Genomic DNA, 111,824 nt, shown 5'->3' on the forward strand with positions numbered 1-111,824 from the left:
CCGGCTACCCGTCGTCGCCTTGGTGAGCCACTACCTCACCAACAAGCTGATAGGCCGCGGGCTCATCCTTCACCGCCGGAGCTTTTAACCCCCACAGATGCCTGTAGGAGTGTTATCCGGTATTAGACCCCGTTTCCAGGGCTTGTCCCAGAGTGAAGGGCAGATTGCCCACGTGTTACTCACCCGTTCGCCACTAATCCCCACCGAAGTGGTTCATCGTTCGACTTGCATGTGTTAAGCACGCCGCCAGCGTTCGTCCTGAGCCAGGATCAAACTCTCCGTGAATGTTTACCGGTAATCCGGTCGACACCACGAGAGCGGAACCAGAGGGAGGAATAATCCCTCGGTTCACAGCGTCCTCGCTGTGCGCCTGCCGGAACAATGCCCGGCAGGACTTTTTCAAAGGAACCTCGCCCCGACCGATCGGCCGGAGACGGGGTATCAACATATCTGGCGTTGATTTTTGGCACGCTGTTGAGTTCTCAAGGAACGGACGCTTCCTTTGTACTCACCCTCTCGGGCTTTCCTCCGGGCGCTTCCCTTCGGTCTTGCGTTTCCGACTCTATCAGACTCTTTCGGGTCCGACTCCCAGTCAGCGGGTTTGTCTGCCGGCCTTTCAGCGCTTTCGCGTTTCGCGGCCTTTCGACATTCACTACGTTAGCGGATTCCCTCGGCGACTCATAATCGAGTTCCGCGGGTTCGAATTCAGACGTGCAGGCACGCCGAATAAGCCCCCGCTGCGGGGAAGTCGTAGGTAGTGGGTTGGCCGCTCTCGGCTGCTGGCTGAACGCCGTAACCGGTTCAAGCGGCTCGGGCTACATTACGGATCCCCAAGAGGCGCGTCAAGTTGAGCGGCGGCGGGGCGCATGCGCTCTATAAGGACTCACCGTGGGGTCGTCGGCGATCCAGAAACGCCATGGGTGGACGCCCCCGTCGCCGGAGACTCCGGTGCGTGGACCGTTGCGTACCTGGTCGGAAGGGACGGGCATCCCCGTCAGCAGCGTCAGGGGCGAACCCTCGGGACCGCAGGCGTCCGCTCCGTCGAGCGACCGGTCCACCCCGAGAGCCGTCGCCAGGCGGGCCGGCCCTTTGGCCAGTTCCTTGTCGTATCGGGCCGAGAGTCGACGTTTGCGGGCGAGATCGGCGCCCTCGGTGACCTCGCCGGCCCGGAGCAGCACTCCGCTGGGTCTGCCCACCGGGCCGCACACCAGATTCATGCAGTGCCACATGCCGTAGGTGAAGTAGACGTACACATGACCGGGCGGGCCGAACATCACGCCGTTGCGGGCCGTGCGGCCGCGGTAGGCGTGCGAGCCGGGGTCGTTCGGGCCGTCGTAGGCCTCGACCTCCGTGAGGCGCAGCTCGATCGGGCCGTCCGGGGTGGCCCGTACCAGGAGGCGTCCGAGCAGGTCGGGGGCGACGTCCAGGACAGGCCGGTCGAAGAAGTCGCGCGTCAGGGGCGTACGGTCAGGGGCCGCGATCATGGCGTACGAGCGTAGTCCCTCCACCCTCACCGGTGTGGTGGGGTCCGGAGCCGTTCGGCGGAGTCCGGACGGATGCGTGTCGGCGGGGTGGTCAGCGGTCCTCTCCCTTGTAAGGGTGAGGGCGCGGAACCGGTCGGGGCCGGATCGCGTTTGTAGGGATCAAAGGATCCAGACAGGCAGAGGACGAACAGGCATTGCCTGGGGAGGAAGTGACGACATGGGGTTCAAGCGGCTGCTTGCGAGCCTGGGGGCCGGTGGGGCTTCGGTCGAGACGGTGCTGACCGAGGCCAACACCGTTCCGGGCGGCGTCGTCCAGGGCGAGGTGCGGATCCAGGGCGGGTCGGTCGATCAGGCGATCGAGGGTCTGTCGGTCGGCCTTCAGGCCAAGGTCGAGGTCGAGGGCCACGACGACCAGGAGTACAAGCAGAACATCGAGTTCACGAAGCTGCGGCTCGGCGGGGCCTTCCAGCTCCAGGCCGGAGCCGTGCACACGGTTCCGTTCGGCCTGGAGATCCCGTGGGAGACGCCGATCACGATGATCGACGGGCAGAGCCTGCGCGGGATGAACATCGGTGTCACCACCGAGCTGCAGATCGCCCGTGCCATCGACCCGGGCGATCTGGACCCGGTCAACGTGCACCCGCTGCCGGCGCAGAAGGCGATTCTCGACGCCTTCATCCAGCTCGGCTTCCGCTTCAAGAACGCGGACATGGAGAAGGGCCACATCCGCAACACGCGTCAGCGGCTGCCGTTCTACCAGGAGATCGAGTTCTACCCGCCGTCGCAGTACCGCGGCCTGAACCAGGTCGAGCTGAGCTTCGTCGCGGACGACCGCGCGATGGACGTCGTCCTGGAGATGGACAAGAAGCCGGGCCTCTTCAGCGAGGGCAGCGACTCCTTCCGCTCCTTCCAGGTCGGTCTGCACGACTTCCACGGCACCGACTGGGCCGGATACCTGAACCAGTGGCTGTCGGAGGTCGGCAGCAAGCGGAGCTGGTTCTAGGCTCGAGGCACGGATTCCGCCGTTCAGGAGGTACTGACGTGACCGAGCTCAAGAGGCCGCCGCTTCCGCACGACTTCCATCCGCCGGTGCCGGCGTTCACGCTCACCAGCGAGGACGTCGAGCCGGGCGCGGTGCTGAAGGACGCGCAGGTCTACGCGGCCGGGAACACCTCGCCGCAACTGAGCTGGGAAGGCTTCCCGCCGGAGACGAAGAGCTTCGCCGTGACGTGCTTCGATCCCGACGCCCCGACGGGGAGCGGGTTCTGGCACTGGGTGCTGTTCGACATCCCGGTCTCGGTGACGGAGTTGCCGACGGGCGCGGGCAGCGGCAAGTTCGAGGGTCTTCCCGACGGTGCCGTCCAGGTGCGCAACGACTACGGGTCGCGTGACTTCGGTGGTGCCGCGCCGCCGGCCGGGGATCCCGCGCACCGGTACGTGTTCACGGTGTACGCCGTGGACCAGGAGAAGCTCGGTCCCGACGCGGACGTGTCGCCCGCCGTGGTGGGCTTCAATCTGCGGTTCCACACGCTGGCGCGCGCCCAGTTGATCGGCGAGTACGCCAATCCCGCCGCAGACTGACGTTCACCGAACGTTTGCCCGCCTCTGGTCATGGAAGTGATCAGAGGCGGGCATTTTTTATTGCGTTGTCCATCTCGGCGTGCCCGGCCAGAGTTGATCCCAGCCCGCCGCAGGTGGGCGGGTGCGCAATAGGAGGTGGGCTGGATGCGGGACACGCTGGTACTGAACGCGAGCTTTGAGCCACTGTCGACGGTGACGCTGAACCGAGCCGTCGTTCTCGTGCTGACGGACAAGGCCGTCGTCGAGCAGGCCCACCCCGAACTGCGCATGCGCGGTGCCGCGCTGGACATACCCGTGCCCCGGGTGATCCGGCTCTGCCGTTACGTCCGGGTGCCGTTCCGAAGACAAGCTCCGTGGTCGAGGCGGGGTGTGCTGGTCCGTGACCGGCACCGGTGCGCCTACTGCGGTCGCCGGGCCACGACCGTGGACCACGTGGTACCGCGGGCGCAGGGTGGTCAGGACTCCTGGCTGAACACCGTGGCCTCCTGCGCCGAGGACAATCACCGCAAGGCCGACCGTACGCCGGAGCAGGCGCAGATGCCGTTGCTGCGGCAGCCGTTCGAGCCGACGCCCGCGGACGCCATGCTGCTGGCGCTCGGTCAGGACGACTTCGACGCGCTGCCGGAGTGGCTGGCCCAGCCGGCCGCGTAGCCCGTACGACATCGGGCCGCGTAGCCCGTACGACATGACGATGGGGCCCCTTCCCGAGGGAGGGGGCCCCATGGTCGTACGGTCGTGGGTGTCAGTCCGTGATGGACGGCTTCTCGCGGCGCTCCGAGCCGCCGCCGGAGCCGCCCGAGGACCCTCCGTTGCCCGAACCGCCGCCCAGGCCACCGAAGTTGCCCATGGCCCCGCTGAGGCCCTTGAGGGCGTCGCCGATCTCGCTGGGCACGATCCAGAGCTTGTTGGCGTCGCCCTCGGCGATCTTCGGGAGCATCTGGAGGTACTGGTAGGAGAGGAGCTTCTGGTCCGGGTCCCCGGCGTGGATGGCCTCGAAGACCGTACGGACGGCCTGGGCCTCGCCCTCCGCGCGCAGCGCGGCCGCCTTGGCCTCACCTTCGGCGCGCAGGATCGCGGACTGCTTCTCACCTTCCGCGGTGAGGATCTGGGACTGGCGGATGCCCTCCGCGGTGAGGATCGCGGCGCGCTTGTCACGGTCGGCGCGCATCTGCTTCTCCATCGAGTCCTGGATGGAGGTGGGCGGTTCGATCGCCTTCAGCTCGACGCGGTTGACGCGGATGCCCCACTTGCCGGTGGCCTCGTCGAGGACTCCGCGCAGGGCCGCGTTGATCTCCTCGCGGGAGGTGAGGGTCCGCTCCAGGTCCATGCCGCCGATGATGTTGCGCAGCGTGGTGACGGTGAGCTGCTCGATCGCCTGGATGTAGCTGGCGACCTCGTACGTCGCGGCCCGTGCGTCGGTGACCTGGTAGTAGATGACGGTGTCGATGTTGACGACCAGGTTGTCCTGGGTGATCACCGGCTGCGGCGGGAACGGCACGACCTGTTCACGCAGGTCGATGCGGTTGCGGATCGAGTCTATGAACGGGACGACGATGTTGAGTCCGGCGTTCAGGGTGCGCGTGTAGCGGCCGAACCGTTCGACGATGGCCGCGCTGGCCTGCGGGATGACCTGGATGGTCTTGATCAGGGCGATGAAGACCAACACCACCAGAATGATCAGGACGATGATGATCGGTTCCATCGATGCTCCCCGTACCCTTCTCCACTCGGCAATTGCGAAAGATCTTATGGGTGTTGAAGATCTTGCTGGACGAGTCTGACAGAACGTCGTCTGCCACGTGGGGCGTTCGGTTCACTTGCGTTGTACGAGGTCACATCACGATCGCCGTGGCTCCGTCGATGTCCACGACATCGACTTCCTGGCCCACCTCGTAGGCCTGGGCGCCGTCGAGGGCACGTGCGGACCAGATCTCTCCGCCGAGCTTGACACGGCCGGCGCCCGAACCGTCCACGCGCTCCAGGACGATGGCCTGTTTGCCCTTCAACGCCTCGATCCCGGTGGCGAGTTCGGGGCGCTGGGCGCGGTGCCGGGTCGCGATGGGGCGTACGACGGCGATGAGCGCGACCGACACGACGACGAACACGAGTGTCTGGACGACGACACCGCCGCCGAGGCCGGCGGCGACCGCGCCGGCCACGGCACCGACGGAGAGCATGCCGAACTCCGGCATCGCGGTCACCACGAGCGGGATGCCGAGTCCGGCCGCACCGATCAGCCACCACACCCATGCGTTGATGTCGTCCACATGGTCATGGTAGGACCGCGGCCCCCCGGCGGACAGAGCGCACGATCACGTCGGGTACGCCGGTTGAGGGGTGCGCGGGTGCGCGGGCGGGGCGGTTCAGCCCATCGGCAGGCCCTGCGCGGTCCAGCGCTCGCCGACCTGCTCGACGACGAGGGGGAGGCCGAAGCACAGGGAGAGGTTGCGCGAGGTGAGTTCGAGTTCCAGCGGTCCGGCGGCGAGCACCTTGCCCTGGCGGATCATCAGGACGTGGGTGAAGCCGGGGGCGATCTCCTCGACGTGGTGCGTGACCATGATCATGGAGGGCGCGATCGGGTCGCGAGCCAGCCGGCCGAGGCGGCGCACGAGGTCCTCGCGTCCGCCGAGGTCGAGGCCGGCGGCGGGCTCGTCGAGGAGCAGCAGCTCGGGGTCGGTCATCAGGGCGCGGGCGATCAGGGTGCGCTTGCGCTCGCCCTCGGAGAGGGTGCCGAACCTGCGCTCCAGGTAGTCGCTCATGCCGAGGCGGTCGAGGAAGGCGCGGGCGCGCTGCTCGTCGATGTCCTCGTAGTCCTCGTGCCAGCCGGCGGTCATGCCGTACGCGGCGGTGAGGACCGTCTGGAGGACCGTCTGGCGCTTGGGGAGCTTCTCCGCCATCGCGATGCCGGCGATGCCGATGCGCGGGCGCAGCTCGAAGACGTCGACCTTGCCGAGGGTCTCACCGAGGATCGTGGCGGTGCCCGCACTGGGGAAGAGGTAGCTGGAGGCGACGTTCAGGAGGGTTGTCTTCCCGGCGCCGTTGGGGCCGAGGATGACCCAGCGCTCCCCCTCCTTGACCGACCAGGAGACCTGGTCCACCAGAGCCCGGCCCTCGCGGACCACGGATACGTCCACCAGTTCCAGTACATCGCTCATGAGCGCGTTGTCTCCCATTGCAGTCTCGGCCGTCGCTTGCGTCTGTGGACGAAGCCCCCAGGGAAAACCTACGCCACCGGTCGGCCGCACCGACCCATCGGCCGGTCCTTAGGGTGGGAGCATGCTCTCCGAACCACGCTCAGGACGGCTGGCCGCATGGGGAAATGCCCTATTGGCCGGACTTGTTTCGCCGGACGACGCCGTGCTCGCCGTCGTCGGTGACGACGCGGTGCACCGCGTCGAGGGGTTGCCCGGCGAGTCGGGGCCCGTCGGGCTCACGCTCGCTCTCGGCCGGCTGCGCAGACTCGGGGTGACCGGGCTGCGGGTCGCGCTGCCCGCGCCGGGGCATCCGCTGGGGCTCAGCGGGCCGCCCGAGTTCAACGCGCGCGCCCTCGACGCCGAGGAGGCCGTGGTCTGCCACGGTGCGGCGCTGGGGCTCGTGCCCGAGGTGTACGAGGCCGGGCCCGCGGGCGATGTCCATGTCGAGGTCGTCTGGCACTGTCTGGCCGTGCGTGAGGCGCCGCCCGCCGATGTGCCCTCGCTCGGGGAGGCCGAGCGGGAGCTGGCGGAGGCGCTCCGTGACGCGACGGAGGTGCTGGCGCGGCTGGACGTGGCCGGGTCGGGGCCGGTCGCGGCGGCGGCGATCGACGCGTACCGGGCTCGGGCGGAGCGGGGGCGCGAGGTGCTGGCGCCCGGGTATCCGCCGCGCGCCGTCCGGGTGCTGGAGCTTGCCCAGCGGGTCGGGATGCTGATCTCGGTGGCGTCCGAGAGCGGGCACGGGGGCGCGGTGAGCGCGTCGGAGATGGGGGCGCGGGCGGAGGCGCTGCGGCCGGTGGAGCGGACGGCTCGGCGGGCTCAGGTGGCCGCGTACAACGCGTTCGTGGAGGAGCGGGAGCGGGGCTCGCGCTGAGCTCGGAGCGGTTCGGGTCCGGTGGGTGGGTCGGGTTCGGGTCCGGTGGGTGGGTCGGGGCCGCGCCGGTGCATCAGCCCGTCGCTGTTGGGCGGAGACGTGACCGTTAGTGGCGACGGCCATTGATGTACCGCCACGTCCCCTCACGCCGGATCCCGTCTGCGGGCGCAGGGGAGAATTCAGCCCCTCCGGCGTTTGAGGAGCGGGGTCCGGGGCGGAGCCCCGGGGTGGGACGGGTAGGGGCGGAGGGGGCGAAGGAAGGTTGTGCTCGGGCCCTCCGGCCTTGGGTGCGTTGTAGTGGGCGGGCTGCGCCGGGGGCGTATGCGGAAGGGCCCCGCGAAACGTTTCCGTTCGTGGGGCCCTTCACTGCGGGGTGGCTCAGCCGTTGACGCCCGTGTTGCCGAACGTCGGGTTCAGGAGGCCGACGAGGTTGGCGGTGTTGCCCACGAGGTTGACGGGGACGTGGACGGGGACCTGGCCGACGTTGCCCGAGACGGCGCCCGGCGAGTTCGCGGCCGCACCCTCGGCACCCGAGTCGGCGACAGCGGCACCCGCACCGGCGCCCGCGGCGATACCGGCGACGGTCACGGCCAGGGCGGCCTTCTTGGCGATGTTCATGAAAACTGTTCCTCCTGCGTTCACGGATCCGACCCTGCCGCGGGTCGTACGCTGAGAAACGCCGCCGGGTCGGGGACGGCACGGGCAGGCCGTACCGAATGCCCCGTCCGGTTCAGTCCGCGGATGAGCCGACAAGCCGACCGGCCCTCCAGGGGTCCCTGGAAGGCCGGTGGACACGGTCGCCACGACGGGGAACGTCAGCGGTTGAGGCCGAGGTTGCCGAAGGCCGGGTTCAGGGCGCCGATGACGTTCACGCTGTTGCCGACCACGTTCACCGGTACGTCGACCGGGGCCTGGACGAGGTTGCCGGAGACCACACCCGGGGAGCCCACGGCCTTGCCGGACGCCGAAGCGCCGTCCGCCGCCGAGGCCATGCCCGCGCCGGCGGCGACCAGACCGCCGGCCACCATCGCGACAGCCGTGAACTTCTTCAGGTTCTTCACTTGCGAAACCCCTCCTCGCGAACACCGCGGCGGACCGCCGCGGCGCACTGGAGAACGGCCGGGTTCCACGGAGGATGCGCCATCCGGGTGACATACACCCGACGGTATGAATCTCATCCCGGAGCGGCACCCTCCGAGTTGACGGTCAGTCCGTGATCCCGTGCCGTACGGCCCAGAGCGCGGCCTGGGTGCGGTCGGCGACGTCGAGCTTCATCAGGATGTTCGAGACGTGGGTCTTCACCGTCTTCTCGGAGAGGACGAGGGCGCGGGCGATCTCCCGGTTGGAGCGGCCGTCCGCGATCAGGCCGAGCACCTCCCGCTCCCGTTCGGTGAGCGAAACACCCCTCCCCTGGCCCGAGTTGACCTCTTCCTGGGACAACAGGGCGTTCGCGACCTCGGGTTGCAGGACGACGTGCCCCGCGTGGACCGAGCGGATGGCTCCGGCCAGGGCGTCGGGATCGACGTCCTTGTACACGTACCCGGCGGCACCCGCGCGCAGGGCCGGCACCACCGTGCGCTGCTCGGTGAAGCTGGTGACGATCAGCACCCGCGCGGGGTTGGCGAGTTCGCGGAGCTTGCGCAGCGCGTCGACGCCGTCCATCTCCGGCATCTTGACGTCCATGAGGACGACGTCCGGTTTCAACTCCTCGGCGCGGGCGACGCCTTCGGCTCCGTCGGAGGCCTCTCCGACGACCTCGATGTCGTCCTGCACCTCGAGGAAGGTGCGCAGCCCCCGGCGGACGACCTGATGGTCGTCGACGAGCAGCACCTTGATTGCGTCAGCCACCAGGAACCTCCATCTCGATCACGGTGCCCTTCCCGGGCGCCGATTCCACGGTGAGTGTGCCGCCGACCCCGCTCGCCCGGTCCCGCATGGACACCAGGCCGAGATGGCGGCCGGCGCTGCGTATCGCGGTGGGGTCGAAGCCGCCGCCGTCGTCGCGGACGTGCAGGACGGCGCCGGGGCCGCGCCGGTCCAGGGTGACGTCGACGCGGGCGGCGCCTGAGTGCCGCAGCGCGTTGTGCAGGGCCTCCTGGGAGACCCTGAGCACGGCCTCCTCCTGGGAGGCCGGCAGTGCTCGTACACCGTGGCTGGAGAAGGTCACGTGCGCGGAGTGGGCGCGGTCGAGGACCTGGATCTGGGTGCGCAGGGTGGCGACGAGTCCGTCCTCGTCCAGGGCCGCGGGGCGCAACTCGACGACGGCGGCGCGCAGTTCCTCGGTGGCCTCCGCGGCGAGCGCGGCCACGTGCTGGAGTTCGCCCTTGGCGCGGGAGGGGTCGCGGTCGACGAGGGTGGCGGCGGCCTGCGCGGTCAGGCGCAGGGAGAACAGCTTCTGGCTGACGGCGTCGTGCAGTTCGTGCGCGAGCCGGGAGCGCTCCTCGGCGATGGTGAGTTCGCGGCTGCGTTCGTAGAGCCGGGCGTTGGTCAGGGCGATCGCCGCGTGCTGGGCGAGGATGGTGAGGAGTTCCTCGTCGTCCTCGGTGAAGCCGCAGCGGCCGTCCGGCTCGGGGCACGGCGGTGCCCCTTCGGGCCGCATCTTGTTCGCCAGGAAGAGCGCGCCGATGATCTCGTCGCCGTCCCGGATGGGCAGGCCCAGGAAGTCGGACATGTCGGGGTGGGCCGCGGGCCAGCCCTCGAAGCGGGGGTCCTTGCGCACGTCGGCCAGGCGTTCGGGGCGGGCCTCGCGGAGCATCGCGGCGAGGATGCCGTGCTGGCGCGGGAGCGGTCCGATGGCCTTCCACTGCGCGTCGCTGACCCCGTCGACGACGAACTGGGCGAAGCCGCCGTGGTCGTCGGGCACGCCCAGGGCCGCGTACTGCGCGTCGAGCAGTACGCGGGCCGACGCGACGATCGTCTTGAGGACGTCGCGCACTTCGAGATGCCTGCTCATGGCCAGCAGCGCGGAGCTCACCGCGTACAGGCCCGACCGGGGTCCGTGACTCATGACCCCAAACTACCGGCGGGATGTGACAGCGCGTATCGGCCGCCGGCCTGGTCCACCGGGCCATTGGGCCTAGGACGAAGGGCCCCTGATCATTGCGGCCCGCGCACGAGGCGCCCGGGCGGGCGGCGTTCCTACGGTGAGGGCAGCCGCCGGGAAGGCGGTCCGAGCGAGGGGACGGTTGTCATGCCGGTAGCGATCATCACAGGGGCCTCGAAGGGACTGGGGAGGGCGCTCGGCGCGGCTCTGGCCGGGCGCGGCTGGGATCTGGTGCTCGACGCCAGGACGGCGGGGGTGCTGGAGGAGACCGCGCGGGCGCTCTCCGTGTACGGGACGCGGGTGGAGGCGCTGCCCGGGGACGTGACGGACGCAGGGCACCGTGCGGAGCTGGTGGCGGCCGCCCGGAAGCTGGGCGGGGTCGATCTGCTGGTGAACAACGCGAGCGCGCTGGGCGCGGAGCCGCTGGTGCGGCTGGAGGAGCTGGATCCGCAGGGGCTGCGGCGGGCCCTGGAGGTCAATGTGGTCGCCGCGCTGGGCCTGGTCCAGGAGGCGCTGCCGCTGTTGCGGGCGGCGGGGGCGGGCGCGGTCGTGGGTGTCAGCTCGGACGCGGCGGTGCAGGCGTACGGGACGTGGGGCGGTTACGGGGCCTCGAAGGCCGCGCTGGACCAGCTCTCGGCGGTGCTCGGCGAGGAGGAGCCCGGTCTGCGGGTGTGGGCGGTGGATCCGGGGGACATGGCCACGGACCTCTATACGGCGGCCGTACCGGACGACGACGATCCGCGGCCGGCGCCGGAGCGTGTGGTCCCGGCCTTCCTGCGGCTGCTCGACGAGCGGCCGGCCAGTGGGCGCTACACGGCTTCGGATCTGCTGGAGGAGCGGTGACGACGGTGACGGGGCTCTCCCGGGCCGGGCGCGGCCGGGAGTGGGGAAGCGTTCCGGAGGAGTTGTCGGCGCGGGTGCCCGCGGAGCAGCGCGGTCCCGGCCGGGACCGGGATTCCGTACGGCTGCTGGTGTCGCACGGTACCGAGGTGTCGCATCACGCGTTCGTGGAGCTGCCCCGGTTGCTGAAGGCGGGGGATCTGCTGATCGTCAACACCTCGGCCACCCTGGCGGCGGCCGTGGACGGGCGGATCGGGCACGCGCGCGTGGTGGTGCACTTCTCCACGCGCGGTGACGACGGGCGGTGGGCGGTCGAGCTGCGGGATCCGGACGGCCGCGGCACTACGCGCGCGCGGGCGGGCGGCCCCGCGGGAACAGTGGTGTGCCTGCCCGGGGACGTGCGTCTCGTGCTGGAGGAGCCGCTGACCGCGCGGGGGCGGCGGCTGTGGTGGGGTCGGGTGCCGGACGTGGACGTGCCGGCGCTGCTGCGGCGGTACGGGCGGCCCATCCGCTACTCCTACACGGACCGGGACCAGCCGTTGTCCGTGTACCAGACGGTCTTCGCGCTGCCGTCGGACGACGGGGCGGGGAGCGCCGAGATGCCGAGCGCGGCGCGTCCCTTCACCTCGCGTCTGGTGGCGGAGCTGGTGAGCCGGGGGGTGCAGTTCGCGCCGGTCACCCTGCACACGGGGGTCGCCTCGGCGGAGTCGCACGAGCCGCCGTATCCGGAGCGGTACGAGGTCCCGGCGGTGTCGGCCCGGCTGATCAACGCCGCGCGGGCCGGTGGGGGCCGGATCGTCGCGGTCGGTACGACGGCGGTGCGGGCCGTGGAGTCCGCGACCGGTGAGGACGGGCTGGTGCGGGCGGCGAAGGGGTGGACCGGTCTCGTGGTGACTCCGGAGCGGGGGGTGCGGGCCGTGGACGGGCTGCTGACCGGGCTGCACGAGCCGGAGGCCTCGCACCTGCTGATGCTGGAGGCGATCGCGGGAGGGGCGGCGATCGACCGTGCCTACGCCGAGGCGCTGCGGGGGCGCTACCTCTGGCACGAGTTCGGGGACGTGCACCTCATCCTCCCCGGGAACAGCCCTCACTCTGAGCATTGCGCCCGCAACTCCACGTCAGAATGATCGAGGACCTCTGTGAGCCCGCGCATAGGGTCCAGGTCACGTACGAAGGTGCATAGGAGATAAAAGGGACAAGGTGACCAGGGAAGACGTGCCAGTCTGCCCCGATTTGCCCCATCTGCGTCCACTACCCGGCTTCGTAGGTCACACCTTTGCCAGGGCATTTTGCGACCGCTAAGAATTGCTCATGTCGCTCAGCGCCTCGGGTTCTCCCCCGGGGCGTTTGTTCCGGAAACACAGTCCCCGACCGGGACGCCGAGCGACCTCCGCGCTATTCGAAGAGGTCTATCAGTCATGCTCAAGAACATTGCCGCTCGTGGTCGTAGTCCGAAGCTGACGAAGCTCCACAAGTACTCCGTCGCCGGTGTGGCCACCCTCGGTGCCGCCACCCTCGCGTTCTCCCTGGCGCCCGGCGGCTCGCACACCACCACGGACGACGCCGCCGCCTCCACGGCGCCCGTCGCCTACAGCGGAAAGCAGATCCAGGGCGTCGAGTCCGGCGTGGCCGGCACGAGCGCCGCCGATCTGAAGGCCAAGACGATCGAGGCCAAGCACAAGGCGGCGGACTCCGCGGTCGCGGCGAAGAAGAAGGCCGCCGCGGCGGCCGCAGCGAAGAAGAAGGCGGCCGCCGAGGCCGCCGCGAAGAAGGCAGCCGCGAAGAAGGCCGCCGCCGACCGTGCCAAGGCCGCCGCCGCGAGCCGCTCCACGCAGCGGATCAAGATGCAGCCGGTCGCCGCGAAGACGTACGCCAACAACCTCGACGGCTGGATCCGCGAGTCCCTCGACATCATGAAGTCGAAGGGCATCCCCGGCTCCTACCACGGTCTGCACAAGAACATCATGCGTGAGTCCTCGGGCAACCCGATGGCCATCAACGACTGGGACATCAACGCCATCAACGGCATCCCGTCGAAGGGCCTGCTCCAGGTCATCCCGCCGACGTTCAAGGCGTACCACGTGGCCGGCACCTCGTGGAACATCTACGACCCGGTCGCCAACATCACCGCCGCCTGCAACTACGCCGCCGACAAGTACGGTTCCATGGACAACGTGAACAGCGCGTACTGAGGGGCTCAGCGCGGAGCTCCCACACAGACGCCGAAGGGCGGCACCCCGGTCGGGGGTGCCGCCCTCGCGTCGTTCCCGGGCGTCTACTTGCGCATGACCTCGGGCTCGTGGCGGCGCAGGAAGCGGGCCACGAAGAAGCCGCAGGCGACACCGAGGACGATCAGCGCGATCATGTCCACGGTCCAGGCTCCGGCGGTGTGGTCCCACAGCGGGTCCGTGCTCGTCGGGTCGTCCTGGTTCGGGAAGATGTTGTTCAGGTCCAGCGTGGCCCCGGACGCGGCGACCGCCCAGCGGGCCGGCATCAGGTACGAGAACTGGTTGACGCCCACCGTGCCGTTCAGGATGAACAGGCAGCCCGTGAAGACCACCTGGACGATCGCGAACATGACCAGCAGCGGCATCGTCTTCTCCGCGGTCTTCACCAGGGAGGAGATGATCAGGCCGAACATCATCGACACGAAGCCCAGCGCCATGATCGGCAGGGTGAGCTCGACCTTGGGCAGGCTCTTGAGGATCAGGCCCTCCGCCGGCACCTCGCGGCTGCCGAACCCGATGGCACCCACCAGCGCGCCCTGCAGCATCGTGATCACACCGAGGACGATCACCTTCGACATCAGGTACGCCGAGCGGGACAGACCCGTCGCACGCTCCCGCTCGTAGATCACCCGTTCCTTGATCAGCTCACGGACCGAGTTGGCGGCGCCCGCGAAGCACGCGCCGACCGCGAGGATCAGCAGCACGGTGGTGGCGGTGCCGTTCGCCACATGGGCGCCCGACGGCAGGATCTTGTCGTTGACCAGCAGCGTCTTGCCGTGGTCGATGAGCAGGCTGACCGAGCCCAGGACCGCGGGCAGGATCACCGTCAGCGCCAGGAAGCCCTTGTCCGACGCGATCACCGAGACGTAGCGGCGCATCAGCGTCATGAGCTGGGAGCCCCAGCTCTGCGGCTTCGGCGGCTTCATCGCCTGCGCGGGCGGCATCTGCGTCGACTGCGGAGCCACCGCGTCGATGTCCGCGGCGTACATCTGGTAGTGCTGCGAGCCCTTCCAGCGGCCCGCCCAGTCGTAGTCGCGGTAGTTCTCGAACGCGGAGAACACGTCGGCCCAGGTCTCGTAGCCGAAGAAGTTCAGCGCCTCCTCCGGCGGACCGAAGTAGGCGACGGCACCGCCGGGCGCCATCACCAGGAGCTTGTCGCAGATCGCGAGCTCCGCCACGGAGTGCGTGACGACGAGGACCGTACGGCCGTCGTCGGCGAGGCCGCGCAGGAGCTGCATGACATCGCGGTCCATGCCCGGGTCGAGGCCGGAGGTCGGCTCGTCCAGGAAGATCAGCGACGGCTTGGTGAGCAGCTCCAGAGCCACCGAGACCCGCTTGCGCTGGCCACCGGAGAGAGAGGTGACCTTCTTCTCCTTGTGGATGTCCAGCTTCAGCTCGCGCAGCACCTCGTCTATGCGCGCGTCGCGCTCCTCGCCCGTGGTGTCGGCGGGGAAGCGCAGCTTGGCCGCGTACTTGAGGGCCTTCTTGACGGTCAGTTCCTTGTGCAGGATGTCGTCCTGCGGGACCAGACCGATGCGCTGGCGCAGCTCGGCGAACTGCTTGTACAGGTTCCGGTTGTCGTAGAGGACGTCACCCTGGTTGGCGGGGCGGTAGCCCGTGAGCGCCTTCAGGAGCGTCGACTTGCCCGAACCCGACGGGCCGATGACCGCGACGAGCGACTTCTCGGGGACGCCGAAGGAGACGTCCTTGAGGATCTGCTTGCCGCCGTCGACGGTGACCGTCAGATGGCGGGCCGAGAAGGAGACCTCACCGGTGTCGACGAACTCCTCGAGCCGGTCGCCCACCAGCCGGAACGTCGAGTGGCCGACGCCGACGATGTCGTTCGGGCCGAGCAGCGCGGAGCCGCCCTTGGCGATCGGCATACCGTTGACGTACGTGCCGTTGTGCGAGCCGAGGTCGCGGATCTCGAAGCGGCCGTCCGGCGTCGCGTGGAACTCGGCGTGGTGGCGCGAGACCTGGAGGTCGGAGACCACCAGCTCGTTCTCCAGCGCACGACCGATCCGCATCACGCGGCCCAGCGAGAACTGGTGGAACGTCGTCGGGCTGCGGTCGCCGTAGACCGGCGGCGCCCCCGCGCCTCCGCCGGGTCCCTGCTGCTGCGGAATGCCTCCCGAGTGCTGCGCGTTCTGCGGGGCCTGCGCCCCCTGCGGCGTCGGCTGCTGAGCCCAGCCGGGGCCGGCGCCCTGCGCCGCGAACGGCTGCTGCGCCACCGGGGCCGCGGCACCGGACACGCTCAGCCGCGGACCGTCGGTCGCGTTGCCGAGGTGCACGGCCGAGCCGGGACCGATCTCCAACTGGTGGATCCGCTGCCCCTGTACGAACGTGCCGTTGGTGCTCCCGTGGTCGTCGATGACCCAACTGCGGCCGTTCCAGCTGATCGTGGCGTGGCGCCAGGAGACCCTGGCATCCTCGAGCACGATGTCCCCCTGCGGATCACGTCCGAGGGTGTGAGGCCTGGACGCGTCGAGCGTCCAGGTCCGTCCATTCAATTCCAGTACGAGTTCCGGCACTCCAGCCCCACTGAGTTGTCCCCCGAGTTACCCCCATCACAGGGAGTCTAGGGATGTCGAACATCGTGGGGAACTATTTCAGTTCAGGCCCCCTGACCGAAAGTCGGGCCCTGTGAACGTTGGTGGCGGACGGGTTGCCCGTATCCGTTGACGGGGTTGAAACCGGCCCGGAGAGTGGTAATCCCACACGAGGGGGACATACGCGGGATCACCGCGTCGCTGATCGGGGGGTCTGGCGATGAGCATGGGGACCACGCATCACGGCGGGAGCGGCGGGCGGACGCCGTGGGGAGACGTGCTGCTGTCCGCGATCGCCTCCGTGAGCTGGGCGTTGATCGGGATGGCGGGCACCGCCGCGCTCGGTCTGCATCTGCTCGGGGCGGACGCGGCGGCCTCCCTCGGCCCGATGACCGCCGCGATGGTGGCCCTCGGAGCGGGCGGCGCGGTGACGCCCTCCGGCAACGTCTCCGCCTTCGGGCTGAAGGGCGCGCAGGCGCACACCGCCATCCAGATCACGCCGCTCGGCGTCGGGCTCGTCGGTGCGCTGCTGCTGTCGTGGTTCTTCCTGCGTTCCCTGCGCGGGGCGGGAGTCGGCGTCACACCGGCCGAACTCCTCGCGCGGGCGGGCTCGGTGGTCGCCCTGTTCGTGGCGTCCCTGGGCGGGCTCGCCTGGGCCGGGCACGACGTCATCACCATCGACGGTGACAAGCTCGGGCTCGACAAGGCCGTGGGTGGGGGCGGTGGCGGGGGCGGCGGGCTCGGGTCCATCACCGACAAACTGCCCGGCGGTCTCGGGGACCTCGGGGATCTCGGCGGTCTGCTGCCCGGCAAGATCGGTGACCTCGTGAAGGCGAAGGCCGCCGTGGGGTTCTCCGTCGACACCGCGCCGACCCTGCTCGGCGGAGCCGCGTGGGCGGCCGCGGTCCTGCTCATCGCGCTGCTGGCCTCCCGGCGTACGCCGTTGCCGCGCGGCTGGGACGCCGTGCACCGTGTGGTGCGGCCGGCCCTCTCCTCGCTCGTCGCCGTCCTGCTGGTCGCTGTCCTCGCCGGGCTGGCGGCGGCCGCGTACGCGGCGATCGGCGACGACCATCCGAAGCGGATCGCGGGAGCCGCGCTGCTCGGCGCGCCCAACGGGGTGTGGCTCGCCATTCCCCTCGGGCTCTTCGTCCCCTGGGACGGGAAGGCCACCGGCGAGCTCGCCAAGCTGCTGCCCGACCCCCTCGACAAGCTCCTCAGCGCCGACGCGTCCCGGCCCGTCACCCTCGGGCGACTCGCCGAACTCGACGGGCGCGTATGGCTGTTGGCGCTCGCGGCCGCTCTGATGATGCTGTACGCGGGCGTTCTGACGGCTGCGCGTACGCCATTCGTACGGGCCGTCGGTGCGGCGGCGGGGGGGACCCCGGGGGGCCCGGATGTACGGGGGGACGGTCCGCTGCGGTTCGCCGGGCGGTGCGCAGTTCGGCTGGGGGTCGTGACGGCGCTGGCGCTGCCGCTGCTCGCGTGGCTGACGGAGGTGTCGGTGGACGCGTCCCTGTCCGTGTTCGGGTTCGACGCGTTCGGGGCGGGGGTCGAGCTGCGGGGGCGGCTGGGGGTGGCGTTGATCCTCGGGGCTCTCTGGGGGGCGGGGGCTGGGGGTGTGGGGGCGTTGTTGGCCTGGGTTTGTGGGGCTGTGGGGCGGGGGCCTGTTCCTGGGCCTGGGCCTGGGCCTGGGGTGGTGTCGGAGGTCGAAGGGGCTTCGGTGGAGGGGGTGGGTGGCGGTGGTGGTGCCGGTGGTGGGGAGGCCGGGCCGTATCGGCCTCGGGGGTCCTATCGGGCGCCGAATCCTGACACCAATCCGTATCTGAAGGTGCCGGAGGAGTTGCGGGAGCCGGAGGATCGGAGGGCGGGGGACGTGTACGGGGCGCCCACGATGGTGGGGCCGATCGGGCCGTCCTCGAAGCGGAGGCCGGACGGGCCGCCGCCGCTGCCTCCTCCCCCGCCGCCGGTGCCGCCTTCGCCGGACGGGAGGCCTCCGGGTCCGCGTCGCTGACGGCGTGCGCCGGGGCCCTGCCTGGTGCTGGTCGCCGGTCCTGGCCGGTGGGGGGTCGGGGCCGCGCCGGTACATCCGCCCGCATCCGAACGGATCCCAGCGGGGTTTCCAGGTGCGGGCAGCTTCCGATCCGTCCGGCCTGCGGGCATCTGATGTACCGGCACGTCCCCTCCCGCGCACTGCCGACTGCGGGTGCGAGATCCAGAAGGTCACGACCCCGGCCGACGAAAGCAAGATCCAGAGGGTCCCGACCCCGGTCGGCGAAAGCTGGGGCCGTCCTCCGGCCCACCCTTCGGTCGCGGGGACAGTTTCAGCCCCTCCGGCGATTGAGGAGCGGGGTCTGGGGCGGAGCTTCAGGTTCGGGTCGGGTAGGGGCGGAGGGGGCGAGAGAAGGTTGTTGGGGTGGGGCCGTGAAGGGGTGGGGTGTAGAGGGCGTGCGGGCCCGGGGTGGGTGTTGGTCACTTGGGGGGTGCCGGGGTGTTACCCAGTGTTCCGTGTCCGCTAGGCGGACCGGGCGGGCGGGAGGCACTGGGTGCCGGATACGGTGGGAAATACCATGAGCGCTTCACATACCCCTGATGTGCCCACTCTTCTTGTCAAGATCTTCGGCAAGGACCGGCCGGGCATCACCGCCGGACTCTTCGACACCCTCGCCGCCTTCTCGGTCGACGTCGTCGACATCGAGCAGGTCGTCACCCGCGGCCGGATCGTGCTGTGCGCGCTCGTGACCGAGCCGCCCGCCGGTCTCGAGGGTGACCTTCGGTCGACCGTCCACAGCTGGGCGGAGTCGATGAAGATGCAGGCGGAGATCATCTCCGGCCTCGGCGACAACCGTCCGCGTGGCCTGGGACGTTCGCTGGTCACGGTGCTCGGACACCCGCTCACCGCGGAGTCGACGGCCGCCATCGCCGCGCGGATCACGAAGACCGGCGGCAACATCGACCGTATCTTCCGACTGGCCAAGTACCCGGTGACCGCGGTCGAGTTCGCGGTGTCCGGTACGGAGACCGAGGAACTGCGCACCGCGCTGGTGACCGAGGCGTCGGCACTGGGTGTCGACATCGCGGTCGTGGCCGCGGGCCTGCACCGGCGGGCCCAGCGTCTCGTCGTGATGGACGTGGACTCCACGCTCATCCAGGACGAGGTGATCGAGCTCTTCGCCGCGCACGCCGGCTGCGAGGCCGAGGTCGCCGAGGTCACGGCGGCCGCGATGCGCGGTGAGCTGGACTTCGAGCAGTCCCTGCACGCCCGCGTGGCGCTCCTCGAGGGGCTGGACGCGTCGGTGGTGCAGAAGGTGCGCGAGGAGGTACGGCTCACGCCGGGCGCGCGCACCCTGATCCGTACGCTGAAGCGGCTCGGCTTCCAAGTCGGTGTCGTCTCCGGCGGGTTCACCCAGGTCACCGACGATCTGAAGGAACGGCTCGGGCTCGACTTCGCCCAGGCCAACACGCTGGAGATCGTCGACGGAAAGCTGACCGGGCGGGTCACCGGCGAGATCGTGGACCGGGCGGGCAAGGCCCGGCTGCTGCGCCGCTTCGCCGCCGAGGCCGAGATTCCGCTGGCCCAGACCGTGGCGATCGGCGACGGCGCCAACGACCTCGACATGCTCAACGCCGCCGGTCTCGGGGTCGCGTTCAACGCGAAGCCGGTCGTACGGCAGGCCGCGCACACCGCGGTGAACTTCCCGTTCCTCGACACGGTCCTCTATCTGCTGGGCGTCACCCGTGAAGAGGTCGAGGCCGCCGACATGGACGAGGACGACCTGGCTCACTGAGCGACGGTCCCGCGACGGACGAGGGCCCGGCACCGTGACGGTGCCGGGCCCTCGTGGGTTGTCGGGGCGGGGTCACTCCGTCGGAGCCCAGTAGTCGGTCAGGGCCGCCGATCCGGGTTCGAGGGACTTCCAGGGGCCGTCGAAGGTCAGGACCGCGAACGCGGCGGTGTGGAAGCCGTGGGCGTTCATCCGGGCGCGGCTGTCGCCCTCCGCCCGGCCCGCCAGGACCTCGGTGAGGCCGTGCATGCCGGGGTTGTGGCCGATCAGGATCGCGTTCCGGGCGTCGTCCGGGGTCTCGTTGATCACGGCGATCAGCTCGCCGGGCGAGGCTTCGTAGATCCGCTCCTCGTAGACCGTTTTCGGCCGGTGCGGGAGCTCCAGGACGGCGTGCTTCCATGTCTCGCGGGTCCGGATCGCGGTGGAGCAGAGGGCCAGGTCCAGGGGGATGCCGCTGTCTGCCAGCTTGCGTCCGGCGATGGCGGCGTCCATGCGGCCCCGGTCGGCGAGCGGCCGCTCATGGTCGGACACCTGCGGCCAGTCGGCTTTCGCATGCCGGAAGAGGACGATCCTGCGGGGTTCTGCGACGCTCATGCGTCCCAGCTTCGCACGAAACATGCCATGGGGCGCAGGGAGTTGATGCGGTCCCCCGGCGAGGGTGACGCCGTGCCCCGTCAGGGGTGATGGCATCCCCGTGAAGGGGCGGGGCGCGGTGGGGCCGGGGCTCGCGGGTGTGCGGCGACGGGCCCGGGGTGCGCCGCTCAGGAGGCGTTGTGCAGGACCGCCTGCTGGACGCGCTCGAACAGGTGGGCGATCGCCGGGTCGCCGGTCGCGGCGTGCGCGTCCGCCGGGTTCAGGATCATGAGCAGCAGGACGACGAAGGAGAGCGTCGGCAGGGCGAGGGCCCACCAGGGCAGCCGGATGTCGACGCGGCCCGTGGTCGCCGGGTGGGGCCGGGTGTGCGTAGGGGCCGACATGCCGCCTCCGTGAGTCTTCGAGTGGTCCCTGGCCGCGGTTCGCGGTCACGATTCGAAGGTACGGAGCGCGGCGCTCGCGGCCCATCCGGTGATCCACCCACTTGACCCTGACACTCGCCCCCTAGGGGATGGGGGGTTATCCCCACCACCGGGGCCGGGGGGTGGCCGACGGCGCCGACGGGGCGGGGCCGAGGGGCGTACGGGGCTCACGAGGAACGTCGTACTGGCGGGCCCGAGGGGCCTACGGCGGTTACGGAAGTGGTGCGGCTGCCATCCGTACCGGGCCGCCGGTCACGGGGAGGCGATGGACGCGATGATGCCGATGATCACCGTGATGGCCAGCATCGCGCCGAGCACGAGCAGCAGCTTCTTCTGGCCGTTCTGGGGGTTCGGGTCGAGCACAGGCATGCGGCAAGTCTCGCACCCCCGGTCCCCCGCGCCGTCGCCGGGGCCCGGTTCCGGGAGCCGGGGCCGGGAGCCGGGGCCGGGAGCCGGGGCCGGGAGCCGGGGCCGGGAGCCGGGAGCCGGGAGCCGGGATCAGCCTGCGGCCTCGTCCTCCACCGTGCGGTCGCGGCCCGCCAGGATGCCGACCCCGATCTGCGGGATCATCAGCCCGGCCATCAGCGCGATCGGCAGGCCCCAGCCGCCGCTGTGCTGGTAGAGCACGCCCACGAGCAGCGGGCCCGGGATCGAGATCAGGTATCCGGTGCTCTGGGCGAACGCCGACAGTTGCGCGACACCGGCGCCGGTCCTGGCGCGCATGCCGACCATGGTCAGGGCCAGCGGGAAGGCGCAGTTGGAGATGCCGAGCAGCAGGGCCCAGGCCCAGGCGCCCGCCGCCGGAGCCAGATAGAGGCCCGCGTATCCGGCGAGTCCGCACAGGCCCAGGGCGACGACGATGGGGCCCTGCCGGGGCAGGCGGGTGGCGAGGCGCGGGATGACGAAGGCCAGCGGCACGCCCATCACCATCGTGACGGCGAGCAGCAGCCCCGCGGTGCTCGCGGCGACGCCCGCGTCGCGGAAGATCTGCGCCATCCAGCCCATCGTGATGTAGGCGGCCGTGGCCTGGAGACCGAAGAAGACGGCCAGGGCCCAGGCGGTACGACTGCGGGTGATGCGCAGCCCGCCGGGCTCGGGGCGGGCCGTGGGGGTGGCGGAGGACTTCGCGACGCCGGTGCGTGAAGTCTTCGCCCGGGCGATACCGGTGGGGGTGGCTGTGGCAGGGGCCGCCTGTGCGCGGTCATCCGTGCCGGGGGCGTCATCCGTGCCGGGGGCCGCCGCCCGGGCTCGTACCAGCAGGAGCCACGGCAGGACCGCCGCCGCCGCGAGAGCCGCCCACACCACGAGGCCGGAGTGCCAGTCGCCCCCGAGGGCGTCGGTCATGGGCACGGTCGCCGCCGCGGCGGCGGATGTGCCGAGGGCCAGCGCCATCGAGTACAGGCCCGTCATGGAGCCGACCTTGTCGGGGAACCAGCGCTTGACGATCACCGGCATGAGGACGTTGCTGACCGCGATGCCCATGAGCGCGAGGGCGCTGGCGGCCAGGAAGCCGGCCGTTCCCCCGATGTACGGCCGTACGGCCAGGCCCACGGTGATGGCGACCATGCCCGCGCAGACGACGGCGGCGGCCCCGAAGCGGCGGGCGAGCCGCGGTGCGGTCACGCCGAAGAGGGCGAAGCACAGGGGCGGCACCGAGGTGAGCAGTCCGGCGACGCTGCCGCTCATGCCGAGGCCGCCGCGCACCTCTTCGAGGAGCGCGCCGAGGCTGGTGATGGCCGGGCGCAGGTTGAGGGCGGCGAGGACGATGCCGGCGACCACGAGCCGTGTCGTCCAGGCGCGCGGGTCGGGCGTCGCGGGTGCCGTGCTCCGGGCGGGGCGGTGTATCGCGGGGGGACGCGTCGGTGTGCGGGTTTCCTCGGGGGCCATGAGGCCCATCATAGAATCATGGGATGATTGGGTGTCCAATCGCGCTGCGTTAATCTCCGGAGCCTCCGGCCCCGCGCGAACGATCACACCCGGGCCCGTACGACGAAGGACCGTCATGCCGCTGAGCCATCCCCGCCGTTCGGCCCTGTCCGAGCAGGTCATCGCCGAGCTGCGGAACCAGATCACGTCGGGCGAGTGGCCGGTGGGCTCCCGCATCCCCACCGAGCCGGAGCTCGTCGACCAGCTCGGTGTCGCCCGCAACACCGTGCGCGAGGCGGTCCGGGCGCTCGCCCACAACGGGCTGCTGGACATCCGGCAGGGATCGGGCACGTACGTGGTGGCGACCAGTGAGCTCGCGGGCGTGATGCACCGCCGTTTCGCCGACGCCGACCCCCGGCACATCGCCGAACTGCGGTCCACGCTGGAGTCGAGCGCCGCGAGGCTGGCCGCCGAGCGGCGCACGGAACGCGATCTCAAGCAGTTGGAGGCGCTCCTCGTACGCCGTGAGGAGGCCTGGGAGTCGGGCGACGCGGAGGCCTTCGTGGCCGCCGACGCGACCTTCCACCTGGCGGTGGTGGCCGCCTCCCACAACGACGTCATGACGGCGATGTACGCGGACCTGGGCGAGGTGTTGCGCGACTGGCTGCGCGTGGACGTCGGCAAGGAGCTGACGCCGGAGTCGTACATGGACCACGCCCTGCTCGTCGACGCGATCAGGGCGGGCGACGCGGAGGCGGCGGCCGCGGAGGCCGCGAGCTATCCCTTCCAGTGCCGGCCCGGCCCGCCGGCCGCCACGGAGTAGGCGACGAGCGGCAACCGTGGGGGCGGGCGCCGGGCCTGGCTGGACGCCGGCTCCGGGACCCGTCACCGTCGTACGGGCCCGAGCAGCCCGCGGGTCACTTTCCGTGGGTGATCCAGACCTCGCGGATCTCCTTCCAGCAGCGGCCGGTCAGCCGGACGGTCATCGCCGGTCCGACCTCGACCGGGGCGCCGTCGGTGTCGATGTCCCACCAGCGGGCGCATTCGACGTGCAGAGCGACGTGGTCGATGCCCACATAGGGGTTGTGGCAGTACGCGACGACCTCGGAGCCGGTGACGGTGGTCCGGCACTCCGCGCCGAACGGCTGGGGCACGGGCTTTCGTGCCCCCTGGCCCGCGGCGGCGGACCGGGACCCCTCGTTCACGCGTTCCGCTCGCGGGATGGACATCGCGTCGTGCGGGACGGCAAGGGCCAGAGCGACAGCGGCGAACACCGGAGCAAAGCGGCGGGACAGGCGCACAAGGGGACCTCCTCGGCCGAACGGCTGCGGGGCGGGCGGTGCGTCCTCCCAGGGTGCCGGTCAGGGGGTCCCGGCCGCCCGGCCGACTGGGCCGAACGGGGGACGCCCCGCTCCCCGCGCGGTGCGGGAAACGGGGCGTCGATACCGCGCGTAAACGCTTACGCGCCGATGGCGTGCAGACCGCCGTCCACGTGGACGATCTCGCCCGTGGTCTTCGGGAACCAGTCGCTCAGGAGGGCGACGACGCCCTTGCCGGCCGGCTCCGGGTCCTTCAGGTCCCACTCCAGCGGGGCGCGGGTGTCCCACACGGAGGCCAGCTCGCCGAAGCCCGGGATGGACTTGGCGGCCATGGAGCCGATGGGGCCGGCGGAGATGAGGTTGCAGCGGATGTTCTGCTTGCCCAGGTCGCGGGCCATGTAGCGGCTGGTGGCCTCCAGGGCGGCCTTGGCCGGGCCCATCCAGTCGTACTGCGGCCACGCGTACTGCGCGTCGAAGGTGAGGCCGACGACGGAGCCGCCGTTCTGCATCAGCGGCAGGCAGGCCATCGTCAGCGACTTCAGGGAGAACGCCGAGACGTGCATGGCCGTGGCGACCGACTCGAACGGCGTGTTCAGGAAGTTGCCGCCGAGGGCGTCCTGCGGCGCGAAGCCGATGGAGTGCACGACGCCGTCGAGGCCGCCCAGCTCCTCGCCGACGACGTCGGCGAGACGCCCGAGGTGCTCCTCGTTGGTGACGTCCAGCTCGATGACCTTGGTGGGCTTCGGCAGCTTCCTGGCGATGCGCTCGGTCAGCGTGGGCCGCGGGAACGCGGTCAGGATGATCTCCGCGCCCTGCTCCTGGGCCAGCTTCGCGGTGTGGAAGGCGATGGAGGACTCCATCAGCACACCGGTGATCAGGACGCGCTTGCCCTCAAGAATTCCGCTCATGGTGATCAGTGACCCATTCCCAGTCCGCCGTCAACAGGGATGACGGCTCCAGTGATGTACGAGGCGTCGTCCGAGGCGAGGAACCGCACCGTCGCGGCGATCTCCTCCGGCTGCGCGTAACGGCCGAGCGGCACCTGCGACACGATGCCGGCGCGCTGCTCGTCGGTGAGCACCTTGGTCATGTCGGTGTCGACGAAGCCGGGCGCGACGACGTTGAAGGTGATGTTGCGCGAGCCGAGCTCGCGCGCGAGCGACCGAGCGAAGCCGACAAGGGCGGCCTTGGACGCGGCGTAGTTCGCCTGTCCCGCGGAGCCGAGCAGTCCGACGACCGAGGAGACCAGCACGACGCGGCCCTTCTTGGCGCGCAGCATGCCCCGGTTGGCGCGCTTGACGACGCGGAAGGTGCCGGTGAGGTTGGTGTCGACGACCGAGGTGAAATCCTCCTCGGACATGCGCATCAGCAACTGGTCCTTGGTGACGCCGGCGTTGGCGATCAGGACCTCGACCGGGCCGTGCTCGGCCTCGATCTCCTTGTAGGCCTGCTCCACCTGCTCGGTGTCGGTGATGTCGCACTTGACCGCCAGGAAGCCGGCCGGCGGCTCACCGGACCGGTACGTGATCGCGACCTTGTCGCCTGCGTCGGCGAATGCGCGGGCGATGGCGAGGCCGATGCCCCGGTTGCCTCCGGTGACGAGAACCGAGCGGCTCAACGGATCACCCTTTCGTTAGCGGACTGAAACCCCTGCAATACAGGCGCCTTCCTCGAAAACCTATCGGTCCGTCCGGCCTCCCAGAGAATCGGGCACCGACAGTGGGTTCGGGTGACTGCTGTCGGGTCCCTACAGAAAGCCGAGGCCGTACGGCCGGAAGGCGGACGTCCGCGGCCGAAAGACGCGCCCGGTGACGGCAAAGGCGTGGCCGCCGGGGCCGCCCGCGCGACATGATCGGACCCGACGGGCCACGACAGCAGGGAGACCTCGGTGCCTCATTCCATCGACGAAGCCTTCACGGCGCTACCGCTGCGCGCACTCGCCGACGCCGCGCTCGCGCGGGCGCGGGCGCTGGGCGCCGACCACGCGGACTTCCGGTTCGAGCGGGTGCGCAGCGCGTCCTGGCGGCTGCGCGACGCCAAGCCGGCCGGATCGTCGGACACGACGGACCTGGGGTACGCGGTACGGGTCGTGCACGGCGGGACCTGGGGGTTCGCGTCGGGTGTCGACCTGACGATGGACGCGGCCGCGAAGGTCGCCTCGCAGGCCGTGGCGATGGCGAAGCTGTCGGCCCAGGTGATCAAGGCGGCGGGTTCGGACGAGCGGGTCGAGCTGGCTCCGGAGCCGGTGCACGCCGAGAAGACGTGGGTCTCGTCGTACGAGATCGATCCCTTCTCCGTGCCGGACGAGGACAAGGCGGGGCTGCTGGCCGACTGGAGCGCGCGGCTGCTGGCGGCCGACGGCGTCAACCACGTCGACGCGTCCCTGCTGACCGTGCACGAGAACAAGTTCTACGCGGACACCGCCGGGACGGTGACCACGCAGCAGCGGGTGCGGCTTCACCCGCAGCTCACCGCGGTGGCCGTGGACGACTCCAGCGGCGAGTTCGACTCGATGCGGACGATCGCGCCGCCGGTCGGGCGCGGCTGGGAGTACCTCCTGGGCACCGGCTGGGACTGGGACGGCGAGCTGGAGCGGATTCCGGGGCTGCTCGCGGAGAAGATGCGGGCGCCGAGCGTGGAGGCGGGGGTGTACGACCTCGTCGTGGACCCGTCGAACCTGTGGCTGACGATCCACGAGTCCATCGGGCACGCCACCGAGCTGGACCGCGCGCTCGGCTACGAGGCGGCGTACGCCGGGACCTCCTTCGCCACCTTCGACCAGCTCGGCAAGCTCAGGTACGGCTCCGACCTGATGAACGTGACGGGTGACCGCACCGCCGAGCACGGCCTGGCGACCATCGGGTACGACGACGAGGGCGTCGAGGGCCAGTCCTGGGACCTGGTGAAGGAGGGCACGCTCGTCGGCTACCAGCTCGACCGGCGGATCGCGGACCTGACCGGCTTCGAGCGCTCCAACGGCTGCGCGTACGCCGACTCCCCCCGGCACGTGCCCGTGCAGCGGATGGCCAACGTGTCGCTGCGGCCGGACCCGGGCGGGCTGTCCACCGAGGACCTGATCGGGGGTGTCGACCGGGGCATCTACGTCGTCGGCGACCGGTCCTGGTCCATCGACATGCAGCGCTACAACTTCCAGTTCACCGGCCAGCGCTTCTTCAAGATCGAGAACGGCCGGATCGCGGGCCAGCTCCGTGACGTCGCGTACCAGGCGACGACCACCGACTTCTGGGGCTCGATGGCGGCCGTCGGCGGCCCCCAGACGTACGTCCTCGGCGGTGCCTTCAACTGCGGCAAGGCCCAGCCGGGCCAGGTCGCCGCGGTGTCGCACGGCTGCCCTTCCGCCCTCTTCAAGGGTGTCAACATCCTCAACACCACCTCGGAGGCCGGTCGATGAGCGCCCGTACGAACAAGCCGCACGAGGTCGTCGAGCGTGCCCTCGAACTGTCGCGGGCCGACGGCTGTGTGGTGATCGCCGACGAGCAGTCCACCGCCAACCTGCGCTGGGCGGGCAACGCGCTCACCACGAACGGGGTCACCCGCGGGCGCACGCTCACCGTGATCGCCACCGTCGACGGACGCGAGGGCACCTCGTCCGGTGTCGTCTCGCGCTCGGCGGTGACGGCCGACGAGCTGGAGCCCCTGGTGCGGGCCGCCGAGGCGGCGGCGCGCGGCGCCGGTCCCGCCGAGGACGGGCGGCCGCTGGTGACGGGCGTGCCGGAGTCCCCGGACTTCACGGACGCGCCCGCCGAGACCTCCTCCGCCGTCTTCGCCGACTTCGCGCCGGCGCTCGGCGAGGCGTTCGCCCGCGCCCGGGCCGGCGGCCGTGAGCTGTACGGCTTCGCCAACCACGAGCTGGTCACCAGCTACCTGGGTACGTCGACGGGGCTGCGGCTGCGGCACGACCAGCCGAACGGCACGCTGGAGGTCAACGCCAAGTCCCCGGACCGTACGCGTTCGGCCTGGGCGGGACGCTCGACGCGGGACTTCAAGGACGTCGACCCGGCGGCGATGGACGCGGAGCTGGCGGTACGGCTCGGCTGGGCCGAGCGGCGTGTGGAGCTGCCGGCCGGGCGCTACGAGACGCTGCTGCCGCCGACCGCGGTCGCGGACCTGCTGATCTACCAGATGTGGTCGGCCGCCGCCCGGGACGCCGCCGAGGGCCGGACCGTCTTCAGCAAGGCCGGGGGCGGCACCCGCATCGGTGAGCGGCTCAGCGAACTGCCGCTGACGCTGCGCAGCGATCCGAACGAGCCGGGCCTGGAGTCGGCCCCCTTCGTCCTCGCGCACTCCTCGGGCGACGACGCCTCCGTGTTCGACAACGGGCTGCCGCTGAAGGCCACCGACTGGATCCGGGAGGGCGAGCTGCGGCATCTGTCCACCACCCGGCACAGCGCGGGCCTGACCGGGCTGCCGGTGACGCCGACGATCGGGAACCTCGTCCTCGACGGCGGCGAGGACCGCTCCCTGGAGGAGATGGTCGCCGCGACCGGGCGCGGTCTGCTGCTGACCTGCCTGTGGTACATCCGCGAGGTCGACCCGGCGACGCTGCTGCTGACCGGGCTCACCCGCGACGGCGTCTACCTCGTCGAGGACGGCGAGGTCGTGGGCGAGGTGAACAACTTCCGGTTCAACGAGTCGCCGGTGGGTCTGCTGGGACGGGCCACGGAGGCGGGGCGGACGGAGAAGACGCTGCCCCGTGAGTGGAGCGACTGGTTCACCCGGGCCGCGATGCCCGCGCTGCGGGTGCCGGATTTCAATATGAGTTCTGTCAGCCAGGGCGTATAACCTCGTACCTGATTCACGAGACCACCCGAGGAGATACGAGAACCGTGACGGACATCGTCGACGAGCTGAAGTGGCGGGGCCTGTTCTCCCTGTCCACCGACGAAGATGCATTGCGCAAGGCGCTCGCGGACGGTCCCGTCACGTTCTATTGCGGCTTCGACCCGACCGCGCCGAGCCTGCACGTCGGTCACCTGGTGCAGGTGCTCACGATGCGCCGGCTGCAGCAGGCGGGGCTGCGGCCGCTCGCGCTGGTGGGCGGGGCCACGGGCCAGATCGGTGACCCGCGCCCGACGGCGGAGCGCACGCTGAACGACCCGGAGACGGTCGCGAACTGGGTGACGCGGCTGCGTTCGCAGATCGAGCCGTTCCTGTCCTTCGAGGGCGAGAACCCCGCGGTCATGGTGAACAACCTGGACTGGACGGCCGGGCTCTCGGCCATCGAGTTCCTGCGGGACATCGGCAAGCACTTCCGCGTCAACAAGATGCTCACCAAGGACTCCGTGGCCCGCCGCCTGGAGTCCGAGGAGGGCATCAGCTACACGGAGTTCAGCTACCAGCTCCTGCAGGGCATGGACTTCCTGGAGCTGTACCGCCGCTACGGCTGCACGCTCCAGCAGGGCGGCAGCGACCAGTGGGGCAACCTCACGGCGGGCCTGGACCTGATCCACCGCCTGGAGCCCGAGGCCCATGTGCACGCGCTGGCGACGCCGCTGATGGTCAAGGCGGACGGCACCAAGTTCGGCAAGACCGAGGGCGGCGCCGTCTGGCTCGACCCCGAGATGACGACGCCGTACGCGTTCTACCAGTTCTGGCTGAACGTGGACGACCGGGACGTCTCGACGTACATGCGCATCCTGTCCTTCCGGTCCCCCGAGGAGCTGGAGGAGCTGGAGAAGCAGACGGAGGAGCGTCCGCAGGCCCGTGCCGCCCAGCGCGCGCTGGCCGAGGAGCTGACGACGCTGGTGCACGGCGCCGACCAGACGGCCGCCGTGATCGCCGCGTCCAAGGCCCTGTTCGGGCAGGGCGAGCTGACCGACCTGGACGAGCGCACGCTCGCCGCGGCGCTGTCGGAGGTGCCGCACATCCAGGTCGCCGAGGCGGGCCTGGTCGTGGACCTGTTCGCCGAGGTCGGCCTGGTGGCCAGCAAGTCGGCCGCGCGCCGCACGGTCAAGGAGGGCGGGGCCTACGTGAACAACGTGAAGGTCGGCGCCGAGGACGCGGTCCCGGCCAAGGAGGACCTGCTGCACGGGCGCTGGCTGGTGCTGCGCCGGGGCAAGAAGAGTCTGGCCGCGGTTGAGGTCACGGGCGGCTGAGCGTTCCGAGGCCAGCGAGGGCGCGGGCCGCTTCCCGATCCGGGAAGCGGCCCGCGCCCTTCTTCCGCCTGGACGGAGTCACGCCCGCTGCTGCACCTTCTTGTTCCCCCACAGGGCCATGTACGCCATGTCGCCCAGCGCCACGATGACGATCGCGGCGATCAGCTGGAACAGGTGACGGGTCCAGTCGATGCCGGACGTCGCCTCGACGCCGAAGGCACGCGCGATCGCGTTGCCCACGATGGCTCCGAGGATGCCGAAGATGGTGGTCAGCCACAGAGGGCTGTGCTGCTTCCCCGGAATGATCGCCTTGGCGATCAGGCCCAGCACGAACCCGACGATGATCGCCCACAACCAGCCCATGTCCGCCTCCTTGTACCGCTCCCCGTGAGCGATACCGCCAGTCTCTGGCTGTCAGCCATACGGCGCATGTCGGGCGGAGCCGTACGCGCTACGGCGCAGCGTGTCCGCCCGGACGGGACGTGCCCCGGTCTCGAAGGCGACGCATACGCGGCGTACCGTGGAAGCAGTCCGGGCCCGCGTCCTCGACGGGTCCGTGACGGGTACGGACCGGGGTGTCCGACACAGTCAGGTGGTGGAATGTGATCAGGAAGCAGAGCAACGTCCAGGTCTTCCGGATCACGGGAGCCAGACAGAGCCTGGACGACGACGTGCGCGGCCGGCAGCGGCGCTACGTGATCTCGATGTCCGTGCGTACGGTGTCCGTGATCCTGGCGGCCGCCCTGTGGAACGTCGAACGGCCCGTCGCTCTGGTCGCTCTGGTCCTCGGAATTCTCCTCCCGTACGTCGCGGTGGTCATCGCGAACGCCGGACGCGAGAACGCGCCCTCGCTCCCCTCGACCTTCGTCACCGCTCCGCTGCGTCCGATGATCACACCGCCCCGGCAGGACGGTGCCGAGGAGCCCCCCGTCGGGGGCGCCGCGACCGGCCCCGAGGCGCGCTCGGGGGCCGAGCCGCACGACCCCGCCTGAGCCCCGACCGGAGTCGGAACAGGGGCGAACTCGCCCTGGGACAAAGCCGGTTCGGCTCCGGACGGACGTCCGCGCGGTCGCCGAAAACGGAATATCCCCACGCGGGCAAGCTCAAGAAAACCTCAGATCAATCATGTTGTTCCGGTGCCGGGCGGCGGGCTACCCGTGACATACTTCGTACGCGCTCCGCATCCCCCGTCGGAGCGACAGACCGACGCCGGGCAGCTCCCCCCGTGGCTGCTCGGCGTCGCCTTTTCGGCCCCTCGGAGCCCCGCCCCGCATCAGGGTCCGCCCACCGCGCGGAACGCGTGCCGCCCGGCCTCGGCTAGGGTCGGCAGAGTGATTTCGAACGCCCCCGGCTCCGGTCCCCTCTCCCCCGTCTGCTCGGCCAAGGCCTGCCGCGCGGACGCCGTGTGGGTGCTCGCCTGGAACAACCCGAAGCTGCACACGCCCGAGCGCCGCAAGACCTGGCTGGCGTGCGAGGAGCACCGCGAGCACCTGTCGTCGTTCCTCGGGATACGCGGGTTCCTGAAGGACGTCGTGCCCCTCGCGGAGTGGGAGGCCTCGCGGCCCGCGGAGCACGGGGAGGACCGGGACACGCTCTAGGGCCGGAGGCCCCAGGGCGGGACACGCTCCAGGGCCCGGAGGCCCCGGGGCCCGGAGACCTCAGGGCCCGGAGACCTCAGGGCCCGTCAGCCGCCGATCGCCGACATCGGGCGGTCGGGCTGCACGAACGACGGGTCGTCCAGGCCCGCTCCCGCCTTCTTGCCCCACATCGCGGTGCGCCAGGCGCCGGCGATGTCCTCGTCGGGCGCCCCCGAGCGCAGGGCGCCGCGCAGGTCGGTCTCCTCCGTGGCGAACAGGCAGGTGCGCACCTGGCCGTCGGCGGTGAGGCGGGTGCGGTCGCAGGCCGCGCAGAACGGGCGGGTGACCGAGGCGATCACCCCGACGCGGTGCGGGCCGCCGTCGACGAGCCAGCGCTCGGCGGGTGCGGAACCCCGCTCGCCGGCGTCCTCCTCGGTGAGCCGGAAGCGGGTGCGCAGCGAGGCGAGGATGTCGGCGGCGGTGACCATGCCGTCGCGCTTCCAGCCGTGCTGGGCGTCCAGGGGCATCTGCTCGATGAAGCGGAGTTCGTAGGCGTTCTCGATGGCCCAGGCCAGCAGCTCCGGGGCTTCGTCCGCGTTCAGGCCCGGCATCAGCACCGAGTTGATCTTGACGGGGGTCAGCCCCGCGTCGCGGGCGGCTTCGAGGCCCTCGATGACGTCCTTGTGTCGGTCGCGGCGGGTGAGGGTCTTGAAGACGTCGGGCCGCAGGGTGTCCAGCGAGACGTTGACCCGGTCCAGGCCGGCGGCCTTCAGGGCGGCCGCGGTGCGCTTGAGGCCGATGCCGTTGGTCGTGAGGGACATCTGGGGGCGGGGGGCGAGGGCCGCGACCCGCTCGACGATGCCGGGCAGCCCGGGGCGCAGCAGGGGTTCGCCGCCGGTGAAGCGGACCTCTTCGATGCCGAGGCGGGTGACCGCGATCTCTATCAGACGGACGATCTCGTCGTCGGTGAGCAGGTCGGGCTTGGCGAGCCACTGCAGTCCCTCTTCGGGCATGCAGTAGGTGCAGCGGAGGTTGCACCGGTCCGTCAGTGAGACACGCAGGTCGGTGGCGACCCGGCCGTAGGTGTCGATGAGCACGTGGGCCCCCTCCCTCGTTGCCGATCTCTTTCTCCGGATACCTGTGAGCCTACGTGACGAGGCGGGCGGTGACAGCGGCCCCGATCCCACGAGACGCGGCGCGGGCCCGTCGTAGGGATCTACCAGTGGTGATCCACCGGTGGTCCTGCGACGGGCCCGCGCGATGCCGGGTTCTAGGGCCTGTCTGACAATTCGCGTCGTCGCCCGAAGGGCGGCCCGGCGGCGTCAGGTGCGTGCTCTCGGCGTGCCGGCCCCGGACCTGCGTACTGGACGTACTCGGGTCTGGGGCCGGTGCGGCGAGAGGGCGTGCATGGCGTCGCCGGGCAGACGGGAATTGGCAGATAGGCCCTAGTGGGCTCCGGTGCCGGTCAGGGCGCGGACCTCCAGTTCGGCGTACTTGCCGGCGTCGGGTTCCTCCTTGGACAGGACGGTGCCGAGCCAGCCCAGCAGGAAGCCGACCGGGATCGAGATGAGGCCCGGGTTCTCCAGCGGGAACCAGTGGAAGTCGACGTCCGGGAACATCGAGGTGGGCTTGCCCGAGACGACCGGGGAGAACAGGACCAGGCCGACCGCCGTGACGAGGCCGCCGTAGATCGACCAGAGAGCGCCCGGGGTGGTGAACCTCTTCCAGAACAGGCTGTAGAGGATCGTCGGCAGGTTCGCGGAGGCGGCGACCGCGAAGGCCAGGGCGACCAGTCCGGCGACGTTGAGGTCGCGGGCGAGGGCGCCCAGCAGGATGGACACGGCGCCGATGCCGACGGTCGCGTACCGGGCGGCCTTCATCTCCTGCTTCTCCGAGGCCTGCCCCTTCTTGATCACGTTCGCGTAGATGTCGTGCGCGAAGGAGGAGGACGAGGCGAGCGTCAGTCCCGCGACGACGGCGAGGATCGTGGCGAAGGCGACGGCGGAGATGGTGGCGAGCAGGATCGCGCCCCAGCTGGAGTCGACGCCGCCGAGGTGGAGGGCGAGCAGGGGTGCCGCGGTGTTGCCCGCCTTGTTGGAGGCGATGATCTCGTCCGGTTTGATCAGCGCGGCGGCGCCGAAGCCGAGGGCGAGGGTCATCAGGTAGAAGGCGCCGATGAGGCCGATCGCCCAGTTGACCGACTTCCGCGCGGTCTTGGCGGTGGGCACGGTGTAGAAACGGATCAGGATGTGCGGCAGGCCCGCGGTGCCGAGGACCAGTGCCATGCCGAGCGAGATGAAGTCCAGCTTGGTGGTGGAGGTGGCGCCGTACTTGAGCCCGGGTTCCAGGAACGGCGAGCCCTTGCCGCTGTTCTCGGCCGCCTTGCCGAGCAGGTCGGAGATGTTGAAGTGGAACTTCAGCAGGACCAGGAAGGTGAGCAGGACGGCGCCGGCGATGAGCAGGACCGCCTTGACCATCTGCACCCAGGTGGTGCCCTTCATGCCGCCGATGGTGACGTACACGATCATCAGGACGCCGACGAGCGCGACGATGCCGATCTTGCCGCCGTCGCTGGTGATGCCGAGGAGCAGGGAGACGAGGACGCCCGCGCCCGCCATCTGGGCCAGCAGGTAGAAGATCGACACGACGATGGTGGAGGTGCCGGCGGCGGTGCGGACCGGGCGCTGGCGCATGCGGTAGGCGAGGACGTCGCCCATCGTGTAGCGGCCGGAGTTGCGCAGGGGTTCGGCGACCAGGAGCAGGGCGACGAGCCAGGCGACCAGGAAGCCGATGGAGTACAGGAAGCCGTCGTAGCCGAAGAGGGCGATCGCGCCGGCGATGCCGAGGAAGGACGCGGCGGACATGTAGTCGCCGGAGACGGCGAGTCCGTTCTGGAAGCCGGTGAACTGGCGGCCGCCCGCGTAGAAGTCGGCGGCGTCCTTGGTCTGGCGGCCGGCCCAGACGGTGATGACGAGGGTCGCGGCGACGAACACCGCGAACAGGGTGATGATCAGCGGGCGGTGCTCGCTCGCCTCGCCCGCCGCCAGCACGGTCGTGTGCGCGGTGGTCTGTACGGGGCTCATGCGCCGCCCTCCATCCGGGACTTGATGGCGTCGGCCTTGGGGTCGAGCCGGGTGGCCGCGTGCCGCGAGTACCACCAGGCGATGAGGAAGGTGGTGAGGAACTGGGCGAGGCCGAGCACCAGGGCGACGTTGACGTTGCCGAACAGCTTGGTGCCCATGAAGTCGCCCGCGTAGTTCGAGAGCAGGACGTACAGCAGGTACCAGAGGATGAATCCGACGGTCAGCGGAAAGGCGAAGGAGCGGTGCGAGCTGCGCAGTTCACCGAATTCGGCGCTCTCCTGCATCTCGACGAACTTTTCTGTGGACGGGAGCTCGGCTCCGGTCCTCGCGGGTGGTGGTGCGTCGGTGGCCACGGTGTCTCCTCGCGTTGCGGGTGCGGTTACGACGGTGGGCGGGGGCAGGTCGGGGCCCGCGGACGGGGACGGTTCGGGTACGGACATGGGACTTCGACCTCACATCGACGGACGTCACGTGACGGAGCGCTGTCGATCGCGTCCGTTCCGTGATCAAAGCCGGGGGCTCGATCGTCCACGGGCTCCCTGCCCAAGGTCACGGCGCCACGCGTGGACCGGTTCAACTCGCCCGGCTTCTTTCGGAAGTCGCCGCCGCACGCCCCCGGCTTCGTCCGGAGGTGGCGGCCGCCCGTCCCCGGCTTCTTTCTGAAGTCGTCGCCGCAAGTCATTGCTGGGCCGGTCGGCGGGAGGATAGCTTCGGCCTGCGCCATTCCGTCATGTACCTGCCCGAGCACCATCCGTGTTCGGGCAGCTCCGTTTTCCGGATGATGTGGAGATCCCATGGCTCATCTGCGTTCCAGACACCGTCTCGCCCTCGCGGTGCCGGTCGTCCTGTCGCTCACCGCCTCGCTCGGCTTCCTGCCGGGCGTCGCGACGGCCACACCTCTCACCACGCCCGCCGTGACGACCGCGGACGGCCCGAACCTCTCGTACGTGGTCAACACGACGACGGACCACCGCACGATCGCGTCGGTGAAGAAGGCGATCGCGGCGGCCGGCGGCAGTGTCGTGATCGCGTACGAGCAGATCGGCGTGATCGTCGTCCACTCCGCGAACCCGGACTTCGGCCCGCGGATCCGGACGGTGCGCGGAGTGCAGTCGGCCGGTGCCACCCGCACCTCGCCGCTGAAGGCCGCGGGCACGACGGACGAGGGCGCGGCGCAGGTGCTGTCCGCCGCCGAGGCCGCCAAGGTCGCGAAGGCCGCCGACGCGGGCCAGGAGCCTCTCGAGGCCGACCAGTGGGACCTGCGCGCGATAGGCGCCGACAAGGCGGCCACGATCAACCCGGGCAGCAAGAAGGTGACCGTCGCGGTGATCGACGTCGGCGTCGACGACACCCACCCCGACATCGCGCCGAACTTCTCCGCGTCCCAGTCCGCGAACTGCGTGGGCGGCAAGCCGGACACGACGTACGGGTCCTGGCGCCCGGTGGACGCCGACCACTACCACGGCACGCATGTCGCGGGTGAGATCGCGGCGGCCCGCAACGGCGTCGGTGTGGCGGGGGTCGCGCCGGGTGTGAAGGTCTCCGGCATCACCGTGGCCGAGCCCGACTCGACCCAGCTCTTCTATCCGGAGAGCGTCGTGTGCGCCTTCGTCTTCGCCGCCGACCACGGTGTCGAGATCACCAACAACAGCTATTACGTGGACCCGTGGCTGTACAACTGCGTCGACGACCCCGACCAGAAGGCCATCGTCGACGCCGTCAACCGCGCCCAGCTCTACGCCCAGCGCAAGGGCACGCTGAACGTCGCCGCGGCGGGCAACTCCAACGACGACCTCGACTCGGACGCGCTCACCGACGCGTCCAGCCCCGACGACTCGACCGCCACGACGCGGACGGTCGACCCGCACAAGTGCTTCGACATCCCCACCCAGTTGCCCGGTGTCGTCACGGTCTCCTCGACCGGCGTCAAGGGCGCCAAGTCGTACTTCTCCAGCTACGGGAAGGGCGTCATCGACGTCGCGGCGCCCGGCGGCGACCGCTACCAGATCCCGGACACGCCCTCGGGGAACGGCCGCATCCTCTCCACGCTGCCGAACAACACCTACGGCTTCCTCCAGGGCACCTCGATGGCGACCCCGCACGTCGCCGGTGTGGCCGCGCTCCTGAAGTCCGAGTACCCCTGGGCGACGCCCGCTCAGCTCCAGCTCCTCCTCAAGGCCGAGGCGGACAACCCGGGTTGCCCGGCCGAGCCGTACGACGGCAACGGTGACGGTGTCGTCGACGCGACCTGCGTGGGCGGCAAGCACGTGAACGGCTTCTACGGTTCCGGCATCGTCAACGCCCTGCGGGCGGTCAAGTAGCGCCCGCCGTTGTTCCCGTGGCCCCGGCCGCCGCACCCACGGCGGCCGGGGCCACGCGCCGTCGGGGCCGCCTCACGTGTTGATCGCGTCCACACCGCATAGTGCCGGTATGACGCATACACCGATGGCCGCTGTGTGGGAGGAACTGGGCGGAGACCCGGCACTGCTCCCCGGGGTTTCGACCGTGGCGCGGGCCGGGACGCTGGAAGCCGCCCTGCCCGTACGCGCGTTGGCGCGCGCCTGTGTGGGCGCCTGCGCGCTCGCGGCCGCCGAGCTCGGGGCCCGGCGGGCCGGGCTCGCGCGGGTGCCGCGGGTGAGCGTGGACGACGGCGCCGTCGCCACGGCCTTCGTCAGCGAACGGCATCTGCGGATCGACGGACGCGCGCCGCTGAACTTCGCACCGCTGTCCCGGTTCTGGCGGACCGCGGACGGCTGGGTGCGCACGCACGCCAACTATCCGCACCACCGGGCCCGGCTGCTGAGCGCGCTGGGCGCGGCGGACGACGCGAGTCCCGAGGACGTGGCCGCCCTGCTCGCCGGGCGCTCCGCACGGGAGGTCGAGGAGACGGTGTACGCCGCCGGGGGCCTCGCCGTGGCCCTGCGCACACCGAAGGAGTGGTCGGCCCATGCCCAGGGTCGCGCGCTGGCGGAGCACCCGCTGATCGAATGGGACGGGCCCGCCGGGCGGGGCGGACCGGCGGGCGGCGGACAGGGTGGCGCGGGCGGCCGGCGCGGGCGGGGGCTCGGGCCGTTGAGCGCGGATGGGACGCTGCTGCCCGCCGCCGGGGTGCGGGTCCTGGACCTGACGCGGGTCATCGCGGGCCCGGTCGCCACCCGCACGCTCGCCCTGCTGGGTGCCGACGTGCTGCGCGTCGACGCGCCGCACCTGCCGGAGGACCCGGACGCCCACGCGGACACGGGCTTCGGCAAGCGCTCGGCGCTGCTGGACCTGACGGCCGACCGCCGCGCCCTCGACGAGCTGCTGGCGTCGGCGGACGTGGTCGTCACCGGGTACCGGCCCGGTGCCCTCGACCGCTTCGGGCTCTCCCCCGAGGCGCTGGCGGAGCGCCGTCCGGGCCTCGTGGTGGCGCAGGTGTCGGCGTGGGGTGCGTACGGGCCCTGGGGCGGGCGGCGGGGCTTCGACAGCCTGGTGCAGGTGGCCACCGGGATCGCGGCCACGGAGGGATCGCCCGAGCGGCCGGGCGCGCTGCCGGCGCAGGCCCTCGACCACGGCACCGGGTACCTGCTGGCGGCGGCCGTCCTGCGGGCGCTGACCGAGCGGGAGGAGCGGGGCCACGGCGCCGTCGTACGGCTGGCGCTGGCCCGCACGGCGATGTGGCTGACGGACGGGATCGGGCGGCAGGAGGGAGCTGGGGCGGTACCGGACGCCTCGGCGGGGGAACCGTACGGCCGTCCCGACGCCTGGCTGTCGGAGCGGGCCGGGCCCGCCGGTCTGCTCGTCCACGCCCTGCCCCCGGTCGCCTTCGCGGGCGGTCCCGCCGACTGGGCGCGCCCTCCGGGCCGCTGGGGGACGGACCCGGCCGGCTGGACCTGAGGGACCGGGGCGCCGGGCGGAACGGCCGCCCGGCGCTCGGGCTCCCGCCGGGTCAGGAGGTGACGAGGACCTTCAGCGCGGTGCGCTCGTCCATCGCCTTGTAGCCCTCGGGCACGCCGTCCAGGCCGACGGTCATGTCGAAGACCGGCGACGGGTCGATGGTGCCGTCCAGGACGTCGGGCAGCAGCTCGGGGATGTACGCGCGCACCGGGGCGACCCCGCCGCGCAGGGCGATGTTCCGGTCGAACATGACGCCCAGGTCGAGGCCCGTGCCGCTGCCGTGGGGCACTCCGACGAAGCCGATCGCGCCGCCGTCACGGGTGATGTTCACGGCCGTGCTCATGGACTGCTCGGTGCCGACCGCCTCGACGACGCAGTGCGCGCCCTGGCCGCCGGTCAGCTCGCGGACGGCCGCGACGGCCGCCTCGCCGCGCTCGGCGACGACGTCCGTGGCGCCGAAGCGGAGCGCGATGTCGGTACGGACCTGGTGCCGGCCGAGCGCGATGATCCGCTCCGCGCCGAGCCGCTTGGCCGCGAGCACGGCGCACAGCCCGACGGCCCCGTCGCCCACGACGGCGACGGTCGAGCCGTTGCGGACTCCGGCGCCGAGGGCCGCGTGGTGACCGGTGCCGAGGACGTCGGAGAGCGTCAGCAGCGCGGTCAGCAGGTGGTCGTCGGAGGCGGCCTCCTTGGGAAGCCGGACGAGGGTGCCGTCCGCGAAGGGGACGCGTACGGCCTCGCCCTGGCCGCCGTCGTAGCCCACGGAGCCCCAGAAGCCGCCGTGCACGCACGAGGTGGTGAGCCCGTCACGGCAGTAGTCGCACACGCCGTCGGACCACATGAAGGGCGCCACGACCAGGTCGCCGCGCCGGACGCCGGTCACCTCGGAGCCCGTCTCCTCGACGATGCCGAGGAACTCGTGCCCGATGCGCTGCCCCGGCTGCCGGGCCGCCTCGCCGCGGTACGCCCACAGGTCGCTGCCGCAGATGCAGGAACGCAGCACCCGGACGACCGCGTCGGTGGGGAGCTGCACCATGGGCTCGGGCACCTCCTCCACACGCATGTCGAACGGGGCGTGGATGGTGGTGGCGCGCATGGCGAGGATCCTTCTCGTCTGGAGCGTGGGTGAGATGCGCTCAGGGGGTGGTTGAGCGCATCTCACCGTACGCCGCCGTCGGCACGCGTCGCGCGCCGAGGGGGTCGAGCACGCCGCGGACCAGCAGGAACTGGGCCGCGATGTACGTGAGCATGATCCAGAAGGACGCTTTCGGGAGCTGTGGCCAGTCGGCGACGCCGGTGGCGATCAGCGTGTCCGAGAGCATGAAGAGGGCGCCGCCGAGCGCCGCGACGGGGCCGAGGCGCGTGGCCCCGTACGCCATCGCGGTGAGCAGCAGGCTGTAGCCGGCCACGGGGACGCGCAGGCCGGCCGGAAGCCCGGGCCACAGCAGGACGACGAGGGCGACGAGGACGGTGGCGTACGCGGCGAGGAGCCGCGGGTCCCGGACGCGCGCCGTCCTGCGGAAGAGCACGAGGTAGCAGACGTGCCCCGCCGCGAAGGAGGTCATGCCGGCCAGGAAGGCGGGGTCGGCGTCGGACATGAGCGCCAGGTCGCCGCACCAGCCGAGGAGCAGGGCGGCCAGGAGCAGCCGGGGTCCGCCGCGTACACCGGCGTACGCGGCGAGCAGCGGCATCAGGAGCGGCTTGGCGATGCGGTGCCCCGGGTCGTGTCCGGTGAGCAGCGAGAGGAGGTCGACGGCCGCCGCGAGCGCGAAGCAGACGAGCAGGACGCGCGCGGTGCGGGGGCTCACGCGACGGGCTCCGCGGCCGGGGCCTGCGCGGCGGCCGGCGGCGCGGGCTGCCAGCCGGGCCCGCCGAGGAGCCGTCCGGCGCGCTCGCGCCAGCTCGCGGCCGCCCGCAGGTCGCGGGCGATGGCGGTGTACTCGTGGGTGGCCACGCGCAGCGGGTTGTACGTGGTGATGTTCTTGGTGAGTCCGTAGACGGGCCGTTCGGTCTCCGCGACGAACGATCCGAAGAGCCGGTCCCAGACGATGAGGATGCCGCCGAAGTTGCGGTCCAGGTAGCCGCCCTGGGAGGCGTGGTGGACGCGGTGGTGGGAGGGCGTGTTGAGGGCGAACTCGAACCAGCGGGGCAGCTTGTCGATGCGCTCGGTGTGGATCCAGAACTGGTAGACGAGGCTCACCGAGGAGCAGAAGGCGAGCGCGGCGGGGTGCACGCCGAGCGCGATCATCGGGAGGTAGAAGGGCCACGACGTCAGGCCCGTCCAGGGCTGGCGCAGGGCGGTGGTGAGGTTGAACTTCCGGCTGGAGTGGTGCACGACGTGACAGGCCCACAGGAGGCGGATCACGTGGTGGCCGCGGTGGGACCAGTAGTAGAAGAAGTCCTGCGCGAGCAGCATCAGCGGGATCGTCCACCACAGGACGGGCACCCGCAGCGGGGTCAGCGCGTAGACCGCGCTGTAGACGGCGACGATCGGGAACTTCCACAGGAAGTCGAAGAACAGGCTGCCGAGTCCCATGCCGAGGCTCGTCGCGGCGTCCTTCTTCTCGTACCCCGCGGCGTCCTCGTCCGGATGGATCCGGACGCTGATCATCTCGATCACGGCGAGGAGGATGAAGGCGGGTATCGACAGCAGCACGACATCGGGCAGGTTCGGCATGGGTGAACCGTAGATGCGCTGGTCGGTCGCGTACAGAGGCTGTTACCAACAAGTATTACCGGCGGTACGCGCTTACTTCTCGGCGATCTCCGCCAAGAGCCCCCCGGGCGGCCGGCCGCGCGCTCCCGGCACCGGCCGGCACCCGGGGCTCACCACACCCGCACCGAGCCTCCTCTCGCGAACACCGGGCTCGTCGCGTCGGCGGGCGGGGTGTCCAGCGGTTCGGCGATCTCGGCCACCGTCGGGCCGGCCTTGGCGGCGATCTCGTCGAGGTACGCCAGGTCGAAGCCGTAGACGCGGGCCGCGTTGCCGCCGACCATGGCGGCGACCTCGGCGCGTGGCAGCCCCGCGTAGGCGAACCGCAGTCCCTCGCGGGTGTAGGGGTGGGTGCCTTCGTCGTGCGGGTAGTCGCTGCCCCACATGATCTTGTCGAGGCCGATGCGGTCGCGCAGCGGCACCTCGTGCGGACGCATGAAACTGGCCCCGACGAAGCAGTTCTCGCGCCAGACCGCGGAGGGGCGCTCGCCCATCGTCGCGGCCAGTCCCGCGCCGAACTTCGACTCGGCCGTCGACGCCCGGCCCGCCGCCGCGACCAGCCGCCGGTGGTAGTAGTCGAGCATGTCGAGCACCCCGGGGATCCAGCCCGAGCCCTGCTCGGTCAGCACCAGTCTCAGACCGGGGTGCCGTCGGAACGCGCCGCCGAACACCAGGTGCCACAGCGCGCGGTGCGAGAACCAGGTCGTCTCCACCATGTAGACCGCGCGGGCGGCCGGTTCGTCCCCGAGCGGCGGCGAGGCGGAGCCCGCGTGGTGGTTCACCGGGACGCCCAGTTCGGCGCAGGCCGCCCAGATCGGGTCGTACGCCGACGAGTACAGCTCGGGCAGGCCCGAACCCGGGGGTGTGCCGGGCAGCAGCAGGCCGCCCTTGAGGCCCGCGGCCGCCGACCGGTGGATCTCCTCGACCGCCGCGTCGGCGTCGTTCAGGAGGATCTGGAAGACGCCCGCGCGCCGGCCGGGCGCCGCCGCGCAGAAGTCGGCGAGCCAGCGGTTGTGGGCCCGCAGCCCCGCCCAGCGCCGCTCGAACTCCGCCGCCGTCGGGGCCGGTGCCATGAGGGAGCCCGACGGGAAGAACGGCGGGATGGTGTTCGGGAAGACCACCTCCGCGACGATGCCGTCCTCCTCCAGCTCCGCGAGCCGCCGCGCGGAGTTCCAGTTCCGGTCGGCGGTGTCGGCGAGGAGGTCCTCGTAGGGGTTGACGTAGTCGGCGGCCCAGGCGTCGAAGTCGTCGTGGTAACGGCGTTCCAGGTACGGCCTGTAGTCGAGGAGATCGGCGCCCGCGTGGCAGTCGGCGGAGATGACGGTGTAGCGGTCCTCGCCACCGGCGCGAGTCCCGGCCTTCTCGGCGTTCTCGGCGGTCATGGCGTTCTCGGCGGTCATGGGTTCACCCCCAGTACGGGGAAGTCGTGGTCCGTCAGCCAGTGGCGGCCCACCTCGCGCGAGCGCGCCCAGGACGCCTCGACCGCCGACTGGTCCTCGTCCTGGCCCAGTTCGGCCGGGGTCGGACCGATCCGCCGGGCGACCGGGGCCAGTTCGGCGACGTCGAAGCCGAACACCTCGGCCGCCGCGAGGCCCAGCATGCGGCGGGTCTCCGCCACCGGGATGTCGTGGAAGGTCCTCGCCAGCCACGCCCGCGTGTCGGGCCAGGTGCCCTCGGGGTGCGGGAAGTCGCTGCCCCAGAGGATGTTGTCGACGCCGATCTCGTAACGCTGGGCGAGTTCACGGCGCTTGGTGTTGGTCGCGCAGACGAAGACCTGGCGGTCCAGGTACTCGTGCGGGGGCCGCTTCAGCTCCGCGAAGGGCGACAGCTTCTTGCCGCCGTGCGCGCCGAGATACAGCCGGTCCATGAACCACAGCAGGTTGGGCAGCCACCAGCAGCCCGACTCGGCGACCCCGAACCGCAGTCCGGGGTGCCGCTCGAAGACCCCCGACCAGAGCAGGAACCAGAGCGGCCGCGCGGGCCACCAGGTGACCTCGGAGACGTAGATGCCCAGGTGGTCGCCGTACTCGTGGCGCGGCGCCGCGCCGGAATGGGTGAGCACGGGCATCGAGCACTCGGCGGCCGCCGCCCACACGGGGTCGTAACGGCGGTCGTGGTAGGGCTCGTTGTCGACCCACATGGAGGGGATCATCAGCGCGCCGAGGCCCGACTCCTTGGCCCGGTACACCTCGGCGACGACCCGTCCGGTCTCACCCGTGACCGGCAGCAGGGCGACCCCGCAGTGGCGTTCGGGGTGCTCGGAGACGAAGTCGGCGAGCCAGCGGTTGTGTGCCTGGGCGCCCGCCATGCCGAGGTCGGGGTCCTGGTCGCCGGAGAGGCCGAGGCCGACGCCGAACGGGGCCGCGGTGCGGCTGTCGACGGCGTCCGCGTCGGGGAAGACGACCTCGGCCGCCACACCGTCGCCGTCGAGCTCCTTGAGGCGCTGCGCGGTGTCCCAACCGCCGCGCAGGCCCTCCTCGTTGTCCTGGAACCACTTGTCGGCGAACGCCTCGTTGCGGATGCCGAGCCGGTTCATCTCCTCGCGGCGCCGGCCCTGGCCCGCGAGGAAGTCGTCGAAGTCCCGGTGGAACCGCGCGTCCAGATAGGGCCGGTACTCCTCGGTGGGAAGTCCGGCGTGGCAGTCGGAGGAGATGATCAGATACGGGTCCTGTTCGCTCACCGCGCCCCCTCAGTCGAGGATGAAACTTTCCAGGTACGACGGATCGGCCCGCTCGAGCATCGACCGCGACCGCGCCAGGATCTGCCGGTCGCTGTGCTCGCTCTCGGGCAGCAGCCAGAAGCGGCCCGCGCCGATCCCCTCGGCGACGAGGTCGGCGACCTCCTCGACGGGGGTGAACCGCACCTCGTGGCCCGCCTCGTTCATCGCGGCCTCCCACTGGGCGAGGCTGCGGTACGGGGTCCTGCGGGGCCGCTCCTTCGCGTACCGCTCGGGCCGGTTGCGGTGCGACTCCCACAGGCCCGTGCGCAACATGTGCGGTCCGGGGAACAGCACGGAGGCCCCCACGCGCGCGTGCTCCGCCTTCAGATGCGCGTACAGCGACTCGGTCAGCGTCACCACGGCCGCCTTGGTGACGGCGTACACGGAGGCGGTGGGCAGCGGGGCGATCCCGCCGTCGCCGGACGAGGTGTTGACGACGTGGCCGGGCTCGCCGCCTGCGAGCATCCGCGGCACGAACGCCTGGACGCCGTGGAAGACACCCCACACGTTGACGGCGAACGCCCACTTCCAGTCGTTGGGGTCGTGCTCCCACATCCGGCCCTCGGCGCCGGAGCCGACCCCGGCGTTGTTGCACAGGACGTGGACCGCGCCGTACGTGGCATACACGTCCTCGGCGAGCGCGAGGACCTCGGAGCGCTCCGAGACGTCGACGACGCGCGCGTGGACGTCGGCGCCGTCCTCGCGCAGCTCGCCCGCGGCCTTGTCCAGCGCGCCCTCCTCGACGTCGGCGAGGACGACCTTCAGGCCGTCCGCCGCGAACCGCCGGGCCATCGCGAGCCCGATGCCGCTCGCCGCGCCGGTGACGACGGCGACCTGTCCCGCGCGCAGCTCCATCAGACGCTCCCCTCGGGCGGACCGTCGAGGATCTGCCGGGGATCGTCGTAGCGCTGGTGGATGTACGGCAGCAGGGCCCGGGCGCTGACGCGTTCGGCGACCCTGCCCTTCTGGTCGGTGGTCTTCTCGCCGAGGGTGATCTCCAGCAGCTTGCGTACCGGCAGATCGGCGACCGGGTCGTACATGGACTCGCGCAGGACGACGTCCCCGGTGACGCGCTCCAGCCTGCGGACCTTCTCGTCGCGTACGCAGTGCACGAGGACGGGGTCGGCGTCGAATCCCGAACCGTCCACCGCGGGGAGGAACTTGAAGTAGAAGTCCGTCTTGCGCGCGGGTTCGGGCAGCGGCAGGGGGCCGCTCACGGCGCCGCGCACCTCGACGAAGGCGATGCCGTGCCGGGCGAGCGCGGCCCGTACGACGAGCCCGTCGCGCTCGACGGTCACCTCGCCGAGCTTCTTGGGCTCACCGAAGACCTCCCTGCCGCCGGTCAGGGCCCGCTCGTGGGTCATCGGCATGACCAGCGGATACCAGCCGTCGACGTCCTCGTGGGCGGCGGCGACGGCGAACGAGCCCGCGCCCAGCGGGTATCCGGGGAGATCGACCTTGCTGATGTTGACCCGCACCAGCGGGCGGGCGGTGGGCTTCAGCGGGGGCGGCAGGACCGCCGCGACCGCGTCCGGGTCGCTCTCCCAGACGGCCACCACACCGGTCGACCAGATGTCGGGGAGTTTCGAACTCGCGGCGCGCGCGGCGTCGATCTCCGCCTCGGTCCGCGCGCCGTACCTCACTCGTGCCATGTCCGTACCGCCCTTCGTAGGCGCTACCTGCTGGGGCGCGGAGCACGCTTGCACCGCACGGGTGAAAGGTCCATAGCCGTGCGCCGACGCGATGCCCGACGGCCCTTCGGACGGGCCCTGTTCGGGAACGGACGGCCGCTCGCACGGAGGCGCGGAAATAATCGGTGGCATCCGAGGCGGGTGCCTTCCTAGACTCCGCAAGCGCGGGGGCGGCTCCGCAAGCGTGCTTCCTTCTCTCTTTTCTACGACTGCCGTAGCGCGCTCACTCTCCGCCCCCGCCTCACCCACTTCCGATCCCGGGGGATCTCCGCTTGTCCGTACTGTCGTCCGTGCTGCTCCGCCGCCTGCGTACCGTCTACGTCGACCAGGCCGGGCCACGGCCGGGAGACCCGGAGACGACCGAGGGGCTCGTCGCTCTGGAGGCGGAGCTGCTCGACCGGGGATTCGCCCCGGCCGCACCGCTGCGCGCCGCGCTCGCCTGGCTCGGCCCCGCGGGTCTCGCGGACGCCGGCACCGCCCTGATCCGGCAGATCGACGCGGAACTGGGCGCGGACCGCACCCATATGCCGCTGTTCCGCAGCTTCCCGGCGTCGGTGCCCGACGACACCTTCCGGCTGTACGTCGACCGTGTCTTCACCCTGCTGCTCCAGTGGCCCGCCCAGCCGTGCGTGCTGTGCGGCACGGTCGGCAGCGTGCATCCCGTGGCGCCGTGCGCCCACCTGGTGTGCCGTGTCTGCTGGGACGGCGGCGACTACGCCGGCTGCCCCCTGTGCCACCGCCGGATCGACGGCACGGACCCCTTCCTGAAGCCCGCCGCGCCCCGGATCCAGCGTGAACTGCCCGTCGGACCGCTGAAGTTGCTGGCACTCGGGATCGACCAGCGGGCGGACGCGACGAAGGCGCTGCTGCGGCTGCTGGCCCGGCGGACGCCGCTGCCGCCGCAGGACCGGGACGACGTGAAGCTGCTCCTCGGGCACGCGCCCCCCGCTCTCGACTGGCTGCCCGCGGACATCCCCGTCCGCGAGACGAAGGCCCTGGTGCTCGGCAGCCTCCTGCTGGACCGGCGCACGCGCGCGGCCGTGCGCCCGCTGCTCGCCGCGCACCTCACCACGGCGACGGACGTGCTGCGGCTGCTGCAGGTCTGGTCGGGCGGCGAGGCCGATCTCGTCGAGCCGCGCCGGCTGCGTTCGCTGCCCCGCCCGCTGCGCCGCGAACTGCTGGTCTTGCTCGACGGGTTCGCGGCCGCGTCGCTGGTCGAGGACGTGCTGCGGCATCCGCTCGGCTGGAAGCGCGCCGCCGAGATCCTGCACCCCTACGAGCGGCACGAGCGGCATCCGAAGGCCGCCCTCGCCTTCGCCGTGCTGCGCGGCACGGACACCTCGGCCACACCCCTCGGCGAAGCCCTGCTGCGCACCGCGGCCGCGCACCCGGAGGCGGTGCGGATCGACGGCACGCGCATCCGGCCCGACTCCTGGGGCGCGCACACCGAACAGGCCCTGCGCGAGAAGGACTTCCCGCTCGCGCTCGACCTGCTCGCCCGGCGGCCGGGCGAACTGCTGCGCAGGCTGGACCACCTGCTGCGCCTGCACGATCTGGAGGAGCTGCCCGAGGGCTTCGCCGACACCCTGCGGCGGGTGCTTCCGCAGGCCGGTCCCGGGCCGCTGCTCGCGGCGCTCGGCCGCCTGAGGATCCGTCACCTCCCGGGCGAGCGTCGGGTGTTCTTCCCGCGCGGCAAGGTCACCCGCTCCTTCACCCTGGACGACACCCGGGCCCCGCTGGCCGAGGCGGTCACCGACGGCGTCCGCGCGCTCCTGGAGGCCGAGGCGGTGCGCCGGCTCGCGGCCGCCCCGCGTTTCGACCTCGCCGTGCTCGACGCGGACCTCGCGGGCCTGGCCGTCCCCTCCGTCGAGCGGGCGTCCGCGAAGGCGCTGGTCTCGGTGCCGCGCGGCAGCACCCAGCCGCTCCCCGAGGGGCAGGTCCTGCGCCTGTTCCTGCACTGGACGCAGCCCGCGAAGATCCGCGTGGACCTCGATCTGTCCGTCGCGCTGTACGACGAGGACTGGGCGTTCGTCGGCGTGTGCGACTACACCAACCTCGTCCACGGGGACCGGGCGATCGTCCACTCGGGCGACCTCACCTCGGCCCCGGCGCCCGACGGGGCCACCGAGTACGTGGACCTGGACCTCGCGGCGCTCGCCGGGGGCCCGGTGCGCTTCGCGGTGCCCGTCGTGTTCAGCTACAACGACATCGCCTTCGAGCATCTCCTCGACGCCTTCGCCGGCTTCATGGCCCTGCCCTCGACGGACGGGCGGGACGCCTCGTACGACCCCCGCACGGTGCGTCAGCGCTACGACCTGGAGGGGGACTCGCGCATCCACGTCCCGCTGCTGGTCGACCTGGAGCGCCGCACGTTCCTGTGGACCGACCTGCATCTGCCGTCCTCCGAGGGCTTCCACAGCGTGCACCGGCACGGCGCCGACCTCGGCCGCGTCGGCAGGGACCTGTTCCAGTACTTCACGACCGGCCGTACGACGCTGTGGGACCTGGCGGTGTGGCACGCGGCGGCCCGTACGGACGAGGTCGTGGTGGTCCGGCGGGCACGGTCGGGCGGGGAACTGTGGCACTACGCGCGCGGGGAGGGCGAGAGCGGACCGGACTTCGCCGCCCGGGTACGCGCGCTGGGCCCTCCGGAGCGGCGGAGCCCGGCCGAGGACGTGGACGCGCTCGCCGCGGAGGCGGCCGCCAAGAGGCACGTCCTGCTCGCCCTGGTGCACGGCGGTGTCGCCCCCGAGGGCGCGAGCGGATCGGCGTACCGCCTGCTGCCCGGCCCGGTCGACGGCTGCGGTCTGACCCTGCTGACGGCAGGGGACCTGGTGGCGGCGCTGGGCTGAGCGCGTCAACACCGGGCCCGGCGGACCCGGTTGCGGCGCCCGGGCGCGCGTGGCCCGGTGGCGGGCCGCCGGGGGCCTCCGTCGCGGAAGGCGGGGGCCGGTGTGTCAGTCGGGGCCCGTATCCTCATTGACCATGCTCGAAGACCTCACGACCGCAGCGTCCCCTGCCTCCTGGCCGGCCGCGTATCCGCAGGGATACGCGGTCGTCGACGTGGAGACCACAGGACTGGCCCGCGACGACCGGATAATCTCCGCCGCCGTCTACCGGCTGGACGCGCGCGGCGAGGTCGAGGACCACTGGTACACGATGGTCAATCCGGAGCGGGATCCCGGCCCGGTGTGGATCCACGGTCTGACGAGCGAGATGCTCGAAGGGGCGCCGCTCTTCCACGAGGTGGCCGAGGAGTTCGCCGCCCGGCTCGCGGGGCGGGTGCTCGTCGCGCACAACGCGGTCTTCGACTGGTCGATGATCGCGCGGGAGTACGCGCGCGCGGAGCGTGAGGCGCCGGTGCGTCAGCGCCTGTGCACCATCGCCCTCTCCAAGGAACTGGGGCTGCCGCTGCCCAACCACAAGCTGGAGTCGCTGGCCGCGCACTTCGGCGTCGTACAGCAGCGGGCGCACCACGCGCTGGACGACGCGCGCGTGCTGGCCGAGGCGTTCCGGCCGAGCCTGCGGGCCGCGGCCGAGGGCGGGGTGCGGCTGCCGCTCCTCGAATGCCTGCCGCTCAAGGAGTGGTCCGACAGCGCCGCGGCTCCGCGGATCGGACGGCAGGCCGGGAGCTACGGCTCCGGTGGTTACCCGTCGGGGAGTTGGCGCCCGTCCCGCAAGCGCCCCGCGTGCCCGTATCCGAACCCCGGCCGGTACACGGCGGACAAACCGCTCAAACAGGGCATGCGGATCGCGTTCTCCGGGGACACGTCCGTCGACCGCGAACTGCTGGAGGACCGCGCCGTCGAGGCCGGACTGCATGTCGCGACGAGCCTGTCGCGACTGACCAGCCTGCTGGTGACCAACGACCCGGACTCCGGCACGTCAAAGGTGGTCAAAGCGCGGCAATTCGGGACACCCGTGGTCGACGAGGCCGCGTTCGGACAGCTCCTGCGTGACATCGAACCCGCATCGGAAGGGTGACGGACGTACGGGTGATTGACGGGCGACTCGCCCCGCGCCCGCTCGCCCCCACCGCCCCGGCACCCCACCCTGTGGCGCATGGCGAGATGCGAAGTATGCGGCAATGACTACGGAATGACCTTCGAGGTGCACGCGCAGGGCGCCGTGCACGTCTTCGACTGCTTCTCCTGCGCGATCCACCGGATGGCCCCGATCTGCGAGCACTGTCGCGTCCAGGTCATCGGCCAGGGTGTCGAGGTCGAGGGCCACTGGTACTGCGGCGCGCACTGTGCCCGCGCGGAGGGGAAGGCGGGGATCGTCGACAAGGTCTGAGCCCCGGCCCGTCTCCCCGGACGGGGCGTCGCGCGGCCCTCGGCGGGACCCTCCCGTCGGGGGCCGAATCATGCCGAGTACCGTCAATGGGGTGTACCGCTTCCTGTTGACCCGCCAGTGGGTGATCCTCACCCTCGTGGCCCTCGCGCTCATCCCGACGATGATCAAGCTGGGCTTCTGGCAGCTCCACCGGCACGAGCACAAGGTCGCCCTGAACACGGTGATCTCCGACTCGCTCGCCGCGAAGCCGGTCCCCGTGGAGACGGTCACCACACCGGGCCGGCAGATCCGGGACGACGACCTGTACCGCCGGGTGACGGCGAAGGGCCGCTTCGACACCGCGCACGAAGAGGTCGTCCGCCGCCGCACCAACGCCGACGGCGAGGTCGGCTACCACGTCCTGACCCCGTTCGTGCTGGACGACGGCCGCGTCCTCATGGTCAACCGGGGCTGGGTCCCGGCGGACGGCGCGCAGACCGCCTTCCCGAAGATCCCGGCCCCCGCCGCGGGCGAGATCACCGTCACCGGCCGGCTGATGGCCGACCAGACGACCGCCGAGAGCGGCATCAAGAACGTCCAGGGCCTGCCCGACCGTCAGGTCATGCTGATCAGCAGCGGGCAGGAGGCGCAGCGCCTCGGCAAGGACGTCCTCGGCGGCTACGTCGAGCAGACCGCGCCCGCTCCCAGGGGCGGCTCCCCCGAGCTGATCCCCGACCCCGAGCACAGCGACATCGGCCCGCACATGGCCTACGCGATCCAGTGGTGGCTCTTCTCGGCGGGCGTCCCGTTCGGCTGGGTGGTCCTGGTCCGCCGCGAACGCCGCGACCGGGCGGAGGCGGCCGCCGCCGAGAGCACGCCGGAGGCGGAACCGGCGGGCGTGTAGACCGACCGGCGGGTGGGCCGGCAGGCCGGCCGACCCGCGGGCACGAGGACCGCCGGGCACGCGGACCGGCGGGCATGAGGACCGCCGGGCGTGCGGACCGCCGGGCATGCGGACCGGCGGCGGGAGCTCCCGGTCCCCCTCCCTCCGCACCACCCGGCGCTCACGCCACTCTGGCGGCCCGATTGACCGTCACCCGGGTCGGGAACCCGTCCACCGTGCACCGACGCATCGAGGACTACGCGCTCATCGGGGACGAGCAGACCGCCGCTCTGGTGGGCCGCGACGGCTCCATCGACTGGCTGTGCCTGCCCCGCTTCGACTCCGCGGCCTGTTTCGCCGCCCTGCTCGGCGACGAGGACAACGGCCACTGGCGGATCGCTCCCGAGGGCGCCGGCGCGTGCACCCGGCGCGCCTACCGCCCGGACACCCTGGTGCTGGACACCGAATGGGACACCGACGAGGGCTCGGTCCGGGTGACCGACCTGATGCCGCAGCGCGAGCACGCCCCCGACGTCGTACGCGTCATCGAGGGCCTCACCGGCCGCGTCCGGATGCGCAGCCTGCTGCGGCTGCGGTTCGACTACGGCTCGGTCGTCCCGTGGATGCGCCGCTCGGACGGCCACCGGGTCGCGGTCGCGGGACCGGACTCCGTGTGGCTGCGCAGCGAGCCGCCCGTGTACACCTACGGCAAGGACTTCCGCACGCACTCGGAGTTCACCGTGGAGGCGGGCGACAAGGTCGCCTTCGTCCTGACCTGGCACCCCTCGCACCGGCCCCGGCCGCCCCTGTGCGATCCCTTCGAGGCCCTGGAGACCAGCGTCCAGGACTGGAGGGCCTGGGCGGCGCGCTGCCGCTACGACGGTCCGCACCGGGACGCCGTCGTCCGCTCCCTGATCACCCTCAAGGCCCTCACCTACGCGCCGACCGGCGGCATCGTCGCCGCCCCCACCACTTCGCTGCCCGAGGAACTCGGCGGCGTCCGCAACTGGGACTACCGCTACTGCTGGCTGCGCGACTCCACCCTCACCCTCGGCGCGCTCCTGTCGGCCGGCTACCACGAGGAGGCCGAGGCCTGGCGTGACTGGCTGCTGCGCGCGGTCGCCGGCGACCCGGCGGCCCTCCAGATCATGTACGGCCTCTCGGGTGAGCGCCGGCTGCAGGAGTACGAGATCCCCTGGCTGTCCGGCTACGCGGGCTCCTCGCCCGTCCGCGTCGGCAACAGCGCGGTCGACCAACTGCAGCTCGACGTGTACGGCGAGGTCATCGACTCGCTGTCGCTCGCCCGCCGCTCGGGCCTGCCGTCCCGGCCCCACATGTGGCGGGTGGAGTGCGCCATGATGGAGTTCCTCCGCGTGGCGTGGCGGCAGCCCGACGAGGGGATCTGGGAGGTGCGCGGCCCGCGCCGGCACTTCGTGTACTCGAAGGTGATGGCCTGGGTGGCCGCCGACCGCGCCGTCCGCACCCTGGAGGAGGACCCGAGCCTCGACGGGGACCTGGAGGGCTGGCGGGCGATGCGCGACGAGGTGCACCGGGAGGTGTGCGAGCGCGGCTTCGACCCCGTCAGGAACACCTTCACGCAGTCCTACGGCTCGCCCGAGCTGGACGCCTCCCTGCTGCTCATCCCGCGCGTGGGGTTCCTGCCGCCGGACGATCCGCGGGTGGTCGGCACGGTCGACGCGGTCCGCGAGGAACTCGCCCGCGACGGCTTCCTGGTGCGCCGCTACAGCACCACGACGACGGCCGATGTCGACGGGCTCCCGGGCGACGAGGGCACCTTCGTCGTCTGCTCGTTCTGGCTCGCGGACGCCCTGCATCTGACGGGCCGTACCCGCGAGGCGCGCGAGCTGTTCGAGCGGCTGGTCGGTCTCACCAATGACCTGGGACTGCTGTCGGAGGAGTACGACCCGGTCGCGGGCCGCCAGCTCGGCAACTTCCCCCAGGCCTTCAGCCACATCGGCCTGGTGGTGTCCGCGCTCAGCCTGTTCGGCGTCGACGAGCCGGGGGAAGCACCGGGGGCCGGGTCACCGGGATAGGGGAGGATGGAGCCATGGATCTTGGACTGAAGGATCGTGTGTACGTCGTCACGGGTGCCACCCGGGGCCTGGGCAACGCCGCCGCGCGTGAACTCGTCGCCGACGGCGCCAGGGTGGTCGTCACCGGACGCGACGAGAAGAGCGCGGCCGGCGCCGCCGCCGCGCTCGGCCCGAACGCGGTGGGCGTCGCGGCCGACAACGGCGCCGCCGAGACCCCGGCCCGGCTCATCGCCGGCGCCCGTGAGCACTTCGGCGGCTTCGACGGCATCCTGATCAGCGTCGGCGGACCGCCGCCCGGGTTCGCCGCGGACAACACCGACGAACAGTGGATGGTGGCGTTCGAGTCGGTCTTCCTCGGTGCGGTACGGCTGGCCCGCGCGGCGGCCGAGGAGCTCGGCGAGGGCGGGGTCATCGGCTTCGTGCTCTCCGGCTCGGTGCACGAGCCCATCCCCGGGCTCACCATCTCCAACGGTCTGCGTCCGGGCCTGGCCGGTTTCGCCAAGTCCCTCGCGAACGAGCTGGGCCCGCGCGGCATCCGCGTCGTCGGGCTGCTGCCGTCCCGCATCGACACGGACCGCGTCCGCCAGCTCGACGGTCTGTCCGCCGACCCCGAGGCCACCCGCGCGGCCAACGAGTCCCGCATCCCGCTGCGCCGCTACGGCGCCCCGGAGGAGTTCGGCCGCACGGCCGCCTTCCTGCTCTCCCCCGCCGCGTCCTACCTGACAGGCATCATGCTCCCGGTGGACGGCGGAATGCGGGGCGGCTTCTAGAACCCCGGCACAACAGAACACCGGCCGGGGCTCCAGACCCCCGGCGGGGCACGCGGGACGCCGGGCCACGCGGCCCAGCGGGGCACAGGAGAACACCGGGCGGGGTCCGGCCCCGGGCGGGCACGGCGGCACCCGGGGCGGACCTCCAGCCCCCCGGCGCACACATCAGGACACCGGACGGATTCCGGCCTCCGGCGGGGCACGGCGGAACGCCGGGCGGATCTCCACCCCCGGCGGAGCAGGCAGAACGAAGGGCGGGGCTCCAGGCCCTGGTCATGGCCCCCGGCCCGTCACGTCACGCGTTCGGCGCGGTGTTTGACGCCGCGCAGGCGTACCTCCGCCGGGAGTGCGGCGAGGCCGGCCGAGTCCCGTGCGTGCGTGAGCGCCTCCACGGTCAGCAGCCGCAGCGCCTGTCCGGGGTCCACATGCGGCTCCAGCCGGAGCCGCACGCGCGCCGCGGGCTGAGTGCGCCGCCCGGTCAGGTGGACGTCGGCGCGGTCCACACCGCCCAGCCGGGCCGATTCGGCGGCCAGTACGCCTTCCAGGGCCTGTCCGCGCAGCAGCGCGCCCGCCCCGTCACCGGTGTCGACGAGCACGTCGGCGAGCCGCCGGCGCCGTACGACGGCGACCAGCCACCACAGGGCGAGCAGCAGGAGCACCGCGAGCGCGGCGATGACGACGGGCCACCACCAGCCCTGGTCGCGCCACTTGGTCCGTTCGGCGGTACTGAGCAGCACGTCGTGCCGCCCGTCGTGGATCCACCACGACGGGGGCCGGACGCCGAGCCCCACGGCGAGCACGGAGCCGCCGAGGACGAGCAGCACGAGCCCGATGAAGCCGATCAGTACACGGTTGACGATCCGCAGCACGGACCTCACCCCTTTCGTCCGGGCCGCGCGACATGCACCGCCAGGGCGGGCGAACGGGACAGTCCCAGGCCCTTGATGCCGTCGGCGAGGGTGACGTCGAGGTCGGCGCGCACGTCGTCGAGCTCCCTGAAGTGCGCCACCGCGCGGACGTCGACCTTCCGGCGCTTCACGCGCACGCGGACCGTCTGGACACCCGCGACCTCCATGGCCCGGTCGCGGAGCGCCATCGCCGCGGCGCCCCGGTGCAGTCCGGCGCGGACGTCGGTGTGGGTGCGCCGCATCGGCAGCACGTCCCGCAGTCCCGGTGTCGCCGCGAGGACGATCAGCCACAGTCCCAGCGCGGCGGCGACTCCCGCGCCGACGAGGACCGCGGTGTCGTCGAGCGGCCGTTCGGCGAGCTGTTCGGCCAGCCACGTCCGCCAGCGCAACGCGGACCGTCCGGCGCGCACGGCCACGACGTCGTACAGGAAGGCTCCCGCGGCGACGAGGAGCAGGAACGCGAGGACGCCGGCGGGGACGCGGCGCGCGGACCAGAACCGGCCCTGGCGGCCGTCCTCGTCGGCGGCGGTCCCCAGCGGTTCGTAGGCCGCGGAGGAGGCGGACTGGCCGAGGGCGCCCGCGCCGTCCCCCGGCTCCGGCTGCTCCTCCTTCTCCAGTACGGGCATCCTGCGGGTGTCCTCGGAGCCCTGGGGCTCGCTCATTGCGTCCTCCCCTGTGCCGCGCCGGGCCCGGGTGTCAGATGCAGCCGCTCCACCTGGACGGCCACCTCGGGCACTTCCATCCCCGCCAACGCCTCTACCCGCTCGACGACATGACGACGCACCTCGCCGCACTGGGCCCCGATGTCCGCGGGGTAGCCGAGTTCGAGGCTGACCCGGACCCGGGCGCTGTGCGTCGGGGTGCCGTCCGTGCCGCCGGAGCCCGACGCCTGGCGCCGTACGACGACCGTCGCGTGCGGGGCGGCGGCGTCGGCGGGCAGCGGAGGCAGCGCCTCGCGCGCCGCCCGCGAGGCGATCTTCGCGACGACGCGGTCGGCGATCCGGGTGGCGCCCCGCTCGGGCGGCGGGACCCGGACCCTCTCGACGCCCGGCGCGGTCTCACCGAGCCGGTCGACATGACCTGGCACGCGTCACCGCCGCCGGTCGTCGCGGGCACGGAAGAAGTCGCCGATGTCCATGTCCCCCTCCAGGAACCGTCCGACGACGAACCCGACGGCCCCCAGGGCGGCCACCAGGAGGAAGGCGCCGAAGCCGCCGAAGTACCCGGCGAAGCCCAGCGCCATTCCGGCGATCATGCCGATCACGGCCAAGCTCATGATGCGCTCCTCAGCAGTCGGTGGCCGCGTGATCACTCAGGGTGCGGTGGCCGGTCGTCCCGTGGTTCCGGGCGGCCCGGTGGGTCACTGGAGCCGTGACTCCGGCTCCTCTTCCTCTTCCTCCGGAAGCTTCACGTCACTCACCGCGATGTTGACTTCCACCACTTCGAGCCCCGTCATGCGTTCGACGGCGGAGATGACGTTCTCGCGCACGGCGTGCGCGACGTCGGAGATCGACACGCCGTAGTCGACGACGATCTCCAGGTCGAGCGCCGTCTGCAGCTCTCCGACCTCGGCCTTCACACCCCGCGTCACGGATTTGGTGGAACCGCCCGGCACCCGGTCCCGTACCGCTCCGAAGGTGCGGCTCAGCCCGCTGCCCATCGTGTGGACACCGACCACGTCCCGGGCGGCGAGCCCGGCGATCTTCTCCACGACACCGTCGGCGATCGTGGTGCGTCCCCGCGTGGCGGGATCTCCGCCGCCACGCCGGGTGGGCTTACGGGTCTGCTGGGGCTCCTTCTCCGTGTCGGGGCTGTCCGTCCGGTTCCGCTCGGTCATGTCGGTCATCGCCGTACGTCCCTTTCGGTCGTCCTCCTCTGCTCACAGTAGGTCGGGTCGCGCGGTCTCGCGCCGTGGATGGGGCACGCTGGAGCAATGACGGCGGACCGGTGGACGCAGGTGGTACGGCAGCAGCTCGGACTCGGCAGGCTCCTGCCGCTGGGCCTCGCGCTCGACGGGGCGTGGATCACGGAGGAGGCGGCCGGGTCGGTGCTGCGGCGCGAGACGGCGGCCGTCGAGGGGGTGCGGCTCGGGGCGCTGCGGATCGCGCTCGCGGATCCGGACCTGGCCGGCACCCCGGCCGTGCCGCCGCCGCCCAGCGCTCTGCCGCCGGGCTCGCTGCGCGTCACCGCGGAGTTCCGGGCCTCGGTGGATCCCACGGCTCCGGGCGTCGAGCCTCTTCCGGCCGTCGCGGCCCGGCTGCGCCTGGCCGTCGTGTCCGCCGCGACCCGGGTGCTCGGCCTCGACGTCGCGGAGGTCGACCTGCGGGTGACGGACCTGTCGGAGGACAAGGACGAGGACGAGGCACCCGCGGCGCCCCCGGCCGGCGACGTGAGGACGTCGCCGGTGCCGAAGGACCCCGAGGAGGCGCGGATCGCGTCGGCCGTTCTGGCGGTCCCCGGGGTCGCCCGTCTGACGGACTCCCTGGGCCGGCCGGTCCACGTCGAGAGCGCGCCGCCCGCCACGGGGACGGCTCTGCCGCGCCGCCACGTCCGCGTCGAGCTGGAGGTCTCCGGGGACGAACGCGCGGTGGACGTGGCACGGACGGTGAGGGCCGCGGTCACCGAGGCCGCACAGGACGAACCGTCCGTGGCGGTCCTGGTGACGGCCGTGACCGAGGGCACGCGTCACCGGTGACCGCCGTCCCTCGGGAGGCGTGACCCGTACGACGGTACGGAAGCGAGACCCGGCCCCGTCCGGCGGACGGCGTCACCTCCGTACGGGCACGAGGCACGACACCCGTACGGGCGACCGTCGTTCGGGTGACCCTCGGGCGCCGTGCGGACCGCCCGCACGGCGGGATGCCCTCCGTGCGGGGTCCTCGGACAGGCGCTAGTCGCCCACGCCCGCGAGGTCGCGGAGCCTGCGGGCCTGGGAGGCGCGTTCGGCGGTGCGCTGCTCCTCGTAGGACCGCTCCTGGGCCCCGCGCAGCAGCGCCTTCGTCTCGATCACGGCGTCCCGCGGCGCGGCCAGCAGCGCCGCGGCGAGGTCGCCGACCGCGGCGTCGAGCTGCTCGCCGGGCACGGCGAGGTTGGCGAGCCCGGTGCGCTCGGCCTCCTCGGCCAGGACGAAGCGGCCCGTGGCGCAGATCTCCAGCGCGCGGGCGTATCCGACGAGGCCGACCAGCGGGTGCGTCCCCGTGAGGTCGGGCACCAGGCCGAGGCTGGTCTCGCGCATGGCGAACTGCACGTCGTCGGCGACGACGCGCAGGTCACAGGCGAGGGCGAGCTGGAACCCGGCACCGATGGCATGTCCCTGGACCGCGGCGATGGACACGAGGTCACTGCGCCGCCACCAGGTGAACGCCTCCTGGTACTCGGCGATGGTCGCGTCGAGCTCGGCGTCGGAGCCGCGCGCGAGGTCGATGAACGACGGTTCCCCGTCGAACCCCTCGGGCGTGAACGCCTGCCGGTCGAGCCCCGCGGAGAAGGACTGGCCCTCGGCACGCAGGACGACCACCCGGACGGAGCCCGGCAGTGACCGGCCGGCCTGCGTCAAGGCCCGCCAGAGAGCGGGACTCTGGGCATTGCGCTTGGCCGGATTGGTCAGCGTCACCGTGGCGATCGCGTCGTCGACGGTGAGCCGTACGCCGTCCTTGTCGAGTACCGGGTCGAGGTCCTTGTCGAGCGAAGCCATGGGCTGCCTCCGATGGGTGCGGTCGGATCAGACGCGTACCTCGCGAAGACACGAGGAACGCACCTAAGTGACTGCACAGTAACCACCCGGTCGGTCACCCGACCGACCGGGTGGTCACCACCGAAGCCGATGGGGACGCCCGGCCTCAGGCCGAGGCGGCCTTCTTGCCCCGCGTCGCTCCGCCACGCCCTCGGAGCGTGACACCCGACTCGCTGAGCATCCGGTGGACGAAGCCATACGAGCGGCCGGTTTCTTCGGCCAGCGCTCGGATGCTCGCACCGGAGTCGTACTTCTTCTTCAGGTCTGCCGCGAGCTTGTCGCGCGCGGCGCCGGTAACCCGGCTGCCCTTCTTCAGAGTCTCGGCCACCCGGTCCTCCTCATGGGAAGTGCGCTCTGGACTCTCATGATCACCCCTTTCGGGCGTCATGGCCACCCATTCGGCAAGGTCCGTAAGACAAGGTTTTGACGACAGGAGCCCGTCCCCACGAACGGAATCAGGGATTCCGGCCGATGCCGTCGGTACCGCCGAACGGGTTCCTCCGTGAAATACCTGGTCAGGGACGCAAGACGGCCGAGCCCTTGGGAACAAAGGACTCGGCCGTGAAATCGATGTACGACACACCTCGGTACGAGGAGATCTCACACAGATGATGGATCACGGATCGGCCGAATGATCCATACGCAGTGGATCACTCCATCGATCAAGCGGCTCGGGCCCCCTCCGGGAGGCCGCGCGGGGCTCAGGCGAGGGCCACCAGGTCGGCGTAGTCGGCGCCCCACAGGTCCTCGACGCCGTCCGGGAGCAGGATGATCCGCTCCGGCTGGAGCGCCTCGACGGCACCCTCGTCGTGGGTGACGAGGACGACGGCGCCCTTGTAGGTGCGCAGCGCGCCGAGGATCTCCTCGCGGCTGGCCGGGTCGAGGTTGTTCGTCGGCTCGTCGAGCAGCAGCACGTTCGCCGAGGAGACCACGAGGGTCGCGAGGGCCAGACGGGTCTTCTCACCGCCGGAGAGGACGCCGGCCGGCTTGTCGACGTCGTCGCCGGAGAACAGGAACGAGCCGAGCGTCTTGCGGACCTCGACCAGGTCCAGGTCGGGGGCGGCGGAGCGCATGTTCTCCAGGACCGTGCGCTCGGGGTCGAGCGTCTCGTGCTCCTGCGCGTAGTAGCCGAGCTTGAGGCCGTGGCCCTCGACGACCTCTCCGGTGTCGGGCTTCTCGGCACCGCCGAGGAGCCGCAGGAGGGTCGTCTTGCCGGCGCCGTTCAGGCCGAGGATGACGACGCGGGAGCCCTTGTCGATGGCCAGGTCGACGTCGGTGAAGATCTCCAGGGAGCCGTACGACTTCGACAGGCCCTCGGCCATGAGCGGCGTCTTGCCGCAGGGCGCGGGCTCCGGGAAGCGGAGCTTGGCGACCTTGTCGGAGACCCGGACGGACTCCAGGCCGGCGAGCAGCCGGTCGGCGCGCTTGGCCATGTTCTGCGCGGCGACCGTCTTGGTGGCCTTGGCGCGCATCTTGTCGGCCTGCGCGTTCAGTGCCGCGGCCTTCTTCTCCGCGTTCTGGCGCTCGCGCTTGCGGCGCTTCTCGTCGGCCTCGCGCTGCTGCTGGTACAGCTTCCAGCCCATGTTGTAGACGTCGATCGTGGCGCGGTTGGCGTCCAGGTAGAACACCTTGTTCACGACCGTCTCCACGAGGTCGACGTCGTGGGAGATCACGATGAAGCCGCCGCGGTAGGTCTTCAGGTAGTCGCGCAGCCAGACGATCGAGTCGGCGTCGAGGTGGTTCGTCGGCTCGTCGAGCAGCAGGGTGTCGGCGTCCGAGAAGAGGATGCGGGCCAGCTCGATACGGCGGCGCTGACCGCCGGAGAGCGTGTGCAGGGGCTGGCCGAGCACGCGGTCGGGCAGGTTGAGCGCGGCGGCGATCGTCGCGGCCTCGGCCTCCGCGGAGTACCCGCCCTTGGTGAGGAACTCCGTCTCCTGGCGCTCGTACTGGCGCAGGGCCTTCTCCCGGGTGGCCCCCGAGCCGTTGGCGATGCGCTGTTCGTTCTCGCGCATCTTGCGGATCAGTACGTCCAGGCCGCGGGCCGACAGGACGCGGTCGCGGGCGAGGACGTCGAGGTCTCCGGTGCGCGGGTCCTGCGGGAGGTAGCCGACCTCGCCGGAGCGGGCGACGGCTCCGGCGGCGGGCTGTCCCTCACCCGCGAGGACCTTGGTCAGGGTCGTCTTGCCCGCGCCGTTGCGGCCGACCAGACCGATGCGGTCGCCCTTCGTGATGCGGAAGGTGGCGGACTCGATGAGGATGCGGGCGCCGGCGCGCAGCTCGATACCGGAGGCGGAGATCACGGACAGACTCCAGAGCGATGGGGAGGCGGGGTGGGCGGCTGAGGCGTTCCCGCCGTCTAATGCGCGAGGAGAATGGCCATGGGCCAAGTCTAACGGGGCCGTGCAACCAGTTTTCCGGTGCGCACTGTGATGCTCGCCCCCTTCCGGGAGGCTCCGGACGCCCGGATCGGGCGGGTCCGGCGGCCGGGGGCCGGGTCGCCCGTTCGGACCGCGGGCCGGGGCCGGGGGCCCGGGAGCGTACGAGGATGGCGTCACGGAGCGACGAAAGTGGTGTGCTCATGCGGTTCGACGACGACGCCGATCTGGACACCTCCGAGGTCCAGGACGTACGCGGCAGTCGCATCCCCGGCGGCAGGGCGACCATCGGCGGTGGCCTCGCCGGTCTGATCGCCCTGGTCCTCGGGCTGCTCTTCGGGGTGGGTCCCGACCAGCTCGGGCTCACCTCGGACGGCGACCAGCCCGGGGCGACCTCCTCATCGCTCGCGCAACTGCGGCAGACCTGTCTGAAGGGGCGGGACGCCAACGCGCAGGAGGACTGCCGGACCGTGGCGGTGGTCAACAGCGTGCAGGCCTACTGGGACCGGGAGTTCGCGCGCCGGGGCGGCACCTACACGCGCGCCCCGACGGTGTTCTTCGGCGGCCGGGTCGGCACCGCCTGCGGCACCGCGTCGTCGTCCGTCGGGCCCTTCTACTGTCCCGGTGACCGCAAGGTCTATCTGGACCTGGGCTTCTTCGACGATCTGCGGACGAAGTTCGGCTCCGGCGGGGGACCGTTCGCGCAGGCCTACGTCGTGGCGCACGAGTACGGGCATCACGTGCAGAACCTGACGGGCACCCTGGCCCGCTCGCAGGACGGCGTGACCGGGGCGAACAGCAACTCGGTGAAGGTGGAGCTCCAGGCCGACTGCTACGCGGGGGTGTGGGCGCGGCACGCGACCACCACTCCCTCCTCGTCGGGAAGGCCGCTGCTGACCTCGCTGACGGACGCCGACATCCGCGACGGCCTGGACGCGGCGGCGGCCGTCGGCGACGACCGGATCCAGGAGCGGTACCAGGGCCGGGTGACGCCGGAGACCTGGACGCACGGGTCGGCCAAGCAGCGGCAGCAGTGGTTCTACCAGGGCTTCACCAGCGGCGACATGGCGCAGTGCAACACCTTCCGGTGAGCGTGGGCGTGCCGGGGACCCGGGCCGCGGGGCGTTGTCAGTGGCCGGTGCCAGACTGGGCGGCGGATCGGAATTCCGGCGTTTGTGACGAGACGGAGTGATCGTTATGGCTGGCACGAACGGGCGCCCGAGCATCTACCCCTCGATGCTGTACGCGGACGCGAAGGCGGCGATCAAGCAGCTCACGGAGGCCTTCGGCTTCACCGAGCTGGCCGTCTACGAGGGCGAGGACGGCTCGGTGATGCACGCCGAGCTGGTGCAGGGCAACGGCGCGGTGATGCTCGGCTCCAAGGGCCGCGGCGGCCGCTTCGACGAGGCGATGAAGAACGCGGGCCCGTGCGGGGTGTACATCGTCGTGGACGACGTGGACGCGCACCACCAGCGGGCCGTGGAGCACGGCGCGGAGATCCTGATGGCCCCCACCGACCAGGACTACGGCTCGCGGGACTACATGGCCCGCGACCTGGAGGGCAACATCTGGAGCTTCGGCACCTACGCCCCCGAGACGGACGGGTAGGACCGCCCGGGCTCCGGCCCGGGGCGGTCCCGGCCGGGCCGGTCAGCTTCCTCCGGTGTGCACCTGGAAGGCGGCCCGGCGTACGGCCTTGGCGAGCGCCGGGTCGGGGTGGGCGGCGGCGAGCGCGACCAGCACCTGCACGGTGCGCGGGTGCCCGACGGCGCGCACCTCGTCGAGGAGCGCGGGCACGGTGGGCTGCACCGCGGACTCCAGGTGGCGGACCAGGAGCGGGGCCTCGCCGTGGTCGGCGACCGCGGCGGCGGTGTCGACCCACAGCCAGGTGGACTCGGCGCGGGTGAGGACCTCGTGGGCGTCCTCGGGGTCGTATCCGTCGTGCTCGGCGAGCCACAGCAGGGCGTAGGGGCGCAGTGAGGCCTCCTCGGCCACCGCGCGCACGTCCGGTTCGGCGGGGGCGCCGACCACGCGCAGCGCCTCGAAGGCGAGGCCCCGGGTGAGGGCGTCCTCGCCGCGGGCCGCGGCGATCAGTTCGGTGACGGCACCGCCGACCGGGCGGGCGGCGAGCCAGGCGCGGTACTCGGCGCGGGCGGCGTTGGGGCGCAGCTGGGCGCAGCCTCGGAGCATGTCCTCGGCGGACTGCTCGATGTTGCCGGCCGGGCTCTGCGCGGCGACGCAGATCTGCTCCAGCTTGACCCAGACCGCCCAGCTTCCGAGCGCGGTGAGGGTGGCCTGTCCGTCGCCGTAGGTCAGGGCGCCGACGGAGGCGAGCGCCTGGAGGGCCCATTCGAGGAGCGGGGCGAGGGGGGCGTCCGGGACCTCGGCGGGTTCCGGGGCGGGCTCGGTCGCGGGTTCGGGGCCGTAGGAGATCTCGCAGCGCTCGGTGCGCAGTTCCGTGACGCGCTGGCCGAGGAGGTCGAGAAGCTGGTCCACGGGGACGGGCCCGGCGGAGAGCTGGAGGAAGGAGAGCACCTGGGGCATCGCGGAGACGACCTCGGCGACGGCCGCGGGCTCGCGGTCCACCGGCTCGGGGTACGCGAGGGACCAGGCGTCGAAGAGGGCGACCCAGCCGCGCAGGACGGCGCTGTCGTCGCGGCTCCAGGCGCGCAGCCGCCATCCGGGGCGGGCGTCGCCGCCGTGCACCTCGATGAGGCCGGCCAGGCGTGCTGTGTCCCAGTCGGCGCGGACCTGGGCCGGGGCCAGTCCGAGATCCGTCGCGGCCCGCTCGGCGGTGGCGTCGGAGAGGGTGCCCTTGCCGTCGGGGTTCGCGCCGTCGCGCCCCGGGCGCAGGGCGGCGTCGGCCCAGCGCGCCACGCGGGCCGCGTCGGACAGGCCGGTGCGCGCCATGCGGGCGAGTTCCGCGGGCGGCGGTGTGCCTTCCGGCGGCCGCGGCGCGGGGCGGCGGGTGCGGCGCTGGGTCACCGCTCGGGGAGCGGTCGCGAGGGACCGGGGGCTGACGAGTCGGAGCCTGGAGTCGCGCGGGTTACGGGACGTCACGGGTGCAGTCTTGCGGTTGACAGTCCGAAAACCCAAACGGAATGCCGTCGCGGACCGCGGGGGCGCCGGGAGCGGGGGCCTGCCGGGGTGCCCCGCGCACGGGAACGCGGGCCGCGCGGAGTTGTCCGGGGCCCAACCGGAAGCCTGTCCCCGCGGCGGCCCGGGCGCTCACATCAGGGGGGTGAGGAACCGGCGCAGGGCTTCTTCGTAGGTCGCCGGGTCGGCGTTCCACATGGCGCCGTGCGGGGCGTTCGGAACGGTGTGCAGGGTGACGAGGTCGGGCCGGCTCGCGGCGAGGCGGCGGGAGGCGCCCCAGGGGGCGATGCCGTCGTCGAGGCCGTGCACGAGCAGGGTGGGCACCTTGACCTGGTCGGGGTGTGCGGCGTGGGCGATGCGATCGCCGCGTACGCCGGTGCGGCCCTGTGCGGCGCGCACGGCGAGCGGCAGCAGGAAGCCGGGGGTGTGGCGGGCGCCGGCGAGGGCGCGCAGCGTGGTCTCCCAGTCGAGGACGGGTGAGTCCAGGACGAGTCCGGAGATGCGCTCGCGCAGCGCGGAGTGGGCGGCGGCGCGCAGGGCCATCGTGGCGCCGGTGGACCAGCCGTACAGGACGACCCGCTCGGCTCCGAACCGCACGGCGTAGCGGATGGCCGCGTCGAGGTCGCGCCACTCGGTCTCGCCGAGGTGGTTCAGGCCGTCCGGCGGGCGGGGTGCGCCGAGGTCGCCGCGGTAGGCGAGGTCGAGGACGGGGAAGTGCCGGCCGTTCAGGAATCCCATCAGGTTCATGGGGTGTTCGCGGGTGGTGCCGAGGCCGTGCACGGTGATGACCCAGGTGTCGCGGACCGCGGGCACGAACCAGGCGGGCAGTGCGCCGAGTTCCCCGGGCACGTCGACGTCGGCGTGTTCGAGTCCGAGGGCGGACCCGGGGTCGCCGACGTACAGGTTCGGGGTCAGCCAGACCTTGTCGCCGGGCTCCAGGGAGCCGTGGGTGACGCGTTCCAGGCTGCGTACGACGGTGTCGGCGGTGTGGGGCACGGAGTTCTGGAGGGGGCCGACGATCGCGTGCGAGCCGTCGCCCGCGAGGCCGTAGGTTCCCGGGCGCCGGGACGCCAGGGCCCTGGTGAGGGTGATGCCGCCCGACGTCGTGGCGTGCACGGTGAGCCGGGGCTCGGTGGCCAGAGGCTTGCCGGGCCTCGTCTTCAGTGCGGCGTCGCTGGCGAACCGGCCCGCCGCCACGGAGGCCGCGCCGGCGGCTATGGCTACGGTGACGGCCGCTGCCGTGGCTTTTAGGGTGCGCACCCGACCAGTTTCCCGGGGGACCGGACCATCGGCCAGCGGGAGCGCGTCAACGGGGTGACGGACGACGTGCGCGCCCCCTTCGTACCGGGGCGGCGGCGCGGGCGTGCCTCGGGCCCCCGGCCCGGGCGGATCTCGGGCCCCCGGCCCCGGCGGATCTCGGGCCCCCGGCCCCGGCGGATCTCGGGCCCCCGGCCCCGGCGGATCTCGGGCCCCCGGCCCGGACGGATCTCGGGTCACCGGCCCCGGCGGATCTCGGGTCCCCGGCCCCGGCGGGCTCTCAGGTCTGCTGGCCGTAGCCGCGCAGGCGCTCGCCCGCCTCCTCGAGCTGGGCCGGGGAGAGCAGGGCGGGGGTGAGGCCCGGGACGGAGGAGGACAGGAGCCAGACGCGGCACATCCATTCGAGCTGGGCCGTGCGGTCGTACGCCTGGTCCAGCGAGGCCCCGTGGGCGATGGTGCCGTGGTTGCGCAGGAGGCAGGCGGTGCGGCCGGCCAGGGCCCGGAGGGTGTTCTCGGCCAGCTCGGGTGTGCCGTAGGCCGCGTAGGGGGCGACGCGGACCGGGCCGCCGAGGGCCGCCGCCATGTAGTGGACGAGCGGGAGTTCGTGGACGAGGAGCGAGACGGCCGTCGCGTGCGGTGCGTGGGTGTGGACGACGGCCCGCGTTCCGGTCGCGCCGTACACCGCGAGGTGCATGGGCAGTTCGCTGGTCGGCCGCAGCGAGCCGAGCACCTGCCGGCCGTCGAGGTCGACGCCGGTGATGTCGTCGGGGGTCAGCCGGTCGTAGGGGACGCCCGTGGGGGTGACCAGGACGGTGTCGCCGACGCGGACCGAGACGTTGCCGGACGTGCCGACGACCAGCCCGTCGGCGACCGTGCGCCGGGCCGTGGAGACCAGGTCGCCCCAGGCGTGCCGGAGGGTGTCCCGCGGGTCCGCCGGGGGCGGCTCGCCGGGCCCGCCCGTCGTCCGCCGGTGCTCGTGTCCGTCGCGTGCGTCCCGGTGCCGCTCAGTCATGACGCGATCCTGCCAGGCATGGCCTCTCGCGCACCGCGTGCGGGCGGGCTCCAGGACGTATACGACCCGCCAAGAGCCCACGGTTGTATGTGATTTGAGTCACATCATGTCGTCGGATCGCAGACGTCGCGCCGGTCGGACATTTGCCGCGGATCACACCCCGTGGTCGACCCGCTACGACCCCGCACCGGCCCGGAGGACCCTCACCGGGCGACCCCTTCGAGCCGTCCAGGGGTGTGATGACGGCTACAGCCTGGGCGTGACGGGGATCTCGTCATCTAAACCCCCCTCAGTTCGAGCCGCGAACCCGAGGCGCGGACCCCAAGCGGAGCACGGAATTCCGAATCCGTTCGAACCTGCCGAACCGTTCCTCCACACAAGCGGAATGGGGATCCACCGTTCAGGACACCACCCGGTCCGGCCCAGTTCATCTTCCGTTCACCCAGGTTGCCTACGGTCCACCTGCCACTGACGTCCAACAGAAGCCTGGGTAAATGGAACACATCACGCTCCTCCTCGGAATCGTGATCGTCACCGCTCTCGTGTTCGATTTCACGAACGGTTTCCACGACACCGCCAACGCGATGGCCACCACCATCTCGACCGGCGCACTCAAGCCCAAGGTCGCGGTGGCCATGTCCGCCGCCCTCAACCTTGTCGGCGCCTTCCTCTCCGTCGAGGTCGCCAACACGATCTCCAAGGGCCTCGTCGACGAGACAGGCATCCGGCCAGAGGTGATCTTCGCCGCGCTCGTCGGCGCGATCCTCTGGAATCTGGTGACGTGGCTCGTCGGACTCCCGTCCAGCTCCTCGCACGCCCTCATGGGCGGCCTGGTCGGCGCCACCATCGCCTCCGCCGGTACCGGCGCCGTGCACGGTGACGTCCTGGTCGGCAAGGTGCTTCTGCCCGCCGTCGCCGCCCCGATCGTCGCCGGTCTGGCCGCCATGCTCGCGACCCGGCTGTCGTACAAGCTGAGCGGTGGCGCCGACACCAAGGCCACCAAGAAGGGCTACCGCGCCGGCCAGATCGCCTCCGCGGGCCTGGTCTCGCTGGCCCACGGCACCAACGACGCGCAGAAGACGATGGGCATCATCACCCTGGCCCTGGTCGCCGGTGGCGCCGTCGCTCCCGACTCCGACCCGCCGGTCTGGGTCATCCTCTCCGCCGGTCTCGCCATCGCGCTCGGCACCTACCTCGGCGGCTGGCGCATCATCCGCACGATGGGCCGGGGCCTGACCGACCTTCAGCCGCAGCAGGGCTTCGCCGCCCAGACCAGCGCGGCGACGGTCATCCTGGCCTCCTCGCACATCGGCTTCTCCCTCTCCACCACGCACTCGGTCTCCGGTTCCGTGATGGGCGCCGGTCTCGGCCGCAAGGGCGGTGTGGTCCGCTGGTCCACCGCCACCCGCATGGTCGTGGCCTGGGTCCTCACGCTGCCCGCCGCCGCCCTGGTCGGCGCGCTCGCCGAATGGGTGACCGGTTTCGGCGCCTGGGGCACCACGCTGGTCGCGGTCTTCCTGGTCGGTTCCAGCTTCGCGATCTGGCGCCGCTCGCGCCGCGAGGTCGTCGACCACAACAACGTGAACGACACCGAGGAGCCCGCCGGTGTGGTGACGCAGGCCATCGCCGCGGTCACCCCGCCCCCGGCCGGCACCGTGGCCGAAGGCCTCACGGCCACCATCCCGGCTCCGGCCGAGCCCACGGCGAACCCGTCGGCGCCGTCCCGAGTGGCCTGAGAACCGAAGGAAGAAACAGCATGAGCATCGACTGGTCAGCCCTCGGATCCGTGTTCGGGGTCAGCCTCGGAGTGACCGTGGCCCTCGTCGCCCTCTTCACCCTCGGCGTCGCCGGCCTCTCCAAGAAGGAGTCCGCCCAGGGCGGTTCCGCGGTCGCGGCGGCCACCGGCGCGTACGTCTGCTTCGCGGCCTGCGCCGCGGCGGTGGCGTACGGCATCTCCCTGATCATCACCAAGTAGCCCGGCGACGGCCCGGAACCGGGCCGAGCCGAGCGGTACCGCGCGTGGGGTGCGGGACGGATCACCGTCCCGCACCCCACGCGTATGTGGGCCTGCGCACACTGTCCCTCCGCAGGTCAACAGCCAGTTGACGGCCGTTCTCGCCCCGTGGTGGACTGCCGGAGCCAAGTACGGCGGCATGAGAGGAAGCCGGTGCGAATCCGGCGCGGTCCCGCCACTGTCATCGGGGAAGAAACTCCCCGGGAGCCAGGAACTCTCACCGCCGGTCTCGTCGAACCAGGGCGTGGACACCCTGAGTGAGGACATATCGCCATGCGCGGCTGCCCGTTGCCCGTTTCGCTGAGTACGAGGGTTCCGCTCCACCCCACGGCCGGCTGACCCCGTGCGTGCCGATCGCGTCTTCGCGTACGGCGCCGCCGCAGGCCTTCTCGGCGACCTGTTGCTCGGCGATCCCCGCCGAGGGCATCCGGTCGCCGCTTTCGGGCGGGCCGCCGCGACCGTCGAACGGACACTGTGGCGCGACCACCGCGGGTGGGGCGCGCTGCACACGGCCGTCTGCGTCGGCGGCGCCACCGGACTGGCCGCGCTGGCGAGTCGTACCGTACGCCGCTCCCCCGCCGCCTCCGTCGCCCTGACCGCCGCCGCCACCTGGGCCGTCGTCGGAGGCACCTCACTCGGCCGCGAGGCGCGGACGATCGGCGGCGCGCTCGCGGCCGGTGACCTCGGCGCGGCCCGGGAGCGGCTGCCGCACCTGTGCGGACGCGATCCGCAGGCGCTGGACGCCGACGGCGTCGCGCGCGCGGTCGTCGAGTCCGTCGCCGAGAACACCTCCGACGCCGTCGTGGGCGCCCTGGTCTGGGGGGCCGTCGGTGGTGTGCCCGGACTCGTCGCCTTCCGCGCCGTGAACACGCTCGACGCCATGGTCGGACACAGTTCCCCCCGCCACCGGCGCTACGGCTGGGCCTCCGCCCGGCTCGACGACCTGGCCGGCTGGCCGGGAGCCCGGCTGACCGCCGTCCTCGCGGCCGTGGCCGGACCCGACCCGCGCGGAGCCCTGCGGGCCTGGCGCGCGGACGCCCGCAAGCATCCGAGCCCCAACGCCGGGCCCGTGGAGGCCTCGTTCGCGGGCACGCTCGGCGTGCGGCTCGGCGGCACCCTCTCGTACGGCGGACGGGTCGAGCACCGGCCCGTGCTCAACGGCGCGGGGCGCGCCGTCCACGTCCACGACATCGAACGGGCCGTACGGCTCTCCCGGCGCGTCGGCTGGCTCGCGCTCGGCGTGAGCGCCGCCGGGCGGGTTCTGCTCACCGGGGCCGGACGGGTTCCGTTCACCAGGAAGGGGCGCACCGCATGAGCGGCGGACTGCTGATCGCCGGGACCACCTCGGACGCGGGCAAGAGCGTCGTGACCGCCGGGATCTGCCGGTGGCTGGCGCGCCAGGGTGTCAAGGTCGCGCCCTTCAAGGCCCAGAACATGTCGCTGAACTCGTTCGTGACGCGCGAGGGCGCCGAGATCGGGCGGGCGCAGGCCATGCAGGCGCAGGCCGCCCGTGTGGAGCCGACCGCGCTGATGAATCCGGTGCTGCTGAAACCGGGCAGCGACCGCAGCAGTCAGGTCGTCCTGATGGGCAGGCCGGTCGGCGAGATGAGCGCCCGCGGCTTCTTCGGGACGACAGGGTCCGCGACGGGCCCCGCGCCGGGCGCCGCGGCGCCCGGGGACCGGCTGCGCGGGGGGCGCCAGGAAGCACTCCTCGCCACCGTCCTCGACTGTCTGACGCAGTTGCGGGGCACGTATGACGCGGTGATCTGTGAAGGGGCCGGCAGCCCGGCCGAGATCAATCTGCGGCGCACCGACATCGTGAACATGGGGGTGGCGCGGAACGCGGGGCTTCCCGTGCTCGTCGTCGGCGACATCGACCGGGGCGGGGTGTTCGCCTCGTTCTTCGGGACCGTCGCGCTGCTGTCGCCCGAGGACCAGGCGCTCGTCGCCGGATTCCTCGTCAACAAGTTCCGCGGTGACGTGAGCCTGCTGGAGCCGGGGCTCGACATGCTGCACGGCCTGACCGGGCGGCGCACCTACGGCGTGCTGCCCTTCCAGCACGGGCTCGGCATCGACGAGGAGGACGGGCTGCGGGTCTCGCTGCGCGGCGCCGTCCGCGAGTCCGCCGTCGCCGCCCCCGTCGGCGAGGACGTCCTGCGGGTCGCCGTCTGCGCGATCCCGCTGATGTCCAACTTCACCGACGTGGACGCGCTGGCCGCCGAACCCGGCGTCGTCGTGCGGTTCGTGGACCGGGCCGAGGAGCTGGCCGACGCGGACCTGGTCGTCGTCCCCGGCACCCGGGGCACGGTCAACGCGCTCCGGTGGCTGCGCGAGCGCGGCCTCGCGGACGCCATCGCGCGCCGGGCCGCCGAGGGGCGGCCCGTCCTCGGCGTCTGCGGCGGCTACCAGCTCCTCGGCGAGCACATCGAGGACGAGGTCGAGTCGCGCGCCGGCCGGGTCGAGGGGCTCGGACTCCTGCCCGTACGCGTGCGGTTCGCGCGGGAGAAGACGCTGGCGCGGCCGGTCGGCGAGGCCCTCGGCGAACCCGTCGAGGGGTACGAGATCCACCACGGCGTCGCCGAGGTCAGCGGCGGCACGCCGTTCATGTCCGACGGCCACGGACAGGGTCTGGACGGGTGCCGGGTCGGCTCCGTCTGGGGCACGCACTGGCACGGCTCCCTGGAGTCGGACGGATTCCGGCGGGCCTTCCTGCGCGAGGTGGCCGCCGCCGCGGGCCGCCGCTTCGTGCCGGCCCCCGACACGTCGTTCGCGGCGCTGCGCGAGGAGCAGCTCGACCGGCTCGGCGACCTGATCGAGGAACACGCGGACACGGACGCGCTGTGGCGGCTCATCGAGTCCGGCGCGCCGCAAGGACTGCCCTTCATCCCACCGGGAGCACCCGCATGAGCACAGTGTTGTTGTTGTCGACCGCCGACACGGACCTGCTGGCGGCCCGTGCCAGTGGCGCCGCCTACCGGATCGGCAACCCGACCCGGGTGGACGTCACCGGCGAACTCCCCGCGCTCGTCGAGGGCGCGGACCTGGCCGTCGTGCGGCTGCTCGGCGGCAAGCGGGCCTGGGAGGACGGGCTGGCCTTCCTGAAGGCGTCCGGGATCCCGACCGTGCTGCTGGGCGGCGAGTCCGTCCCGGACGCCGAGCTGATGGCCGAGTCGTCGGCGCCCGCGGGCGTGGTCGCCGAGGCGCTGCGCTATCTCGTCGAGGGCGGTCCGGCCAACCTCGGCGAGCTGGCCCGGTTCCTCTCCGACACCGTGCTGCTGACGGGCGAGGGCTTCGAGGAGCCGTACCGGACGGCCGAGTTCGGCGTCCACGGCGAGTTCGCGTACGTCGAGGGCCGGCCGACGGTCGGCGTGCTGTTCTACCGGGCGCACGAGCTGTCCGGGAACACCGCGTTCGTGGACACGCTGTGCGAGGCGATCGAGGCGCGCGGCGCCAACGCCCTTCCCGTGTACTGCGGTTCGCTGCGCGGGGCCGACCCGGGCCTGTACGAGATCCTCGGCCGGGCCGACGCGCTCGTCGCCACCGTCCTGGCCGCCGGCGGCACGCACGCCTCGCAGGCGTCGGCGGGCGGCGACGAGGAGGCCTGGGACATCGGGGCGCTCGCCGACCTCGACGTCCCGGTGCTCCAGGGCCTCTGCCTGACCTCGTCGAAGAGCGCCTGGGACGCCTCGGACGCCGCCCTGTCCCCGATGGACGCGGCGATGCAGGTCGCCATCCCGGAGTTCGACGGCCGTCTGATCACCGTGCCGTTCTCCTTCAAGGAGCAGGGCCCCGACGACGTCCCGGTGTACGTCGCCGACCCCGAGCGGGCCGCCCGCGTCGCCGGGATCGCCCTGCGGCACGCGCGGTTGAAGCACAAGCCGAACGGCGAGAAGAAGCTCGGGATCGTCTTCACCGCCTACCCGACCAAGCACTCGCGCGTCGGCAACGCGGTCGGCCTCGACACCCCCGCCTCGGCTGTACGGGTCCTCGACGCCCTCCGCGACGCGGGCTACGCCCTCACCCAGTACCCGGACAACGGCGACGAGTTGATCCACCGGCTGATCGCGGCCGGCGGCCACGACGTCGAGTGGCTGACCGAGGAGCAGCTCGCCGCCGCCCCGGCACGGGTGCCGCTCGCCGACTACCGGGCCTGGTTCGACACCCTCGACCCGGCGCTGCGCGAGGGCATGCTGGAGGCCTGGGGCGAGCCGCCGGGCTCCCTCTACGTCGACGGCGACGACATCGTGCTCGCCTGCCTGGAGTTCGGGAACGTCGTCGTGATGATCCAGCCGCCGCGCGGCTTCGGCGAGAACCCGATCGCGATCTACCACGACCCCGACATGCCGCCGTCGCACCACTACATGGCCGCCTACCGCTGGCTGGAGAACAGTTTCGGCGCGGACGCGGTCGTGCACATGGGCAAGCACGGCACGATGGAGTGGCTGCCGGGCAAGGGGCTCGGGCTCAGCGGCGGCTGCGCGCCCGACGCCGTGCTCGGCGAACTCCCCCTGGTCTACCCGTTCATCGTCAACGACCCCGGTGAGGGAACCCAGGCCAAGCGGCGGGGGCACGCCACCGTCGTCGACCACCTCGTGCCGCCGATGGCCCGCGCCGACACCTACGGCGACCTCGCGAAGCTGGAGCAGCTCCTCGACGAGTACGCGCTGGTCTCCGACCTGGACCCGACGAAGGCCCCGGCGGTCCGCGCGCAGATCTGGACGCTGGTCAAGGCGGCCGAGCTCCACCACGACCTGCATGTCGACGAGCAGCCGGACGACGGCGACTTCGACGAGTTCGTGATGCACATCGACGGCTATCTGTGCGAGATCAAGGACGTGCAGATCCGCGACGGTCTGCACATCCTGGGCGGCGGCCCGGAGGCCGAACCGCGGGTGAACCTCGTGCTCGCGGTGCTGCGCGCCTCGCAGGTGTGGGGCGGCGCGGCGAACGCGCTGCCCGGTCTGCGCGCGGCGCTCGCGGAGCATTTCGGCCTGGTGGAGAAGGAGCTGCTGGCCGAGCCGGGTGCCCCGGTGAAGGTGCCGGTGGAGCTGAGCGACCTCGTCGCGGGCCCGAACCGTACGGCGGCCGACGCGATCGACCTGCTGGAGCAGCTCTGCCGCCGCGCGGCGCTCGGCATGGAGGAGCGCGGCTGGGACACGGCGGCCGTCCCGGCGCTCGTGCGCGAGGTCCTCGGTACCGAACTCCCGGACGCCGTCGCGGTGCTGGAGTTCGCCTGCCGCGAGGTCGTGCCGCGGCTGGCCCGGACGACGGACGAGATCGGGCACATCCTCAAGGCCCTGGACGGCGGTTACGTCCCGGCGGGTCCGTCGGGCTCGCCGACCCGCGGGCTCGTCAACGTCCTGCCGACCGGTCGCAACTTCTACTCGGTCGACCCCAAGGCCATTCCCTCCCGGCTGAGCTGGGAGGTCGGCCAGTCCCTCGCGGACTCGCTCGTGCAGCGCTACCTCCAGGACACCGGCGACTACCCGACGTCCGTCGGACTGACGGTGTGGGGCACGTCCGCCATGCGCACCCAGGGCGACGACATCGCGGAGATCCTCGCGCTGCTCGGCTGCCGCCCGGTGTGGGACGACGCCTCGCGGCGGGTCACGGGCTTCGAGATCGTGCCGCTCGACGAGCTCGGCCGCCCCCGTATCGACGTCACGGTCCGCATCTCCGGGTTCTTCCGGGACGCGTTCCCGCACGTGGTCGGGCTCCTGGACGACGCGGTACGGGCGGTCGCCGAGCTGGACGAGCCCGCCGAGCGGAACTTCGTGCGCAGGCACGCCGACGAGGACACCGCCGAGCACGGCGACCGGCGGCGCGCGACCGCCCGTATCTTCGGCTCCAAGCCGGGCGCGTACGGCGCCGGTCTGCTGCCGCTGATCGACGCCCGCAACTGGCGGTCGGACGCCGACCTCGCCGAGGTGTACGCCGTCTGGGGCGGCTACGCCTACGGGCGCGGGCTCGACGGGCGGGCCGCGCGCGGGGACATGGAGACGGCGTTCCGGCGGATCGCGGTGGCGGCGAAGAACGTCGACACCCGCGAGCACGACCTCGTCGACGCCGACGACTACTTCCAGTACCACGGCGGCATGGTCGCGATGGTCCGCCACCTCACCGGGGCCTCCCCCGAGGCGTACGTCGGCGACTCGGCCGTCCCCGACCAGGTGAAGACCCGCACGCTGGGCGAGGAGACCCACCGGGTCTTCCGGGCCCGGGTGGTCAACCCGCGCTGGATGGCCGCGATGCGCCGGCACGGCTACAAGGGCGCCTTCGAGATGGCGGCGACCGTGGACTACCTGTTCGGCTACGACGCCACCGCCGGGGTCGTGGACGACTGGATGTACGAGAAGCTCAGCGCGGAGTACGTCTTCGACGCGGAGAACCGGGACTTCATGAAGAAGTCCAACCCCTGGGCGCTGCGCGGGATCACCGAACGGCTGCTGGAGGCCGCCGACCGGGGTCTGTGGGCCGAGCCGGACGCGGACACGCTGGAGCGGCTGCGCGCCACCTATCTGGAGCTCGAAGGCGACTTGGAGGGCGACGACCAGTGAGTACCCCGTTCCCGTTCACGGCCGTGGTCGGCCAGGACGACCTGCGGCTCGCGCTGCTGCTGAACGCCGTCTCCCCGGCGGTGGGCGGTGTGCTGGTGCGCGGCGAGAAGGGCACCGCCAAGTCGACGGCGGTGCGCGCCCTCTCGGCGCTGCTGCCGGAGGTGGCCGTCGTGCCCGGTTGCCGGTTCTCCTGCGACCCGGCCGCCGCCGACCCGGCCTGCCCGGACGGGCCGCACGAGGCGGCGACCGGCGCGCAGCGCCCGGCCCGGATGGTCGAGTTGCCCGTCGGCGCCTCCGAGGACCGGCTGGTGGGCGCCCTGGACATCGAGCGGGCGCTCGCGGAGGGCGTGAAGGCCTTCGAGCCGGGCCTGCTGGCCGACGCCCACCGCGGGATCCTGTACGTGGACGAGGTCAACCTGCTCCACGACCATCTGGTCGACCTGCTGCTGGACGCGGCCGCGATGGGCGCCTCGTACGTGGAACGCGAGGGTGTCTCCGTACGGCACGCGGCGCGGTTCCTGCTGGTGGGGACGATGAACCCCGAAGAGGGCGAGCTGCGGCCGCAGTTGCTCGACCGGTTCGGGCTGACCGTCGAGGTGGCCGCCTCGCGCGAACCCGATCAGCGGGTCGAGGTCGTGCGGCGCAGGCTCGCCCACGACGACGACCCGGCCGGCTTCGCCGCGCGCTGGGCCGAGGAGGAGGCCGCCGTGCGGGCGCGGATCGTGGCGGCCCGCGCGCTGCTGCCCTCCGTGCGGCTCGGGGACGGGCCGCTGCGCCAGATCGCGGCGACCTGCGCCGCCTTCGAGGTGGACGGCATGCGCGCCGACATCGTGATGGCAAGGACCGCGACCGCGCTCGCCGCGTGGGCGGGACGGACCGAGGTGATCGCCGAGGACGTGCGGCAGGCGGCGCTGCTCGCGCTGCCGCACCGGCGGCGCCGCAATCCCTTCGACGCGCCCGGCCTCGACGAGGACAAGCTCGACGAGACGCTGGAGGAGTTCGGCGGCTCGGACGGGGACTCCTCGGGTGAGGGCCCCTCCGACGACGACCCGGACCCGGACCCGGACGGGCCCGGCGGGGGCGGGCAGCCGCCCCAGGACGGTCCGGACGACGGCACCCCCGCCGGTGACGTCCCGGCGCAGGGCGAGCCCTCGGACGAGGGGAAGGCACCGGCCGGACAGGGCGGCGAGCGCTCCCCCGTACGGGCCGCCGAACCCTTTCGCACGAAGATGCTGAGCGTGCCGGGGCTCGGCGAGGGCGCGGCCGGGCGGCGCTCGCGGGCGCGGACCGAGCACGGCCGCACGACCGGGGCACGACGGCCCCGGGGAACGCTGACCAAGCTGCACCTGGCGGCGACCGTGCAGGCGGCGGCCCCGCATCAGCGGGCGCGCGGGCGGTCGGGCCGCGGTCTGGTCGTACGGCGGGACGATCTGCGGCAGGCGACGCGCGAGGGCCGTGAGGGCAACCTCGTGCTGTTCGTCGTGGACGCCTCCGGTTCGATGGCGGCGCGGCAGCGGATGGGCGCGGTCAAGGGCGCGGTGCTGTCGCTGCTGCTCGACGCCTACCAGCGGCGGGACAAGGTGGGTCTGGTGACCTTCCGCGGCTCGGCCGCCGAGGTCGCGCTGCCGCCCACCTCCTCGGTGGACGCGGCCGCGGCCCGGCTGGAGTCGCTGCCGACGGGCGGGCGGACCCCGCTCGCGGCCGGACTGCTGCGGGCCCACGAGGTGCTGCGGGTGGAACGGCTGCGGGACCCGGCGCGCCGGGCGCTCGTCGTGGTGGTGACCGACGGGCGCGCCACGGGCGGTCCTGAGCCGGTGGCGCTGGCCGGGCGCGCGGCACGGCTGTTCGCGGCCGATCAGGTCGCCTCGGTGGTCGTGGACTGCGAGAGCGGACCGGTCAGGCTCGGCCTCGCCGGCCGGCTCGCCGGTGAACTGGGCGGAACCGCGGTGACGTTGGACGAGCTGCGGGCCGACTCCATCGCCGGTCTCGTGCGGGACGTACAGGGTGTGCAGGGGACTTCGAGGAGGGCCGCGTAGTGCCGCAGGGGCAGCCGAGTGTCGTACCGGACGACGGCCTGACGACCCGTCAGCGTCGTAACCGGCCGCTGGTCGTCGTGCACACGGGGATCGGGAAGGGCAAGTCGACCGCCGCGTTCGGGCTCGCGCTGCGCGCCTGGAACCAGGGGTGGCCCATCGGGGTGTTCCAGTTCGTCAAGTCGGCGAAGTGGAAGGTCGGCGAGGAGAACGCGCTGCGCGTGCTCGGGGCCTCCGGCGAGGGCGGGAGCGTCGACTGGCACAAGATGGGCGAGGGCTGGTCCTGGGTCCAGCGCGACGCGCAGATGGACAACGAGGAGAAGGCCCGCGAGGGCTGGGAGCAGGTCAAGCGCGACCTGGCCGCCGAGACGTACAAGCTGTACGTGCTCGACGAGTTCGCGTACCCGATGCACTGGGGATGGATCGACACCGACGAGGTCGTCGCGGTGCTGCGGGAGCGTCCCGGCACCCAGCACGTCGTGATCACCGGGCGCAACGCCCCGGAGAAGCTGGTCGAGCTGGCCGATCTCGTGACCGACATGTCCAAGGTCAAGCATCCGATGGACGCCGGCCAGAAGGGCCAGAGGGGCATCGAGTGGTGACGTCCGTTCCCCGGCTGGTGGTCGCCGCGCCCTCCTCGGGCAGCGGCAAGACCACCGTCGCCACGGGGCTGATGGCGGCCTTCTCCGCGCGGGGGCTCGCCGTGTCCCCGCACAAGGTGGGGCCCGACTACATCGACCCCGGCTATCACGCGCTCGCCACGGGACGCGTGGGACGCAATCTCGACGCGTACCTGTGCGGCACCGAGCTGATCGGCCCGCTGTTCGCGCACGGGGCGCGCGGCTGTGATCTCGCGGTCGTCGAGGGCGTGATGGGGCTGTACGACGGGGCCGCGGGCGAGGGAGAGCTCGCGTCCACGGCGCAGGTCGCGAAGCTGCTGCGGGCGCCGGTGGTGCTGGTCGTGGACGCGTCCTCGCAGTCGCGGTCCGTGGCCGCGCTGGTGCACGGGTTCGCGTCCTGGGATCCCGAGGTGCGGATCGGGGGCGTGATCCTGAACAAGGTCGCCTCGGACCGGCACGAGGACCTGCTGCGCGACGCGCTGGACTCCTCCGGGGTGCCGGTCCTCGGCGTGCTGCGGCGGGCGCCGCAGGTGGACACGCCGTCGCGGCACCTGGGTCTCGTGCCGGTCGCCGAGCGGCGGGCGGAGGCGGTGGCGGCGGTCGCCGCCATGGCCGCGCAGGTCTCCGCCGGGTGCGACCTGGACGCGCTCTTCGCGCTGGCGCGCGGTGCCGGTGCGCTGCCGGGTGCGGCCTGGGACGCGGCGGAGGCCGTCGACTCGCCCACCCACGACCACTCGACTCGCCCGGCCGACGAGCGGGCGCCTGTCGTGGCCGTCGCCGGCGGGGAGGCGTTCACCTTCTCCTACGCCGAGCACAGCGAACTGCTCGCCGCCGCCGGTGCCGAGGTCGTCACCTTCGATCCGCTCCGCGATGGACAACTACCGGACGGGACAAGCGGGTTGGTGATCGGCGGCGGCTTCCCCGAGGTGTACGCGGCCGAGCTGTCCGCCAACGAACCGCTGCGCAAGGCCGTCGCCGCCCTCGCGGAGTCGGGCGCCCCGGTGGCCGCCGAGTGCGCCGGGCTGCTCTATCTGTGCCGGGAACTGGACGGACGGCCGATGTGCGGGGTGCTCGACGCGACCGCGCGGATGAGCGAGCGGCTCACCCTCGGCTACCGGGACGCCGTGGCCCTCGGCGACAGCGTGCTCGCCCCGGCCGGCACCCGCATGCGCGGGCACGAGTTCCACCGCACGGTCGTGGAGCCCGGCGCCGGGCCCGCTCCCGCCTGGGGGATGCGCGCCCCCGAGCGGCGCGTCGAAGGTTTCGTGCAGCAGGGCCTGCACGCGAGTTATCTGCACACGCACTGGGCGTCCGAGCCCGGTGTGGCCCGTCGGTTCGTCGAGAGGTGCCTGACGTCATGAGCAGCAAGCTGATCGGGGTCGGGGTCGGCCCCGGCGATCCGGAGCTGGTGACCGTCAAGGGCGTCAACGCCCTGCGCGCCGCGGACGTCGTCGTCGTACCCGTCATGGCCGCACCGGACGGGAAGGACGGCGGAGAGCGCGGCCGGGCCGAGGCGACCGTCCTGCACTACGTGCCCGAGGAGAAGGTCGTCCGGGTGGTGTTCGCGCTCAACGAGCGCAGCGACCGGGCGCGGCGCGAGGCGGCCTGGGACGCGGCGGGTGAGCGGGTCGCGGGCCTGCTCCGCCTGCACGGCACGGTCGCCTTCGCCACCATCGGCGACCCCAACGTGTACTCGACGTTCACGTATCTCGCCCACACGATCGGGGAGCTGGTTCCCGGCACGGTCGTGGAGACCGTGCCCGGCATCACCGCCATGCAGGACCTCGCCGCGCGGTCGGGGGCCGTCCTCACCGAGGGGACCGAGCCGCTCACGCTCGTCCCGGTGACCGCGGGCGCGGCCGTGCTCAAGGACGCGCTGAACGGGCCCGGCACGGTGGTCGCGTACAAGTTCGGACGGCAGGCCGCCGAGGTGGCCGAGGCGCTGCGGGACAGCGGACGGATCGACGACGCCGTCTGGGGGTCGGCCCTCGGCCTGGAGGACGAGTCGATCCGCTCCGCGGCCGACCTCGACGGCGAGCCGCTGCCGTACCTCTCGACGCTCATCGCGCCCGCGCGCCGCGACGGGACCCGCGGCGGAAAGCTGTGACCCGCGCCCGCCCGGGCCGCACGGCCCGCCCGGCGGGGCTTCCGCCCGCGGGGCTTCCGACGCACCCGGTGGACCGCCCCGGCTCAGCCCGCGAGGCCCACCACCAGCCAGATGAAGGCCACGCCCGCGACCGTGCACAGCAGGGTCGAGCGGGCGGGGTGCTCGTGGTGTGCCTCCGGGAGGATCTCGGCGGCGGCGAGGTAGAGGAGTACGCCGCCGAAGAGGCCGAGGTAGCCGCCGAGCAGCCGCTCGGGGATGGTGAAGAACAGCGTCGAGGCCGCGCCGATCATCGGGGCCGCCGCGTCCGCGTACAGCATGAACAGCGCCTTGCGGCGGGCGTTCCCGTACAGGCTCGTGATCGTGTACGTGTTGAAGCCGTCGGCGAAGTCGTGGGCGATCACCGCGAGGGACACCGCCAGCCCCATCCCGCCGCCCACCTGGAAGGCGGCGCCGATCGCCACGCCGTCCATCGCGCTGTGGCCGACCATGGCGGCCGCCGCCGTGAGGCCCACCTCGGGCGCGCGTCCGGCGTGCTCCTCACCGCCGTGCGCGGCCTGGCGGTGGGCGAGGAGCCGTTCGACCAGATGGGCCAGCAGGAAGCCGGCCACGAACAGGAGCAGCGCGGCCGGTACGCCGAACACCTCGGTGCCCGCCGCGGCCAGCGCCTCCGGCAGCAGATCGAGGCCGACCACGCCGAGCATCAGGCCACCGGCCAGGCCGAGCACCAGATGACGGCGGTCGGTCACCCGCTGGGCGGTCCAGCCGCCGACCAGCGTCATCAGGAACGCGCCGAGCGCGACGAGGACCGCCATAGGCCCTTGCTATCCGATGCACCCCCGTGCGCGCACATCGGGCGACGGCCCCGCGCCCCCCGAAGCGTTCACGGCACCCCCGATGTGCCACGCCCCTGATGTCCCGTAGGACCCGTAGGAGAGGACCGATTCCCATGGCCGATGCCCCCACCGGCAAAGTGACCTTCGTCGGTGCCGGCCCCGGCGCCGCCGACCTGCTGACCTTCCGCGCCGCGCGCGCCATCGCCGAGGCGGACGTCGTGATCTGGGCGGCCAGCCTGGTGCAGGCCGAGGTCCTCGGCCACGCGCGCGAGGACGCGGAGATCCTCGACTCGGCGACGATGTCGCTGGAGGACGTCGTCGCCGTCTACGAACGGGCCCGTGCCGAGGGCCTGCGGGTGGCGCGGATCCACTCCGGCGACCCGGCCCTGTGGGGCGGTACGCAGGAGCAGGTCGACCGGTGCGCCGAGCTCGGCATCGACACCGAGATCGTGCCCGGCGTCTCGTCCTTCTCCGCGGTGGCCGCGATCGCGCAGCGCGAGCTGACGATCCCCGAGGTCGCCCAGTCCGTGATCCTCACCCGGCTCGGCGGCGGCAAGACGCCGATGCCTCCCGGCGAGGACGTACGGGAGTTCGCCAGGCACGGCACGACGATGGCGCTGTTCCTGTCGGCGGCGCGCAGCGGACAGCTCGTGCGGGAGCTGCTGGAGGGCGGCTATCCGACGACCACACCGGTCGTGGTCGCCTACCAGGCGACCTGGCCGGAGGAGCTGATCGTGCGGTGCACGGTCGGCACGCTGGAGGAGACGGTCAAGGAGCACAAGCTCTGGAAGCACACGCTCTTCCTGGTGGGCCCGGCGCTCGACGCGAGCGGCACCCGCTCGCACCTCTACCACCCCGGTCATTTCCACGGCTTCCGCAAGGCCGACCCGCAGGCGCGCGCCGAGCTGCGCGCCGCCCGCCGGAGCGGTGCGGGCAGTGCGCAGGGCCCCGCCTCGTGAGCGTGGACGTGACCGTCGCGGCAGGAGGATCCGCGGGTCCCGCGGACCGCTCCGCCGTGATCACCGTCGTCGGTACGGGCACGGGGGCGCCGCTGCCCCCGGACGCCGAGGAGGCGCTGGCCGGGGCCGGGCTCGTCGTGGGGGCCCGGCGCCACCTGGAGGCGGCCCGGACGCCGGAGCGGGCGGAACTGCTGGTGCTCGGGCCGCTGGCACCGGCCCTCGACCGGATCGCGCGGTACACGGACGACGGAGCCCCCGGGGGCCCGGTCGTGGTGCTGGCCTCGGGTGACCCCGGGTTCTTCGGGATCGTACGGGCGCTCGCCGAGCGGTTCGGGAACGGGCGGCTGGACGTCCGGCCCGGGGTCTCGTCCGTGGCGACCGCCTTCGCCCGGCTCGGCCTGCCCTGGGACGACGCCGTGGTGGTCAGCGCGCACGGGCGTGAGCTGCGGACGGCCGTCCAGGTCTGCCGGTCGCGGCCCAAGGTGGCGGTGCTGACCGCTCCCGGGTCCGGGCCCGCCGAGCTGGGCGCCGCCCTCGCCGACGCGGGCGCCGAGCGCGTCCTGGTGGTGGCGCGGGCCCTCGGCGATCCGGACCACGAGGCGATCGAGCGGGTCACGCCCGCCGAGGCCGCCGCCCGCGACTGGGGTCCGGCGGTCGGTGTCGTGGTGTGTCTGGACGAGTCGCGGGCCCTGGCCCCCGTCCGGACCGTCGCCGGGCCGGCGGCCGGTCCGGACCGATGGGCCCTGGAGGAGAGCGAGTTCGCCCACCGCGACTCGATGATCAGCAAGTTCGAGGTGCGGGCACTGGCGCTGGCCCGGCTCGGACCGCGGCTCGGCGACCTGGTCTGGGACATCGGCGCGGGCTCGGGGTCCGTCGCCGTGGAGTGCGCCCGGTTCGGCGCCGCGGTGACCGCGGTCGAGAGGACCGCGGACGGCTGCGAGCGCGTCCGCGCCAACGCGGCGGCGCACGGCGTGGACGTACGGGTCGTGCGCGGGTCCGCGCCCGCCGTGCTGTCCGGCCTGGACGAGCCGCACGATCCGGACGCCGTCTTCATCGGCGGCGGCGGACGTGAACTGCCCGGGATCGTCACGGAGTGCGCGCGCCGCGCCCGGCGTGCCGTCGTCGTCGCGATGGCCTCGCTCGACCGCGTGCCGGCCGCCCGTGACGCGCTCACCTCCGCGGGATTCACCTGTGACGGCGTCCTGTTGCAGTCCTCGCGGCTCGCCCCGCTGCCGGGCGGCGTGTCCCGGCTCGCGGCGGCCAACCCCGTCTTTGTGCTGTGGGGCGTCCGGCCTCCGGCCCGTACCGAAGGAGTTCCCCAGTGATCGGCCTGATTTCCGCGACGGCGGCGGGCGCGGCGGCCCGTGACCGGCTCGCCGCGGCCTGGTCCACGCGTACCCGGGTGTACGACGGGCCCGTGGCGGACGCCGTGCGGCGGGCCTTCGCGGAGTGCGACCAGATGGTGTGCTTCCTCGCCACGGGCGCGGTCGTACGGCTCGTCGCGCCCCTGCTCTCCGACAAGGGGGCGGACCCCGGGGTGGTGTGCGTCGACGAGGCGGGCCGGTTCGCCGTGTCGCTGGTCGGCGGCCACGCGGGCGGTGCGAACGAACTCGCGCGTGAGGTGGGACATTTGCTCGGCGCCGAGCCGGTGGTGACGACGGCGACCGACGCGGTGGGCGTGCCCGGTCTCGACACGCTCGGCCTGCCGGTGGAGGGCGATCTCGCCGGGGTCTCGCGGGCCATGCTGGACGGCGAACCGGTCGTGCTGGAGCGGGAGTCGCCCTGGCCGCTGCCCGCGTTGCCGCCGAACGTGGGCAGTCCCGCGGAGCCGGGAGCCGCCGTCGTCCGGGTGAGCGACCGGGTCCGGGAGACCACCGCGCGCGAGGTCGTCCTGCGTCCGCCGTCCCTCGTCGTCGGTGTCGGCGCCTCCCGGGGCGCGCCCGTCGAGGAGGTCCTCGATCTCGTCCGGGACGCGCTGCGCGAGGCCGGTCTGTCCGTGCGGTCGGTGGCCGGACTCGCCACCGTGGACGCCAAGTCCGAGGAGCCCGGCATCGTCGGGGCCGCCGAACGGCTCGGGGTCCCGGTCGTCACGTACACGGCCGAGGAGCTGGCGGCCGTGGCGGTCCCCAACCCCTCCGACGCGCCGCTCGCCGCGGTGGGGACACCGTCCGTGGCGGAGGCCGCCGCGCTGCTCGGCGGCGGCGAACTCCTCGTACCCAAGCGGAAGTCGGTACGGGCGGACGGGCGGCCCGCGATGGCGACCTGCGCGGTCGTGCGCCGGCCCGCGCGCGGGCGGCTCGCGGTCGTCGGCCTCGGCCCCGGGGCCCGCGATCTGCTCACCCCGCGGGCGACGGCGGAACTGCGGCGGGCCGCGGTGCTCGTCGGACTCGACCAGTACGTCGACCAGATCCGTGACCTGCTGCGGCCCGGCACGCTGATCCTGGAGTCGGGGCTCGGCGCCGAGGAGGAGCGGGCGCGCACGGCGGTCGCCGAGGCCCGCCGCGGTCAGGCCGTCGCGCTGATCGGCAGCGGCGACGCCGGCGTGTACGCGATGGCGTCGCCCGCGCTGGCCGAGGCGTCCGACGACATCGACGTCGTCGGCGTGCCGGGGGTGACCGCGGCGCTCGCCGCCGGGGCGATCCTCGGCGCGCCGCTCGGCCACGACCATGCGTCCATCAGCCTGTCCGACCTGCACACGCCGTGGGAGGTCATCGAGCGCCGGGTGCTCGCGGCGGCCGAGGCCGACATCGTCGTGACCTTCTACAACCCGCGCAGCCGGGGCCGCGACTGGCAGCTCCCCAAGGCGCTCGCGATCCTCGCGGAGCACCGGGAGCCGTCGACACCGGTGGGCGTGGTGCGCAACGCCTCCCGTCCGGACGAGTCGAGCCGGGTCACGACGCTGGGGTCCCTGGATCCGGGAATCGTCGACATGATGACCGTGGTGACCGTGGGCAACACCGCGACCCGCGAGATCGCCGGGCGCATGGTGACCCCGCGCGGCTACCGCTGGCAGAAGGAGCCCCGGTGAGAACGGTGAGCCGAGTGGGACCGGTGGGCCGGGCGCGGACCGGGACCGTGAGCCGGGCGCGGAGCGGGACCCGGGCCGGGCGGCACCCCGGGCGGGGGTCCGCCGGCGCCCACCCGCGGGGTTCCGTCGCCATCCTGCGCGTGGAACTCCCTCCGGACTCCCCTGTTCCAGGGGCCTGCCAGGCCTCGAAGAAGAAGACCGCCCGGGCCCACCCGGCCCTCGAGAAGACGGCCCGGACCGACCGGGCCTCGACGACCCCTGAGGCCCACCAGGCCTCGACGACCACCGCGGCCGACGCTGCCGCCGAGGAGACATCGTGACCACCCCTCCCCCCGCCCTGCTCATCGCCGGACACGGCACCCGGGACGAGGCCGGAGCCGAGGCCTTCCGTTCCTTCGTACGGGAGTTGGGCCGCCGCCATCCCGAACTGCCCGTCGCCGGCGGGTTCATCGAGCTGTCGCCGCCGCCGCTGGGCGAAGCCGTCGGCGAACTCGTCGGACAGGGCGTACGGCGTTTCGCCGCCGTGCCGCTGATGCTGGTGTCGGCCGGGCACGCCAAGGGCGACATCCCGGCGGCGCTGGCCCGCGAGAAGGAGCGGCACCCCGGGATCTCCTACACCTACGGGCGTCCGCTGGGCCCGCATCCGTCGCTGCTCGCCGTGCTGGAGCGGCGGCTGGACGAGGTCCTCGGCGACGGCGTCACGACCCCCGAGGAGCGGGCCGAGGTGACCGTGCTGCTCGTGGGCCGCGGGTCCACCGACCCGGACGCCAACGCCGAGGTGCACAAGGCGGCGCGGCTGCTGTGGGAGGGCCGGGGGTACGCGGGTGTGGAGACCGCGTTCGTGTCCCTGGCGGCCCCGGACGTGCCCTCGGGTCTCGACCGCTGTGTGAAGCTCGGCGCGCGCCGGATCGTGGTCCTGCCCTACTTCCTGTTCACGGGCATCCTCCCGGACCGGGTGCGGCGGCAGACGGAGGACTGGGCCGCCGCGCACCCCGGGGTCGAGGTGGGCTCCGCCGAGGTGATCGGTCCCGAACCCGAGCTTCTCGACCTGGTCATGGAGCGCTACCGTGAGGCCGTCGCGGGCGATCTGCGGATGAACTGCGACTCCTGCGTGTACCGGATCGCGCTGCCCGGCTTCGAGGACAAGGTGGGGCTGCCCCAGCAGCCGCACTTCCACCCGGACGACGACGGCCACCATGACGGACACGGGCACCACGACGGACACGGGCACCACCATCACGGGGGACACACGCATTCCCATGCCCACTGAAGAGGCCGCCGAGGGCGGGCACGATCTGCGGCACCACGGGGACGCCGAGGTGCGCGACGACGGTGCGAAGCTGACCGATCTGGCCGTCAACGTCCGGGCGGACACCCCGCCCGCGTGGCTGCTGGACCGGATCGCCGCCTCCTTGCCGAGCCTCGCGGCCTACCCGGACGGGCGGGCCGCGCGGGCGGCGGTGGCGGCGCGGCACGGGCTGCCGGTGGAGCGGGTGCTGCTCACGGCGGGCGCGGCCGAGGCGTTCGTGCTGCTCGCGCGCGGTCTGGAGGTGCGCCGCCCGGTCGTCGTGCATCCTCAGTTCACGGAGCCGGAGGCCGCGCTGCGGGACGCCGGGCACACGGTGGGCCGCGTCCTGCTGCGGGAGGAGGACGGCTTCCGGCTCGATCCGGCCGCCGTCCCCGAGGACGCCGATCTCGTCGTGATCGGCAACCCGACCAATCCGACGTCGGTGCTGCACCCGGCCGGGACGCTGGCCGGACTGGCCCGTCCCGGGCGGGTGCTGGTGGTCGACGAGGCGTTCATGGACGCGGTGCCGGGCGAGCGCGAGTCGCTGGCCGGGCGGACGGACGTACCCGGTCTCGTCGTGCTGCGCAGTCTCACGAAGACGTGGGGCCTCGCCGGGCTGCGGATCGGATACGTGCTCGCCGACGCCGGGACCATCGCCCGGCTGGAGCGCGCTCAGCCGCTCTGGCCGGTGGCCACGCCCGCGCTCGCGGCGGCGGAGGCGTGCGTGTCCCCGCAGGCGCTCGCGGAGGCGGCGCACGCGGCTCGGCGGATCGCCAAGGACCGCGACCATCTGGTGGCGGGGCTGCGGGAGTTCGCCTGCACCGACGGGCTGGCCGTGGTGGAGCCGGCCGAGAGCTCGTTCGTGCTGGTCCGGCTGCCGCGGGCCGCCGGGGTGCGGCGCGCGCTGCGCGATCTCGGCTTCGCGGTGCGGCGCGGGGACACGTTCCCCGGGCTCGGCGACGAGTGGCTGCGCATCGCGGTGCGGGACCGGACGACGGTCAACCGGTTCCTCCAGGCCCTGGACCGGGCGATGACCGTCGCCGGGGACGGCGGCACGGGGATCGTTCCGCCCCGCCAGCCCCCGCCGCCCCCGTCCGGCCCGCGCCCCGAGCCCCCGCGAGCGCCCTTCTCGGCCTGACGGCCGGGCCCCGGACCCCCTGACCCCGGACCTCCTGGCCCCGGCCCCCCTCGCCCCGGCCCCCCTGACCCGGGGCGGGCCGCCCCCGTTCGGCGCCTCCGGCGCACGGCGGGAAGAGCGGGCGTCAGCTCCTGCGGCGGCGGGAGAGGGCGACCGCTCCCGCGCCCGCGGCGAGCAGGGCCGCCGCGCCGCCCGCCAGGTACGGCGTCATCGAGCTGCTCCCGGTCTCGGCGAGGTCTCCCTCCTCGCGACCGCCCTGCGGGCTCGCCTCGGCCGACGGCTCGGCGGCGGCCGCCGAGGGACTGGCCGGGGTGGTCGCCGAGGGACTGGCCGGCGCGGCCTCCTGAGCGGGCGCGTCCGGCGATGCGCAGGTGGCCTTAGCCAGGGTGACCGTGCCCTCGACCTGAGCCACACCCAGCTTCAACGGGTCGACGGACACGTTCAGTTCGAGCGCGGTGGCCGCGGCCGTACGGGAGGTGGTCTCGGTCCTGGAGAGATCGAGCCGCACCTCGCCGACGCCGGGGACCGTCACGTGCGTCGGGCCGCCCGTCGTCAGGGTGACCTTCTTGCCGAGAACGGTGACGGATCCCAGCAGATTCGCGGTGGCGACGGGCTTCTTGCCCGCCTCGCAGGTCGCCTTCGAGGTCACTTCCTGGACCTCGATGAGCGAGAGCAGCGGCAGCCCGGGGACATGGACGGCGGCATGCGCGAGACGGGTCGAGCCCTCGGCCTTCTCCGCGGAGACGGTGGCCTCGGCGGTGGCGACCTCGGCGCGCAGCACGCTGAACGGACGTCCGTGGTCGACGCCGTCCAACTCGGCGGTGAGCGCGGTCTTCTCGGCACTCTGCGGCGCCTGCACCTCGTTCAGGGAGACCGCGAGCGGGACGTCCACGGTCTTCTTGAGGAGGGACACGTCGAGTCCGGTGCGGAGCACGACGGCGCTCGCGCGGCCGTGGTCACCGGTCGCGTGGGCGGAGCCCGCGCCGGCCAGCGCGGCGGGACCCGCGGCGAGGACGGTGGCGGCCGCGGTGACGGCGAGACGGCGCGCGGGCATGCGGTGGTTGATGCTGTTCAAGGGTGGGACCCCCATAGGAGAAAGCCTGGGACCCGGAAAGAATTACGCACTGAGAGTGAACAGTCAGGTACCTGACGTGAGTTCACTCCTTCGTGGGGTTTCCGCGCACGTCTTCGAATCCGGGGGCACAGCCGTTCTCCACCGTCACTCGCTCAACTCCCCCGGACGAACGCGCTGGTTGACGCGCCGGTTGACGACGGGTTGACGCGCCGGAGCGCACCTGGTGGTGCTCAACGAGCACGCCACCCCGGCCGTCACGCTCCGTCAACCGGCGCCCGCCGTCTGCCGTCCAAGACCTTCACCACGTCCGCCCCGCTCGCGTCAGCCGACGATCCGCCCGTTGAGGACCACCCGTCGCGGATCCGCCAGGACCCGTACGTCGTCGCGCGGGTCCCCGTCGTAGACCACGAGGTCCGCGGGCGCCCCCTCGTCGAGTCCGGGCCGTCCGAGCCAGCGCCTGGCGCCCCAGGCCGTGGCGGAGAGCGCCTCGACGGGCGGGATGCCGGCGGTGACGAGCTCGGCGACCTCGGCCGCGACGAGGCCGTGCGCGAGGGAGCCGCCCGCGTCGGTGCCGACGTAGACGGGGATCCCGGCGTCGTAGGCGGCGCGCACGGTGTCGTAGCGGCGTTCGTGCAGCCGTCGCATGTGCGCCGACCACCGGGGGTACTTGGCCTCGCCGCCGTCCGCGAGCCGCGGGAAGGTGGCGATGTTCACGAGGGTCGGGACGATGGCGACCCCGCGCTCGGCGAAGAGCGGGACGGTGTCCTCGGTGAGGCCGGTGGCGTGCTCGACGCAGTCGATGCCCGCCTCGACCAGGTCCCGGAGCGAGTCCTCGGCGAAGCAGTGCGCGGTGACCCGGGCGCCGAGCCGGTGCGCCTCGGCGATCGCCGCCTCGACGGCCTCGCGCGGCCAGCAGGCGCTCAGGTCGCCGGTGCCGCGGTCGATCCAGTCGCCGACGAGCTTGACCCAGCCGTCACCGCGCCGGGCCTCCTGGGCGACGTACGCGACCAGGTCCTCCGGCTCGATCTCGTGGGCGTAGTTGCGGATGTAGCGGCGGGTGCGGGCGATGTGCCGGCCCGCGCGGATGATCTTCGGGAGGTCGTCGCGGTCGTCGATCCAGCGGGTGTCGGAGGGCGAGCCGGCGTCCCGGACGAGGAGGGTGCCGGCGTCGCGGTCGGTCAGCGCCTGCTTCTCGGAGACGTCCGCCGGGACCGGGCCGTGCGCGTCGAGCCCGACGTGGCAGTGCGCGTCGACCAGGCCCGGCAGCGCCCAGCCCTCGACGGTGCGGACGTCACGGGCGCCGGCGGGGCGCTCGTAGGAGATCCTGCCGCCGACGACCCACAGCTCGTCGCGGACGTCGTCGGGTCCGACGAGGACCCGCCCCTTCACGTGCAGTACCGGGTGATCGCTCATGTCAGGCACCTTAGTGAGGCGGCTCGTCCCGCCACTCCCCCGGTCCGTCCGCCGGCCGGGCCGCCTACTCCGGGTCCGCCGTGTCCGGAGTCCCCTCCTGGACCTCCGCCATCGCCGGGTCGAGCAGCCGGGACAGGAAGTGCCGGGTCCGCTCGTGCGCCGGGTTGCCGATGACCTGCGCGGGGGTGCCGTCCTCGACGATCACACCGCCGTCCATGAAGACGACCCGGTCGGCGACCTCACGGGCGAAGGTCATCTCGTGGGTGACGACCATCATCGTCATGCCCTCGTCGGCGAGCATCCGCATGACGGCGAGGACGTCGCCGACGAGCTCGGGGTCGAGCGCGGAGGTCGGCTCGTCGAAGAGCATCACGTCGGGCCCCATGGCGAGCGCGCGGGCGATCGCGACGCGCTGCTGCTGGCCTCCGGAGAGGGAGGCGGGATAGGCGTCGGCCTTCTCCGCGAGCCCCACCCGGGCGAGGTTCTCGGCGGCGGTCCGGGCCGCCTCCTCCTTGTCCCGGCCGAGCACCCGCCGCTGCGGCAGCGTGAGGTTCCCGGTGACCGACAGATGGGGGAAGAGGTTGAACTGCTGGAACACCATGCCGATGCGGCGGCGTACGGCGTCGATGTCGACGTCGGGGTCCGTGACCTCCGTGCCGGCCACGAACACCTGGCCCTTGGTGGGTTCCTCCAGGAGGTTCACACAGCGCAGCAGCGTCGACTTGCCGGAGCCGGAGGGGCCGATCACGCAGACCACCTCGCCCTGGCCGATCTCCAGGTCGATGCCGCGCAGCACCTCGTTGTCGCCGAAGGACTTGTGCAGGTCCTTCACCCGGATCTCGGGCGTGCTCACTTGGCGGCCTCCTTCTGCTGCGCCTCGAGGCGTCGCGCGACGAAGCCGAGCGGGATCGTGACGAGCAGGTAGCACAGCCCCGCGACCAGGATCGGCGTGGAGTTGGCGGTCGTGCTGGCCAGGTCGCGGCCGTACTTGGACAGTTCGCGCTCCTCCAGGGTGACACCCAGGAACAGCACCAGCGAGGAGTCCTTGAACAGCGTCACGAGTTCGTTGGTGAGCGGCGGGATGATGATCCGGAACGCCTGCGGGACGACGATCGAGACCATCGCCCGCGCGTGCGAGAAGCCCAGCGAGCGGGCCGCCTCCATCTGCCCCTTGGGCACGGCCTGGATGCCGGCCCGGAAGGTCTCGGCCATGTACGCGGCCCCCACCAGGCCGAGCGCGAGGGCGACCTTTCCGTACGTGCCGCCGATGATCTCCGTGCCGGGGAACGCCAGCGGTACCGCGACGCCCACGAAGATGAAGATCATCAGGGCGGGCAGGCCGCGGAAGACCTCGATGTAGATTCCGGCGAACCAGCGGTAGGGGCCCACCGAGGACAGGCGCATCAGGGCGATGACGATGCCCAGCACGAGACCGACGGCGAAGCCGAACGTCGTGTAGAGGACGGTGTTCTTCAGCGCCAGCGTGATGACGTCCGGGAACATCTGCTTGACCAGGTCCCACTGGAAGAACTGGTTCTGCAGACGGCCCCAGTCCGCCGTGACCGCGAAGGCGATCACGACGGCGACGAAGACGACGTACTGCACACCGCGTGAGATCTGGCGCTTGCGGCGCCGGCTCAGGCCGGACCTGCGGGGCTGGAGGGGCGTGTCGGCACCACTCATGAGGCGGACGGGGAGGCGGAGGCCGCGGCCGCGTCGTACGGGCCGATCCACTTCTCGTAGAGCTTCTTGTACGTGCCGTCGGCCTTGGCGTCCGCGATCGCCTTGTTGATGGCGGCGAGGAGCTTGGTGTTGCCCTTCTTCACCGTGAAGCCGTACTGCTCACCGGTGTTGAGGTTGTCGACCACCTTGAAGGCGTCGGCGTTGGCCTTGTCCTTCAGCCAGCCCTGGACGACCGGGTAGTCGATGATGACGGCCTGCACCTGGCCGCTGCGCAGTCCGCTGAGGACCGCGTCGGAGGACTCGAAGGAGACCGGGTCGAAGCCCTGCTGCTTCGCGTAGTCCTCGCCCGTGGTCTGCGCCTGGGCGCCGATCTTCTTGCCCTTCGCCTTGACGTCGGCCAGCGAGGTGATGCCGCTCTTCTTGTCGACCAGCACGCCCTGGGTGGCGTCGAAGTACGGGTCGGAGAAGTCGACGTTCTTCTTGCGCTCCGGGGTGATCGTCATGCCGGCGGCGGCGAGGTCGCACTGCTCGGAGTTGAGGAAGGCGCCCGTCTTGAAGTTCTCGAAGGGCGTGTCGACGATCGCCTGCTTCACCCCGAGGTCCGCGGCGACGAGGTCGATCAGCGACACGTCGAAGCCCTGCACCTTGCCGTCGATCTCCGACTGGAAGGGCGGGTACGGCAGGTGGGTGCACGTGGTGAGCTGGCCCGCCTTGACGAGCTCGACCCCGCCGGACGCGGTCTTGGTGCCGCTGCCGCCGTTCCCGCTGGAGGTGCAGGCGGCCACGAGCGTCAGCCCGGCCGTCAGGGTGATGGCGGCCAGGACGCGGGTCCGGCGGCCGGAGAGGGTGTTCACGGCGGGCCTTCCTGTCAGGGAACTGTGGGTTCCGATTATAAGGAGATGTTTGAGGCTCTCAAATCAAACCGATGGCCACGGGGCCGCTCGACCTAAGAAGTCACCAGTGGGCGGGGACGGGGGCGCGACGGTTAATCTCGTCACCTGTACCCCAAGAGTGAAGAGAGCAGCGCCGTGACACACCCGTTCCTGGACCTCGCCCCACTGACCGCCGCACACTTCGCGTCGATCGAGGACCGTGTCGCCCGGCTGCTCTCCACCACGCAGGACGTCGTGATCATGCAGGGCGAGGCACTGCTTCCGCTGGAAGGGGCCATCCGGGGCACGGCGGGTCCCGGCACCACCGCCCTGAACGTCGTCACCGGCCCCTACGGCCAGACGTTCGGGAACTGGCTGCGGGACTGCGGTGCCACCGTGATCGATCTGGCGGTGCCGTTCCACACCGCGGTCACCGCCGCGCAGATCCGCGAGGCCTTCGCCGAGCACCCCTCGATCGACTTCGTGTCGCTCGTGCACGCCGAGGCCGCCACCGGGAACACCAACCCGGTGGCGGAGATCGGTGAGGTCGTCCGCGAGCACGGGGCGCTGTTCTACCTGGACGCCGTCGCGTCGATCGGCGCCGAGCCGGTGCTGCCGGACGCCTGGGGCGTCGACCTGTGCGTGATCGGGGCGCAGAAGGCGATGGGCGGCCCCGCCGGTGTGTCGGCGGTGTCGGTGAGCGAGCGGGCGTGGGCGCGGATGGCCGCGAACCCCGGCGCGCCGCGCCGCTCGTACCTCTCGCTCCTCGACTGGAAGGAGCGCTGGATCGACGGCGGCCGCACGACGCTGCTGCACGCGCCGGCCCAGTTGGAGATGCTGGCGCTGGAGGCGTGCGTCGAGCGGATCGAGGGCGAGGGCCTGGACGCGGTGATGGCCCGTCACGCCTCGGCCGCCGCGGCCACCCGTGCGGGAGCGGTGGCCCTCGGCGGCGGTCTGGCACCGTACGTGGACGCCGCCTCCGACGCGGCGCCCGTCGCCACCACGCTGCGGGTGCCCGAGGACGTGGACGCCTCCGCGGTGGTCGCGAAGGCGCTGGCCGCCGACCCCGCGCTGCCGCTCGCCGCGGGTGGCGGCGCGCTCGCGCAGTCGATGATCCGCGTCAACCACTACGGCCCCGACGCCACCCGCGGCGTCGTCCACTCCAGCCTCGCGGGACTCGGCGCCGCGCTGGCCGAGTCCGGCCTGACGGTGGACCTGGAGGGGGCGCGCCGGGCGGTGGCCCTGGCCTGGGGCTGACCGGGAGGAGCCGCGGGACCTGGGGCCGGCGGACGATCGCGTCCCGGCGATCACTGACCCCGAGGACGGTCGCGTCCGGGGCATCACCGACCCCGGGGACCGTCGCGTCCCCGCCGGCGCCGGGGATGGTCGCGTCCCGGCCGGTGCCGACGCCGGGGACCGTCGTTTCCGGGTCGTCGTCGGCCCGGCGGACGAGGCAGTCCGGGCCGGCGCACGCCCGGCGGATGGGCGAGACGAGTGAGACGGGGCCTTCGCCGGTCCGGCGGACGGTAGGGTCCGGGGCTCCGTCGGGCCGGGGAGCCTCCGGGAGGCGGGACGGTTCGACCGAGGGAATTGCAATTACTTCCCCCACCCTTATCCTGCCGTCAATTCGGATCCGAATTCCACGGATACAGCTTCCCGCATTCTTCTTCCCGCTTTCCCTGCCCCTAAACGCAAAGATTTCGCGAACGCGATCGGGCGCGATTCGGGGAGGTCTCGTTCACATTTCATCCTTGTGACACACTCCACAACGCGTCCGTTTTCTGTGGTATTTTCCGGACAGAACAGCCGATAAAGGCACCCTCTCCGGAGGGTTTTCACGGGCGCGTGATAACACACGGCCGCGCCGTTCGTAACCCCTTCCGACGATGCAATCCGCGCTTTCCGTCGGTAAATTCAAGCCGCATGACCGTCGCTCAAGCAGACCTGTCAGCGGAATTTCTCGAAATGCCGGAGGGCCTTCGGATCGACCGTCCGGAGGTGGCCGACGGGGCCGCCCTCTGGCGTATCGCCAAGGACTCCCGAACCCTCGACCTGAACTCCTCCTACAGCTACCTGCTGTGGTGCCGTGACTTCGCCGGCACCTCGGTGGTGGCGCGGGACACCGAAGGCCGCCCCGTCGGCTTCGTCACCGCGTACATGCGCCCCGAGCGCCCGGGAACGCTCCTCGTGTGGCAGGTGGCCGTCGACGCGGCACACCGCGGCCGGGGACTGGCCGCGCGTCTCCTCGACGGGCTGACCGCGCGGGTGACGGCCGAGCACGGGCTGACCGCGGTCGAGACCACCATCACTCCGGGCAACACCGCCTCCGAGCGCCTCTTCACGTCGTACGCACGACGTCACGGCGCCCCCGTCGAGCGCGAGGTGCTGTTCGAGACGGGGCAGTTCCCCGACGGGCCGCACGACCCCGAGGTGCTCCACCGCATCGGCCCGTTCCCCGGCTGATCCCCCCTTCTTCCTCCCCTCCCCCACAAGCTTCGAGGAGCGAATCCCCTTGACCATCACCCAGCCCGACCTGAGCGTCTTCGAGACCCTGGAGTCGGAGGTGCGCAGCTACTGCCGCAACTGGCCCACCGTCTTCGACCGGGCCCGCGGCAGCCGTATGTACGACGAGGACGGGCACGAGTACCTGGACTTCTTCGCCGGTGCCGGGTCGCTGAACTACGGGCACAACAACCCCGTGCTCAAACGGGCCCTGATCGACTACCTGGAGCGCGACGGCGTCACCCACGGGCTCGACATGTCGACGGCGGCCAAGCGCGGTTTCCTGGAGGCCTTCCAGAACCTGGTGCTGCGGCCGCGCGACCTGCCGTACAAGGTGATGTTCCCCGGCCCGACCGGCACCAACGCCGTCGAGTCGGCGCTGAAGCTCGCCCGGAAGGTGAAGGGGCGCGAGGCGATCGTGTCGTTCACCAACGCGTTCCACGGGATGTCGCTCGGCTCGCTCGCCGTGACGGGCAACGCCTTCAAGCGCGCGGGCGCCGGCATCCCGCTGGTGCACGGCACCCCGATGCCGTTCGACAACTACTTCGACGGGCAGGTCCCGGACTTCCTCTGGTTCGAACGGCTCCTGGAGGACCAGGGATCCGGGCTCAACCAGCCCGCCGCGGTGATCGTGGAGACCGTGCAGGGCGAGGGCGGCATCAACGTCGCGCGGCCCGAGTGGCTGCGCGCCCTGGCCGACCTGTGCGCCCGCCGCGACATGCTGCTGATCGTCGACGACATCCAGATGGGCTGCGGGCGGACCGGCGCGTTCTTCTCCTTCGAGGAGGCGGGGATCGTGCCCGACATCGTGACCGTGTCCAAGTCCATCAGCGGGTACGGGCTGCCGATGTCGCTGTGCCTGTTCAAGCCCGAGCTGGACATCTGGGAGCCGGGCGAGCACAACGGCACCTTCCGCGGCAACAACCCGGCGTTCGTCACGGCCGCCGCCGCCCTGGAGGCCTACTGGGCCGACGGGTCCGCGATGGAGAAGCAGACCCGCGCCCGCGGCGAGCAGGTCGAACAGGCGCTGATCTCCATCACCGAGGAGAACCTCGCCGACGTCAAGGAGTACCGCGGCCGCGGACTCGTGTGGGGCGTCGAGTTCAAGGACAAGGAGCGGGCCGGCCGGATCGCCCGTCGCGCCTTCGAACTCGGGCTGCTCGTCGAGACGTCGGGGCCGGAGAGCGAGGTCGTGAAACTGCTGCCCGCCCTGACCATCACCCCGGACGAACTCGACGAGGGCCTGCGCGTCCTCGAACGCGCCGTCCGCGAGACCGTCTGAGCCCGCTCTCCGCGAGACCGGCGAGAAGCGGGAACGACCCGAGCAGCACGACACGCACGAGAGAGAGGCAGCGCACCACCGTGATAGTCCGTTCGTTCAAGGAACTCGAGGGCACCGACCGGCATGTGAAGGCCGCGTCCGGCACCTGGGAGAGCAAGCGCATCGTCCTCGCCAAGGAGAAGGTCGGCTTCTCCCTGCACGAGACCGTCCTGTACGCGGGCACGGAGACGTCGATGTGGTACGCGAACCACATCGAGGCCGTGCTGTGCGTCGAGGGCGAGGCCGAACTCACCGATCACGAGACCGGCGAGAAGCACTGGATCGCGCCGGGGACGATGTACCTGCTGAACGGTCACGAGCGCCACACCCTGCGCCCCAAGACCGACTTCCGGTGCGTCTGCGTCTTCAACCCGCCCGTCACCGGACGGGAGGACCACGACGAGAACGGCGTCTACCCCCTGCTCACCGAACCCGAGGAGGTGTGACACACCGATGACCACACTCACCGATCTGTACCCCAGCCGCGCCGCCACCGAAGTGGCCGTGCCCCGCCAGGACCCGGTCGTCTGGGGCGCGCCGGACGAACCCGGCCCGATCTCGGTCCCCGACCTCCACGCCTACGAGCGCGACGGCTTCCTCTCCGTCGAGCAGCTCATCGGCGAGGACGAGGTCGCCGTCTACCACCGGGAGCTGGAACGGCTCGTCACCGACCCGGCGGTCCGCGCCGACGAGCGTTCGATCGTCGAGCCGAGAACGCAGGACATCCGGTCCGTCTTCGAGGTGCACCGGATCAGCGAGGTCTTCGCGCGGCTCGTGCGCGACGAGCGCGTCGTCGGCCGGGCCCGGCAGATCCTCGGCTCGGACGTGTACGTCCACCAGTCGCGGATCAACGTCAAGCCCGGCTTCGGGGCCGGCGGCTTCTACTGGCACTCGGACTTCGAGACCTGGCACGCGGAGGACGGTCTGCCCAACATGCGGACCGTGTCCGTCTCGATCGCGCTGACCGAGAACCACGACACCAACGGCGGCCTCATGATCATGCCGGGGTCGCACCGGACGTTCCTCGGGTGTGCGGGGGCCACGCCGAAGGACAACTACAAGAAGTCGCTCCAGATGCAGGACGCCGGAACCCCCTCCGACGAGGCGCTCACCGACCTGGCGAGCCGGCACGGCATCAAGCTCTTCACGGGCAGGGCGGGTTCGGCGACCTGGTTCGACTGCAACTGCATGCACGGCTCGGGGGACAACATCACCCCGTTCCCGCGCAGCAACGTCTTCATCGTGTTCAACAGCGTGGAGAACGCCGCGGTGGAGCCCTTCGCGGCGCCCGTGCGCAGGCCGGAGTTCATCGGGGCGCGGGACTTCACGCCGGTGCGGTGAGCCCTCCGGCGGAGTGAGCGGGAGACCGGTGGCCCCGGGGAGCGTGTGCTCCCCGGGGCCGTCCGCCGTGTCAGCCGGCCAGCACGTCCAGGAGGCGGTCGACGTCGGCGGGCGTGTTGTAGAGGTGGAAGGACGCCCGCAGATTGCCCGCGCGGTCGGACACCTCGATGCCGGCCCGGCTCAACTCGCCCTGCCGGTGGCCGAGTCCGGGCACGGAGACGATGGCGGAGCCGGGCGCGGGCAGCGCCTCGTGGTCCAGCGCGGCCAGACCCGCGCGGAAGCGCTCGGCAAGGGCCAGGTCGTGCTCGTGCACGGCGTCCACGCCCAGTTCCTCGATCAGCGCGAGGGAGTGGCGCACCCCGGCATGGGTGAACAGGGCCGGGCTGACGTCGAACCGGCGGGCGGAGTGGGCGAGTTCCTGCACCGGGCCGTAGCAGGAGTCCCAGGGCTTCTCGGCGGCGACCCAGCCCGCGTACAGCGGGGTGAGCCCGCCGAAGTCCTCGGGCACCACGAGGAAGGCCGCGCCGTGCGGGCCCAGCAGCCACTTGAAGGTGGTGCACACGGTGAAGTCGTAGCCGTCGGCGTCGAAGGGCAGCCAGCCGGCGGCCTGGGAGAAGTCGACGTAGGTACGCGCCCCGTGGGCGCGGGCCGCCTCGCGCAGCGCGGGCAGGTCGGCGATCCGGCCGTCGGCGGACTGGGCGGCGCTGACCGCCACGAGCGCCGTGCCGGGCCGCACCGATTCGGCGAGCCGCTCCAGCGGTACGGCACGCACCTTCAGGTCGCCGCGGACGTGGAACGGGTTCAGCACGGAGGTGAAGTCGTCCTCGGCGGTGAGGACTTCGGACCCCGGGGCCAGTCCGGAGGCGACCAGCGCGGTCTGGGCGGCGACGGACGGGCCGGCGGCGACCCGGGCGGCCGGTACGCCCGCCAGCCGGGCGAACGCGGCGCGGGACTGCTCGACGTCCTCGAAGAGGGAGTCGAGCGGCCTGCCCGCGGCCCGCAGGGCCACCGCCTCGTGCAGGGCGGCGACGGTGCGGGCGGGGAGCAGGCCGGTGCTCGCGGTGTTCAGAAAGGTGTTCTTCGGGGCGAACTCGGCACGGACGAGGGTCTCGAAGGTCTCCATGGGACCACTGTGGGCCCGGACGGGCCCCAAGTCCATTGCGAGGATTTACGCGGTTTCCCCAAGCAGTGCTTATGCATGGGCCCCGACCTGCGTCTTCCGGCGCCGGGGCCCTCTCCCGCGCTCGTCAGTTCTGCGGGACGGCGCAGCCGTCCGGGCCACAGGCCTCGGCGTCGCCGGCTTCGTCCTGGATCAGCGTGAGACCCGGACGCTCGCCCCAGGCCTGGGACAGCGCCTGGGCGAAGACCTCGGCGGGCTGCGCGCCGGAGACGCCGTAGGTGCGGTCCAGCACGAAGAAGGGGACGCCGTTCGCGCCCAGCTCGGCGGCCTCGCGCTCGTCGGCGCGGACGTCGTCGGCGTAGGCGGCCGGGTCGGCGAGCACCCCGCGGGCCTCGTCGGCGTCGAGCCCGGCGGCGACGGCCAGCTCCACGAGCCGCTCGTCGTCACCGAAGACGGTCCGCTCCTCGGCGAAGTTGGCCTTGTAGAAGAGGCCTATCAGCTCGTCCTGGCGGCCCCTCGCCTTGGCGAGGTGCAGCAGGCGGTGCATGTCGAAGGTGTTGCCGTGGTCGCGGTCCCGGGTGCGGTACGCGAGGCCCTCGGCGGCGGCCTGCGTGCCGAGGTTCTCCTCGCCCGCCTGGGCCTGTGCCTCGCTCATGCCGTACTTCTTGGTGAGCATCGTGATCACGGGCTGGATGTCGCCCTTGGCGCGGCCGGGGTCCAGCTCGAAGGACCGGTGCACGACCTCGACCTCGTCACGGTGCGGGAAGGCGTCGAGCGCCTTCTCGAAACGGGCCTTTCCGACGTAGCACCACGGGCAGGCGATGTCGGACCAGATCTCGACGCGCATTCTTCGGCTCTCTCCAGGTCGTGCGGATACGGGACACCCTCCGGGGACGTCGTTAGGTGAACATTCAAGCGGCTCGGGTCATTCCCCGGCCGTGCCGGCGCCCCGGGCCGCGGCCTCGCTCCGGTCCGCGCGTGCGGGCACCGCGTACCGCAGATACAGGTGGTGGTCGCCCTCCTCGGGCGGGTTGTGCGGATCGGGGACCCAGCCCAGGCGGGCGTAGAAGGCCTGGGCGCGCAGGTTGCCGGTGTGCACGTCCAGCGTCGCCGTGCGCTTCCCGTCCGCCTGCCACTCCTCCACGCAGGCCGCGTGCAGCTCCGACCCGATCCCGGCCCGCCAGCGGTCGGGGTCGACGTGGAACTGGAAGAGCTTGACCGTGTCGGCGGGCGCGCCCTCGTCCGTACGGAAGGAGGCGATGCCGACGATCCGGCCCTGGGCGACGGCGCACAGTACGTGCCCGTCGGGGCGTGCGATGGACCCGTGCCAGGCCTCGGTCCAGTCCACGTCGCTCTGCGGCACGCCGTCCGGGTAGTACGTCGAACGGGCCCGGAAGTGCAGGTCGGCGATGGTCCGGGCCTCGGCGGGCAGGGCGGTGCGGATCATCAGCGCGCCGGTCACACGATCACTGATCATGCAACGGAGGACGTCATGGCTCCGGTCACGGTTCCGCGCCGGCTGAACTGCGCCCGGTAGGCGCTCGGGGGGAGACCGGTCCGCCGGACCACGTGGGCGCGCAGCGAGTCGGCGGTGCCCAGGCCGCAGGCCGCGGCGACCCGGTCCATCGGCAGCGTCGTGGTCTCCAGGAGCTCCTTGGCCCGTTCGACGCGCTGGTGGAGCAGCCATTGCAGGGGGCTGACACCGCTCTCGGCGTGGAACCGGCGGGTGAGGGTGCGCACGCTGACGCCCGCGTGCCGGGCCAGGTCGGTGAGCGTGAGCGGCTTGTCGAGGTTGCGCATGGCCCAGCCCCGGGTGTCGGCGCAGACGTCGCCGCGTTCGGGGGGCAACGGGGTCTGGGTGAACTGGGTCTGGCCGCCGGGCCGTACGGGGGCGACGAGGGCGAGGCGGGCCACCTCGTTGGCCACGGCGGCGCCGTAGTCGGTGCGGATGACATGGAGGCACAGGTCGATTCCGGCGGCGTAGCCGGAGGACGTGAGGAACGGCCCGTCCTGCACGTACAGGACGTCTCCCCGCAGGTCGACCTGTGGGTAGCGCCGGCGCATCTCCTCCGCGTGGGCCCAGTAGGTGGTGGCCCTGCGGCCCTGGAGCAGGCCCGCCTCGGCGAGCTGGAAGGCGCCGGTGCAGATGGACGCGACGCGCTTGCCGGCGGCGGCCGCCGCGCTGACGGCCGCCACGATCCGCGGGTCCGGCTCGAACGGCGCCCCGGTGCCGGCGACGATCACCGTGTCCGCGTCGCGTACGGCCTCCAGACCGTGCGGGACGTACAGGTCGAGCCCACCGGTCGTGGGCACGGGGCCGGGCTCGGCCGTGCAGACGACCACCTCGTAACCGGGCCGGCCGTCCACTTGGACCTTGTCGAACAGCATCTCCGGCATCGCGAGGTTGAACAGCGCGACGGGCGAGGGGGCGATGACGGTGACGCGATGCGGGGCGAGCCGGTCGGGCATGGCCAGAACCTCCGGAGGTATGGCATTCAGGCCACTACTGTACGGCGCCACGGGTCCGCAGCATGGGGACATGCCAACGAACCAGATGTCCCGATCCTCCGAACCGGGCCTCGTACGGCGGGAGTCGGGGGCCGGCGGGCCGGCCGCCGCGCTCACGCTCACCGCTTCTCTGCTCGGCTTCGCGCTGACCTGTCTCGACGCGTCCGTGGTGAACGTGGCCCTGCCCACGATCGGCTCCTCGTTCGGCACCGGGATGTCCGGTCAGCAGTGGGTCGTGGACGCCTACACCCTGGCCTTCGCCGCGCTGATGCTGTCCACCGGCGCCTTCTCCGACCGGGCCGGGGCGAGCCGGGCGTACGCGCTGGGCACCGCGGTGTTCACGCTCGCCTCGGTGGTCTGCGGGCTGGCCCCGAACCTGCCGTCCCTCATCGGCGCCCGGGTGGTGCAGGGCGTGGCGGCGGCGGTCGTCCTCCCGGCCTCGCTGGCGCTGGTACGGCAGGCGTACACGGAACCGGCACGGCGGGCGCGCGCGGTGGCCGCCTGGGCGGCGGGCGGTTCGCTGGCGGTGGCGCTCGGCCCGGTGGCGGGCGGCGCGCTGACCACGGCGTGGGGCTGGCGCGGCATCTTCTTCGTCAACCTGCCGGTGGGCGCGGCGATCCTGATCCTGCTGGTCCGGGCCCCGCGCTCGCGGCCCCGCCCGGCCCCGCTGGACCTGCCGGGCCAGCTCACGGCGGTGGTGGCCCTCGCGGCGCTGGCCTTCGCGGTGATCGAGGGCGGGGCGGCGGGCCTCGTCGCGGCGGCGGTGGCCGCGGCCGCGGGCGCCGCGTTCCTGTGGATCGAGTCGCGGCAGGCGCATCCGGTGGTGCCGCTCGGCCTGTTCCGGGACCGGACGGTGGCCACGACGGTCGCCGCCGGATCGGCGGTCAGCGTGGCCTTCTACAGCATGGTGTTCGTCTTCTCGCTCTTCTTCCAGCAGGTGCAGCACCACTCCGCGCTGTACGCGGGGCTGCTGTTCCTGCCGATGACGGGCCTGATCGCGGTGACGAACGTGGTGGCCGGCAAGCTCACGGGACGCTACGGGCCGCGGCTGCCGATGCTGGTGGGACAGCCGGTGGCGGTCGCCGGGCTGCTCGCCCTCCTCACCGTCGACGCCGGTACGCCCCCGGTGCTGGTGTCGCTGCTGCTGGTCCCGCTGGCGCTGGGGTGCGCCCTGACCGTGCCGCCGCTCACCACCGCGATGCTGGACGCCGTTCCCGCCGAGCGGGCGGGACTGGCGGCCGGTGTGCTCAACGCGGCCCGGCAGGTGTCCGGGGGCCTGGGCATCGCGGTGTTCGGCGCGCTGGTCGCCGACGGGTTCGAGGCCGGGATGCGCCTGAGCCTGGCCGCCTCCGCGGCCCTGCTCACGGTGACGTACGTCCTCAGCTTCCGTCTCGCAGGTCGCGCGGCCAGGCGGGCCTGAACTCGATGTGGTCGTAGGTCACCACACACCCCTCCCCCATCGGCGACTGGGTCATGAAGCCCACCAGCGCGGCCCCGGTCTCCTTCTCTTCCCCCAGGGTGAACAGGCGGATGAAGGTCCAGCGCTCGCCGTCGCGGGAGGCGTGGAAGGCGAAGGCGCGGCCGGTGCGGCTCACCCGCAGCCAGACGGAACTTCCCTCCACCGTGAAGGAGTTGGCGTCGTCGGAGTGGCCCCGGGTGACGACCGTGCAGACGGTGGGCACGTCCGGGGAGTTCTCCAGGCACAGCTTCGCCCAGGCCCGCTCGCCGACGTGGACGTAGAGCACGCCCGCGTCGAAGGCCGCCCCGAAGCCCACCGTCACGCGGGCGACGAGCTGGAAGTCCCCCTCCGGCGAGCCGAGCAGCCTCGGTGCGTCGGAGGCCGGGTCGAGGCCTTCGCCGGTGGGCGGCACGAAACGGTCCTGCCGGGGCCCGGCCCAGCCGGTGAGGACACCGTCCTCGTACGACCAGTTCCCGTCGGGGCCGTAGGTGCGGAGGGAGAAGGGGAGTTCGGGGAGTGTGACGTCCATGGCCCGAAGTCTCTCAGGTTCACGGCCGGCCCCTTCGGGAGAAAGGACCGGCCCGTTACGGAACGGACGGCACCGGAACCGGGCGGCCGCGGAACCCGGTCCGGCACGAAACCGGCGTCAGCGCTCCAGGCGCCCGTCGTACCGTCGCGGCAGCCCCAGCGGGTTGTCGTCGCGCAGCTCGGGCGGCAGCAGCGCCTCGGGCACGCCCTGGTAGGCCACCGGCCGCATCCAGCGCTCGATGGCGGTGCCGCCGACCGAGGTGGACGTCGAGGTGGTCGCCGGGTACGGCCCTCCGTGGTGCTGGGCCGGGGCGACGGCGACGCCGGTCGGCCAGCCGTTCACCAGGACCCGGCCCGCGAGGGGGGTCAGTTCGGCGAGGATCTCCGCTCCGCGCCCCTCGCCCGCGGCCTCCTCCGCGGAGAGCTGCACGGTGGCCGTGAGGTTGCCGGGCAGCCGGGAGAGCACCGCGCCCGCCTCGGACTCGTCCTCGTAGCGCGCCACGACCGTGAGCGGTCCGAAGCACTCCTCCAGGAGCAGATCGTGCTCGCCCTCGGTGGTGAGCCTGCTCGCGGGCACGGTCAGGAAGCCGGGGCTCACCGTGTGCTCGCCGCCCGCGCCCGGCGTCACCGGGGCCTGGACGTCCGGGAGCCCGGCGCGCTCGGCGACCCCGGCGATGAAGTTGTCGCGCATGCGGTGGTCGAGCAGGACCCCGGAGGCGGTGTCGCTCACCGCGTCGGTCAGGGACTTCAGCAGACGGTCGCCCGCCGCGCCGGCCGGCGCCAGCACCAGGCCGGGCTTCACACAGAACTGGCCGACGCCCAGGGTCATCGAGCCGGCGAGTCCCGCGCCGATCTCCTCGGCGCGCTCGGCGGCCGCGGCCTCGGTGACGACGACGGGGTTGAGGGAGCCCAGCTCGCCGTGGAACGGGATCGGCACCGGACGGGCGGCGGCCGCGTCGAACAGTGCGCGCCCGCCGCGCACGGAGCCGGTGAACCCGGCGGCCGTGACGAGCGGGTGCCGGACCAGTTCGACGCCGGCCTCGAAGCCGTGCACGAGTCCGACGACGCCCTCGGGGATGCCGTGCCCGGCGGCCGCGCGGCGCAGGACCGCCGCGACCAGCTCGGAGAGCGCCGGGTGGTCGGGGTGGGCCTTGACGACGACCGGGCAGCCCGCTGCCAGCGCGCTCGCCGTGTCGCCGCCGGCCACCGAGAAGGCGAAGGGGAAGTTCGAGGCGGAGTACACGGCGACGACGCCGAGCGGCACCTTGTAGCGGCGCAGGTCCGGGATCGGCGGGGTCGCGGTGGCGTCCGGGTGGTTGATGACGACGTCGAGGAAGGCGCCCTCGTCGACGATCCCGGCGAAGGCGCGCAACTGGTAGCAGGTCCGGGCGAGTTCGCCGGTGAGCCGGACCGGGCCGAGCGCGGTCTCCGCGTCGGCCGCCTCGACGAGCAGGTCCTTGGCCGCTTCGAGCTGGTCCGCGGCGGAGCGCAGGAACGCGGCGCGCACGGCGCGGTCGGCCAGCGCGGGGCGCGCGTCGTGCGCGGCACGGACGGCCTCGTCCACCTCTTGGCCTGTGGCCTCCACCGCAACCTGTTCCCGCTGCTTCCCGGTACGGGGGTCGACACTCCAGACTGGTGCTGCTGCCACCGCGGGTCCCTTCCGATGTGATGCCACAGTTCTCGCCGAAGTTCTTGTGTCACTCACCAGGGGTGTTCGATATGCTGAACGCTGTCTCTGATGATGAACTTCTGGTCGGAGACTATTTCCCGTCCAACGAAGGGGTCAAGGGCGATGTCGGCAGGCGAGACAGGCGGCGGGGCGCAGGTCAAGTCCGCGGTGCGGACCGTTGAATTGCTGGAGTACTTCGCCGGCCGGCCCGGAATGCATTCCCTCGCCGCGGTCCAGGAGGCCGTCGGATATCCCAAGTCGAGCCTGTACATGCTGCTGCGCACGCTCGTGGAGCTCGGCTGGGTCGAGACGGACGCGACGGGCACGCGGTACGGCATCGGCGTACGGGCCCTGCTGGTCGGCACCTCGTACATCGACGGCGACGAGGTGGTCGCCGCGGCCCGCCCCACCCTCGACCGCCTCTCGGACGACACCACCGAGACGATCCACCTCGCGCGCCTGGACGGCACGAACGTCGTCTACCTCGCCACCCGGCAGTCCCAGCACTATCTGCGCCCCTTCACCCGGGTCGGCCGCCGGCTCCCGGCCCACTCCACCTCGCTCGGCAAGGCGCTGCTGGCCACGTACAGCGACGAGCAGGTCCGCAAGATGCTGCCGGAGACGCTTCCCGCGCTGACCGAGCACACGATCACCGACCGGGAGAAGCTCATCGAGGAGCTGCGCCAGGTGCGGGAGCAGGGCTTCGCGGTGGACCGCGAGGAGAACACGCTGGGACTGCGCTGCTTCGGTGTGGCGATCCCGTACCGCACGCCCGCCCGTGACGCGATCAGCTGCTCGGTGCCTGTGGCCCGGCTCACCCCGGCGCACGAGCAGATGGTCAAGGACGCCCTGTTCGACGCCCGCGACCGGCTCACCCTGGCCACGCGCAGGCTCTGACGGGCCGGGCGGCCGGCCCGGCCGCCTCATGAGGAACCGATGAGAAAGCCGGGCGGACGGGAACGATTCACCCCTGATCGCTCGTCTTTCTGGTCGGAATGAACAAGACGATCAGGCGTGCCGCCGTCTTCACGCTGCTGCTCGTACTCTCCCTGCTGGTCAGGGCGACCTGGGTGCAGTTCTACGACGGCCGGGCACTCGCGGACGACAAGCTGAACCGACGGAACGCGATCGCGCTGTACGCGAACCCGCTCGGGAACATCATCGTGGCCGGCGACGCGATCACCGGCTCCGCGCAGACGACAGGGAGTGACCTCAAGTACAAGCGGACCTACAAGGACGGCAGCCTGTACGCGGCGGTCACCGGGTACAGCTCGCAGGTCTACGGAGCGACCCAGCTCGAGGGCATCTACCAGAAGCTTCTCGACGGCTCGGACATCCAGCTCAAGAACCCGCTGGACACGCTCACGAACAAGCGCGCCGACCCCGGTGACGTGGTCACGACGATCGATCCGGACGTCCAGAAGGCCGCCTACGCCGCGCTCGGGAACAACAAGGGCGCGGCCGTCGCCATCGACCCGAAGACCGGCAAGATCCTCGCGGTCGCCTCGACACCGTCGTACGACCCGTCGGCGATCAGCGCCGGCAACAACAGCGTCTGGAAGAAGCTGACGACCGACCCCGACAAGCCGCTGGTCAACCGCGCGCTGCGGCAGCCGCTGCCGCCGGGGTCGACCTTCAAGCTGGTCGTGGCCGCCGCCGCGCTGGAGGACGGGCTCTACGACGACGTGGACGCCAAGACGGACAGCCCGGACCCGTACACCCTGCCCGGCACGACGACCGTCCTGAGGAACGAGAACGCGTCCGCTCCCTGCGAGAACGCCTCGATCCGGGTCGCGCTCCAGTACTCCTGCAACAACGTCTTCGGCAAGATGGCGGTCGACCTCGGCCAGGACAAGGTCCGCGCGACGGCGGAGAAGTTCGGCTTCAACGACACGAAGCAGGACGTGCCGGTGCGGGCGTACACCAGCGTGTACCCCAAGGACATGGACAGGTCGTCCACGGCGCTGACCGGTATCGGCCAGTACGACGTCACCGCGACGCCGCTCCAGATGGCCATGGTGTCCGCCGCAATCGCCAACGACGGCAAGCTGGTCTCGCCCCACATGGTGTCGCAGACCAGTGACGCCGACGGCACTGTGCTGAGGAACTACGACGACAGCGCGGACACCAAGGAGATCGTCAGCTCGGACACCGCCCGCCAGCTCCGGTCGGCGATGCAGACGGTCGTCGAGGACGGCACGGGCACGAACGCCCTGATCCCCGGCGCGACCGTGGGCGGCAAGACCGGCACGGCCCAGCACGGCGAGAAGAACAGCAAGACGCCGTACGCCTGGTTCACGTCGTTCGCGAAGTCCGACTCGACCGGCAAGGAGGTCGCCGTCGCGGTCATGGTCGAGCAGTCGGACGCGGCGCGCTCCGAGGTCAGCGGCAACGGACTGGCGGCGCCGGTCGCCAAGGCGATGATGCGGGCCGCGCTGAAGAACTGAGGCGCGCCCGGCCCGCACGCGAAGCGGCCCCGCACCCCGTCGAACGGGGTGCGGGGCCGCTCGGCAGACGGCTTCGCCGTACGGACCGGTCGTCGCGGACACCCGCGCGCCCGGCCGGTCTCAGGTGCCGGCTCGTGCGCGCGGGACGGTCACTTCACGCCGAGCAGTTGCTCCACCGGGTCGATCGCGAAGTACACCAGGAACAGGGCCGAGACCGCCCACAGCAGCCAGTTGACCTCCTTCGCCTTGCCCACGACCGCCTTGATGACGACGTAGGCCAGGAATCCGGCGCCGATGCCGTCGGTGATGGAGTACGTGAACGGCATCACCGCGATGGTCAGGAACGCCGGGATGGCGATCTCGTACTGGTCCCAGTCGATGTGCTTGACGTGGGTCATCATCAGGAACCCGACCGCGATCAGCGCGGGCGCCGCCGCCTGGAGCGGGACGATGGTCAGCAGCGGGGTGAGGAAGAGCGCGAGGCCGAACAGACCGCCGGTGACGAGGTTGGCGAAGCCGGTGCGGGCGCCCTCGCCGACACCGGCCGCGGACTCGATGTAGGCGGTGTTGGAGGAGGCGGAGCCCAGACCGCCCGCGACGGCGGCGGCGCCGTCGATGAACAGCACCCGGCCGATGCCCGGCACCTGCCCCTGCTCGTCGAGCAGCCCGGCCTCGGCGCTGATCCCGACGATGGTCCCCATGGCGTCGAAGAAGTCCGACAGGACCAGCGTGAAGATCAGCAGGACCGCGGTGAGGACACCGGCCTCGGCGAAGCCCCCGAACAGGCTGAAGTGGCCGATGAGCCCGAAGTCCGGACTGTCGACGATCTTGTCCGGGACCTTCGGGGTGGTCAGGCCCCAGCTCTTGATGTCGGCGACGGCGTCGATGACGATCGCCACGACCGTCATCGTGACGATGCTGATGAGGATCGCGCCCTTCACCTTGCGGGCGAGCAGCGCGATGGTCAGCAGGACACCGAGGCAGAAGACGAGGACGGGCCAGCCGGTGAGACGGCCCACGGCACCGAGCTGCACGGGGACGGTGGTGTTCGCGACGTCCGGGATGCGGCTGACGAACCCGGAGTCCACGAAGCCGATGAAGGCGATGAACAGGCCGATCCCGACGCCGATCGCCTGCTTGAGCTGCTGCGGAATGGCGTTCATGATCGCCTTCCGGAGCCCGGTGAGCACCAGGACGCAGATCAGGACGCCTTCGAGGACCACCAGGCCCATCGCTTCGTCCCAGCTCATCAGCGGCGCGAGCTGGAAGGCGACGACGGCGTTGAGGCCGAGGCCCGCGGCGATGGCGAGCGGGAGATTGCCGCCGATGCCCATGACGATCGTCATCACACACGCCACCAGCGCGGTGGCGGTGACCAGTTGACCCGTGTCGAGCGTGTGCCCGAACTTGTCCTTGGCGCTGCCGAGGATGATGGGGTTCAGGACGAGGATGTACGCCATCGTGAAGAACGTGGCGAACCCGCCGCGTATCTCCCGGCCGATGGTGGAGCCCCTGGCGGATATCTTGAAGAACCCGTCGACCCCGCCTGCCTTCGGTGGTGCGGCACTTGGCCGGTTGTCGACCTTTTGCGCTTCGGACATGGCGTAACTCCTCGTTGCCTGCGTGCCTGGTGTGCGGATGCTGGCTGGATTGTTCCCCCGATCAACCCGTTTCAGGTTTTCCCCGTGTTACGGAATCCGGTTCGGCCCGCCGGGCACCGTTCCGGGGCCCGTACGGCCGGCTGCTACGCTCACGCGTCCCGCTCCGCCCCAACTCCCGTGTCCCCCGACGGGATCGCGGGTCAGCACCCACCGCACCCGCACCGCCGCCGCAGCCGAAGCGAGGGGAGGCACCCCGTGGGCACGCCCGTCGACGACGCCGCCTCCGCGGAGTTCCACGCCTTCTTCGAACGGCACTACGCCGAACTGGCGCGACTGGCCCATCTGTTGACGGGCGAGGCGGACGCCGCCGACGACCTGGCCGCCGAAGCGCTGCTCGCGCTGTGGCACCGCTGGGACCGGGTGCGCGCGGCGGACCGTCCGACGGCGTACGCGCGCGGAGTGGTCGCCAACCTCGCCCGCACCCGGATCCGGGCCGCGGTGCGCGAGCGCCGGCGCATGACGCTCTTCTGGTCGCAGCGCGAGGACAGGACCGAGAACCCGGACGTGCCCGGCACGGTCGACGTCCAGGAGGCGCTGCGCCGGCTGCCGTTCCGCAAGCGCGCGTGCGTCGTGCTGCGGCACGCCTTCGACCTGTCGGAGAAGGACACCGCGCTCGCCCTCGGCGTCTCGGTGGGTACGGTCAAGAGCCAGACGTCCAAGGGCATGGCGGAACTGAAGCGGCTGCTCGGCACGGACGGGACGGCGGTACGGATGCACGCGGGGGCGCTGCCCGCGGGCGGGGCCGGAGGTAGGGGCCGGTGAGGGAGTCGCGGGAGGCGCACGACGCGCTGCGCGCCCGGCTGCGCGAGGCGGCCGGGTCCCACGAGCCGGACCGCGCCCGCATCCTGGCCCGGGTCGAGCGCGGCATGGCGGGCTCCGGTGAGCGGCCGCCGCGTCGTACGGCGCGTCGCCCGCTGCCCGGCTGGGCGCGTGTCCTGGGCGCCACGGCCGCCGTCGCGGGCGTCCTGGTGGCCGGGGGTTACGCGGTCGCCCCGGTGGTGAGGGACGACGGTGCGGCTCCGCGGACCGTGGCCGTCCCTCCGGTTCCCGGCCCTTCGCGGGACCCGGCCGGACGCGGTGTGGCCACGCCCGGGCCCGGACCGCGTCCCGGGACACCGACGGCCTCGGGCGGGCCGCGCCCCTCCCCCTCGGACCTTCCCGCTCCGGCCGGGACCGCCACCCCCGCTCGGCCACCCGCCGGGGACACCGCCGACGGCCCGTTGCGGTCGCGGGGCTCGGTCGACCCGCACAGCGGCGACTTCTGGGCGCAGAGCGAGGTGAGCCTGAGGACCACGCGGCGGCTCACCTCGCTCACGGTCACGTTGAAGGTCGGGCAGACCGGCGGGGTGAGCGAGGCGGGTGCCTGGGTCTCGCTGCCCGGGAGCGACTTCACCACGACGGTCGCCGAGCGGGACGGCTTCCTCGTCTACACCTGGGCCCTCAGGCCCGGTCGCACGGTCTGGCCGGGCACCTGGGTCTTCGCCGGCCAGTACGGCCACGACCGCGGCGGCCGGGAGGTGAAGGACGACGCCTACACGGTGACGGCGACGACCGCGGACGGCGAACGGGCCTCCGTGGCCGGGGACTTAACGGACCGGGGCGCGGACGGCGGAGATCCGTAGCGACACGTCCGGACGCCCCGAACTCCGCACGGCGGACAGGCGAACGCCCCCGACGGTCAGGACCGGCGGGGGCGTTCGCCCATGGGGGGAAGGCGTCAGCTCACGAAGTACGTGGGGTTCGGGAGCTTGTAGGTCTTGTCGGCGTAGCCGCCGTCGAGGTCCGAGTACTGGTCGCCGAAGTTGGCGACGATGTCGTACCCGAGGGACTCGATGTGCTTGCGGGTTCCGGCCTTGTACTGCACGGTCGTGCAGTTCCAGGCGGTCGCGGTGGCGCAGTCGCTCAGGTAGGCGGGCGGGTTGGCCGCGTCCTTGAGGAACATGTGCGCCGAGTCGAGGTTGACGTCGACGCCGATCTTCTTCAGGTTGTCGACCGCGGAGACGCGCTGCGACTCCTTCAGACCGGAGTTGTAGAACACCTCGACGCCCTTGGAAGCGGCGTACTCGACGAGTTCCGGGCTGCCGAAGACGGCCGGGCGGTCCGCCTGGGCGACGTACGCGGCCCAGGAGGCCGAGTTGTAGGTGTAGTTGGTCTTCTTCTCGTAGTCGAGGGACAGCAGCAGCGTGTCGTCGATGTCGAAGACGACCGCGGGCTTGGTGTGCCGGTGGTGGGCCTTGCGGGCCGCCTGGTCGATGTACCGCTTGGCGGAGGCGTCGAGGCGGGCCAGGTCCTTGGCGTACGGGCTGTCGGGGGACGCCTGGTAGACACCGTTGCTGTCGGCGGTGGTGCCGTAGTAGGTGTCGATGTCCTTGACGAGGACGCCGATGTTGTACGGCTCGTGCGTCGAGTTCGCCGTCGACTGACCGGCGGTGGCTACGCCGGTGCCGTACAGGGCGGCGCCGGCGACGACACAGGTCGCGGCGACGGCCGCGATGCGGAGTGGCTTATGCATGACAGGTTTTCTACGCGCGTAACGTCCGTGGACGCGAGACCTTTTGCCGGATCGATACATACTTTTCGGCCGACTTGGGCCTCGCGTCGGACTCTTCGGGCCCCGTCCCGGCGGGGCGGCGGTCAGTTCATGGTCGCGCCGATGGTCGTGCTGCCGGTCGTGAGGAAGGTGGTCGCGGGCAACGTCCCACTGGAGGAACGGGAGTTGTACGTGGTGGTGGCGTCCGTGGAGACGAACGAAGGGGTGGAGACCCCGGAGTCCCAGTTGTTGCCCGAGGACGTCACCGAGGACCCCTTGGACACCGCGGTGCCGTTGCCCACCGCGAGGTTCTTGCCCAGTCTGGCGGCACTGGTGGCGAAGTAGTAGCCGTACTTCCCGTTGGCGTAGGCGGTGGTGCGGTTGATGACGATGGCGCCGGTGTTGGAGTTCTCGGTGAAGCCGCTGCCCGCGTCGTCCCAGGCCGCGGAGTTGTTGACGACGTGGGCCACGACCTCGCCGTCACCGCCCAGTTTGTAGCCGTTGCCGTCGCCCGCGAAGGCCGAGTCGCCCCAGCGGTTCCTGCCGTTGCCGAAGGACCAGGTGTGTTCGACGGTGACGGGCGAGGAGAACGACCAGAAGTCGATCCCGTCGTCGGAGTTGTTGTACAGGCGGGCCCCCGTGATCAGGTTGCCGGTGCCGGAGCCGAACTTCACGGCGATGCCGTCGGCGTTCTCGCCGTGGGTGGCGCCGTCGTAGTTGCCGTACGCGTCGATGTTCCTCACCGTGTTGTTGACGGTGCCGTCGCCGGTCAGCGTGAAGCCGGAGTCTCCGCCGTTGATCGTCTTGACGTTGCTCCAGACGGTGCCGGTGCAGGACTGGCAGACGACCGCGCTGTCCGGGGAGTTCTGGAAGGTGATGTTCGAGACGTTCCAGTAGTCGGCCGTCAGCTTGAAGATCCAGGAGCCCGAGGGCAGCGAGGAGCCGTCGATCCTCACGGTCTCCGAGCCGTACGCCGTGAGCGTGACCGGCGCGGAGGACGTGCCGTTGACGGTGGACTGGAGGGTGGCCGTCGGGTAGTAGGTGCCGCCGCGCACCTGGATGACGGTCCCGGCGGCGGCACCGGAGATCGCGGAGGTCAGCTCGGCGGTGGTGTCCACGACGACGGTGGCGGCCTGCGCCTGTCCGGGCAGGACGGCGAGGCCGGCGCCCAGTGCCAGGGCGGCGCCGAGCGGGAGAGCGGTACGAC

General features: G+C 72.2%; 104 protein-coding genes, 1 rRNA gene and 1 riboswitch (1 of these 106 running past the window's edge). Of the genes, 51 read left to right on the forward strand and 54 right to left on the reverse strand.

The annotated features are described in order from the left end of the window. Both ACZ4TO_RS08550 and ACZ4TO_RS08555 read right to left on the reverse strand, forming a co-directional pair. Positions 1-285: ribosomal RNA gene (locus tag ACZ4TO_RS08550) — 16S ribosomal RNA — on the reverse strand; the annotation flags it as partial. A gap of 557 nt (positions 286-842) precedes the next feature. Further along, positions 843-1,484, reverse strand: a complete 642-nt coding sequence (locus ACZ4TO_RS08555; RefSeq protein ID WP_468023809.1) for a DNA-3-methyladenine glycosylase — start codon at positions 1,482-1,484, stop codon at positions 843-845. Positions 1,485-1,701: 217 nt separating this feature from the next. On the opposite strand from ACZ4TO_RS08555, the gene ACZ4TO_RS08560 reads away from it, so the two are divergent. The 3 genes from ACZ4TO_RS08560 to ACZ4TO_RS08570 all read left to right on the forward strand — a co-directional run bounded on the left by ACZ4TO_RS08560 (position 1,702) and on the right by ACZ4TO_RS08570 (position 3,716). Continuing rightward, entirely contained in the window at positions 1,702-2,487 is a 786-nt protein-coding gene (locus tag ACZ4TO_RS08560; protein WP_382794753.1) for a sporulation protein, read from the forward strand. A 38-nt stretch (positions 2,488-2,525) separates the two neighbouring features. Continuing rightward, positions 2,526-3,065, forward strand: a complete 540-nt coding sequence (locus ACZ4TO_RS08565; RefSeq protein ID WP_385047860.1) for a YbhB/YbcL family Raf kinase inhibitor-like protein — start codon at positions 2,526-2,528, stop codon at positions 3,063-3,065. A gap of 144 nt (positions 3,066-3,209) precedes the next feature. Next, positions 3,210-3,716: an HNH endonuclease gene (locus tag ACZ4TO_RS08570; protein ID WP_326788617.1), complete on the forward strand. Its 507-nt coding sequence runs from the start codon at positions 3,210-3,212 to the stop codon at positions 3,714-3,716. 91 nt (positions 3,717-3,807) lie between these two features. Here ACZ4TO_RS08570 and ACZ4TO_RS08575 read toward each other — a convergent pair whose 3' ends face one another. The 3 genes from ACZ4TO_RS08575 to ACZ4TO_RS08585 form a co-directional block, all read right to left on the reverse strand. Further along, positions 3,808-4,767, reverse strand: a complete 960-nt coding sequence (locus tag ACZ4TO_RS08575; RefSeq protein WP_339128503.1) for an SPFH domain-containing protein — start codon at positions 4,765-4,767, stop codon at positions 3,808-3,810. Between the two features lie 130 nt (positions 4,768-4,897). Beyond that, positions 4,898-5,332 (reverse strand): NfeD family protein, encoded by a 435-nt coding sequence (locus ACZ4TO_RS08580; protein ID WP_382794745.1) that lies wholly within the window; start codon positions 5,330-5,332, stop codon positions 4,898-4,900. Between the two features lie 96 nt (positions 5,333-5,428). Next, complete coding sequence (locus ACZ4TO_RS08585; RefSeq protein ID WP_382794742.1) at positions 5,429-6,220, reverse strand: ABC transporter ATP-binding protein; 792 nt, start codon at positions 6,218-6,220, stop codon at positions 5,429-5,431. A gap of 121 nt (positions 6,221-6,341) precedes the next feature. Here ACZ4TO_RS08585 and ACZ4TO_RS08590 point away from each other — a divergent pair, with 121 nt between their 5' ends. Further along, a complete protein-coding gene (locus ACZ4TO_RS08590) occupies positions 6,342-7,130 on the forward strand; it encodes a hypothetical protein (RefSeq protein WP_382794739.1) in 789 nt (262 codons plus the stop codon). Between the two features lie 378 nt (positions 7,131-7,508). Here ACZ4TO_RS08590 and ACZ4TO_RS08595 read toward each other — a convergent pair whose 3' ends face one another. The 4 genes from ACZ4TO_RS08595 to ACZ4TO_RS08610 all read right to left on the reverse strand — a co-directional run bounded on the left by ACZ4TO_RS08595 (position 7,509) and on the right by ACZ4TO_RS08610 (position 10,137). Beyond that, positions 7,509-7,748, reverse strand: a complete 240-nt coding sequence (locus tag ACZ4TO_RS08595; RefSeq protein ID WP_382794737.1) for a chaplin — start codon at positions 7,746-7,748, stop codon at positions 7,509-7,511. 197 nt (positions 7,749-7,945) lie between these two features. After that, positions 7,946-8,191 carry a chaplin gene (locus tag ACZ4TO_RS08600; protein WP_382794734.1) on the reverse strand — a complete coding sequence of 82 codons (246 nt, stop codon included), beginning with the start codon at positions 8,189-8,191 and terminating at the stop codon, positions 7,946-7,948. Positions 8,192-8,336: 145 nt separating this feature from the next. Further along, positions 8,337-8,978: a response regulator gene (locus ACZ4TO_RS08605; RefSeq protein WP_385047870.1), complete on the reverse strand. Its 642-nt coding sequence runs from the start codon at positions 8,976-8,978 to the stop codon at positions 8,337-8,339. Further along, positions 8,971-10,137 carry a GAF domain-containing sensor histidine kinase gene (locus tag ACZ4TO_RS08610; RefSeq protein WP_468023810.1) on the reverse strand — a complete coding sequence of 389 codons (1,167 nt, stop codon included), beginning with the start codon at positions 10,135-10,137 and terminating at the stop codon, positions 8,971-8,973. The genes ACZ4TO_RS08605 and ACZ4TO_RS08610 overlap by 8 nt, the downstream gene beginning before the upstream one ends. A 183-nt stretch (positions 10,138-10,320) precedes the next feature. On the opposite strand from ACZ4TO_RS08610, the gene ACZ4TO_RS08615 reads away from it, so the two are divergent. From ACZ4TO_RS08615 to ACZ4TO_RS08625, 3 genes are all read left to right on the forward strand, one after another. Beyond that, positions 10,321-11,016: an SDR family NAD(P)-dependent oxidoreductase gene (locus ACZ4TO_RS08615; protein WP_382794726.1), complete on the forward strand. Its 696-nt coding sequence runs from the start codon at positions 10,321-10,323 to the stop codon at positions 11,014-11,016. Continuing rightward, positions 11,013-12,140: an S-adenosylmethionine:tRNA ribosyltransferase-isomerase gene (locus tag ACZ4TO_RS08620; RefSeq protein ID WP_468023811.1), complete on the forward strand. Its 1,128-nt coding sequence runs from the start codon at positions 11,013-11,015 to the stop codon at positions 12,138-12,140. Before ACZ4TO_RS08615 ends, ACZ4TO_RS08620 begins: the two co-directional genes overlap by 4 nt. A gap of 291 nt (positions 12,141-12,431) precedes the next feature. Next, positions 12,432-13,205, forward strand: coding sequence for a transglycosylase SLT domain-containing protein (locus ACZ4TO_RS08625; RefSeq protein WP_468023812.1), 774 nt, complete (start codon positions 12,432-12,434; stop codon positions 13,203-13,205). 83 nt (positions 13,206-13,288) lie between these two features. Here ACZ4TO_RS08625 and ACZ4TO_RS08630 read toward each other — a convergent pair whose 3' ends face one another. Next, entirely contained in the window at positions 13,289-15,772 is a 2,484-nt protein-coding gene (locus ACZ4TO_RS08630) for an ABC transporter ATP-binding protein/permease (protein ID WP_468023813.1), read from the reverse strand. Between the two features lie 238 nt (positions 15,773-16,010). On the opposite strand from ACZ4TO_RS08630, the gene ACZ4TO_RS08635 reads away from it, so the two are divergent. Both ACZ4TO_RS08635 and serB read left to right on the forward strand, forming a co-directional pair. Continuing rightward, complete coding sequence (locus ACZ4TO_RS08635; protein WP_468023814.1) at positions 16,011-17,801, forward strand: streptophobe family protein; 1,791 nt, start codon at positions 16,011-16,013, stop codon at positions 17,799-17,801. A gap of 556 nt (positions 17,802-18,357) precedes the next feature. Then, positions 18,358-19,575 (forward strand): phosphoserine phosphatase SerB, encoded by a 1,218-nt coding sequence (gene serB, locus ACZ4TO_RS08640; RefSeq protein WP_382794712.1) that lies wholly within the window; start codon positions 18,358-18,360, stop codon positions 19,573-19,575. A gap of 72 nt (positions 19,576-19,647) precedes the next feature. Here the strand turns inward: serB and ACZ4TO_RS08645 are convergent, their stop codons facing one another. The 4 genes from ACZ4TO_RS08645 to ACZ4TO_RS08660 all read right to left on the reverse strand — a co-directional run bounded on the left by ACZ4TO_RS08645 (position 19,648) and on the right by ACZ4TO_RS08660 (position 22,487). Next, positions 19,648-20,166 (reverse strand): SixA phosphatase family protein, encoded by a 519-nt coding sequence (locus ACZ4TO_RS08645; RefSeq protein WP_382794709.1) that lies wholly within the window; start codon positions 20,164-20,166, stop codon positions 19,648-19,650. 167 nt (positions 20,167-20,333) lie between these two features. Beyond that, positions 20,334-20,549, reverse strand: coding sequence for a hypothetical protein (locus tag ACZ4TO_RS08650; RefSeq protein WP_468023815.1), 216 nt, complete (start codon positions 20,547-20,549; stop codon positions 20,334-20,336). 291 nt (positions 20,550-20,840) lie between these two features. Continuing rightward, positions 20,841-20,957, reverse strand: a complete 117-nt coding sequence (locus ACZ4TO_RS08655) for an SGM_5486 family transporter-associated protein (protein WP_263974370.1) — start codon at positions 20,955-20,957, stop codon at positions 20,841-20,843. A 129-nt stretch (positions 20,958-21,086) separates the two neighbouring features. Then, entirely contained in the window at positions 21,087-22,487 is a 1,401-nt protein-coding gene (locus ACZ4TO_RS08660) for a CynX/NimT family MFS transporter (protein WP_468023816.1), read from the reverse strand. A gap of 103 nt (positions 22,488-22,590) precedes the next feature. Here ACZ4TO_RS08660 and ACZ4TO_RS08665 point away from each other — a divergent pair, with 103 nt between their 5' ends. Continuing rightward, on the forward strand, positions 22,591-23,277 hold the full coding sequence (locus ACZ4TO_RS08665) for a FadR/GntR family transcriptional regulator (protein WP_365487630.1): 687 nt from the start codon (positions 22,591-22,593) through the stop codon (positions 23,275-23,277). A 94-nt stretch (positions 23,278-23,371) separates the two neighbouring features. Here the strand turns inward: ACZ4TO_RS08665 and ACZ4TO_RS08670 are convergent, their stop codons facing one another. From ACZ4TO_RS08670 to fabG, 3 genes are all read right to left on the reverse strand, one after another. Next, positions 23,372-23,755 carry a hypothetical protein gene (locus ACZ4TO_RS08670; protein ID WP_468023817.1) on the reverse strand — a complete coding sequence of 128 codons (384 nt, stop codon included), beginning with the start codon at positions 23,753-23,755 and terminating at the stop codon, positions 23,372-23,374. Positions 23,756-23,913: 158 nt separating this feature from the next. Next, on the reverse strand, positions 23,914-24,681 hold the full coding sequence (fabI, locus tag ACZ4TO_RS08675) for an enoyl-ACP reductase FabI (RefSeq protein ID WP_351872564.1): 768 nt from the start codon (positions 24,679-24,681) through the stop codon (positions 23,914-23,916). 5 nt (positions 24,682-24,686) lie between these two features. Continuing rightward, on the reverse strand, positions 24,687-25,391 hold the full coding sequence (fabG, locus tag ACZ4TO_RS08680) for a 3-oxoacyl-[acyl-carrier-protein] reductase (protein ID WP_382794696.1): 705 nt from the start codon (positions 25,389-25,391) through the stop codon (positions 24,687-24,689). A 270-nt stretch (positions 25,392-25,661) separates the two neighbouring features. Here fabG and ACZ4TO_RS08685 point away from each other — a divergent pair, with 270 nt between their 5' ends. From ACZ4TO_RS08685 to tyrS, 3 genes are read left to right on the forward strand one after another with little or no spacing between them, the layout of a single operon-like run. Beyond that, positions 25,662-27,185, forward strand: a complete 1,524-nt coding sequence (locus ACZ4TO_RS08685; RefSeq protein ID WP_382794692.1) for a TldD/PmbA family protein — start codon at positions 25,662-25,664, stop codon at positions 27,183-27,185. Beyond that, complete coding sequence (locus ACZ4TO_RS08690) at positions 27,182-28,576, forward strand: metallopeptidase TldD-related protein (RefSeq protein WP_382794690.1); 1,395 nt, start codon at positions 27,182-27,184, stop codon at positions 28,574-28,576. Before ACZ4TO_RS08685 ends, ACZ4TO_RS08690 begins: the two co-directional genes overlap by 4 nt. Positions 28,577-28,620: 44 nt before the next feature. Further along, the gene (gene tyrS / locus ACZ4TO_RS08695; RefSeq protein ID WP_382794688.1) at positions 28,621-29,889 is read left to right on the forward strand and encodes a tyrosine--tRNA ligase; all 1,269 of its coding nucleotides are present in this window, start codon (positions 28,621-28,623) and stop codon (positions 29,887-29,889) included. Between the two features lie 78 nt (positions 29,890-29,967). Here the strand turns inward: tyrS and ACZ4TO_RS08700 are convergent, their stop codons facing one another. Further along, positions 29,968-30,252: a GlsB/YeaQ/YmgE family stress response membrane protein gene (locus tag ACZ4TO_RS08700; protein ID WP_382794685.1), complete on the reverse strand. Its 285-nt coding sequence runs from the start codon at positions 30,250-30,252 to the stop codon at positions 29,968-29,970. A 242-nt stretch (positions 30,253-30,494) separates the two neighbouring features. Between ACZ4TO_RS08700 and ACZ4TO_RS08705 the strand changes: the two genes are divergently transcribed. Continuing rightward, entirely contained in the window at positions 30,495-30,881 is a 387-nt protein-coding gene (locus ACZ4TO_RS08705; protein ID WP_468024350.1) for a DUF3099 domain-containing protein, read from the forward strand. Between the two features lie 339 nt (positions 30,882-31,220). Continuing rightward, positions 31,221-31,487, forward strand: coding sequence for a hypothetical protein (locus ACZ4TO_RS08710; protein ID WP_382794680.1), 267 nt, complete (start codon positions 31,221-31,223; stop codon positions 31,485-31,487). Positions 31,488-31,573: 86 nt separating this feature from the next. On the opposite strand, the gene moaA is transcribed toward ACZ4TO_RS08710, so the two are convergent. The 3 genes from moaA to ACZ4TO_RS08725 form a co-directional block, all read right to left on the reverse strand. Beyond that, positions 31,574-32,563: a GTP 3',8-cyclase MoaA gene (gene moaA, locus ACZ4TO_RS08715; RefSeq protein WP_468023818.1), complete on the reverse strand. Its 990-nt coding sequence runs from the start codon at positions 32,561-32,563 to the stop codon at positions 31,574-31,576. 348 nt (positions 32,564-32,911) lie between these two features. Further along, positions 32,912-34,549 carry a solute symporter family protein gene (locus ACZ4TO_RS08720; RefSeq protein WP_382794675.1) on the reverse strand — a complete coding sequence of 546 codons (1,638 nt, stop codon included), beginning with the start codon at positions 34,547-34,549 and terminating at the stop codon, positions 32,912-32,914. Next, positions 34,546-34,902, reverse strand: a complete 357-nt coding sequence (locus tag ACZ4TO_RS08725) for a DUF485 domain-containing protein (protein WP_382794671.1) — start codon at positions 34,900-34,902, stop codon at positions 34,546-34,548. Before ACZ4TO_RS08725 ends, ACZ4TO_RS08720 begins: the two co-directional genes overlap by 4 nt. A 441-nt stretch (positions 34,903-35,343) precedes the next feature. On the opposite strand from ACZ4TO_RS08725, the gene ACZ4TO_RS08730 reads away from it, so the two are divergent. Together ACZ4TO_RS08730 and ACZ4TO_RS08735 are read left to right on the forward strand one after the other, a co-directional pair. Continuing rightward, the gene (locus ACZ4TO_RS08730) at positions 35,344-36,870 is read left to right on the forward strand and encodes a S8 family serine peptidase (RefSeq protein WP_382794668.1); all 1,527 of its coding nucleotides are present in this window, start codon (positions 35,344-35,346) and stop codon (positions 36,868-36,870) included. A 109-nt stretch (positions 36,871-36,979) separates the two neighbouring features. Beyond that, on the forward strand, positions 36,980-38,425 hold the full coding sequence (locus ACZ4TO_RS08735) for a CoA transferase (protein ID WP_468023819.1): 1,446 nt from the start codon (positions 36,980-36,982) through the stop codon (positions 38,423-38,425). Positions 38,426-38,477: 52 nt separating this feature from the next. Here ACZ4TO_RS08735 and ACZ4TO_RS08740 read toward each other — a convergent pair whose 3' ends face one another. From ACZ4TO_RS08740 to ACZ4TO_RS08770, 7 genes are all read right to left on the reverse strand, one after another. After that, complete coding sequence (locus tag ACZ4TO_RS08740; RefSeq protein WP_468023820.1) at positions 38,478-39,521, reverse strand: zinc-dependent alcohol dehydrogenase family protein; 1,044 nt, start codon at positions 39,519-39,521, stop codon at positions 38,478-38,480. Positions 39,522-39,561: 40 nt separating this feature from the next. After that, complete coding sequence (locus ACZ4TO_RS08745) at positions 39,562-40,233, reverse strand: lysoplasmalogenase (RefSeq protein ID WP_468023821.1); 672 nt, start codon at positions 40,231-40,233, stop codon at positions 39,562-39,564. Then, positions 40,230-41,102: a sterol desaturase family protein gene (locus tag ACZ4TO_RS08750; RefSeq protein ID WP_382794656.1), complete on the reverse strand. Its 873-nt coding sequence runs from the start codon at positions 41,100-41,102 to the stop codon at positions 40,230-40,232. The genes ACZ4TO_RS08745 and ACZ4TO_RS08750 overlap by 4 nt, the downstream gene beginning before the upstream one ends. Before the next feature lie 149 nt (positions 41,103-41,251). Next, on the reverse strand, positions 41,252-42,520 hold the full coding sequence (locus ACZ4TO_RS08755; RefSeq protein WP_468024351.1) for an amidohydrolase family protein: 1,269 nt from the start codon (positions 42,518-42,520) through the stop codon (positions 41,252-41,254). A 14-nt stretch (positions 42,521-42,534) separates the two neighbouring features. Continuing rightward, positions 42,535-43,818 carry an amidohydrolase family protein gene (locus tag ACZ4TO_RS08760; protein ID WP_382794650.1) on the reverse strand — a complete coding sequence of 428 codons (1,284 nt, stop codon included), beginning with the start codon at positions 43,816-43,818 and terminating at the stop codon, positions 42,535-42,537. Between the two features lie 9 nt (positions 43,819-43,827). Then, positions 43,828-44,712, reverse strand: coding sequence for an SDR family NAD(P)-dependent oxidoreductase (locus ACZ4TO_RS08765; RefSeq protein ID WP_468023822.1), 885 nt, complete (start codon positions 44,710-44,712; stop codon positions 43,828-43,830). After that, complete coding sequence (locus tag ACZ4TO_RS08770; RefSeq protein WP_468023823.1) at positions 44,712-45,509, reverse strand: acetoacetate decarboxylase family protein; 798 nt, start codon at positions 45,507-45,509, stop codon at positions 44,712-44,714. The genes ACZ4TO_RS08765 and ACZ4TO_RS08770 overlap by 1 nt, the downstream gene beginning before the upstream one ends. 311 nt (positions 45,510-45,820) lie before the next feature. On the opposite strand from ACZ4TO_RS08770, the gene ACZ4TO_RS08775 reads away from it, so the two are divergent. The 6 genes from ACZ4TO_RS08775 (at position 45,821) to ACZ4TO_RS08800 (ending at position 53,530) form a co-directional block, all read left to right on the forward strand. After that, on the forward strand, positions 45,821-48,400 hold the full coding sequence (locus ACZ4TO_RS08775; RefSeq protein ID WP_468023824.1) for an MXAN_6230/SCO0854 family RING domain-containing protein: 2,580 nt from the start codon (positions 45,821-45,823) through the stop codon (positions 48,398-48,400). Between the two features lie 133 nt (positions 48,401-48,533). Continuing rightward, positions 48,534-49,532, forward strand: coding sequence for a DEDDh family exonuclease (locus ACZ4TO_RS08780; protein ID WP_468023825.1), 999 nt, complete (start codon positions 48,534-48,536; stop codon positions 49,530-49,532). A 78-nt stretch (positions 49,533-49,610) separates the two neighbouring features. Beyond that, positions 49,611-49,844 (forward strand): hypothetical protein, encoded by a 234-nt coding sequence (locus tag ACZ4TO_RS08785; protein WP_078943477.1) that lies wholly within the window; start codon positions 49,611-49,613, stop codon positions 49,842-49,844. Positions 49,845-49,935: 91 nt separating this feature from the next. After that, positions 49,936-50,727 (forward strand): SURF1 family cytochrome oxidase biogenesis protein, encoded by a 792-nt coding sequence (locus tag ACZ4TO_RS08790; RefSeq protein WP_382794635.1) that lies wholly within the window; start codon positions 49,936-49,938, stop codon positions 50,725-50,727. A gap of 215 nt (positions 50,728-50,942) precedes the next feature. Continuing rightward, entirely contained in the window at positions 50,943-52,760 is a 1,818-nt protein-coding gene (locus ACZ4TO_RS08795) for a glycoside hydrolase family 15 protein (RefSeq protein ID WP_382794632.1), read from the forward strand. Between the two features lie 14 nt (positions 52,761-52,774). After that, positions 52,775-53,530, forward strand: a complete 756-nt coding sequence (locus ACZ4TO_RS08800; protein ID WP_382794629.1) for an SDR family oxidoreductase — start codon at positions 52,775-52,777, stop codon at positions 53,528-53,530. Between the two features lie 290 nt (positions 53,531-53,820). On the opposite strand, the gene amaP is transcribed toward ACZ4TO_RS08800, so the two are convergent. The 5 genes from amaP to ACZ4TO_RS08825 all read right to left on the reverse strand — a co-directional run bounded on the left by amaP (position 53,821) and on the right by ACZ4TO_RS08825 (position 56,284). After that, positions 53,821-54,408: an alkaline shock response membrane anchor protein AmaP gene (gene amaP / locus ACZ4TO_RS08805; protein WP_382794625.1), complete on the reverse strand. Its 588-nt coding sequence runs from the start codon at positions 54,406-54,408 to the stop codon at positions 53,821-53,823. Continuing rightward, positions 54,405-55,100 carry a DUF6286 domain-containing protein gene (locus ACZ4TO_RS08810; RefSeq protein WP_468023826.1) on the reverse strand — a complete coding sequence of 232 codons (696 nt, stop codon included), beginning with the start codon at positions 55,098-55,100 and terminating at the stop codon, positions 54,405-54,407. The genes amaP and ACZ4TO_RS08810 overlap by 4 nt, the downstream gene beginning before the upstream one ends. Then, entirely contained in the window at positions 55,097-55,525 is a 429-nt protein-coding gene (locus tag ACZ4TO_RS08815; RefSeq protein ID WP_382794619.1) for an Asp23/Gls24 family envelope stress response protein, read from the reverse strand. Before ACZ4TO_RS08815 ends, ACZ4TO_RS08810 begins: the two co-directional genes overlap by 4 nt. A gap of 3 nt (positions 55,526-55,528) precedes the next feature. After that, positions 55,529-55,714, reverse strand: a complete 186-nt coding sequence (locus ACZ4TO_RS08820; RefSeq protein ID WP_385047937.1) for a hypothetical protein — start codon at positions 55,712-55,714, stop codon at positions 55,529-55,531. 84 nt (positions 55,715-55,798) lie between these two features. Next, positions 55,799-56,284 carry an Asp23/Gls24 family envelope stress response protein gene (locus tag ACZ4TO_RS08825; RefSeq protein WP_361685684.1) on the reverse strand — a complete coding sequence of 162 codons (486 nt, stop codon included), beginning with the start codon at positions 56,282-56,284 and terminating at the stop codon, positions 55,799-55,801. A gap of 87 nt (positions 56,285-56,371) precedes the next feature. On the opposite strand from ACZ4TO_RS08825, the gene ACZ4TO_RS08830 reads away from it, so the two are divergent. After that, complete coding sequence (locus ACZ4TO_RS08830) at positions 56,372-57,133, forward strand: Asp23/Gls24 family envelope stress response protein (protein WP_468023827.1); 762 nt, start codon at positions 56,372-56,374, stop codon at positions 57,131-57,133. A 195-nt stretch (positions 57,134-57,328) separates the two neighbouring features. Here the strand turns inward: ACZ4TO_RS08830 and ACZ4TO_RS08835 are convergent, their stop codons facing one another. The 3 genes from ACZ4TO_RS08835 to ACZ4TO_RS08845 all read right to left on the reverse strand — a co-directional run bounded on the left by ACZ4TO_RS08835 (position 57,329) and on the right by ACZ4TO_RS08845 (position 60,471). After that, positions 57,329-58,132: an enoyl-CoA hydratase/isomerase family protein gene (locus ACZ4TO_RS08835; protein WP_382794612.1), complete on the reverse strand. Its 804-nt coding sequence runs from the start codon at positions 58,130-58,132 to the stop codon at positions 57,329-57,331. Between the two features lie 145 nt (positions 58,133-58,277). Then, complete coding sequence (locus ACZ4TO_RS08840; RefSeq protein ID WP_006123601.1) at positions 58,278-58,499, reverse strand: helix-turn-helix domain-containing protein; 222 nt, start codon at positions 58,497-58,499, stop codon at positions 58,278-58,280. 373 nt (positions 58,500-58,872) lie between these two features. Next, positions 58,873-60,471: an ABC-F family ATP-binding cassette domain-containing protein gene (locus tag ACZ4TO_RS08845; RefSeq protein ID WP_382794609.1), complete on the reverse strand. Its 1,599-nt coding sequence runs from the start codon at positions 60,469-60,471 to the stop codon at positions 58,873-58,875. A 278-nt stretch (positions 60,472-60,749) separates the two neighbouring features. Between ACZ4TO_RS08845 and ypfJ the strand changes: the two genes are divergently transcribed. Beyond that, positions 60,750-61,637 (forward strand): KPN_02809 family neutral zinc metallopeptidase, encoded by an 888-nt coding sequence (ypfJ, locus tag ACZ4TO_RS08850; RefSeq protein ID WP_468023828.1) that lies wholly within the window; start codon positions 60,750-60,752, stop codon positions 61,635-61,637. A 106-nt stretch (positions 61,638-61,743) separates the two neighbouring features. Further along, positions 61,744-62,154 (forward strand): VOC family protein, encoded by a 411-nt coding sequence (locus tag ACZ4TO_RS08855; protein WP_382794604.1) that lies wholly within the window; start codon positions 61,744-61,746, stop codon positions 62,152-62,154. 42 nt (positions 62,155-62,196) lie between these two features. Here ACZ4TO_RS08855 and ACZ4TO_RS08860 read toward each other — a convergent pair whose 3' ends face one another. The 3 genes from ACZ4TO_RS08860 to ACZ4TO_RS08870 form a co-directional block, all read right to left on the reverse strand. Beyond that, on the reverse strand, positions 62,197-63,606 hold the full coding sequence (locus ACZ4TO_RS08860; protein ID WP_382794602.1) for a hypothetical protein: 1,410 nt from the start codon (positions 63,604-63,606) through the stop codon (positions 62,197-62,199). A gap of 168 nt (positions 63,607-63,774) precedes the next feature. Next, positions 63,775-64,902, reverse strand: a complete 1,128-nt coding sequence (locus tag ACZ4TO_RS08865; protein ID WP_468023829.1) for an alpha/beta hydrolase family protein — start codon at positions 64,900-64,902, stop codon at positions 63,775-63,777. A 277-nt stretch (positions 64,903-65,179) separates the two neighbouring features. Then, positions 65,180-65,911, reverse strand: a complete 732-nt coding sequence (locus ACZ4TO_RS08870) for a class II aldolase/adducin family protein (RefSeq protein ID WP_468023830.1) — start codon at positions 65,909-65,911, stop codon at positions 65,180-65,182. Positions 65,912-66,405: 494 nt separating this feature from the next. Between ACZ4TO_RS08870 and ACZ4TO_RS08875 the strand changes: the two genes are divergently transcribed. The 9 genes from ACZ4TO_RS08875 to cobI all read left to right on the forward strand — a co-directional run bounded on the left by ACZ4TO_RS08875 (position 66,406) and on the right by cobI (position 79,242). Then, positions 66,406-67,647 carry an inorganic phosphate transporter gene (locus ACZ4TO_RS08875; RefSeq protein WP_382794593.1) on the forward strand — a complete coding sequence of 414 codons (1,242 nt, stop codon included), beginning with the start codon at positions 66,406-66,408 and terminating at the stop codon, positions 67,645-67,647. 20 nt (positions 67,648-67,667) lie between these two features. Continuing rightward, a complete protein-coding gene (locus ACZ4TO_RS08880) occupies positions 67,668-67,886 on the forward strand; it encodes a hypothetical protein (protein WP_326788553.1) in 219 nt (72 codons plus the stop codon). A 134-nt stretch (positions 67,887-68,020) separates the two neighbouring features. Then, positions 68,021-68,161: riboswitch (cobalamin riboswitch) on the forward strand. A 107-nt stretch (positions 68,162-68,268) separates the two neighbouring features. Then, positions 68,269-69,240, forward strand: a complete 972-nt coding sequence (locus ACZ4TO_RS08885; protein ID WP_468023831.1) for a cobalamin biosynthesis protein — start codon at positions 68,269-68,271, stop codon at positions 69,238-69,240. Continuing rightward, positions 69,237-70,832, forward strand: coding sequence for a cobyric acid synthase (locus ACZ4TO_RS08890; protein WP_468023832.1), 1,596 nt, complete (start codon positions 69,237-69,239; stop codon positions 70,830-70,832). The genes ACZ4TO_RS08885 and ACZ4TO_RS08890 overlap by 4 nt, the downstream gene beginning before the upstream one ends. After that, the gene (gene cobN, locus ACZ4TO_RS08895; RefSeq protein ID WP_468023833.1) at positions 70,829-74,482 is read left to right on the forward strand and encodes a cobaltochelatase subunit CobN; all 3,654 of its coding nucleotides are present in this window, start codon (positions 70,829-70,831) and stop codon (positions 74,480-74,482) included. Before ACZ4TO_RS08890 ends, cobN begins: the two co-directional genes overlap by 4 nt. After that, entirely contained in the window at positions 74,479-76,518 is a 2,040-nt protein-coding gene (locus ACZ4TO_RS08900; RefSeq protein ID WP_382794580.1) for a putative cobaltochelatase, read from the forward strand. Before cobN ends, ACZ4TO_RS08900 begins: the two co-directional genes overlap by 4 nt. Beyond that, positions 76,518-77,117: a cob(I)yrinic acid a,c-diamide adenosyltransferase gene (gene cobO / locus ACZ4TO_RS08905; protein ID WP_382794577.1), complete on the forward strand. Its 600-nt coding sequence runs from the start codon at positions 76,518-76,520 to the stop codon at positions 77,115-77,117. The genes ACZ4TO_RS08900 and cobO overlap by 1 nt, the downstream gene beginning before the upstream one ends. Further along, on the forward strand, positions 77,111-78,496 hold the full coding sequence (locus ACZ4TO_RS08910) for a cobyrinate a,c-diamide synthase (protein ID WP_468023834.1): 1,386 nt from the start codon (positions 77,111-77,113) through the stop codon (positions 78,494-78,496). The genes cobO and ACZ4TO_RS08910 overlap by 7 nt, the downstream gene beginning before the upstream one ends. Continuing rightward, positions 78,493-79,242, forward strand: coding sequence for a precorrin-2 C(20)-methyltransferase (gene cobI, locus ACZ4TO_RS08915; RefSeq protein ID WP_382794572.1), 750 nt, complete (start codon positions 78,493-78,495; stop codon positions 79,240-79,242). Before ACZ4TO_RS08910 ends, cobI begins: the two co-directional genes overlap by 4 nt. An 83-nt stretch (positions 79,243-79,325) precedes the next feature. Here cobI and ACZ4TO_RS08920 read toward each other — a convergent pair whose 3' ends face one another. Continuing rightward, positions 79,326-80,054: a ZIP family metal transporter gene (locus tag ACZ4TO_RS08920; protein WP_382794569.1), complete on the reverse strand. Its 729-nt coding sequence runs from the start codon at positions 80,052-80,054 to the stop codon at positions 79,326-79,328. A 134-nt stretch (positions 80,055-80,188) separates the two neighbouring features. Between ACZ4TO_RS08920 and cobM the strand changes: the two genes are divergently transcribed. From cobM to cobC, 6 genes are all read left to right on the forward strand, one after another. Then, on the forward strand, positions 80,189-81,034 hold the full coding sequence (cobM, locus tag ACZ4TO_RS08925) for a precorrin-4 C(11)-methyltransferase (protein ID WP_382794565.1): 846 nt from the start codon (positions 80,189-80,191) through the stop codon (positions 81,032-81,034). A gap of 56 nt (positions 81,035-81,090) precedes the next feature. Then, on the forward strand, positions 81,091-82,359 hold the full coding sequence (gene cbiE, locus ACZ4TO_RS08930) for a precorrin-6y C5,15-methyltransferase (decarboxylating) subunit CbiE (RefSeq protein ID WP_468024352.1): 1,269 nt from the start codon (positions 81,091-81,093) through the stop codon (positions 82,357-82,359). Further along, positions 82,356-84,062 (forward strand): precorrin-3B C(17)-methyltransferase, encoded by a 1,707-nt coding sequence (gene cobJ, locus ACZ4TO_RS08935; RefSeq protein WP_468023835.1) that lies wholly within the window; start codon positions 82,356-82,358, stop codon positions 84,060-84,062. Before cbiE ends, cobJ begins: the two co-directional genes overlap by 4 nt. Before the next feature lie 140 nt (positions 84,063-84,202). Next, complete coding sequence (locus tag ACZ4TO_RS08940; RefSeq protein ID WP_468023836.1) at positions 84,203-84,382, forward strand: hypothetical protein; 180 nt, start codon at positions 84,203-84,205, stop codon at positions 84,380-84,382. Then, on the forward strand, positions 84,379-85,332 hold the full coding sequence (locus tag ACZ4TO_RS08945; RefSeq protein WP_468023837.1) for a sirohydrochlorin chelatase: 954 nt from the start codon (positions 84,379-84,381) through the stop codon (positions 85,330-85,332). Before ACZ4TO_RS08940 ends, ACZ4TO_RS08945 begins: the two co-directional genes overlap by 4 nt. After that, positions 85,322-86,488: an Rv2231c family pyridoxal phosphate-dependent protein CobC gene (gene cobC / locus ACZ4TO_RS08950; protein WP_382794554.1), complete on the forward strand. Its 1,167-nt coding sequence runs from the start codon at positions 85,322-85,324 to the stop codon at positions 86,486-86,488. Before ACZ4TO_RS08945 ends, cobC begins: the two co-directional genes overlap by 11 nt. Positions 86,489-86,612: 124 nt before the next feature. Here cobC and ACZ4TO_RS08955 read toward each other — a convergent pair whose 3' ends face one another. The 5 genes from ACZ4TO_RS08955 to ACZ4TO_RS08975 form a co-directional block, all read right to left on the reverse strand. Then, a complete protein-coding gene (locus ACZ4TO_RS08955) occupies positions 86,613-87,563 on the reverse strand; it encodes an SCO1860 family LAETG-anchored protein (RefSeq protein ID WP_468023838.1) in 951 nt (316 codons plus the stop codon). 321 nt (positions 87,564-87,884) lie between these two features. Continuing rightward, positions 87,885-88,976: an amidohydrolase family protein gene (locus ACZ4TO_RS08960; protein ID WP_382794550.1), complete on the reverse strand. Its 1,092-nt coding sequence runs from the start codon at positions 88,974-88,976 to the stop codon at positions 87,885-87,887. Positions 88,977-89,040: 64 nt separating this feature from the next. Continuing rightward, positions 89,041-89,829, reverse strand: a complete 789-nt coding sequence (locus ACZ4TO_RS08965) for an amino acid ABC transporter ATP-binding protein (RefSeq protein ID WP_468023839.1) — start codon at positions 89,827-89,829, stop codon at positions 89,041-89,043. After that, positions 89,826-90,659 (reverse strand): amino acid ABC transporter permease, encoded by an 834-nt coding sequence (locus tag ACZ4TO_RS08970; protein WP_382794542.1) that lies wholly within the window; start codon positions 90,657-90,659, stop codon positions 89,826-89,828. Before ACZ4TO_RS08970 ends, ACZ4TO_RS08965 begins: the two co-directional genes overlap by 4 nt. Continuing rightward, entirely contained in the window at positions 90,656-91,513 is an 858-nt protein-coding gene (locus ACZ4TO_RS08975; protein WP_382794539.1) for a transporter substrate-binding domain-containing protein, read from the reverse strand. The genes ACZ4TO_RS08970 and ACZ4TO_RS08975 overlap by 4 nt, the downstream gene beginning before the upstream one ends. A gap of 174 nt (positions 91,514-91,687) precedes the next feature. On the opposite strand from ACZ4TO_RS08975, the gene ACZ4TO_RS08980 reads away from it, so the two are divergent. The 5 genes from ACZ4TO_RS08980 (at position 91,688) to thpD (ending at position 96,695) form a co-directional block, all read left to right on the forward strand. After that, entirely contained in the window at positions 91,688-92,788 is a 1,101-nt protein-coding gene (locus ACZ4TO_RS08980) for a pyridoxal-phosphate-dependent aminotransferase family protein (protein ID WP_468023840.1), read from the forward strand. A gap of 666 nt (positions 92,789-93,454) precedes the next feature. Continuing rightward, positions 93,455-93,994, forward strand: a complete 540-nt coding sequence (gene ectA, locus ACZ4TO_RS08985) for a diaminobutyrate acetyltransferase (protein WP_468023841.1) — start codon at positions 93,455-93,457, stop codon at positions 93,992-93,994. Between the two features lie 49 nt (positions 93,995-94,043). Further along, positions 94,044-95,315, forward strand: a complete 1,272-nt coding sequence (gene ectB, locus ACZ4TO_RS08990) for a diaminobutyrate--2-oxoglutarate transaminase (RefSeq protein ID WP_382794531.1) — start codon at positions 94,044-94,046, stop codon at positions 95,313-95,315. 80 nt (positions 95,316-95,395) lie between these two features. Then, on the forward strand, positions 95,396-95,800 hold the full coding sequence (locus tag ACZ4TO_RS08995; RefSeq protein WP_382794529.1) for an ectoine synthase: 405 nt from the start codon (positions 95,396-95,398) through the stop codon (positions 95,798-95,800). A gap of 7 nt (positions 95,801-95,807) precedes the next feature. Continuing rightward, positions 95,808-96,695, forward strand: coding sequence for an ectoine hydroxylase (gene thpD, locus ACZ4TO_RS09000; protein ID WP_385049767.1), 888 nt, complete (start codon positions 95,808-95,810; stop codon positions 96,693-96,695). 70 nt (positions 96,696-96,765) lie between these two features. Here thpD and ACZ4TO_RS09005 read toward each other — a convergent pair whose 3' ends face one another. From ACZ4TO_RS09005 to ACZ4TO_RS09020, 4 genes are all read right to left on the reverse strand, one after another. Next, complete coding sequence (locus ACZ4TO_RS09005; RefSeq protein ID WP_468023842.1) at positions 96,766-97,818, reverse strand: aminotransferase class V-fold PLP-dependent enzyme; 1,053 nt, start codon at positions 97,816-97,818, stop codon at positions 96,766-96,768. 124 nt (positions 97,819-97,942) lie between these two features. Continuing rightward, the gene (locus tag ACZ4TO_RS09010; protein ID WP_382794519.1) at positions 97,943-98,662 is read right to left on the reverse strand and encodes a DsbA family oxidoreductase; all 720 of its coding nucleotides are present in this window, start codon (positions 98,660-98,662) and stop codon (positions 97,943-97,945) included. A 78-nt stretch (positions 98,663-98,740) separates the two neighbouring features. Continuing rightward, entirely contained in the window at positions 98,741-99,292 is a 552-nt protein-coding gene (locus ACZ4TO_RS09015) for a GNAT family N-acetyltransferase (protein ID WP_468023843.1), read from the reverse strand. Next, positions 99,289-100,284, reverse strand: coding sequence for a GlxA family transcriptional regulator (locus ACZ4TO_RS09020; protein ID WP_468023844.1), 996 nt, complete (start codon positions 100,282-100,284; stop codon positions 99,289-99,291). The genes ACZ4TO_RS09015 and ACZ4TO_RS09020 overlap by 4 nt, the downstream gene beginning before the upstream one ends. Positions 100,285-100,354: 70 nt before the next feature. Here ACZ4TO_RS09020 and ACZ4TO_RS09025 point away from each other — a divergent pair, with 70 nt between their 5' ends. Further along, positions 100,355-101,743, forward strand: coding sequence for an MFS transporter (locus ACZ4TO_RS09025; RefSeq protein WP_468023845.1), 1,389 nt, complete (start codon positions 100,355-100,357; stop codon positions 101,741-101,743). Here ACZ4TO_RS09025 and ACZ4TO_RS09030 read toward each other — a convergent pair. Then, positions 101,703-102,311: a DUF1349 domain-containing protein gene (locus ACZ4TO_RS09030; protein WP_385049780.1), complete on the reverse strand. Its 609-nt coding sequence runs from the start codon at positions 102,309-102,311 to the stop codon at positions 101,703-101,705. The two genes, ACZ4TO_RS09025 and ACZ4TO_RS09030, sit on opposite strands and share 41 nt — an antisense overlap. Positions 102,312-102,428: 117 nt before the next feature. Continuing rightward, positions 102,429-103,958 carry an aldehyde dehydrogenase (NADP(+)) gene (locus ACZ4TO_RS09035; RefSeq protein WP_468023846.1) on the reverse strand — a complete coding sequence of 510 codons (1,530 nt, stop codon included), beginning with the start codon at positions 103,956-103,958 and terminating at the stop codon, positions 102,429-102,431. 144 nt (positions 103,959-104,102) lie between these two features. Here ACZ4TO_RS09035 and ACZ4TO_RS09040 point away from each other — a divergent pair, with 144 nt between their 5' ends. Further along, a complete protein-coding gene (locus ACZ4TO_RS09040) occupies positions 104,103-104,876 on the forward strand; it encodes an IclR family transcriptional regulator (protein ID WP_382794500.1) in 774 nt (257 codons plus the stop codon). A gap of 98 nt (positions 104,877-104,974) precedes the next feature. Next, on the forward strand, positions 104,975-106,426 hold the full coding sequence (locus tag ACZ4TO_RS09045; protein WP_382794497.1) for a peptidoglycan D,D-transpeptidase FtsI family protein: 1,452 nt from the start codon (positions 104,975-104,977) through the stop codon (positions 106,424-106,426). A 149-nt stretch (positions 106,427-106,575) separates the two neighbouring features. On the opposite strand, the gene ACZ4TO_RS09050 is transcribed toward ACZ4TO_RS09045, so the two are convergent. Beyond that, the gene (locus ACZ4TO_RS09050) at positions 106,576-108,027 is read right to left on the reverse strand and encodes an NCS2 family permease (protein WP_468023847.1); all 1,452 of its coding nucleotides are present in this window, start codon (positions 108,025-108,027) and stop codon (positions 106,576-106,578) included. A 255-nt stretch (positions 108,028-108,282) separates the two neighbouring features. On the opposite strand from ACZ4TO_RS09050, the gene ACZ4TO_RS09055 reads away from it, so the two are divergent. After that, entirely contained in the window at positions 108,283-108,849 is a 567-nt protein-coding gene (locus tag ACZ4TO_RS09055; RefSeq protein WP_382794491.1) for a SigE family RNA polymerase sigma factor, read from the forward strand. Then, complete coding sequence (locus tag ACZ4TO_RS09060; protein ID WP_468023848.1) at positions 108,846-109,709, forward strand: hypothetical protein; 864 nt, start codon at positions 108,846-108,848, stop codon at positions 109,707-109,709. The genes ACZ4TO_RS09055 and ACZ4TO_RS09060 overlap by 4 nt, the downstream gene beginning before the upstream one ends. 95 nt (positions 109,710-109,804) lie before the next feature. Here the strand turns inward: ACZ4TO_RS09060 and ACZ4TO_RS09065 are convergent, their stop codons facing one another. Then, entirely contained in the window at positions 109,805-110,599 is a 795-nt protein-coding gene (locus ACZ4TO_RS09065; protein ID WP_385049791.1) for an HAD family acid phosphatase, read from the reverse strand. Positions 110,600-110,721: 122 nt separating this feature from the next. Then, positions 110,722-111,824, reverse strand: the 3' portion of a protein-coding gene (locus tag ACZ4TO_RS09070) for a right-handed parallel beta-helix repeat-containing protein (RefSeq protein WP_468023849.1). The gene runs 7 nt beyond the window's last position; only the last 1,103 of its 1,110 coding nucleotides appear in the window; the start codon falls outside the window, past its right edge — the gene reads right to left on this strand; the stop codon is at positions 110,722-110,724.

It is taken from the genome of Streptomyces sp. NPDC028298, from assembly GCF_055565895.1.

Excerpts from the sequence above, each read along its gene's own strand:
- ACZ4TO_RS08820 (WP_385047937.1), bottom strand. The coding sequence starts at position 55,714 with ATGAGCTTGGCCGTGATCGGCATGATCGCCGGAATGGCGCTGGGCTTC.
- ACZ4TO_RS08690 (WP_382794690.1), top strand. The coding sequence starts at position 27,182 with ATGAGCGCCCGTACGAACAAGCCGCACGAGGTCGTCGAGCGTGCCCTC.
- ACZ4TO_RS08560 (WP_382794753.1), top strand. The coding sequence starts at position 1,702 with ATGGGGTTCAAGCGGCTGCTTGCGAGCCTGGGGGCCGGTGGGGCTTCG.
- ACZ4TO_RS08875 (WP_382794593.1), top strand. The coding sequence starts at position 66,406 with ATGGAACACATCACGCTCCTCCTCGGAATCGTGATCGTCACCGCTCTC.
- ACZ4TO_RS09010 (WP_382794519.1), bottom strand. The coding sequence starts at position 98,662 with ATGCGCGTCGAGATCTGGTCCGACATCGCCTGCCCGTGGTGCTACGTC.
- ectA (WP_468023841.1), top strand. The coding sequence starts at position 93,455 with ATGACCGTCGCTCAAGCAGACCTGTCAGCGGAATTTCTCGAAATGCCG.
- ACZ4TO_RS08880 (WP_326788553.1), top strand. The coding sequence starts at position 67,668 with ATGAGCATCGACTGGTCAGCCCTCGGATCCGTGTTCGGGGTCAGCCTC.
- ACZ4TO_RS08755 (WP_468024351.1), bottom strand. The coding sequence starts at position 42,520 with ATGACCGCCGAGAACGCCGAGAAGGCCGGGACTCGCGCCGGTGGCGAG.
- ACZ4TO_RS08750 (WP_382794656.1), bottom strand. The coding sequence starts at position 41,102 with ATGCCGAACCTGCCCGATGTCGTGCTGCTGTCGATACCCGCCTTCATC.
- cobN (WP_468023833.1), top strand. The coding sequence starts at position 70,829 with ATGAGCACAGTGTTGTTGTTGTCGACCGCCGACACGGACCTGCTGGCG.
- ACZ4TO_RS08890 (WP_468023832.1), top strand. The coding sequence starts at position 69,237 with ATGAGCGGCGGACTGCTGATCGCCGGGACCACCTCGGACGCGGGCAAG.
- ACZ4TO_RS08575 (WP_339128503.1), bottom strand. The coding sequence starts at position 4,767 with ATGGAACCGATCATCATCGTCCTGATCATTCTGGTGGTGTTGGTCTTC.
- ACZ4TO_RS08590 (WP_382794739.1), top strand. The coding sequence starts at position 6,342 with ATGCTCTCCGAACCACGCTCAGGACGGCTGGCCGCATGGGGAAATGCC.
- ACZ4TO_RS08660 (WP_468023816.1), bottom strand. The coding sequence starts at position 22,487 with ATGATGGGCCTCATGGCCCCCGAGGAAACCCGCACACCGACGCGTCCC.
- ACZ4TO_RS08970 (WP_382794542.1), bottom strand. The coding sequence starts at position 90,659 with ATGAGTGGTGCCGACACGCCCCTCCAGCCCCGCAGGTCCGGCCTGAGC.
- ACZ4TO_RS08785 (WP_078943477.1), top strand. The coding sequence starts at position 49,611 with ATGGCGAGATGCGAAGTATGCGGCAATGACTACGGAATGACCTTCGAG.
- ACZ4TO_RS08780 (WP_468023825.1), top strand. The coding sequence starts at position 48,534 with ATGCTCGAAGACCTCACGACCGCAGCGTCCCCTGCCTCCTGGCCGGCC.
- ACZ4TO_RS08770 (WP_468023823.1), bottom strand. The coding sequence starts at position 45,509 with ATGGCACGAGTGAGGTACGGCGCGCGGACCGAGGCGGAGATCGACGCC.
- ACZ4TO_RS08765 (WP_468023822.1), bottom strand. The coding sequence starts at position 44,712 with ATGGAGCTGCGCGCGGGACAGGTCGCCGTCGTCACCGGCGCGGCGAGC.
- ACZ4TO_RS09025 (WP_468023845.1), top strand. The coding sequence starts at position 100,355 with ATGCCAACGAACCAGATGTCCCGATCCTCCGAACCGGGCCTCGTACGG.
- ACZ4TO_RS08610 (WP_468023810.1), bottom strand. The coding sequence starts at position 10,137 with ATGAGTCACGGACCCCGGTCGGGCCTGTACGCGGTGAGCTCCGCGCTG.
- ACZ4TO_RS08645 (WP_382794709.1), bottom strand. The coding sequence starts at position 20,166 with ATGAGCGTCGCAGAACCCCGCAGGATCGTCCTCTTCCGGCATGCGAAA.
- ACZ4TO_RS09065 (WP_385049791.1), bottom strand. The coding sequence starts at position 110,599 with ATGCATAAGCCACTCCGCATCGCGGCCGTCGCCGCGACCTGTGTCGTC.
- cobI (WP_382794572.1), top strand. The coding sequence starts at position 78,493 with ATGAGCAGCAAGCTGATCGGGGTCGGGGTCGGCCCCGGCGATCCGGAG.
- cobC (WP_382794554.1), top strand. The coding sequence starts at position 85,322 with ATGCCCACTGAAGAGGCCGCCGAGGGCGGGCACGATCTGCGGCACCAC.
- ACZ4TO_RS08740 (WP_468023820.1), bottom strand. The coding sequence starts at position 39,521 with ATGCGCGCCACCACCATCCACGCCCCGTTCGACATGCGTGTGGAGGAG.
- ACZ4TO_RS08625 (WP_468023812.1), top strand. The coding sequence starts at position 12,432 with ATGCTCAAGAACATTGCCGCTCGTGGTCGTAGTCCGAAGCTGACGAAG.
- fabI (WP_351872564.1), bottom strand. The coding sequence starts at position 24,681 with ATGAGCGGAATTCTTGAGGGCAAGCGCGTCCTGATCACCGGTGTGCTG.
- ACZ4TO_RS08825 (WP_361685684.1), bottom strand. The coding sequence starts at position 56,284 with ATGACCGACATGACCGAGCGGAACCGGACGGACAGCCCCGACACGGAG.
- ACZ4TO_RS08570 (WP_326788617.1), top strand. The coding sequence starts at position 3,210 with ATGCGGGACACGCTGGTACTGAACGCGAGCTTTGAGCCACTGTCGACG.
- ACZ4TO_RS08585 (WP_382794742.1), bottom strand. The coding sequence starts at position 6,220 with ATGAGCGATGTACTGGAACTGGTGGACGTATCCGTGGTCCGCGAGGGC.
- ACZ4TO_RS08920 (WP_382794569.1), bottom strand. The coding sequence starts at position 80,054 with ATGGCGGTCCTCGTCGCGCTCGGCGCGTTCCTGATGACGCTGGTCGGC.
- serB (WP_382794712.1), top strand. The coding sequence starts at position 18,358 with ATGAGCGCTTCACATACCCCTGATGTGCCCACTCTTCTTGTCAAGATC.
- ACZ4TO_RS09040 (WP_382794500.1), top strand. The coding sequence starts at position 104,103 with ATGTCGGCAGGCGAGACAGGCGGCGGGGCGCAGGTCAAGTCCGCGGTG.
- ACZ4TO_RS08730 (WP_382794668.1), top strand. The coding sequence starts at position 35,344 with ATGGCTCATCTGCGTTCCAGACACCGTCTCGCCCTCGCGGTGCCGGTC.
- ACZ4TO_RS08555 (WP_468023809.1), bottom strand. The coding sequence starts at position 1,484 with ATGATCGCGGCCCCTGACCGTACGCCCCTGACGCGCGACTTCTTCGAC.
- ACZ4TO_RS08700 (WP_382794685.1), bottom strand. The coding sequence starts at position 30,252 with ATGGGCTGGTTGTGGGCGATCATCGTCGGGTTCGTGCTGGGCCTGATC.
- ACZ4TO_RS09050 (WP_468023847.1), bottom strand. The coding sequence starts at position 108,027 with ATGTCCGAAGCGCAAAAGGTCGACAACCGGCCAAGTGCCGCACCACCG.
- cobM (WP_382794565.1), top strand. The coding sequence starts at position 80,189 with ATGGCCGATGCCCCCACCGGCAAAGTGACCTTCGTCGGTGCCGGCCCC.
- ACZ4TO_RS08800 (WP_382794629.1), top strand. The coding sequence starts at position 52,775 with ATGGATCTTGGACTGAAGGATCGTGTGTACGTCGTCACGGGTGCCACC.
- ACZ4TO_RS08810 (WP_468023826.1), bottom strand. The coding sequence starts at position 55,100 with ATGAGCGAGCCCCAGGGCTCCGAGGACACCCGCAGGATGCCCGTACTG.
- ACZ4TO_RS08960 (WP_382794550.1), bottom strand. The coding sequence starts at position 88,976 with ATGAGCGATCACCCGGTACTGCACGTGAAGGGGCGGGTCCTCGTCGGA.
- ACZ4TO_RS08615 (WP_382794726.1), top strand. The coding sequence starts at position 10,321 with ATGCCGGTAGCGATCATCACAGGGGCCTCGAAGGGACTGGGGAGGGCG.
- ACZ4TO_RS08635 (WP_468023814.1), top strand. The coding sequence starts at position 16,011 with ATGAGCATGGGGACCACGCATCACGGCGGGAGCGGCGGGCGGACGCCG.
- ACZ4TO_RS09030 (WP_385049780.1), bottom strand. The coding sequence starts at position 102,311 with ATGGACGTCACACTCCCCGAACTCCCCTTCTCCCTCCGCACCTACGGC.
- thpD (WP_385049767.1), top strand. The coding sequence starts at position 95,808 with ATGACCACACTCACCGATCTGTACCCCAGCCGCGCCGCCACCGAAGTG.
- ACZ4TO_RS08665 (WP_365487630.1), top strand. The coding sequence starts at position 22,591 with ATGCCGCTGAGCCATCCCCGCCGTTCGGCCCTGTCCGAGCAGGTCATC.
- ypfJ (WP_468023828.1), top strand. The coding sequence starts at position 60,750 with ATGCGGTTCGACGACGACGCCGATCTGGACACCTCCGAGGTCCAGGAC.
- ACZ4TO_RS08830 (WP_468023827.1), top strand. The coding sequence starts at position 56,372 with ATGACGGCGGACCGGTGGACGCAGGTGGTACGGCAGCAGCTCGGACTC.
- ACZ4TO_RS08870 (WP_468023830.1), bottom strand. The coding sequence starts at position 65,911 with ATGACTGAGCGGCACCGGGACGCACGCGACGGACACGAGCACCGGCGG.
- ACZ4TO_RS09005 (WP_468023842.1), bottom strand. The coding sequence starts at position 97,818 with ATGGAGACCTTCGAGACCCTCGTCCGTGCCGAGTTCGCCCCGAAGAAC.
- ACZ4TO_RS08595 (WP_382794737.1), bottom strand. The coding sequence starts at position 7,748 with ATGAACATCGCCAAGAAGGCCGCCCTGGCCGTGACCGTCGCCGGTATC.
- ACZ4TO_RS09015 (WP_468023843.1), bottom strand. The coding sequence starts at position 99,292 with ATGATCAGTGATCGTGTGACCGGCGCGCTGATGATCCGCACCGCCCTG.
- ACZ4TO_RS08855 (WP_382794604.1), top strand. The coding sequence starts at position 61,744 with ATGGCTGGCACGAACGGGCGCCCGAGCATCTACCCCTCGATGCTGTAC.
- ACZ4TO_RS08735 (WP_468023819.1), top strand. The coding sequence starts at position 36,980 with ATGACGCATACACCGATGGCCGCTGTGTGGGAGGAACTGGGCGGAGAC.
- ACZ4TO_RS09045 (WP_382794497.1), top strand. The coding sequence starts at position 104,975 with ATGAACAAGACGATCAGGCGTGCCGCCGTCTTCACGCTGCTGCTCGTA.
- ACZ4TO_RS08650 (WP_468023815.1), bottom strand. The coding sequence starts at position 20,549 with ATGTCGGCCCCTACGCACACCCGGCCCCACCCGGCGACCACGGGCCGC.
- ACZ4TO_RS08655 (WP_263974370.1), bottom strand. The coding sequence starts at position 20,957 with ATGCCTGTGCTCGACCCGAACCCCCAGAACGGCCAGAAGAAGCTGCTG.
- ACZ4TO_RS08720 (WP_382794675.1), bottom strand. The coding sequence starts at position 34,549 with ATGAGCCCCGTACAGACCACCGCGCACACGACCGTGCTGGCGGCGGGC.
- ACZ4TO_RS09020 (WP_468023844.1), bottom strand. The coding sequence starts at position 100,284 with ATGCCCGACCGGCTCGCCCCGCATCGCGTCACCGTCATCGCCCCCTCG.
- ACZ4TO_RS08835 (WP_382794612.1), bottom strand. The coding sequence starts at position 58,132 with ATGGCTTCGCTCGACAAGGACCTCGACCCGGTACTCGACAAGGACGGC.